Source organism: Streptomyces sp. NPDC044064 (assembly GCF_056434245.1).
Map to the genome: position 1 here is coordinate 171,653 of NZ_JBWKFN010000011.1, position 113,345 is coordinate 284,997.

At 72.0% G+C, this 113,345-nt stretch carries 101 protein-coding genes and 4 pseudogenes (2 of these 105 running past the window's edge); 50 read left to right on the forward strand and 55 right to left on the reverse strand.

From position 1 onward, the window contains the following. From AC07DS_RS19710 to AC07DS_RS19720, 3 genes are all read right to left on the reverse strand, one after another. On the reverse strand, window positions 1–944 hold the 5' portion of the coding sequence (locus AC07DS_RS19710; protein WP_479146958.1) for a phytoene desaturase family protein. It extends 616 nt beyond the left edge of the window; the window shows 944 of its 1,560 coding nt (coding positions 1–944); it begins with the start codon at window positions 942–944; its stop codon lies beyond the left edge, outside the window. A 64-nt stretch (window positions 945–1,008) separates the two neighbouring features. Then, window positions 1,009–3,228: a serine/threonine-protein kinase gene (locus tag AC07DS_RS19715; RefSeq protein ID WP_479146960.1), complete on the reverse strand. Its 2,220-nt coding sequence runs from the start codon at window positions 3,226–3,228 to the stop codon at window positions 1,009–1,011. A gap of 119 nt (window positions 3,229–3,347) precedes the next feature. Further along, complete coding sequence (locus tag AC07DS_RS19720) at window positions 3,348–4,196, reverse strand: oxygenase MpaB family protein (protein ID WP_479146962.1); 849 nt, start codon at window positions 4,194–4,196, stop codon at window positions 3,348–3,350. Between the two features lie 256 nt (window positions 4,197–4,452). Here AC07DS_RS19720 and AC07DS_RS19725 point away from each other — a divergent pair, with 256 nt between their 5' ends. The 5 genes from AC07DS_RS19725 (at window position 4,453) to AC07DS_RS19745 (ending at window position 9,883) form a co-directional block, all read left to right on the forward strand. Further along, window positions 4,453–5,649: an exo-beta-N-acetylmuramidase NamZ family protein gene (locus AC07DS_RS19725; RefSeq protein WP_479146964.1), complete on the forward strand. Its 1,197-nt coding sequence runs from the start codon at window positions 4,453–4,455 to the stop codon at window positions 5,647–5,649. A gap of 73 nt (window positions 5,650–5,722) precedes the next feature. After that, complete coding sequence (locus tag AC07DS_RS19730; RefSeq protein WP_479146966.1) at window positions 5,723–6,709, forward strand: GNAT family N-acetyltransferase; 987 nt, start codon at window positions 5,723–5,725, stop codon at window positions 6,707–6,709. Further along, a complete protein-coding gene (locus AC07DS_RS19735) occupies window positions 6,706–8,058 on the forward strand; it encodes an ABC transporter substrate-binding protein (RefSeq protein ID WP_479146968.1) in 1,353 nt (450 codons plus the stop codon). The genes AC07DS_RS19730 and AC07DS_RS19735 overlap by 4 nt, the downstream gene beginning before the upstream one ends. After that, a complete protein-coding gene (locus AC07DS_RS19740) occupies window positions 8,052–9,017 on the forward strand; it encodes a carbohydrate ABC transporter permease (protein ID WP_479146970.1) in 966 nt (321 codons plus the stop codon). The genes AC07DS_RS19735 and AC07DS_RS19740 overlap by 7 nt, the downstream gene beginning before the upstream one ends. After that, window positions 9,014–9,883, forward strand: a complete 870-nt coding sequence (locus AC07DS_RS19745; RefSeq protein ID WP_479146972.1) for a carbohydrate ABC transporter permease — start codon at window positions 9,014–9,016, stop codon at window positions 9,881–9,883. Before AC07DS_RS19740 ends, AC07DS_RS19745 begins: the two co-directional genes overlap by 4 nt. A 62-nt stretch (window positions 9,884–9,945) precedes the next feature. On the opposite strand, the gene AC07DS_RS19750 is transcribed toward AC07DS_RS19745, so the two are convergent. The 5 genes from AC07DS_RS19750 to AC07DS_RS19770 all read right to left on the reverse strand — a co-directional run bounded on the left by AC07DS_RS19750 (window position 9,946) and on the right by AC07DS_RS19770 (window position 15,146). Continuing rightward, window positions 9,946–10,338 (reverse strand): hypothetical protein, encoded by a 393-nt coding sequence (locus AC07DS_RS19750; RefSeq protein WP_479146974.1) that lies wholly within the window; start codon window positions 10,336–10,338, stop codon window positions 9,946–9,948. Further along, complete coding sequence (locus AC07DS_RS19755; protein ID WP_479146976.1) at window positions 10,338–12,680, reverse strand: DUF4132 domain-containing protein; 2,343 nt, start codon at window positions 12,678–12,680, stop codon at window positions 10,338–10,340. The genes AC07DS_RS19750 and AC07DS_RS19755 overlap by 1 nt, the downstream gene beginning before the upstream one ends. Next, complete coding sequence (locus AC07DS_RS19760) at window positions 12,680–13,573, reverse strand: DUF7737 domain-containing protein (RefSeq protein ID WP_479146978.1); 894 nt, start codon at window positions 13,571–13,573, stop codon at window positions 12,680–12,682. Before AC07DS_RS19760 ends, AC07DS_RS19755 begins: the two co-directional genes overlap by 1 nt. A gap of 50 nt (window positions 13,574–13,623) precedes the next feature. Next, window positions 13,624–14,190, reverse strand: coding sequence for a TetR/AcrR family transcriptional regulator (locus AC07DS_RS19765; RefSeq protein ID WP_479146980.1), 567 nt, complete (start codon window positions 14,188–14,190; stop codon window positions 13,624–13,626). A 77-nt stretch (window positions 14,191–14,267) separates the two neighbouring features. Then, on the reverse strand, window positions 14,268–15,146 hold the full coding sequence (locus tag AC07DS_RS19770) for an SDR family NAD(P)-dependent oxidoreductase (RefSeq protein WP_479146982.1): 879 nt from the start codon (window positions 15,144–15,146) through the stop codon (window positions 14,268–14,270). Window positions 15,147–15,556: 410 nt separating this feature from the next. Here AC07DS_RS19770 and AC07DS_RS19775 point away from each other — a divergent pair, with 410 nt between their 5' ends. From AC07DS_RS19775 to AC07DS_RS19785, 3 genes are read left to right on the forward strand one after another with little or no spacing between them, the layout of a single operon-like run. After that, the gene (locus AC07DS_RS19775) at window positions 15,557–15,922 is read left to right on the forward strand and encodes a hypothetical protein (RefSeq protein ID WP_479146984.1); all 366 of its coding nucleotides are present in this window, start codon (window positions 15,557–15,559) and stop codon (window positions 15,920–15,922) included. Continuing rightward, complete coding sequence (locus tag AC07DS_RS19780) at window positions 15,912–20,180, forward strand: DUF6531 domain-containing protein (RefSeq protein WP_479146986.1); 4,269 nt, start codon at window positions 15,912–15,914, stop codon at window positions 20,178–20,180. Before AC07DS_RS19775 ends, AC07DS_RS19780 begins: the two co-directional genes overlap by 11 nt. Continuing rightward, the gene (locus AC07DS_RS19785) at window positions 20,177–20,614 is read left to right on the forward strand and encodes a hypothetical protein (protein WP_479146988.1); all 438 of its coding nucleotides are present in this window, start codon (window positions 20,177–20,179) and stop codon (window positions 20,612–20,614) included. Before AC07DS_RS19780 ends, AC07DS_RS19785 begins: the two co-directional genes overlap by 4 nt. Before the next feature lie 93 nt (window positions 20,615–20,707). On the opposite strand, the pseudogene AC07DS_RS19790 reads toward AC07DS_RS19785, so the two are convergent. The 3 genes and pseudogenes from AC07DS_RS19790 to AC07DS_RS19800 form a co-directional block, all read right to left on the reverse strand. Beyond that, window positions 20,708–21,635: pseudogene (locus tag AC07DS_RS19790) on the reverse strand (IS630 family transposase); the annotation flags it as partial. Between the two features lie 270 nt (window positions 21,636–21,905). Next, window positions 21,906–23,084 carry an acyl-CoA dehydrogenase family protein gene (locus AC07DS_RS19795; RefSeq protein WP_479146990.1) on the reverse strand — a complete coding sequence of 393 codons (1,179 nt, stop codon included), beginning with the start codon at window positions 23,082–23,084 and terminating at the stop codon, window positions 21,906–21,908. Window positions 23,085–23,167: 83 nt separating this feature from the next. After that, window positions 23,168–23,542 carry a four-helix bundle copper-binding protein gene (locus AC07DS_RS19800; RefSeq protein WP_479147132.1) on the reverse strand — a complete coding sequence of 125 codons (375 nt, stop codon included), beginning with the start codon at window positions 23,540–23,542 and terminating at the stop codon, window positions 23,168–23,170. A gap of 205 nt (window positions 23,543–23,747) precedes the next feature. Here AC07DS_RS19800 and AC07DS_RS19805 point away from each other — a divergent pair, with 205 nt between their 5' ends. Then, entirely contained in the window at window positions 23,748–24,113 is a 366-nt protein-coding gene (locus AC07DS_RS19805; RefSeq protein ID WP_479146992.1) for a DUF6479 family protein, read from the forward strand. A 124-nt stretch (window positions 24,114–24,237) separates the two neighbouring features. On the opposite strand, the gene AC07DS_RS19810 is transcribed toward AC07DS_RS19805, so the two are convergent. The 4 genes from AC07DS_RS19810 to AC07DS_RS19825 all read right to left on the reverse strand — a co-directional run bounded on the left by AC07DS_RS19810 (window position 24,238) and on the right by AC07DS_RS19825 (window position 29,264). Then, window positions 24,238–24,693, reverse strand: a complete 456-nt coding sequence (locus AC07DS_RS19810; protein ID WP_479146994.1) for an RpiB/LacA/LacB family sugar-phosphate isomerase — start codon at window positions 24,691–24,693, stop codon at window positions 24,238–24,240. Window positions 24,694–24,815: 122 nt separating this feature from the next. Continuing rightward, entirely contained in the window at window positions 24,816–25,325 is a 510-nt protein-coding gene (locus tag AC07DS_RS19815; protein ID WP_479146996.1) for an inclusion body family protein, read from the reverse strand. A gap of 1 nt (window position 25,326) precedes the next feature. Next, a complete protein-coding gene (locus tag AC07DS_RS19820; protein WP_479146997.1) occupies window positions 25,327–27,195 on the reverse strand; it encodes a thiamine pyrophosphate-binding protein in 1,869 nt (622 codons plus the stop codon). Then, on the reverse strand, window positions 27,192–29,264 hold the full coding sequence (locus AC07DS_RS19825) for a flavin monoamine oxidase family protein (protein ID WP_479146999.1): 2,073 nt from the start codon (window positions 29,262–29,264) through the stop codon (window positions 27,192–27,194). The genes AC07DS_RS19820 and AC07DS_RS19825 overlap by 4 nt, the downstream gene beginning before the upstream one ends. A gap of 872 nt (window positions 29,265–30,136) precedes the next feature. Between AC07DS_RS19825 and AC07DS_RS19830 the strand changes: the two genes are divergently transcribed. Together AC07DS_RS19830 and AC07DS_RS19835 are read left to right on the forward strand one after the other, a co-directional pair. Next, window positions 30,137–31,309 (forward strand): globin domain-containing protein, encoded by a 1,173-nt coding sequence (locus AC07DS_RS19830; protein ID WP_479147000.1) that lies wholly within the window; start codon window positions 30,137–30,139, stop codon window positions 31,307–31,309. Window positions 31,310–31,478: 169 nt separating this feature from the next. Further along, the gene (locus AC07DS_RS19835) at window positions 31,479–32,609 is read left to right on the forward strand and encodes a nitric oxide synthase oxygenase (RefSeq protein ID WP_479147002.1); all 1,131 of its coding nucleotides are present in this window, start codon (window positions 31,479–31,481) and stop codon (window positions 32,607–32,609) included. 188 nt (window positions 32,610–32,797) lie between these two features. On the opposite strand, the gene AC07DS_RS19840 is transcribed toward AC07DS_RS19835, so the two are convergent. Beyond that, entirely contained in the window at window positions 32,798–33,409 is a 612-nt protein-coding gene (locus tag AC07DS_RS19840) for an RNA polymerase sigma factor (protein ID WP_479147004.1), read from the reverse strand. A 251-nt stretch (window positions 33,410–33,660) separates the two neighbouring features. Here AC07DS_RS19840 and AC07DS_RS19845 point away from each other — a divergent pair, with 251 nt between their 5' ends. Together AC07DS_RS19845 and AC07DS_RS19850 are read left to right on the forward strand one after the other, a co-directional pair. Further along, a complete protein-coding gene (locus tag AC07DS_RS19845) occupies window positions 33,661–34,695 on the forward strand; it encodes a MerR family transcriptional regulator (RefSeq protein ID WP_479147006.1) in 1,035 nt (344 codons plus the stop codon). Between the two features lie 530 nt (window positions 34,696–35,225). Then, entirely contained in the window at window positions 35,226–36,482 is a 1,257-nt protein-coding gene (locus AC07DS_RS19850) for an FAD-dependent oxidoreductase (protein WP_479147007.1), read from the forward strand. Window positions 36,483–36,548: 66 nt separating this feature from the next. Here the strand turns inward: AC07DS_RS19850 and AC07DS_RS19855 are convergent, their stop codons facing one another. Together AC07DS_RS19855 and AC07DS_RS19860 are read right to left on the reverse strand one after the other, a co-directional pair. Continuing rightward, on the reverse strand, window positions 36,549–37,925 hold the full coding sequence (locus tag AC07DS_RS19855) for a cryptochrome/photolyase family protein (protein WP_479147008.1): 1,377 nt from the start codon (window positions 37,923–37,925) through the stop codon (window positions 36,549–36,551). A 5-nt stretch (window positions 37,926–37,930) separates the two neighbouring features. Next, window positions 37,931–39,541, reverse strand: a complete 1,611-nt coding sequence (locus AC07DS_RS19860; protein WP_479147009.1) for an SDR family oxidoreductase — start codon at window positions 39,539–39,541, stop codon at window positions 37,931–37,933. Window positions 39,542–39,842: 301 nt separating this feature from the next. On the opposite strand from AC07DS_RS19860, the gene AC07DS_RS19865 reads away from it, so the two are divergent. The 4 genes from AC07DS_RS19865 to AC07DS_RS19880 all read left to right on the forward strand — a co-directional run bounded on the left by AC07DS_RS19865 (window position 39,843) and on the right by AC07DS_RS19880 (window position 42,696). Next, the gene (locus AC07DS_RS19865) at window positions 39,843–40,274 is read left to right on the forward strand and encodes an SsgA family sporulation/cell division regulator (RefSeq protein WP_468814267.1); all 432 of its coding nucleotides are present in this window, start codon (window positions 39,843–39,845) and stop codon (window positions 40,272–40,274) included. A 368-nt stretch (window positions 40,275–40,642) separates the two neighbouring features. Further along, entirely contained in the window at window positions 40,643–41,635 is a 993-nt protein-coding gene (gene dhaK / locus AC07DS_RS19870) for a dihydroxyacetone kinase subunit DhaK (protein WP_479147011.1), read from the forward strand. Window positions 41,636–41,681: 46 nt separating this feature from the next. Beyond that, window positions 41,682–42,293, forward strand: a complete 612-nt coding sequence (gene dhaL, locus AC07DS_RS19875) for a dihydroxyacetone kinase subunit DhaL (protein ID WP_479147012.1) — start codon at window positions 41,682–41,684, stop codon at window positions 42,291–42,293. Continuing rightward, complete coding sequence (locus AC07DS_RS19880) at window positions 42,286–42,696, forward strand: PTS-dependent dihydroxyacetone kinase phosphotransferase subunit DhaM (RefSeq protein ID WP_479147014.1); 411 nt, start codon at window positions 42,286–42,288, stop codon at window positions 42,694–42,696. Before dhaL ends, AC07DS_RS19880 begins: the two co-directional genes overlap by 8 nt. Before the next feature lie 341 nt (window positions 42,697–43,037). Here AC07DS_RS19880 and AC07DS_RS19885 read toward each other — a convergent pair whose 3' ends face one another. Beyond that, entirely contained in the window at window positions 43,038–43,736 is a 699-nt protein-coding gene (locus tag AC07DS_RS19885) for a glycoside hydrolase family 75 protein (RefSeq protein WP_479147134.1), read from the reverse strand. Window positions 43,737–44,159: 423 nt separating this feature from the next. On the opposite strand from AC07DS_RS19885, the gene AC07DS_RS19890 reads away from it, so the two are divergent. Then, window positions 44,160–45,158: a fibronectin type III domain-containing protein gene (locus AC07DS_RS19890; protein WP_479147015.1), complete on the forward strand. Its 999-nt coding sequence runs from the start codon at window positions 44,160–44,162 to the stop codon at window positions 45,156–45,158. 186 nt (window positions 45,159–45,344) lie between these two features. After that, window positions 45,345–45,893 carry a hypothetical protein gene (locus tag AC07DS_RS19895; RefSeq protein ID WP_479147017.1) on the forward strand — a complete coding sequence of 183 codons (549 nt, stop codon included), beginning with the start codon at window positions 45,345–45,347 and terminating at the stop codon, window positions 45,891–45,893. A gap of 10 nt (window positions 45,894–45,903) precedes the next feature. Here AC07DS_RS19895 and AC07DS_RS19900 read toward each other — a convergent pair whose 3' ends face one another. The 4 genes from AC07DS_RS19900 to AC07DS_RS19915 form a co-directional block, all read right to left on the reverse strand. Further along, complete coding sequence (locus AC07DS_RS19900) at window positions 45,904–46,476, reverse strand: PadR family transcriptional regulator (protein WP_479147018.1); 573 nt, start codon at window positions 46,474–46,476, stop codon at window positions 45,904–45,906. A 30-nt stretch (window positions 46,477–46,506) separates the two neighbouring features. After that, entirely contained in the window at window positions 46,507–48,522 is a 2,016-nt protein-coding gene (locus AC07DS_RS19905) for an FAD-dependent oxidoreductase (protein WP_479147019.1), read from the reverse strand. A gap of 140 nt (window positions 48,523–48,662) precedes the next feature. Continuing rightward, window positions 48,663–49,031, reverse strand: a complete 369-nt coding sequence (locus tag AC07DS_RS19910) for a hypothetical protein (protein WP_479147021.1) — start codon at window positions 49,029–49,031, stop codon at window positions 48,663–48,665. Window positions 49,032–49,164: 133 nt separating this feature from the next. Next, window positions 49,165–50,049, reverse strand: a complete 885-nt coding sequence (locus tag AC07DS_RS19915; RefSeq protein WP_479147023.1) for a hypothetical protein — start codon at window positions 50,047–50,049, stop codon at window positions 49,165–49,167. Between the two features lie 286 nt (window positions 50,050–50,335). Here AC07DS_RS19915 and AC07DS_RS19920 point away from each other — a divergent pair, with 286 nt between their 5' ends. Then, the gene (locus AC07DS_RS19920) at window positions 50,336–52,402 is read left to right on the forward strand and encodes a SpoIIE family protein phosphatase (protein WP_479147025.1); all 2,067 of its coding nucleotides are present in this window, start codon (window positions 50,336–50,338) and stop codon (window positions 52,400–52,402) included. 16 nt (window positions 52,403–52,418) lie between these two features. Here the strand turns inward: AC07DS_RS19920 and AC07DS_RS19925 are convergent, their stop codons facing one another. After that, window positions 52,419–53,204: a putative protein N(5)-glutamine methyltransferase gene (locus AC07DS_RS19925; protein WP_479147027.1), complete on the reverse strand. Its 786-nt coding sequence runs from the start codon at window positions 53,202–53,204 to the stop codon at window positions 52,419–52,421. Between the two features lie 324 nt (window positions 53,205–53,528). Between AC07DS_RS19925 and AC07DS_RS19930 the strand changes: the two genes are divergently transcribed. Genes AC07DS_RS19930 through AC07DS_RS19940 form a run of 3 tightly spaced genes read left to right on the forward strand, consistent with a single transcriptional unit; the run spans window position 53,529 to window position 57,459 of the window. Then, window positions 53,529–54,908 (forward strand): hypothetical protein, encoded by a 1,380-nt coding sequence (locus AC07DS_RS19930; protein ID WP_479147029.1) that lies wholly within the window; start codon window positions 53,529–53,531, stop codon window positions 54,906–54,908. A gap of 44 nt (window positions 54,909–54,952) precedes the next feature. After that, window positions 54,953–56,206 (forward strand): AAA family ATPase, encoded by a 1,254-nt coding sequence (locus AC07DS_RS19935; RefSeq protein ID WP_479147030.1) that lies wholly within the window; start codon window positions 54,953–54,955, stop codon window positions 56,204–56,206. Then, window positions 56,203–57,459: a vWA domain-containing protein gene (locus AC07DS_RS19940; RefSeq protein WP_479147032.1), complete on the forward strand. Its 1,257-nt coding sequence runs from the start codon at window positions 56,203–56,205 to the stop codon at window positions 57,457–57,459. The genes AC07DS_RS19935 and AC07DS_RS19940 overlap by 4 nt, the downstream gene beginning before the upstream one ends. Window positions 57,460–57,526: 67 nt before the next feature. On the opposite strand, the gene AC07DS_RS19945 is transcribed toward AC07DS_RS19940, so the two are convergent. Beyond that, a complete protein-coding gene (locus AC07DS_RS19945) occupies window positions 57,527–58,654 on the reverse strand; it encodes an ABC-2 transporter permease (RefSeq protein WP_479147034.1) in 1,128 nt (375 codons plus the stop codon). Between the two features lie 125 nt (window positions 58,655–58,779). On the opposite strand from AC07DS_RS19945, the gene AC07DS_RS19950 reads away from it, so the two are divergent. Continuing rightward, window positions 58,780–59,178, forward strand: coding sequence for a MarR family winged helix-turn-helix transcriptional regulator (locus AC07DS_RS19950; protein WP_479147136.1), 399 nt, complete (start codon window positions 58,780–58,782; stop codon window positions 59,176–59,178). A 7-nt stretch (window positions 59,179–59,185) separates the two neighbouring features. Here AC07DS_RS19950 and AC07DS_RS19955 read toward each other — a convergent pair whose 3' ends face one another. Both AC07DS_RS19955 and AC07DS_RS19960 read right to left on the reverse strand, forming a co-directional pair. Further along, window positions 59,186–59,971, reverse strand: coding sequence for a GNAT family N-acetyltransferase (locus AC07DS_RS19955; RefSeq protein ID WP_479147036.1), 786 nt, complete (start codon window positions 59,969–59,971; stop codon window positions 59,186–59,188). Further along, window positions 59,968–60,894, reverse strand: coding sequence for an NADP-dependent oxidoreductase (locus AC07DS_RS19960; RefSeq protein WP_479147038.1), 927 nt, complete (start codon window positions 60,892–60,894; stop codon window positions 59,968–59,970). The genes AC07DS_RS19955 and AC07DS_RS19960 overlap by 4 nt, the downstream gene beginning before the upstream one ends. A 167-nt stretch (window positions 60,895–61,061) precedes the next feature. Here AC07DS_RS19960 and AC07DS_RS19965 point away from each other — a divergent pair, with 167 nt between their 5' ends. The 6 genes from AC07DS_RS19965 to AC07DS_RS19990 all read left to right on the forward strand — a co-directional run bounded on the left by AC07DS_RS19965 (window position 61,062) and on the right by AC07DS_RS19990 (window position 66,943). Beyond that, complete coding sequence (locus tag AC07DS_RS19965; RefSeq protein ID WP_479147040.1) at window positions 61,062–61,667, forward strand: sulfite oxidase-like oxidoreductase; 606 nt, start codon at window positions 61,062–61,064, stop codon at window positions 61,665–61,667. 7 nt (window positions 61,668–61,674) lie between these two features. Beyond that, window positions 61,675–62,430, forward strand: a complete 756-nt coding sequence (locus tag AC07DS_RS19970) for a ferredoxin reductase (RefSeq protein ID WP_479147138.1) — start codon at window positions 61,675–61,677, stop codon at window positions 62,428–62,430. A gap of 265 nt (window positions 62,431–62,695) precedes the next feature. Further along, window positions 62,696–63,280: an Rv1733c family protein gene (locus AC07DS_RS19975; RefSeq protein ID WP_479147041.1), complete on the forward strand. Its 585-nt coding sequence runs from the start codon at window positions 62,696–62,698 to the stop codon at window positions 63,278–63,280. 210 nt (window positions 63,281–63,490) lie between these two features. Further along, on the forward strand, window positions 63,491–64,459 hold the full coding sequence (locus AC07DS_RS19980) for an acetylxylan esterase (protein WP_479147043.1): 969 nt from the start codon (window positions 63,491–63,493) through the stop codon (window positions 64,457–64,459). A 620-nt stretch (window positions 64,460–65,079) separates the two neighbouring features. Continuing rightward, window positions 65,080–65,889, forward strand: coding sequence for a snapalysin (gene snpA / locus AC07DS_RS19985; RefSeq protein ID WP_479147044.1), 810 nt, complete (start codon window positions 65,080–65,082; stop codon window positions 65,887–65,889). Between the two features lie 310 nt (window positions 65,890–66,199). After that, window positions 66,200–66,943: a GntR family transcriptional regulator gene (locus AC07DS_RS19990; RefSeq protein ID WP_479147046.1), complete on the forward strand. Its 744-nt coding sequence runs from the start codon at window positions 66,200–66,202 to the stop codon at window positions 66,941–66,943. On the opposite strand, the gene AC07DS_RS19995 is transcribed toward AC07DS_RS19990, so the two are convergent. Further along, a complete protein-coding gene (locus tag AC07DS_RS19995) occupies window positions 66,921–67,691 on the reverse strand; it encodes a class I SAM-dependent methyltransferase (RefSeq protein WP_479147048.1) in 771 nt (256 codons plus the stop codon). The genes AC07DS_RS19990 and AC07DS_RS19995 overlap by 23 nt on opposite strands. Before the next feature lie 99 nt (window positions 67,692–67,790). Here AC07DS_RS19995 and AC07DS_RS20000 point away from each other — a divergent pair, with 99 nt between their 5' ends. Continuing rightward, complete coding sequence (locus AC07DS_RS20000; protein ID WP_479147049.1) at window positions 67,791–68,189, forward strand: nuclear transport factor 2 family protein; 399 nt, start codon at window positions 67,791–67,793, stop codon at window positions 68,187–68,189. 41 nt (window positions 68,190–68,230) lie between these two features. Here the strand turns inward: AC07DS_RS20000 and AC07DS_RS20005 are convergent, their stop codons facing one another. Continuing rightward, window positions 68,231–69,115 (reverse strand): hypothetical protein, encoded by an 885-nt coding sequence (locus tag AC07DS_RS20005; protein WP_479147051.1) that lies wholly within the window; start codon window positions 69,113–69,115, stop codon window positions 68,231–68,233. Between the two features lie 435 nt (window positions 69,116–69,550). Here AC07DS_RS20005 and rho point away from each other — a divergent pair, with 435 nt between their 5' ends. Continuing rightward, a complete protein-coding gene (gene rho, locus AC07DS_RS20010) occupies window positions 69,551–70,699 on the forward strand; it encodes a transcription termination factor Rho (protein ID WP_479147053.1) in 1,149 nt (382 codons plus the stop codon). Window positions 70,700–70,790: 91 nt separating this feature from the next. Continuing rightward, on the forward strand, window positions 70,791–71,957 hold the full coding sequence (locus AC07DS_RS20015) for a D-alanyl-D-alanine carboxypeptidase family protein (RefSeq protein ID WP_479147055.1): 1,167 nt from the start codon (window positions 70,791–70,793) through the stop codon (window positions 71,955–71,957). 272 nt (window positions 71,958–72,229) lie between these two features. Here AC07DS_RS20015 and AC07DS_RS20020 read toward each other — a convergent pair. The 14 genes and pseudogenes from AC07DS_RS20020 to AC07DS_RS20085 all read right to left on the reverse strand — a co-directional run. Beyond that, window positions 72,230–73,066 (reverse strand): annotated as a pseudogene (locus AC07DS_RS20020) (glycosyltransferase family 87 protein); the annotation flags it as partial. Further along, window positions 73,063–74,457: a polyprenol phosphomannose-dependent alpha 1,6 mannosyltransferase MptB gene (gene mptB, locus AC07DS_RS20025; protein ID WP_479147057.1), complete on the reverse strand. Its 1,395-nt coding sequence runs from the start codon at window positions 74,455–74,457 to the stop codon at window positions 73,063–73,065. The gene mptB and the pseudogene AC07DS_RS20020, both read right to left, overlap by 4 nt. 131 nt (window positions 74,458–74,588) lie before the next feature. Further along, on the reverse strand, window positions 74,589–75,527 hold the full coding sequence (locus AC07DS_RS20030) for a glutaminase (protein ID WP_479147058.1): 939 nt from the start codon (window positions 75,525–75,527) through the stop codon (window positions 74,589–74,591). Between the two features lie 50 nt (window positions 75,528–75,577). After that, the gene (aspA, locus tag AC07DS_RS20035; RefSeq protein WP_479147059.1) at window positions 75,578–76,987 is read right to left on the reverse strand and encodes an aspartate ammonia-lyase; all 1,410 of its coding nucleotides are present in this window, start codon (window positions 76,985–76,987) and stop codon (window positions 75,578–75,580) included. Window positions 76,988–77,119: 132 nt separating this feature from the next. After that, on the reverse strand, window positions 77,120–78,136 hold the full coding sequence (locus AC07DS_RS20040; protein WP_479147139.1) for an asparaginase: 1,017 nt from the start codon (window positions 78,134–78,136) through the stop codon (window positions 77,120–77,122). Window positions 78,137–78,168: 32 nt separating this feature from the next. Then, window positions 78,169–79,623: an amino acid permease gene (locus AC07DS_RS20045; protein ID WP_479147061.1), complete on the reverse strand. Its 1,455-nt coding sequence runs from the start codon at window positions 79,621–79,623 to the stop codon at window positions 78,169–78,171. Beyond that, window positions 79,620–80,297 (reverse strand): FadR/GntR family transcriptional regulator, encoded by a 678-nt coding sequence (locus tag AC07DS_RS20050; protein WP_393477213.1) that lies wholly within the window; start codon window positions 80,295–80,297, stop codon window positions 79,620–79,622. The genes AC07DS_RS20045 and AC07DS_RS20050 overlap by 4 nt, the downstream gene beginning before the upstream one ends. 170 nt (window positions 80,298–80,467) lie before the next feature. After that, on the reverse strand, window positions 80,468–81,304 hold the full coding sequence (locus AC07DS_RS20055) for an undecaprenyl-diphosphate phosphatase (protein WP_479147063.1): 837 nt from the start codon (window positions 81,302–81,304) through the stop codon (window positions 80,468–80,470). A gap of 76 nt (window positions 81,305–81,380) precedes the next feature. Continuing rightward, window positions 81,381–81,755 (reverse strand): fluoride efflux transporter CrcB, encoded by a 375-nt coding sequence (gene crcB, locus AC07DS_RS20060; protein ID WP_479147064.1) that lies wholly within the window; start codon window positions 81,753–81,755, stop codon window positions 81,381–81,383. Beyond that, window positions 81,752–82,132, reverse strand: coding sequence for a DUF190 domain-containing protein (locus AC07DS_RS20065; protein ID WP_479147065.1), 381 nt, complete (start codon window positions 82,130–82,132; stop codon window positions 81,752–81,754). Before AC07DS_RS20065 ends, crcB (AC07DS_RS20060) begins: the two co-directional genes overlap by 4 nt. Continuing rightward, window positions 82,129–82,590, reverse strand: coding sequence for a fluoride efflux transporter CrcB (gene crcB / locus AC07DS_RS20070; RefSeq protein WP_479147067.1), 462 nt, complete (start codon window positions 82,588–82,590; stop codon window positions 82,129–82,131). Before crcB (AC07DS_RS20070) ends, AC07DS_RS20065 begins: the two co-directional genes overlap by 4 nt. Before the next feature lie 215 nt (window positions 82,591–82,805). Continuing rightward, window positions 82,806–83,771, reverse strand: coding sequence for an SMP-30/gluconolactonase/LRE family protein (locus tag AC07DS_RS20075; protein WP_479147068.1), 966 nt, complete (start codon window positions 83,769–83,771; stop codon window positions 82,806–82,808). A 98-nt stretch (window positions 83,772–83,869) separates the two neighbouring features. Next, window positions 83,870–84,160: a helix-turn-helix domain-containing protein gene (locus AC07DS_RS20080; protein ID WP_145886019.1), complete on the reverse strand. Its 291-nt coding sequence runs from the start codon at window positions 84,158–84,160 to the stop codon at window positions 83,870–83,872. A 143-nt stretch (window positions 84,161–84,303) separates the two neighbouring features. Continuing rightward, window positions 84,304–84,651: pseudogene (locus AC07DS_RS20085) on the reverse strand (glycosyl hydrolase 53 family protein); the annotation flags it as partial. Here AC07DS_RS20085 and AC07DS_RS20090 point away from each other — a divergent pair. Then, a pseudogene (locus AC07DS_RS20090) lies at window positions 84,644–85,092 on the forward strand (LacI family DNA-binding transcriptional regulator); the annotation flags it as partial. The pseudogenes AC07DS_RS20085 and AC07DS_RS20090 sit on opposite strands and share 8 nt — an antisense overlap. Window positions 85,093–85,110: 18 nt before the next feature. Here AC07DS_RS20090 and AC07DS_RS20095 read toward each other — a convergent pair. Together AC07DS_RS20095 and AC07DS_RS20100 are read right to left on the reverse strand one after the other, a co-directional pair. Next, window positions 85,111–85,794 (reverse strand): response regulator, encoded by a 684-nt coding sequence (locus tag AC07DS_RS20095; protein ID WP_479147070.1) that lies wholly within the window; start codon window positions 85,792–85,794, stop codon window positions 85,111–85,113. Continuing rightward, the gene (locus AC07DS_RS20100; protein WP_479147072.1) at window positions 85,791–86,639 is read right to left on the reverse strand and encodes a sensor histidine kinase; all 849 of its coding nucleotides are present in this window, start codon (window positions 86,637–86,639) and stop codon (window positions 85,791–85,793) included. Before AC07DS_RS20100 ends, AC07DS_RS20095 begins: the two co-directional genes overlap by 4 nt. Window positions 86,640–86,778: 139 nt before the next feature. Here AC07DS_RS20100 and AC07DS_RS20105 point away from each other — a divergent pair, with 139 nt between their 5' ends. The 4 genes from AC07DS_RS20105 (at window position 86,779) to AC07DS_RS20120 (ending at window position 90,745) form a co-directional block, all read left to right on the forward strand. Next, window positions 86,779–87,486 carry an ABC transporter ATP-binding protein gene (locus tag AC07DS_RS20105; RefSeq protein ID WP_145885458.1) on the forward strand — a complete coding sequence of 236 codons (708 nt, stop codon included), beginning with the start codon at window positions 86,779–86,781 and terminating at the stop codon, window positions 87,484–87,486. Then, a complete protein-coding gene (locus AC07DS_RS20110; protein ID WP_479147074.1) occupies window positions 87,483–89,792 on the forward strand; it encodes an ABC transporter permease in 2,310 nt (769 codons plus the stop codon). The genes AC07DS_RS20105 and AC07DS_RS20110 overlap by 4 nt, the downstream gene beginning before the upstream one ends. 130 nt (window positions 89,793–89,922) lie before the next feature. Continuing rightward, the gene (locus AC07DS_RS20115) at window positions 89,923–90,273 is read left to right on the forward strand and encodes a VOC family protein (protein ID WP_468814203.1); all 351 of its coding nucleotides are present in this window, start codon (window positions 89,923–89,925) and stop codon (window positions 90,271–90,273) included. A gap of 73 nt (window positions 90,274–90,346) precedes the next feature. Continuing rightward, complete coding sequence (locus AC07DS_RS20120; RefSeq protein ID WP_479147076.1) at window positions 90,347–90,745, forward strand: MarR family winged helix-turn-helix transcriptional regulator; 399 nt, start codon at window positions 90,347–90,349, stop codon at window positions 90,743–90,745. On the opposite strand, the gene pqqB is transcribed toward AC07DS_RS20120, so the two are convergent. From pqqB to AC07DS_RS20155, 7 genes are all read right to left on the reverse strand, one after another. Continuing rightward, on the reverse strand, window positions 90,742–91,632 hold the full coding sequence (pqqB, locus tag AC07DS_RS20125; RefSeq protein ID WP_479147078.1) for a pyrroloquinoline quinone biosynthesis protein PqqB: 891 nt from the start codon (window positions 91,630–91,632) through the stop codon (window positions 90,742–90,744). The two genes, AC07DS_RS20120 and pqqB, sit on opposite strands and share 4 nt — an antisense overlap. A 65-nt stretch (window positions 91,633–91,697) precedes the next feature. Further along, window positions 91,698–92,810: a hypothetical protein gene (locus tag AC07DS_RS20130; RefSeq protein ID WP_479147079.1), complete on the reverse strand. Its 1,113-nt coding sequence runs from the start codon at window positions 92,808–92,810 to the stop codon at window positions 91,698–91,700. Window positions 92,811–92,940: 130 nt separating this feature from the next. After that, a complete protein-coding gene (locus AC07DS_RS20135) occupies window positions 92,941–93,336 on the reverse strand; it encodes an SseB family protein (RefSeq protein ID WP_479147081.1) in 396 nt (131 codons plus the stop codon). Between the two features lie 396 nt (window positions 93,337–93,732). Continuing rightward, the gene (locus AC07DS_RS20140; protein ID WP_479147083.1) at window positions 93,733–94,290 is read right to left on the reverse strand and encodes a cysteine hydrolase family protein; all 558 of its coding nucleotides are present in this window, start codon (window positions 94,288–94,290) and stop codon (window positions 93,733–93,735) included. Beyond that, on the reverse strand, window positions 94,287–95,792 hold the full coding sequence (locus AC07DS_RS20145; protein WP_479147085.1) for a purine-cytosine permease family protein: 1,506 nt from the start codon (window positions 95,790–95,792) through the stop codon (window positions 94,287–94,289). Before AC07DS_RS20145 ends, AC07DS_RS20140 begins: the two co-directional genes overlap by 4 nt. Before the next feature lie 45 nt (window positions 95,793–95,837). Beyond that, on the reverse strand, window positions 95,838–96,467 hold the full coding sequence (locus AC07DS_RS20150) for a phosphotransferase-like protein (protein ID WP_479147086.1): 630 nt from the start codon (window positions 96,465–96,467) through the stop codon (window positions 95,838–95,840). A gap of 49 nt (window positions 96,468–96,516) precedes the next feature. After that, window positions 96,517–97,722: an MFS transporter gene (locus AC07DS_RS20155; RefSeq protein WP_479147088.1), complete on the reverse strand. Its 1,206-nt coding sequence runs from the start codon at window positions 97,720–97,722 to the stop codon at window positions 96,517–96,519. 54 nt (window positions 97,723–97,776) lie between these two features. Between AC07DS_RS20155 and AC07DS_RS20160 the strand changes: the two genes are divergently transcribed. From AC07DS_RS20160 to gap, 5 genes are all read left to right on the forward strand, one after another. Continuing rightward, window positions 97,777–98,520 (forward strand): AraC family transcriptional regulator, encoded by a 744-nt coding sequence (locus tag AC07DS_RS20160; RefSeq protein ID WP_479147089.1) that lies wholly within the window; start codon window positions 97,777–97,779, stop codon window positions 98,518–98,520. Between the two features lie 167 nt (window positions 98,521–98,687). Continuing rightward, window positions 98,688–98,960: a hypothetical protein gene (locus tag AC07DS_RS20165; RefSeq protein ID WP_479147091.1), complete on the forward strand. Its 273-nt coding sequence runs from the start codon at window positions 98,688–98,690 to the stop codon at window positions 98,958–98,960. A gap of 26 nt (window positions 98,961–98,986) precedes the next feature. Then, the gene (locus AC07DS_RS20170; protein ID WP_479147093.1) at window positions 98,987–99,754 is read left to right on the forward strand and encodes an NPP1 family protein; all 768 of its coding nucleotides are present in this window, start codon (window positions 98,987–98,989) and stop codon (window positions 99,752–99,754) included. 52 nt (window positions 99,755–99,806) lie between these two features. Next, window positions 99,807–100,763, forward strand: a complete 957-nt coding sequence (locus tag AC07DS_RS20175) for a GlxA family transcriptional regulator (RefSeq protein ID WP_479147095.1) — start codon at window positions 99,807–99,809, stop codon at window positions 100,761–100,763. A 103-nt stretch (window positions 100,764–100,866) separates the two neighbouring features. After that, entirely contained in the window at window positions 100,867–101,865 is a 999-nt protein-coding gene (gene gap, locus AC07DS_RS20180; protein WP_479147097.1) for a type I glyceraldehyde-3-phosphate dehydrogenase, read from the forward strand. 126 nt (window positions 101,866–101,991) lie between these two features. On the opposite strand, the gene AC07DS_RS20185 is transcribed toward gap, so the two are convergent. Then, entirely contained in the window at window positions 101,992–102,714 is a 723-nt protein-coding gene (locus AC07DS_RS20185) for an IclR family transcriptional regulator (RefSeq protein ID WP_479147141.1), read from the reverse strand. A gap of 134 nt (window positions 102,715–102,848) precedes the next feature. Here AC07DS_RS20185 and mhpD point away from each other — a divergent pair, with 134 nt between their 5' ends. The 4 genes from mhpD to AC07DS_RS20205 all read left to right on the forward strand — a co-directional run bounded on the left by mhpD (window position 102,849) and on the right by AC07DS_RS20205 (window position 106,427). Then, window positions 102,849–103,682 carry a 2-keto-4-pentenoate hydratase gene (gene mhpD, locus AC07DS_RS20190; RefSeq protein WP_479147098.1) on the forward strand — a complete coding sequence of 278 codons (834 nt, stop codon included), beginning with the start codon at window positions 102,849–102,851 and terminating at the stop codon, window positions 103,680–103,682. Continuing rightward, a complete protein-coding gene (locus tag AC07DS_RS20195; RefSeq protein ID WP_479147100.1) occupies window positions 103,679–104,614 on the forward strand; it encodes an acetaldehyde dehydrogenase (acetylating) in 936 nt (311 codons plus the stop codon). Before mhpD ends, AC07DS_RS20195 begins: the two co-directional genes overlap by 4 nt. Continuing rightward, window positions 104,611–105,630, forward strand: coding sequence for a 4-hydroxy-2-oxovalerate aldolase (dmpG, locus tag AC07DS_RS20200; protein ID WP_479147101.1), 1,020 nt, complete (start codon window positions 104,611–104,613; stop codon window positions 105,628–105,630). Before AC07DS_RS20195 ends, dmpG begins: the two co-directional genes overlap by 4 nt. Before the next feature lie 143 nt (window positions 105,631–105,773). Then, window positions 105,774–106,427 carry a TetR/AcrR family transcriptional regulator gene (locus AC07DS_RS20205; protein ID WP_479147103.1) on the forward strand — a complete coding sequence of 218 codons (654 nt, stop codon included), beginning with the start codon at window positions 105,774–105,776 and terminating at the stop codon, window positions 106,425–106,427. A 1-nt stretch (window position 106,428) separates the two neighbouring features. Here AC07DS_RS20205 and AC07DS_RS20210 read toward each other — a convergent pair whose 3' ends face one another. Together AC07DS_RS20210 and AC07DS_RS20215 are read right to left on the reverse strand one after the other, a co-directional pair. Further along, a complete protein-coding gene (locus tag AC07DS_RS20210) occupies window positions 106,429–107,205 on the reverse strand; it encodes an LmeA family phospholipid-binding protein (protein WP_479147105.1) in 777 nt (258 codons plus the stop codon). Continuing rightward, entirely contained in the window at window positions 107,148–107,867 is a 720-nt protein-coding gene (locus AC07DS_RS20215) for a TetR/AcrR family transcriptional regulator (protein WP_479147107.1), read from the reverse strand. The genes AC07DS_RS20210 and AC07DS_RS20215 overlap by 58 nt, the downstream gene beginning before the upstream one ends. A 211-nt stretch (window positions 107,868–108,078) precedes the next feature. Between AC07DS_RS20215 and AC07DS_RS20220 the strand changes: the two genes are divergently transcribed. The 3 genes from AC07DS_RS20220 to AC07DS_RS20230 all read left to right on the forward strand — a co-directional run. After that, on the forward strand, window positions 108,079–109,686 hold the full coding sequence (locus tag AC07DS_RS20220) for an MFS transporter (protein ID WP_479147110.1): 1,608 nt from the start codon (window positions 108,079–108,081) through the stop codon (window positions 109,684–109,686). 349 nt (window positions 109,687–110,035) lie between these two features. Beyond that, window positions 110,036–112,615 (forward strand): Pls/PosA family non-ribosomal peptide synthetase, encoded by a 2,580-nt coding sequence (locus tag AC07DS_RS20225; RefSeq protein ID WP_479147112.1) that lies wholly within the window; start codon window positions 110,036–110,038, stop codon window positions 112,613–112,615. A 13-nt stretch (window positions 112,616–112,628) separates the two neighbouring features. Next, window positions 112,629–113,345: the 5' portion of a non-ribosomal peptide synthetase gene (locus AC07DS_RS20230; RefSeq protein ID WP_479147114.1), read on the forward strand. 2,538 nt of this gene lie beyond the right edge of the window; only the first 717 of its 3,255 coding nucleotides appear in the window; it begins with the start codon at window positions 112,629–112,631; its stop codon lies beyond the right edge, outside the window.

Below are 113,345 nucleotides of genomic sequence, written 5' to 3' on the forward strand. Positions count from 1 at the left end.
TTGAGCTGGGCGCCCTCGGCGGGCTCGGGCACGGAGTCCCCCGTCAGGGCGGCCAGTTCCTGCGGGGAGGCGTTCACCAGGACGTGCCGTGCGGCGGCGACGCCCTCGCCGTCGGCCGTGCGATAGGTGACCTCGGCGGTGTGGCCGTCGGTGTCGATACGGACCGCCTCGTGTCCGGTCACGAGTTCCGCGCCCGCCTCGCGCGCGGCGGTGGCCAGGGCGTCGGTGAGGGCACCCATGCCGCCGACGGGCACGTCCCAGGCTCCGGTTCCGCCGCCGATGACGTGGTAGAGGAAGCAGCGGTTCTGGGCCAGGGAGGTGTCGTGCGCGTCGGCGAAGGTACCGATCAGGGCGTCGGTGAGGACGATGCCCCGGACCAGGTCGTCGGAGAAGTTCTCCTCGACGGCGACGCCGATCGGCTCCTCGAACAGGGCCCGCCAGGCGGTGTCGTCGTCGATGCGGCGGCGCAGCTCGTCCCGGGTGGGCAGGGGCTCGGTGAGGGTCGGGAAGACGCGCTGGGCGACCCGGCCGGTCATGCCGTAGAAGCGCTGCCAGGTGTCGTACTCGCGCTCGCCGCCGGTCAGCCGGGCGAAGGCCTCCCGGGTGCGCTGCTCCCCGCCGCCGACGAGGAGTCCGGTGGGCCGGCCGCCGCGCTCCACGGGGGTGTACGAGGAGATGGTGCGCCCGCGGACCCGGAAGTCGAGACCCAGATCGCGCACGATCTTCGACGGCAGCAGGCTGACCAGGTAGGAGTAGCGCGACAGGCGGGCGTCCACACCGGCGAACGGCCGGGTGGAGACGGCGGCGCCGCCGGTGTGGCCGAGCCGTTCCAGCAGCAGCACGGAGCGGCCGGCCCGGGCCAGGTAGGCGGCGGCGACAAGGCCGTTGTGGCCGCCGCCGATGATGACGGCGTCGTACGTCCGGGTTCCCTCGTTGGCAGGCATGGTTCTTCGTAACACGTGATGATCTACGTCGGCCAGAGGCATGCCGGACGTGTCGGCGCGCGGGTCAGGGTGCGGGCCGGTGTCCGCCGGACGCCCGTTGCCGGCTCAGTACGGCGACCCTGCGGTACAGCTCCACGGCCTCGGCGCCGCGGCCGAGCTGTTCCAGGCAGTGGGCCTCGTCGTTGCGGCTGGCGAGGGTGTCGGGGTGGTCGGGCCCTAGGACCCGTTCACGGGCCGTTGCGACCCTCCGGTACTCGGTGAGCGCGTCCGCCCAGCGGCCCAGCCAGCCCAGGGCGACGGCGACCTCGCGCCGGCTGACCAGGGTGTCCGGCTGATCGGCGCCGAGGACGCGTTCACGCAGCGCGCACACGTCGCGGGCCTCGGCGAGGGCCTCCTCCCAGCGGTCGAGGCGGCCGAGGTTGACGCCGAGGCCGTGGCGGGCGCGCAGGGTCTCGGGGTGGGTGGGCCCCTGGACGCGGGTGCGGTCGTCGATCAGGTCGCGGTAGAGGCGCAGGGCGTCCGCGCTGCGGCCGAGCCGGCCGAGGCTGATCCCGGCCTCGTAGCGGGCGGCGAGGGTGTCCGGATGGTCGGCGCCGAGGGTGCGGGCGCGGGCGTCGGCGACCTCGCGGTAGGTGCGCAGCGCCTCGTCCCAGCGGCCCAGCTGGCCGAGGGCGTAGGCGACTTCGTAGCGGGTGACGAGGGTGTCGGGGTGGTCGGGGCCGAGCACCCGGGCACGGGCTGCGGCCACGTCGAGGGCCATGCGGTACGAGTCCTCCAGGCGCCCGAGCCGGCTGAGGTTGAAGGCGAGGTTGTGGCGGCAGCGCAGGGTGTCGGGATGCTCGGGGCCCATGACGCGCATCCGGGCGGCCAGGACCGAGGTGTAGCCCTGGTGGGCCTCGAAGTGGCGGCCCAACTGGCCCAGTACGTAGGCCGTCTCCTGACGTGCGGCCAGCGTGTCCGGGTGTTCGGGGCCGAGGACGCGCGCCCGGGCCGCGGCGACGTCGGTGTAGGCGCGCAGCGCGTCAGCGGCCCGGCCGGTGCGGCTGAGGGTGAAGGCGGCCTCGTAGCGGCTGGCGAGGGTGTCGGGGTGGTCCGGGCCGAGGAGCGCCGCCCGTTCGGCGGCGACCGTCAGGTGCACGTCGCGTGCCTCGGCCCAGCGGCCGCGCCGGGCCAGGCCGAGGCCCTCGTGGTGCCGTGCGGTGAGGGCGGCGACGGCGTCCGGTGCCGGCCGGGAGAGGACGGCGACCCGGGCCCCGGTGGTCCAGGCGCCGCTCAGGGCCGCGCCGGGGTCCGGCGGGACGGCGCGCAGTCCGGCACCGACCGCCTTGTGGCCGGTCGTCATGCCCCGGGTCCACGCCGGCAGGCGTGTCTCGTGCAGAGCCGTCGCGCCGGCGCCCGGCCGTCCTGTCACGACCCTCGGCACATACGTGGCCGCCGTACGCCCCGCGGCCAGGCGACGCCCCAGCTCACGTGCGTCGTACGGCCGTTCCTCGGGCAGTTTGGCCAACAGGTCGAGGACGATCCGTTCGAAGGGGCCGGGCAGTTCCGGGCGGTGGGTGCGGGGCGGGCGGGGCGGGGTGTCGCGGTGGCCGATGAGGATCGCCCAGGCGTCGTCCAGGTCGAACGGCGGCGCCCCGGTGGCGATCTCGTAGAGGACGCAGCCCAGCGAGTACAGGTCGCTGCGCTGGTCGACCTCGGTGCCGCCGATCTGTTCCGGGGACATGTAGTGCGGCGTGCCCATGGCGATGCCGGTGCCGGTGAGGCGGGCGGTGAAGCCGATGTCGTGGCCGAGGCGGGCTATGCCGAAGTCGCAGATCTTCACGGTGCCGTCGGTCAGGCGCACGATGTTGGCGGGCTTCAGATCACGGTGCACGATGCCCTGTTGATGGGTGTAGGCGAGGGCGGCGGCCACCTGTTCCGCGATGTCGATCACGTCGTCCACGGGCAGCGGGTGCCCCTTGTTGTCCTCCAGGAGCCGGCTCAGATCGCGTCCTTCCAGCAGCTCCATCACGAGGTAGAGGACGCCGTCGTACTCGCCGAAGTCGTGGATGACGGTCACTCCGCGGTGGGAGAGCGCGGCGGCCACTCTGGCCTCCCGGCGGAACCTCTCCCGCAGGACACGGGTGAAGGACGGATCGTGCTGCGGGCCGAGCGGCTTGAGGCACTTCACCGCGACCTGTCGTCCCAGGGACTCGTCGCGGGCCCGCCACACCTCCCCCATCCCGCCCCGCCCGATCAGGTCGAGCAGCCGGTACCGGCCCTGAATCAGCCCGTTCTCCCCCATTGCGCGCCGTCGCCCCCGTCGCTGTCCGCCCCACCCCCGGGAGACATCGCCGCGTGCCGCGACCGCGTACGACGCGGCCCGGTCCGTGACACACCCCCCTGCTCGTCCAGTATGGCGGCCTATCGCCCCAGTTTGTACGGTGCGGGTCGGGCGTCCGGGCCGAGCCTCGCCATGGCCCGCAGGATGTGTTTGGGCGGCAGCTGCCAGCGCAGACGTGCGGGAACGCACCGCAGCAGGGCGCCCGTGGCCCGCAGTCGGCGGGTCACGACGGCGGGTCGGGGGGCCGGTCTGCCGTACAACTCGTGGGCGTACGGGGGCAGGGAGGCGTACGCCAGCTGCGCCACGCGCCGCCACAGCACCTCGCGCGCCGGAACCAGGAGGGGATGCGTCGGCGGACGGAGGAGGAAGTCGTCCACCGCGCGTGCCTCGGGCCCCACGGCCAGTTCCGGCCGCACCTTGTCGAAGTACGCGGCCATCTCGGTCCGGCCTGCCGGTACGGCGTCCGGGTCGAGCCCCACCAGGCGGGCGCTGACGCGGTGTTCGGCGATGTACCGGTCGGCCTGGGCGTCGGTGAGCGGGTATCCGGAGCGGCGCAGGACGTGCACGTAGGAGTCGATCTCCGCGCAGTGCACCCACAGCAGCAGCTCGGGCTCGTCCACGCCGTACCGCTGCCCGGTGTCGGGGTCGCGCGCCTGGAGCATGCTGTGGATCTTCCGTACCCGGGCACCGGCCCGCTCGGCCGCCTCACCGGTGCCGTACGTCGTGGTGCCGACGAAGTCGGCGGTGCGCATCAGCCGGCCCCAGGCGTCACGCCGGAAGTCGGAGTTCTGCATGACGCCGCGCACGGCGCGCGGGTGCAGCGCCTGGAGGTACAGCGCGCGGACGCCGGCGACCCACATCATCGGGTCGCCGTGCATCTGCCAGGTCACCGAGGAGGGGCCGAACAGCCCCGGGTCGGCATCGGCCATGGGGTCACCTCCGCCCTGCGACCACGATGCCACGGCCGCGGGGCGGAGCGGTACCACCGGTCACGGACTCTCGGCGGACAGCCGGAACGTCTCGGTGCCGGCGCCGGCGAGCGGGCCACGGGCTTCGCCGGGGCGATGAAGGGATGCCGCGGGGCACCGTCGGCGCGAGCTGTCGGTAAATCCAGCAAAATCCATGGGCATGCACGTACATTTCCGACCATCGCTTGGAGATGTCACCGGCAGACGGGGGCAAAGGATGGGCACGGACGACCGGGTCCCGGTGACGACCGGGATCGCACGGCTGCACGCGTCGCCCGGACTCGCCGGGCCCGGCCGGCTCGGGCTGGTGACCAACCACACCGGCGTCCTCCCCGATCTGCGCCCGGCCGCGTCCGCGCTGCTCGGGGCCGGCGCGCGGCTGGTCGCCCTGTTCGGGCCCGAGCACGGGCTGCACGGGACCGGCCAGGCCGGCGCGAGCGAGGACGCCGAGACGGACCCCGCCACCGGCCTGCCGGTCCACGACACCTACGGGTGCGTCGGCGAGCGTCTCGACAAGCTCCTGATCGACAGCGGCGTCGACGCACTGGTGTACGACCTCCAGGACGTCGGGTCCCGGTTCTACACCTACGTGTGGACCATGTTCGACCTGATGGTCGCGGCGGCCCGTACGGGCGTACGGTTCGTGGTCGCCGACCGGCCGAATCCCCTCGGCGGGCTCGTCAGCGAGGGCCCGCTGCTCGACCCGGCGTGGGCCAGCTTCGTCGGGCGCGCTCCGATCCCTGTCCGGCACGGCCTCACCTGCGGCGAACTCGCCCGGCATCTCAACGCGTCGGACGTGCCCCAAGTTGCGGGCACCTCCGCCGATTTGACGGTGATCGAGGCTGTCGGCTGGCGGCGCGACACGGACGCGGCAGCCACCGGCCTGCCGTGGGTCGCGCCCTCGCCGAACATGCCGACGCCCGCCACCGCCACCGTCTACCCCGGCACCTGCCTGTTCGAGGGCACGAATCTGTCGGAGGGCCGTGGCACCACGCAGCCCTTCGAGATCGTCGGGGCCCCGTACATCGACGCGCGGTTCGCGCCCTCGCTCGCCGAACTCGCCCTGCCCGGAGTGCGCTTCCGTGATCTGCGGTTCGTACCGACCTTCCACAAACACGCCGGACGGCCACTGCGCGGGGTCCAGCTCCACATCACCGATCGCGGGCTGTTCGCTCCCGTACGCACCGCCGTCGCGATGCTGGCCACGCTGCGGCGGCTGTACCCGGGCGACTTCGCCTGGCGCACCGAGGACGCGGGCACGGAGGGGACAGGCCATCGTCACTTCGTCGATCTGCTGTGGGGGTCCGACCGGTTGCGGCACGCCGTCGACGCGGGCGACGACCCGCTGCCGCTGTGCGATCCGCCGACGCCGCCCGGCCGGTGGGCCGGCGACGACGTGCTGCTCTACCCGTGAGGCCTCCTGCCCCACCGCCGCTGCCCACTGCTCTGCCCGGAAGGACAACTCCGTCCCGGAAGGACAACCGTCGATGACCGATCGCACGACGACGACCGGATCCCGGGCCGGGATTCGTGGCTTTCGCGCGGGCGACGGCCCGCGGCTGGTGGAGGCGTGGCGCCGGAGTGCGCCGGCCGACCCGATCACCCCGGACCGCTTCCGCTCCCTGGTGCTGCTCGACGCCAACTTCGATCCGCAGGGACTCAGGGTCGCCGTCGACGGTGACCGTGTCGTCGGCGCGGCCTACGCGGTGCGCCGTCTGGTGCCGATGAGCGGCACCGACCTGGAGCCGGAGCAGGGCTGGATCCCGTTCTTCTTCGTCGACCCGGCCGCCCGTGGGCGCGGCCTCGGCCGACGGCTGCTGACCGATGCCGTCGACTGGCTGCACGGCCACGGCCGTACCCGGGTGGACTTCTCCTCGTACACCCCGAACTACGTCCTGCCGGGCCTGGACGCCGAGGCGTACCCGGAAGCGGCCGAGCTCCTCGGGTCCCTGGGCTTTCGCACGCTGTACGAGGCGGCGGCGATGGACCGCAGCCTGGTCGGCTATCGCCTCCCGGAGGAAATCGCGTGCCGCGCGGACGAACTGACGGCGCGGGGCCACCGGTTCGCCACCCCGTCCGACGACGACCTGGTGGAACTGATCAGCCTCGCCGGGAACCGCTTCAACCCGGACTGGGCGCGCGCGATCCGGGAGTGCCTGGCCGCGGGCACGCCGCTCGACCGGATCGTCGTCGCCAGGGACCCCGCGGGCCGCCTGGTCGGCTGGGCGATGCACGGCGCGTACGAGTCGGTGGACGAGCGGTTCGGGCCGTTCGGTGTGCTGGAGGAGATGCGCGGCACCGGGCTCGGCAAGGTCCTGCTGCACCTGGTCCTGGAGCGGATGCGGGCGCGGGGTGCGCACTCCGCGTGGTTCCTGTGGACCGGCGAGCGGTCCCCGGCGGGCCATCTGTACCGCCGGGCCGGATTCACCACGACTCGGGTGTTCCGTGTGCTGCGCCGGGAGGCCGCCCGATGACGTCGCCGTCTCACCGCACCCGGGCCACAGATGGCCTGAGCCGCCGCCACTTCGCCCTGGTGCTCCCCTCGGCGCTGCTCGCCGCCGGATGCGCCGCGCCGTACCGGGGCACCGGGCGGCCCGGGGATCCGATCGTGCTCACCCTGCTCTCCCACTACGCGAGCGGGGAGCTGAGGGAGGCTCTGCAGGGCCCGGTCGACGAGTGGAACGCCACGCACGACCGGGTCAAGGTGCGGACGAAGGCGGTCGAGTTCACGGATCTGCTGACCACGTTCATGGTCCGGCAGGCCGCGGGCCAGGGCGCCGACATCCTCCACCCGTACTGCCTGTGGAACGGCCAGCTCGTCCGGGCCGGTGTGCTGCGGCCCGCTCCGAACGAGCACGCCGAGGAGATCAGGCGAGGCTACGGCGGGGCCGCGGTCGGCGCCGCGTCGGTGGGCGGCACGGTGTACGGCTACCCCACCGAGGTGCAGACGTACGCCCTCTACTACAACAAGCGGCTGCTGCGCGAGGCCGGTGTCGCCGGACCTCCGCGCACCTGGCGGGAGCTGGAGCAGACGGCCTACCGCACCGCCAGGCGGGACCGGTACGGCAACACACTGGTCCAGGGGTTCGGGCTGTCCACCTACGACGACTCGACCACCGTCGGCCAGACGCTCGCCCTGCTCAACGCCGCCGGCGGAAGGTTCGTCTCCGGGGACGGCAGGAGCACCGCCATCGACTCACCGGCCGGCCGGGCCGTGTTCGATCTGGAGCACCGCCTCGTCACCGAAGGTGCGAGCGCGCCCGGCGTCAACGTGTACAAGGCGTTCGCGTCCGGGCAGGTGGCCATGGTGGTCAGCGCCGGCTGGTGGACAGCGGACCTGAAGGGCCTGATGGGCAAGGACTACCGCGATGTCGGCGTCGCGCCCGTACCCGTCCCCACGGCGGGCGACAGCCGCGCCACGCTCTCCACCGGCTTCATGCTGGGCGTCAACGCGGCCAGTGAACACCCCGGCGAGGCCTGGGAGTTCCTGCGCTGGCTCAACACCGAGAAGGTGGGCGTGAAGAACGCCGGCAAGGGCGCGACGGCGACCCGGATGAGCACACTGCAGGTGTCGGTAGGCTCCCTGACCGGCCGTGCCGACGACATGCGGACGCTTCTCGGGGCGGGCGGTGATCCGAACCTGCGCCCGTTCCTGGACGCGCTGGCCTACGCGGTGCCGGAGCCGAACGTGCCGGGCGCGCAGCAGGCCAAGTCGCTGCTGCGCAAGAACATCGAGGCGTTGTGGACCGGTCAGCAGTCGGTCGACGAGGCGCTGCGCACCACCCGTCGTCAGGTCGATCAGGAGGTGTCGCGCTCATGGTGAACGCCCTGGCGCCGGAGACGACCGAGCGAGTGCCCGGCCCGCGCTCCGATGGGCCCGCAGCCGACGGCCGCAGTCCGGCCCGGCGCCGGCGCCGCCAGGCGGTCGTCGGCTATCTCTTCCTGGCGCCGACGCTGCTGTTCTTCGCGGTCTTCCTGATCCTGCCGCTCGGCTTCGCGCTGCTGCTGTCGACGTCCCGCTGGGCCGGGTTCGACCTCGGCGACATCGATCCGGTCGGACTGGACAACTTCACCGCACTCTTCGCGGACGGTTCGACGTTCCTGGCCCCGATCCTCACCAACACGCTGCTGTTCGCCCTGGGCACGGTGGCCCTCGCGCTCGCCGGCTCCGTGGTCGTCGCCACCTGTATCGACAGCCTGCGGTTCCAGGGGCTGTGGCGCACGCTGTACTTCCTGCCGATCGTCACGACCGTCGTCGCGGTCGGCAACGTGTGGAAGTACATGTACGAACCGGGCGGGCTCGTCAACGGCGTCCTCAACGCCCTCGGGCTCGACTCGGTGGCGTTCCTCCAGGATCCGGACACCGCGCTGCCCTCCGTCGTGGTCGTACAGGCCTGGGCATCGGTCGGCTCGGCGATCCTCATCCTGACCGCAGGGCTGAAGTCCATTCCCGAGTCGTACTACGAGGCGGCCGCGCTCGACGGCGCCGGGCCCGTCACCGTCTTCCGGAAGATCACGCTGCCGCTGCTGCGGCCGTCCCTGCTGTTCGTGTGCATCACCCAGTTCCTCACCGGGCTGCAGTCGTTCGCGCTGATCATCGTGATGACCAAGGGCGGGCCGGGTGACGCGACCGATGTCGCCGCGCTGGAGATGTACCGGCAGGCCTTCTCGTACGGCGACTGGGGCACCGCCAGCGCCGCCGCGTTCGTGCTGTTCATGGTGGTCCTCGTGGTCACCCTGGCGCAGTTGTGGATCTTCCGGCGCAAGGGGGAGGACGTATGAACCGCCGCCGTTTCCCGTGGTTGTCGTATCTGCTGGTCGTGACCGGCGCCGTGCTCACGGTGGTGCCCTTCCTCGACATGGTGATGACGTCCTTCAAGGGGCCCGGCGAGTCCGGCACACTGCCGTACCGGTTCCTGCCCGAGGCGTTCGGCCTGTCCAACTACCGGGCGGCGATCGACCAGCTCGATCTGCCGGTACTCTTCCGCAACAGCGTCGTCGCCACCGCCGTGATCACCGGATCGGTGCTGCTCACGTCGTCGCTCGCGGGCTACGCGCTCGCCAAACTCCGCTTCCCCGGACGGAACTTCATCTTCCGCCTGGTGCTGTCGACGATGATGTTCCCGCCGTTCCTCTTCTTCATCCCGCACTTCCTGATCCTGGTGCACTGGCCCCTGGCCGGGGGCAACGACCTGTTCGGGCGCGGGGGCGCGGGCCTGACCGTCAGCATCGTGGCGCTCGCCATGCCTTTCCTCGTCAACGGCTTCGGGATCTTCCTGATGCGGCAGTTCATGGTCTCGATCCCGGACGAGGTCCTGGAGGCCGCGCGCATCGACGGGGCCGGCGAGTTCGCCGTGTGGTGGCGGATCGTGGTGCCGCAGACCAAGCCGGTGCTGGTGACGCTCGGGCTGCTGACCTTCGTCGACGCCTGGAACGAGTACATCTGGGCACTGCTCGTCTCGACCGCCGACCCGGACGTGATGACCCTGCCCGTCGGCATCCAGCTCCTGCAGGACTACGTCGACCCGACCCGCACGATGCCCATCGTCATGGCCGGACTCGTCCTGAGCATCCTGCCGGTCCTGGTCCTCTTCCTGCTGCTGCAGAAGTACTACATCCGTGGCGTCATGCTGAGCGGGCTCAAGTAGGGAGCGCATGCCGAGGCCGAGGATCAGCAGGCCGGCGGCAATCGTGCCCCGGATGTGCCGGCTCAACCGCCGACGAGAGCGACGAGCTTGATGAAGACCAGGCCGGGATCGACGGCGAGGTCCACGACCTCGTCGAGCCCCTCGACCTGGCGGTCGCCGGCGAGCACGAAGAAGCCGTTGGACAGGAAGGCACGCTCGGCGATCTCGGCCTGGCGCTCCCAGTCGATACGGCGGGGCTCGCGGAGCCGGTAGCCGTTCAGTTCCGTCTCGGCGTCGTCGGGGCGGACGAGGCCGTTGAAGCGGTCGCTCGGCCGGACGTTGTGCCGGGCGACCTCCTCGCGGACCCGGAGCCGGATCAGCTCCCGTACGGTCATCCGCTCCGGCAGCCCCGCGACCTGCCACTCGGTGACGGGCTTGCCCGTCGCGGTCTCGTCCCGGAACGTCACGGTGGCCATCAGGCACCTCGCTTGATCTGCATGAGGATGGTCCCGTCGGTGATCTCGGTGTCGGCGGCGAGCAGGAACGCCTTGCTGAGGATGAGGGAGAGCCGTTCGTCCTCGAACGGCAGGAAGACCTTGCCGTCCCCCTTGCGCCCGGCCGGGACGATGCACAGATAGCTGTCGTCCGGTTCCATCAGGATGTTGGCCGAGCCCAGATGGATCTTGTAACTGCGCAGATCGCCGCGGACGACCAGGAAGCGGCCCTCCAGAGTGCACCGGTCGGCGATCCGCAGGCGCGGCAGGATCCGTTCCAGGACGTCGCGGCGGGACTCGGCGCTCGCCGTCAGCTCGGCGAACCCGGCCCGCTCCCAGTAGGTGCGCTCGGGTCCGCCGTCGGTCCAGTCGGGATCGGCGGCGATCGAGGTGACACCGACGAAGAGATCCACGTCGCGCATCACCTCGCTGAACACCAGAAGGGGCACGTCGGCGAGCGGCGCCTCGCGCCAGACTCCCTCCACCCGGCGGTGGAACCGCACTTGGTCGGTCGACGCCAGTTCCTCTTCGCCCGCCCGGTCGGCCCAGCGGTGGAAGAAGCGGACCCGCCACTCCCCCGCCACCAGCGTGCGTTCGGCTGCGTCGCCGTCCCCGCCGTCCCAGGGGCCGAGCAGGTCGCTCTTCCATCCCCGGGCCCGGAACAGGGCGAACATCCTGCGGTAGCGGACGAGGTGGGCGGCGAACCGGTTGGAGTAGACGCGGGTCTGCTCCTCGGCCGGGGTGAGCAGGTAGATCTCGCGGAAGGCCTGCTTGAAGGGCTGCCGTATGCACCGTTCGGTGAGCTGGTCCCGCCAGGCCCGCACGGCGTGGGGGTCGGAGCGGAGCGGGTGCCACAGCCGTACGGAGGCGTCGTCGGGCGCGTCGGGAAGGTGCTCGGCGGTCTCGGGCAGTACGGCCCGCCACTCGCCGGGTGCGATCTCGATCTCCCAGATCAGTCGGCGTACGAGGGTACCGGCGAGGGGGTGCCCGGCCAGCTCGGTGCGCCACCAGCCGTACGGGTGGACGGCCTCGACGGCGAAGCCGCCCTCCAACGCCCTCACAAGGGTGACAAGTTGGGCATTGACGCGCTTCACGAGCTCGCGCAGCTCCTTGACCAGAGCCGCATGATCGCGGCGTACCGGCGCCGGGAGGCTGCGCAGCGGGCGGCCGTCCTTCTCCCAGGTCAGCGTGGCGGTCTCGGTGACCGTGACGACGGCCTGGTAGTCACCGGCCGGGCGGCGGACACCGCCCGCGACGGAGCCGCCGACGGGCACGGCGTCGAACCCCAGCCTCGGCAACCGCAGTGCCACGTCGGTGCGTTCGGCCAGCGCCGCGTCGACCTTCTTGAGCATCTTGTCGAGTTGCTTGGGCACCCCGGCGTGCCGGACGGTCCGGCGCACCGTGCGGATCGCGGCCACCAGCTCGGGCGTCGGGAAGTCCTGTGCGGCGCGGACCACTTCGTACAGCAGGGCCTGTGAGGGAAGTGTCTTCGCCGTCGTCGGGGCGAGGGCGACGCCGGGCAGCAGCCGCTGGAACAGCTCCGGCAGCCAGGGCTCGTCGCGCAGCAGCGCCACCCGCAGGGCCTGTCCGAGCGAGGTGATCTCCCGGTCCGTGAACGCCTTGTCCGCCCGATAGGGGATCTCACCCGCCCGGATCGCATCCGTGCGGTCGGCCGCGGCTTCGAGCGCGCGCCGGGTGAAGGCCACGTAGGCGGGGTTGTCGGCCGACCGGCGCCACGTGTGCGCGAGCGGCGAGACGAACCTGTGCTCCCGGTCGATGTCGGACAGCAGCGCCCGTTCCGCCGGGGTGAGACCGGCCATGACGGCGATCTCGTCGGCGACTATGGGGCCCACGTCGCAGGAGAGGCGCTCCACGGCCGAGCGCAGGGTCGCGTCGCCGGCGAACCCGGCGACCGCGAGCAGTGCGTACGGCTGGCGCAGGGTTTCCTTCTCCAGCCGGAACCCGACCAGCCGACGGGCCGGTTCGGACACGTCGGGCAGCGGCCCTGTGCAGGACTCCAGTGCGCGCAGGCCGAGGGTGAGGTCGGCCCAGCCGGACTCCTCGCATCGCTCGACGAGTACCTCGAACATGCGGCGGCACGCCTCGGGCGTGTAGCGCGGCTGCCGTTCCCTGACCGCGTCCTCGACCGCGAAGCGGACCGTCGCCGCCGTGTGCGCGGCCGATGCCTTCACCTGGTAGGCCGCCACGAACAGGGTGCCGAGCTGCTCGTCGGAGACCTGTGACAGATCCGGGCGCCTGTCCTGGTCCTCGAGTGTGAAGTCCGGGTCGGTCAGCGCGCGCGTCAGCCGGGCTGCGAGGTCCATCAGGCGCCCCTCTTGATCTGGTGGAGGATCGTGTCGTCGGTGATCCCGGTGTCGGCGGCGAGCAGGAACGCCTTGCTCAGGATCAGGGAGAGTCGTTCGTCCTCGAACGGCAGGAACACCTTGCCGTCGCCCCTGCCGCGTGACGGAACGATGCACAGGCAGGCGTCGTCGGGTCCCATCAGGATGTCGGCCGAGCCCATATGGATCTTGTACGTGCCCAGGTCTCCGCGTACGACCAGGAAGCGGCCCTCCAGCGTGCACCGGTCGGCGATCCTCAGCCGCGGCAGGATCCGTTCCAGCGCCGCGCGGCGGACCTCGGCGCTCGCCGTCAGCGCTCCGAACGTGGCCGTGCGCCAGTACCCGGCGTGGCGGTCCTCGCCCCGGTCGGACCAGTCCGGGTCGGCGGCGATCGAGGTGACGCCGACGAACAGGTCGACGTCCCGCATCGCCTCGCTGAACACCAGCGGGGGCACGTCGGCGAGCGCCGCCTCCCGCCATTGGCGGCCGCCCCGCCGTTCGAAGCGGACCTGGTCGGTGGCGGCGTGCTCGGGCGCGTAGCCGCCGCCATCGTCGTCCGCGGCGGGCTCGTGGTGGAAGCGGGCCCGCCACGCGCCGTCGCCGAACTCGGCCCGCGCCAGCCCGTCGTAGCCGCCGTCGAACTCGGTGACACGGCCCGACATCACCGCGACCTCGTCCGGCGTCCAGCCGTCCGCCCGTGAGATCACGGCCTCGATCTCGGAGTCGTACCGCCACAATCCCGTGTCGTCGAAGCGGGAGGCCGGCATGAGGCACAGGGCCGCCGCCCTGCTCTCCTCCGGTGAACAGGCTGCGAGCCGCCCGTCGTCCAGCGTGTCGTTCCTACGGGATTCGGCCACCAAGGCGTGGTAGAGCATGGCGGGATGATGGCAGGGGGGTCTGACAATGCCGCGCGTCGGCGCCGGATCTAACGGAGGTACAGGCCCTCCAGGAGCGCGGTCAGATAGCGGCGGGCGGTTGCGATGCGGGATGCGGGGTCTCCGTGGACGTTCGCGGCGTAGGCGATTCCGCACATCAGCGGGACCATGTCGTCCGAAGTCAGGTCGGCGCGTACCACCTTGGCGTCGCGGGCCCGTTCGAGCAGCTGCGTGCCGGTCGAGCGCAGGGTCTGCTTGAGTTCGGTCGTACGGGGCAGAGCGTCCGTGGTCGCGGCGGTGACCGTGGACAGCGACGCGTCGGTGATCTGCGCTTCGACGGTGCGGGTCAGGAAGCCGGCGAGGGCGCGCCCCGGGTCGACGTCGGCCAGAGCCTGTTCGCCGTGGGCGGCGAGTTCCTCCAGGCTGGGGGCTGCGACGGTCTCCAGGAGCGCCTCGGCAGTGGGAAAGTGCCGGTAGACGGTGCCCACGCCCATTCCGGCGCGGCGGGCGATGTCGTTGAGCTGCAGTGGCGTGCCCTCGTCGACGAGATCGCGGGCCACGGCGACGATCCGTTCCCAGTTGCGGGCGGCGTCCTTGCGCAGGTGGGCGGTCGTCATACGAGAAGTCTAACCGGATAGCCAATCCGGACCAGGCCCGCGGCGCCGGCCTTTCGCCCCCGCGGCCGCCTCCGCCGTCACGCAGGGGCCACCGGCGCGAGGTGCTCGCTGAGGCGGCGGACGGCTTCGGCGATGCGGGGATCCGTTGCCGCCCGGAAGGGAACGACCGGCTGCGCCCGGGGTCCGATGACGACGCCGGTCCGGCCGGCCAGTGAACCGTCGGTCGCGGCGAAGATCGAGGACTTCGCCGCCAGGGATGCCGGACCCGACGTCGAGCGCTCGAACTTCCGCCGGACCAGCGGCCACAGCAGCCGCAGCCCCGGCGAGACGATCTTCGGGTCGCTCATGGTGCCGTTGGTCATGTCGGTCGCGGCGCCGCCCGGGTCCGCCGCGAGGACGGATACGCCCGTACCGTCCAGCCGTCCCGCCAACTCCAGCGTGTGCGCGAGATGGGCGAGCTTGGCACGGCCGTACCGGTGGAAGCCGTAGTAGCCGCCCGGCGGTTCGACGGCGTCGAAATCGCGCTTGGCCACAGCCACCGCCCCCGAAGTGACGTTCACTATCCGGCTCGGCGCACCGGCTCGCAGTGCGGGCAGAAGGAGTTCGGTCAGCAGATACGGCGAGAGGTGGTTGACGGCAAAGGTCGCCTCGATCCCGTCGATCGAGTCCTGCCGGTCCGCGAACATCGCTCCTACGTTGTTGACCAGCAAGGTCAGCGGTCCGTCCGCGGCGATCCGGCCGGCCACGACGCGGACCGCGTCGAGCGAGGCGAGGTCGGCGGCCAGGAACCGGGCGGAGTGGGCCGGTGCCGTGGCGTTGATCCGTTCGACCGCCTGAGCGCCGCGCTCGGCGTTGCGGCCGACCACGGTGACCGCGAGGCCCGCCTCGGCCAGCCCCAAGGCGGTCTCCAGCCCGATTCCCGCTGTCCCTGCCGTGACCACCGCTGTCTGCTTCATCGCGCAACCCGTCCCGCATAGTGGATACCTTATCCGGTTGACACCACCGTAGCAGATGCGGATGACCTATCCGGTTGGGGCGTGAGGGTGGCGGCACACCGCCGAGGAGGGCCGGCGCCGGCCGGGCGGATCCGGCCACTGTGACCAAGATTGCGAGTTGGCACAGGGCGGCGTTCGTGACATGCGCTGGTGCAAAGTGACTTCAGCAGCTGGAGGCATGGAATCAGACAGATAGTTGGCACTTTGGTACAGCGCAGGTCACGAGGGGTGTCGCAGCGCACCGAATGACGAAACCAAGGCGTGTGGATGCGTCAACCAGCCAGCCTTGCCTTTGCATTGCCAAGGCATGGGGCTTCATTGAACTGATCACCGTAGGGTCGAAGGCCGCGACGGCGAACGGGGGTTCATGGATGGGTGACGGCAAGGTCCCGGGCAAGGTGCTGGACATCAAGACAGCCGACATCAAGGCGGCGGCACCGGCCTTCCACCAGGGCGCCATAGACCTGAGCAAGGCGCTGACCACCCTCATCCAGACCCTGGACGGCCTCGGGGAGCCCTGGGGCCACGACGAGCAGGGCAACGAGTTCGGCAAGGCCTACAAGCCGCAGCAGAAGAAGATCGAGAGCGCCGCGGGCATCCTGGTGCTCGGGCTGACGAGCATTCACGAGGCCATGGTGGACATGGCTGACGGAACCGTGGACAACGACCAGCTCATCGCCGGCATGTTCACTGAAGTGAAAACCGACAAGCAGAGCGACGGTGCCGGTGAGCGTTGAGGACAAAGCCCGCCACATCCTTCTCAAGCTGGGTATGTGGTGGCCCGAGGCCGACTCCGGCCAGCTGCGGGAGGCCGCGAAGGCCTGGCGCACGTTCGCCGGGGCCGTCGACGATGTCCGCTCTCCCGTGCACCGCAACGCGTCGTCGATCATCCACCACAACACCGGTGAGTCGATCGAGGCGTTCGACAAGTTCTGGGGCCGCTATGCAAAGGACCAGGACGGCGGCTGGCTCAGTGACCTCGCGAAGTCCTCACGGGAGATGGCCAAGGCACTCGACAAGTTCGCCGACGCCATCGACGACGCCATCAACAAACTCTGGACGCAGATCGGCATCGACGCGGCCGTCATCGCGGGCGGAGTGACGCTCGCCTTCTTCACCGCAGGCCTCGCCTCCGGGGCGGCCGTCGCGGCGGCGGACGCGGTCATCGAGTTCGGTGCCACGATGGGCGTCGCGGTCACCACGACGGTGGCGGAGATCGCCGCGGGCACCCTCGTCGCCGCCGCGTTCGGCGGGGTCGAGTCGGTCGCCGTCGACCTCGCCATTGCCCAGCCGCTGAAGATGGCGACGGGGCTGCAGCACGGGTTCAGCCTGGACGAGGTCAACCAGTCCGCCAAGGACGGCATGATCTTCGGCGGCGCGCTGGGAGCGGGCGGCGGCCTGCTGAAGGCGAGCATGGAGGGCGGGCTGAGCGACACAACCCCGCTTCTGCTGCGCCCGCCGTCGCTTCGCCCGGACCTGGTCGATCTGGGCCCGGCGGCCCGCAACGCCGAGCGCACCCCGTGCGTGGGCGAGCCGATCGACGTGGCGACCGGCGCCATGCTGATGACGCAGACAGACTTGACCCTGCCGGGCAGTCTGCCGCTGGAGTTCACGCGCACCCACCTCTCTTCGTACCGGGGTGGTGTCTGCTTCGGCTCGACCTGGATATCCACCCTCGACGAATGCCTCCAGATCGACGGTGAGGGCGTCGTGTTCGCTGCGGCGGACGGCATGCGCCTGGTGTACCCGGTGCCGGAACCGGGTGTACCCACGATGCCGGTGAAAGGCGCCCGCTGGCCGCTGGAGTGGAACGGCAAGCCGGACGGAGCGATGACGGTCACGGACCCGGCGGCGGGCGTGACCCGCACCTTTGCCGCCCCCGTCCCCTCCCCCTCCTTCGGTGTCTTCCACCTGGCCCTCGACTCCTGGAGCGACCGCAACGGCAACCGCATCGACGTCGAACGCGACGACGAGGGCATCCCCTTCGGCATCCGCCACTCCGGCGGCTACTACGTCGCCGTCGACACCCAGGGCCCCCGCATCACCGCCCTGCGCCTTATCGACGAGCCGCCCTCGCGCTACCGCCCGGACACCGCGCGCGACGAGGGCACGGTCGTGATGCGCTACGGCTACGACACCGCTGGCAACCTCACCGAGGTCATCAACTCCAGCAGCGAACCACTGCGCTTCGCCTACGACACCGAGGGCCGCATCACCCGCTGGACCGACCGCAACAGCACCTGGTTCTCCTACGTCTACGACGACCGCGGCCGAGTCGTCCGCACCGAGGGCGTAGACGGCATCCTTTCCGGGACGCTGACCTACGACGACACCGCCCGCACGACGACGTACACCGACTCCCAGGACCATGTCTCGGTTCACCGGTACAACGCCGCAGGCCTCGTCGTGGAGGAGACGGACCCGTTGGGTAACGTCACGCGCACGGAGTGGGACGAGTACGGCGACAAGCCATTGACGATCACCGACGCCCTCGGCCACACCACCAGGCACGCCTACGACGCTGCCGGCAACCTCACTGAACTTGTCCTGCCCGACGGCTCGGTGGCACGGGCCGCCTACGACGCGCTCGGCCTGCCGACCGAGGTGGTCGAACCGGGTGGCGCAGTGTGGCGACATACTTACGACGAGCATGGAAACCTGCTTAGCACCGTGGACCCGACCGGCGCCGAGACGCGGTACACGAACCTTGTGGCGGGTCACCCAACCACGATCACGAACACTCTCGGCCACACACGGACACTGGCCTACGACGCTGCGGGCCTACCGATAGCCGTGACGGACGAGCTCGGCCACACAACGGCAATCCGCCGGGACGCCTTCGGCCGGGTGGTCGAGGTGACCGATCCGCTGGGCCACACAACTCGCCTCGAGTGGACGGCAGACGGCAATCAGTCCTGGCGGGAGCAGCCCGACGGCACCCGCGAGACGTGGACTTGGGACGCGGAGGGCAATCTGCTCTCCCATACCGATCCGGCAGGTCGAACGACCCGGCACACCACAGCCCATTTCGACGTCCCGGCGACGAGAACCGATCCGGACGGCGCTCACTATGAGTTCTCATACGACACGGAGCTGCGCCTGACAGGCGTCACCAATGCGCAGGGACGCACTTGGTCGTACACCTACGACGAGGCCGGCCGTCTGGTGACGGAGACGGACTTCAACGGTCGCACGCTCACCTACACGCACGACGCGATGGGTCTGGTAACAGCGCGGACCAACGGTGCGGGGCAGACGCTGCATCTCACACGGGATGCGTTGGGTCGGCTCGTGGAGCAACACTCGGAGACGGATGGCGTAACGACATTCGCCTATGCGGCGGACGGGCGCGTGGCGCGGGCGGTGAACGCGGATGCGGACGTTGCCTTCACACGGGATGCGATGGGCCGTGTACTGAGCGAGACCGTAAACGGTCGTACCATCACCTACACCTACGACGCCCTGGGCCGCCGGGTTCTCCGCGTGACCCCGGCGGGCTCGGCGTCGCACTGGACATACGATCCCGCGGGCAGGCCGACACAGATGCGTTCCGACGCGGGTGCGCTGGTCTTCACGCATGATGCGGCAGGACGCGAAACACATCGTCACGTAGGCAGCGCTGTCACCCTCACGCAGAACTGGGACGCGGTCGATCGTCTCACCGCCCAATCTCTCACGGCGGGTGCGCACAATCTGTTGCAGCACCGCGCGTACGCCTATCGCGCCGATGGCCATCTGGCCGAGATCCGAGAGCTCACGGCAGGCAGGCGCCGCTTCGATCTCGACTCCATGGGGCGAGTGACGGGTGTACGAGCCCACGGCTGGAGCGAGACGTACACCTACGACAGCGCGGGCAACCTCACCGACGTATCCGCAGCCGACCACGCCGCCGCCGGTGATCGTGACATCGACGGGGTGCTGATCCGGCGGGCGGGCGATACCACGTACGCCTACGATTCCCAGGGCCGTCGGACCCGTAAGACACGCAAGCTGTTGAGCGGGCAGACGAAGACTTGGGTGTATGCCTGGAACGCGGAAGACCGCCTTGTCGCGGTTGTCACGCCCGAGGGAGACCGATGGCGGTACGCCTATGACCCCCTGGGCCGCCGCGTCGCCAAGCTCCTCCTCACGCCGGACGGTTCGGAGGCCAACCGAATCGACTTCACATGGGAGGAAAATCTCCTCGCCGAGCAGCTCCTCGCAGACGGCAGGGTCACGACCTGGGACTACGCCCCTGACACACCCCGCCCCATCGCCCAAACCACCAGCAGACAGGCACACGGGTCCGCAGGCACGTCCTTCCTCTCCCGGCTAGCCGAGGAGACCACGGCCGACCTCACCACGTGCTTCCACGCCGTCATCACGGACGCGGTCGGCACCCCGACCGAACTCGTCACCGCCGAAGGTGCCGTCGACTGGCAGAGACGCACCACTCTGTGGGGCACGTGGTACTCCGCTCCCGCGGACGACACCGAGTCCGTGGACTGTCCCCTGCGTTTCCCCGGCCAGTACGCCGACGCCGAATCCGGCCTGCACCAGAACGTGCAGCGCTACTACGACCCGGAGACCGCGACATACCTCTCCCCGGATCCGCTCGGTCTGGAAGCCGGCCCGCACCCATACTGGTATGGCCCTCACCCGCTCACCTGGATGGACCCTCACGGTCTCGCGCTCTGCCGCGCCACTCCGAGGCTGGAGACCGGGAACGACAAGGAGGGCTGGATCCACATCGACAAACGGCACATCTCGGGCACCGCTCAAAACGGCCACGGCGATCTCATGCCTCCGTCCACCACTCGCGATCAGGTGGAAAAGGCCATCAACATAATGGTCAAGCGAGGTCAGCGAGTGTCGTCTCCGGGGCGCCAGCTCCAGACCTTCGAAAAGAGGATGACCGTGAACGGGTTGTCCGCCCGGTACCGACTCATCGTCGACTCGCATGACGGAAACCGCGTGATTACCTTCTTCCCGGTCGGAAAGGGCTACACCCCTTGATCACTTTCCAGTTCACCGTGCGCCCCGGCCAAGGCGACCCCCACGGGTTCGACATGGGCGACATGGTCGTCACCGGGGATTTCGGCACGGTCGACTCGGCCGGCCACGTCCCCGACCAGGGCATGATGATCTACCTCTCGGTCGTCCAGTTGCTGGACAGCCTGCGCGAATTTCTGCAGGGCGACGCCCGCGTGCTCAGCTATATCGGCGCCGATACGTCGTTCAATCTTGTGGTGAGACGAAACAAGGAGGGTCTGTCGGTCGCCGGCAAGAATGGCGTCATCGCCCAAACAACCGCTCCGGAGCTGACCTCCGCTGTGCTGCACGCGGCGAAGGCCCTTGGCCGCAGCCTTCCTCAGGAAGACACGGTCAGATTCGACTGGGAAAACGCCATCGCTGATTTCCGTCCCCTCGTACCAGACACAAAGGGCTGACGACGGGACGTCTGGAGTCGAACCCGGGGGTGCCGGGATGCATCCCCATTTGCCAGCATCACCACCTGAGCTAGAGATCTTTAACGGCTGAGGTTATGGCGGTTTGAAGTCGAGCCTGGTCTTGGCGATGAGGCCCTCGATAAGGCGGGGTCGGTACTGCATCCGTTTCAGCCGCGTCTTCACCAACCCGGTGAGCTGGTCGAGGCTGTGTTTCGTGAGGTTGGCCAGCGACCTCTTCAGGTGCGACCAGACACCCTCGACGGGATTGAACTCGGGAGCGCACGCCGGCAGCTGGTAGACGGTCAGCCATAAGCGGGCGGCGATCAGCTCACGCATGGTGCGGCTGACGTGCGTGTTCAGATTGTCCCAGACCAGGACGATCGGCCCGCCGAGCTGCTGGTGCGCGGCATCCAGCAGGCGGGCGTAGTCGGTCTCGGTGAAGCCCTTGCGACGGCCCTTGGCAGGGCCACGGTCGAGGTGGATGCGGTAGATCAGCCGGGGCCGGTGGCCGACGCTGGTGCAGATCAGCGCCGCCATCGAGACACGTTTGGTGCCCGCGGCGGTCACGCGTACCACCGGGGTGCGGCCCCGGTGGCCCCAGGTTCGGCCCTTGGGCGGCCTCAGGCCCTGGCCGGCTTCGTCCTCGAAGCAGAGCCAGGCACCCAAGTCCGCCGCCCTCTTCTTATGACGGCCACTGCTCGTCCTTCCAGGCGGCGATCTTCACCTCGTCGCGCTCGGTGGCCTTACGGGAGGGCACCTGCATGCTCCAGCCGATGCGGTGCAGCAGCAGGTCCAGCCCGGCCAGGCTGTACTCGACTCCGAACCGGCGGCGCACGATCTCGGCGATCCGGGCCAGCGTCCAGCACTGATCACTCCAGCCGGACGCGGCAGGGCCGGCGTCCAACACCGTCTCCAGAACACGGAGTTGTCCCGCATCGAGCTTGCAGCGGGCTCCGCCGGGCCCCTTGGAGACCAGGGCCTGCCGACCACCCGAAGCCAACGTCCGTCGCCAGCGGTTCGCCGGATCGCTGACCAGTCACCTGACGATCTGCGGTGGACACTGACGCGGTCGGTCGCCGAGATCTGAGCGACCGGAGTCGTCGTCTCTTCGAGCCACCGCGTGACGGATGATGGCATGCGCCTGGGGGCCGCACGCCCCCACGAGTGATCGACCGCGGCCCCGGCCTTCGCACAGCGAAGTGACACCTCGCCACCCTCAGGGAACAGCCGGCGGTCTTGGTGCCAACTATCCCTCTTTTGTGCCAACTAGAGTCTGTAGTCACAAACCGCGTCACCGCCGGACCCGGGGCATCCCCAGCCCGATCCACGAGATGATCTCCCGCTGGATCTCGTTGTTGCCGCCACCGAAGGTGAAGATCACGGCGGAGCGGTAGCCGCGCTCCAGTTCGCCGTGCAGGACCGCGCCCGCCGAGCCCTCCTTCAGCGGGCCCGCGGCCCCGACGACCTCCATGAGCCAGGCGTAGGCGTCCCGGCGGGCCTCGGAGCCGTAGACCTTGACGGCGGAGGCGTCCTGCGGGGTGAGGGTGCCTTCGTGAACGGCCGTCACCATCTGCCAGTTGAGGAGCTTCATGGCGTCGAGCCGGGTGTGGGTCCGGGCGAGCAGACGGCGCACCCAGGGCAGGTCCACGACCCGGCGGCCGTCGGCCAGCTCGGTCTCCATCGCCCAGCGCTGCACGTCGTGCAGGGCGCGGATCGCCATGGTGCCGTGGGCGGCGAGGGTGACTCGTTCGTGGTTGAGCTGGTTGGTGATCAGCCGCCAGCCCTGGTTCTCCTCGCCGACCCGGCGCGAGACGGGGACGCGGATGTTCTCGTAGTAGCTGGCCGTGGTGTCGTGCGAGGCGAGGGTGTTGATGACGGTGCAGGAGTAGCCCGGGTCGGAGGTCGGCACCAGGAGCATGGTGATGCCCTTGTGCGGCGGCGCCCCGGGGTCGGTGCGCACGGCCAGCCACACCCAGTCCGCGGTGTCGCCGTTGGTGGTCCAGATCTTCTGCCCGTTGACGACGTACTCGTCGCCGTCACGTACGGCCCGCGTCCTGAGGGACGCGAGGTCGGTACCGGCCTCGGGCTCGCTGTAGCCGATGGCGAAGTCGATCTCACCGGACAGGACGCGGGGCAGGAAGTACGCCCTCTGCTCCTCGGTGCCGAACTGCATGATGGTCGGGCCGACGGTGTTCAGCGCCATCAGCGGCAGCGGTACGCCGGCCTGCGCGGCCTCGTCGAAGAAGATGAACTGCTCCATCGCGCTCATCCCGCGCCCGCCGTACTCCTCGGGCCAGCCCACGCCGAGCCAGCCGTCCGTGCCGAGCCGGCGGATGGTCTCGCGGTAGAACCGCTTCTGCGCGGCCGGATCCGCGTACCGGGCGTAGGCATGGTCGGGCACCAGCTCGGCGAAGTAGGCGCGCAGCTCGCTGCGCAGTCGCTGCTGCTCGGGCGTGTGGTCGAGGTGCACGGCGCCTCCAGGGTCCCCAAGGGCGGTCCTGACGGCGCACACCGTAGAACGTGTTTCAGAAATAGGGAATGGCGCGCCGGGGCTCAGTTCAGGGCCGCGATGAAGCCGGTGCACGCCTCGGCACAGGCCCGGCACACCCCTGCGGTCGATTCGGCACCGGGTTGCCCGGCGAAGGCGTCCGCGCAGTCGAGGCAGACCGAGCGGCACCACTCCAGCTGGATCCTGACCCCTTCCTCGTCCCGGCGGTCCTGCTCGGACAGCATCCGGCAGGTGGAGTCGCACACCTCGGCGCACATGATGCCCAGCCGGCGCACGCGGTCCTGGCGCGGCGAACCGATCGGATCCAGGAGACCCGCACGCACCGCACACGCCCTGGCGCACTCCGTGCACGCCTGGGCGCACTCGAAGCGGTCCTCCAGAAACCTGTAGAGCTGCTGTGGAGAAGTCGGCGATGTCACACCGGGCGGGTAGCCGGGCGGGAGCGTCGCAAACACGTTCACCGGGAAGTGGCACTGCCGCCCGGCCGAGGCCGCCCCGCCGGACCACCTGGGCCGCCCCACCGGGACGAGGTGACGCCGCGGCCGGGGCCGGTCCGCCGTCCATGGAGGCGCGGTCACGCAAGGTGTCCGGTTCGTCCCGTTCCGGGCGGGGTATCCCTGTCCTATGAGTACCGCACAGATGCAGCTGGCTGCGGCAAGCGGTCTGATGAGCCTCGTGCTCTTCCTGGTGGCCCTGGCCCTCCTGGCATTCCTCGCCGGCGGCTACTGGATGACGTCCCGCGTCAAGTACCGGGAGTCCCCGCGACCGCGCCCCGAGGAGCAGCCGCACCTGCCACCCGAGGGCCCGGTGCGCGAGGTCCGGCAGAACAGGGAGTCCCAGGAGGTTCCCGAGACCCCCAAGGGCGGTCGTCCGCTCACCCCGTACGAGCTGACCAACATGGACACCAGGCCCAGCGCCTCGAAGGAGCGCCCGCGCTGGAGCAAGGGGTCGAGCGGCTCGTTCGGCGGCGGCGGACTGGGTGCCCACTGAATCCGACCCGACGCCGACACCGAACCCCACGCCCGACACCGCACCCCACGCCCGACACCGGACACCACCCGCACGACACCGAGCGAACGACCCGCACCGGCCCGCGCCGGGGCGCCGTACGCCGCTAGGAGACCTTCCTGGCGGCGTCCAGGCGGCCGACGCGGGCCACGTTCTGCACGTCCTCCGGGTCCTGGCTCGGCTCGGCCGTGAACCAGGCGTCGAGGATCTCCGTCAGCAGCGGTGCGGAGGTGAGCCGCAGGCTGAGCGCCAGGACGTTGGCGTCGTTCCAGCGGCGGGCGCCCTCGGCCGTGCCGGCGTCCGTGCACAGGGCCGCGCGGACGCCCGGCACCTTGTTCGCGGCGATGGAGGCGCCGGTGCCGGTCCAGCAGCAGACGACCGCCTGATCGGACGTGCCCTCGGCGACGTCACGGGCGGCGGCCTCGGAGCAGACCGCCCACTGCGGATCGGCACCGGACCGCAGCGCACCGTGCTCACGCACCTCGTGGCCGCGCCGGCGCAGCTCCTCCACCAAGTGGCGGGCGACGGGTTCGTCCATGTCGGAGGAGACGGAGATCATCATGCGCGGTTCCATCCTCCCGGGCAGGGGAGCCTCGGAGGCCTGGTGACATCCGTTGCGGACGCCGGTCTCGTCGGCTCCCGGCAAGGACGACCCTATCCGACGCCGCCGTCAGGGCCGGACCGTCAGGAGTCCTCGATGGTGATGAAGGGGTCCCACTGGAAGTACCCCTTCAGCTGCCGGTGCCGGTCGAGGATCTGGAAGTAGAAGTGGTACACGACCTTGCCGACGCTCTTCACCGTGGTGCGCCAGTAGTGGTCCTGGTACCTCTGCGTCACGAAGTCCGGACTGCCCTCACTGCCCTCCCTCGGCAGCGGATAGACGCCGTCGACCACCTCGATCTCCGGCGTCCTGATGAGTGCGTGGTCGCGGTCGCTGCTCACGTACCGGTACAGCAGCGCCTTGTGGTCGCTGCCCAGCGACACCGTCGTCTCCCGCCACCGGACGGTGTCCCCGGGCTCGGCGCGCAGGTTCAGCTCGGCGCCCGAAGTGCCGACGATGTGGTCGTGCCGCGTCGTCATGTAGATCAGGCTCTGGTCGACGTAGGTCGGCGCATCGGGATTCCGCGACGCGTTGGGATTCTGCTCGACGATCGTGGAGGCGTCGAAGGCGATCAGCACGTTCAGATCAGCCATTTCATTCCCCCTCGGGATTCGGGATTTCCATGACGAGAGTTCCGGGGGTTTTCGGCACCTTGTACGCCATGGCCCGCGGATAGTCGTGCCGGTCCAGACGGACACGGACCAGGAGGGGTCCGGCGTTGACCGGGTCACGCGGGTCGCCGAGGCGGGCCAGCAGGTCGTCCAGCTCCGTGGGGCGGGCGATGCCGAGACCGCTCGCCGGGGTGTCCTCGCCGGCGAAGACGGCCGCGAGACGGTCGTAGTGCCAGGGGTGCAGGACGTTGTAGAAGTCCGGCTCGGCGGGGTCCTGTCCGGCGAAGTAGGCCGGGTGCACCAGCATCTGCTCGATGCCGTAGAAGGACCCGTTGTCCAGGACGAACACCACCGAGCGCAGCCCGAGTCGGGTGTGCGTGGAGATCTCCTGGCAGGTCTCCTGGAAGGCGCCGTCGCCGACGAACACCATCGGGCGGGCGCCCTCGCGCTCCGGGGCGAGCGCGGCGCCGGTGGCCGCCCCGACCGACCAGCCGATGGACAGCCAGCTGACCTGGGACAGGAAGCCGCCCGCGGACAGCGACAGGTTCATCGAGCCGATGAGGGAGAACGCGGCGTCGGACACGACCGTCCAGTCGTCCGTGGTCTCCCGGCCCAGGAAGTGGTTGACCCGGTCGAACACGCCGTCGTACGTGAGCCGTTCTGCGTCCCGGGACCGCGCACCGCCGACGCTCAGCGAGGCGCGGTACTGCGCCAGGCCGGCGGGGCGGTCGTCCCGCGCTCCCCGGTAGCTGTAGGACTCGGCGTAGTAGTCCGCGGACAGGCCCTCGGAGCCGTACTCCTTGACCAGCGCGTCCTGGAGGGCGGGCAGCAGCTGGGCGAGCCGGACGTCGGGGAAGTAGGAGGTACCGACGCTCACGCCGCCGTGCCCCGCCATCACCCAGTCGGTGCCGACGCTCTGCTCGCCGCCCAGGTTCTTCGACGTGGACCAGGCGCCGAGCCCGATCCGGCAGGTGGCCCACTCCTTGAAGATCGCGTACACGTCCGGGTGACTGGCCTTGCCGTTGTAGACGCCGTGGAACTGCGGCAGGTCCTCGTCCACGACCGCCTTCGCGCCGACGGTCGTGCAGAACGGTACGCCGGTGGCCTCCACCAGTCCGACGAGTTCCCCGCCGAGGCGGTACCGGTCGATCTCCTCGCCGGCCCACACGATCGGGCGGGGCCTGCCGTCCGGGCCGGGGTGCTCCTCGATCTGGGCGAGGATCGCGTGCACGGCCTGGTCCAGCATGGTCTGGTTGCGCTCGCCGAAAGGCCGTTCGCGGCGGACGATCGGCTGCGTCGGCTCGGGGCAGGGCTCGTCCCACAGGTCTTCCATGACCTCCAGGTAGACCGGCCGGCGCTCGGAGACGCACGCGGTGAGCGCGGCGTCGATCTGGGCGGGCGCCAGGCCCGGGTGGGAGATGACCTGTGCGTCCACCGTGACCTGCCGGTAGACGTCCAGGTTGCTCTCGGCACGGGGGCTCATGTGCGAGGTGAGCAGCCCGACGGCGCGGAAGTTCTGCCACTGCTCGTACGGCGGGCAGGCGTTGACGGCGATGAGCGGGACCTGCTCGACGTACGCGCCCCCGCAGGCGCCCAGCAGATTGAACGCGCCCACGCTGTACGTCACCGCCGCCGCGCCCACACCGTGGATGCGGGCGTAGGCGTCGGCGGCCTGGCCCGCGCCGCCCTCGGTCGGAGTGCCGACCCACTCGATGTCGCCCTCGGCCCGCAGGGCGGTGAGGAACGGGCCGAGGTGGTTGCCGGGGACGCCGAACAGATGGGTGATGCCCAACTCGGCCAGCCGCAGGGCGAGATAGCGGGCGACCGTGCAGGCAGGGGTGATCGCGCTCACGAGGACTCCCCTTCCCGGTCCGCACCCGGGGCGTCCTGGTCCGGGCCCTTCCTGTCGGTGACCGGCGGGGCCTGATGGACGGCGACGGCGGCGCGGACGGCGCTCTCCAGGGCGCCCTCGATCCAGGCGTGCTTGAGGGACGTGTGCTCGCCGGCGAAGTGCACCGGGCCCTCGGGCCGGGAGACGTCCAGGTGGAAGCTGGTCATCTGGTGCGCGGTGTAGATCGCGGCCTCGCCGAAGGCGTACGGGTCGCGGGCCCAGCTCTGGGTGGCTCCCCGGCCGGTGAAGAACACCTCGATGCGCCGGCCGTGCACGGCCTGGAGGTTGCGCAGGGCGTAGAGGTAACGCTCCGCGTTCGGCATGGAGTCCCAGCGTGCGGCGTCGTCGGACCAGGAGTACGAGGCGAGGACGACACCGCCGCCCGTGCTGTCCGCGATCGGGTGCGAGGGGTAGTACATGAACCGGTTGGGGTTGTCGGCGGCGGAGCCCCCGCCGAAGCAGTGGGTGGCGGGCCGGACGGCGGGGCCGCGCAGCGGCAGACTGCCGTCGATCCGCCGCATGTCCTCGGTGACGAGGCTGTCCTTGACGGCGGCGCCGAGCAGCCCGGCCTCCGGCTCGGGCAGCGTGGGCACGGACACGGCCTCGGTGTCCGTCTCGTGCGCCCGCCGGTAGTACTCGTACAGGCCGGGCGCGATGCCGTCCAGCGTGTCGCGCCAGTCGTCCTCGGTGAACTCCCACCAGCGGTGGCTGAATTCGAGCAGCACCTTGGTGGCCTGGTCGTAGTGCGTCTCGATGACGGCGCGGCGCTTCTTGTACGACATCGAGGGGACGATCTCCACGAAACGCAGGGCGGAGAACGGAATGGTGACGACCGCCAGGTCCGCCGTCCACAGCCGGGGCAGTTCCTTCGGGTCCTCCTCGTCGACGGTCTGTACGGCCACGCCCCACCCGTCGGGTCCGACCGCCCCGGTGCCGTCGGGGTCGGTGTCACGGCTGGGGTCGTGGTACTCGAGGCGGATCATGCGCTGACCGAGCCGCACCTCGTCGCGCAGGCCCTGGTACAGCGCGTGCGGCAGGCGCCAGCTGCCACCGGGGATCTCCCAGTAGCGGACGGCGGGGTTGATGTCGCTGCGGCTCAGGAAGCTGTGGAAGAAGGAGAGGTAGAGCCGCGAGGACATGTTCTCCAGGGTTCCGACGGCCTCCACGGCCTCGTCGCTGAGCCCGGCGCGGTCGCGCAGGAAGGAGCCCATCGAGTAGCCGTCGAAGTCGCGGATCACCCGCGCCCAGCCTTCGACCCACTCGTCGAACGGCTTGTCGACCCGCTTGCCGTCGACGACGTCGGAGTAGTAGTCGCGCACGCTCTCCAGTGCCTCGTCCACCATCCGCGCGACGGGGGCGCGGACCTCGTCGCCGGTGAGGTGGAAGCCCTCGTTGATCCGCTCGGGACCGGCGGCGTAGTCGGCGCGCCGCACCTGGACGCGGTTGGCGCGGATCCAGGAGTTGCCACGCTTGTCGGGTTCGGCGAAGTCCGGGCTGTCGTCGCCGTACGTCCAGGTCCGGCCGGTGAAGGAGGTGTACGTCACCGGAGGGACCGGCACGTCGGGACCGCTGCCGGTGCGGGGATCGATGTCCACGTTGTAGAACTGGCGGCGGCCGAGCCCCAGTTTGTCGACCAGGGCGAGGACGAGCGGGTGGAAGTCGGGCAGCCGCATGGCCCCGGCCTCGGCGTACTGGGCCGGGTCGGCGAAAGGCTGGTGGTGCTTGGTGGTGCGGAAGGTCTTGATTCGTCCGCCGACACGGTTGGCGTTCGCCTCGAGAATGGTGACGTCGTGCCCGGCGTCCTTGAGCAGCCGGCCTACGACGAGGCCGGTGATGCCGGCGCCGATGACGAGGACCTTCTTGCGCGGGTGACGGGTGCTACCGAGACGGCCCGTGTCTATCAGCGCGTGCAGATATTCGAGCTTGAGGTCTTTTCCGTCGGGTCCGACGAGGAGGAGTTCTCGGGCGAGCCCGAGACAGGTCTGCCAGCGGGCCCGGACGGCGGAGTTGTCCCGTGGAGTGTCGGTCATAGCCTCCGATCGTAGATATGCAAAAACGGTTTCGCGGTTCACCCTGAAGACAAAGTCCTGAAACCACCGACAGGAACGGGTGGCGCAATTTCCACTTGCCTGAATTCCTGACGAGAAGGCAGAAGATCCCTGGGGGACGGGAGGGAAGTCGGATGCAACTGGAACAACAATTCACCCGCGGAATGTGAAGCCCCTGGGGCGAGGATCCGGCCAACATGCACCTGACCGCCGCCACGCCACCTCAGCGCCCCGCTTCACACAGCGTATCGAATTCGCGTTCGACGATCACACGTCCGACGACCGGGGCACCGCCCATCCCTGGGGAGCAGGTCCGTGTCCTGGTTATCCGGATTTACCGACAGAGATCACGTTCAGCTCGGTGAATTCACCTGGTATTACGCTGTCGTGAGTCATTCCTTCTGAATGCGCTTGCAGCGGCGGCGAGGTCGTGCCCATCCCTTGGTTGACGGGTGAAGATTGTGCATTAGGGTGAATGCGTTCCTGCTGATCGCCACCGAACTGCAGGACGCCCCAGGGAGTTCCGCCCTGTCCGTTCCCAAGCCGAATGGCGGACCCTTTCTGGGTGCTGGGTGGGCATCCGGCACAGCGAAACGCCGTGCCGGCCATCGGCCTGTCCCCGGCAGCCGCGACCGGATGCGCAGCGGTCGCGGAGGTCCCCGCTCCCGACTGATCCGACACTGAATTTCCCTCATGGTGAAGACGATTCAATCCAAAACGGGAGGCGCCCGGTGATATTCTCCCGTGCGTCACGAGGACGCCGTGACGCGGCGGATGCCACGGCGCAGTCACCGGAATCGGCAGCGCCTCCCTCCCCTCCCTCACCCCCGGCACCGAGTCCGCTGCCGGACCTCGTGCCGCTGACCGCGGAGGAGATCGCCCTGATGCGCGCGAGCGTGGCGGTGGTGGGCCCGCAAGCAGCGGACATGACGGTGTATTTCTACGCCATTCTGTTCGCGCGCCACCCCGAGGTGCGCGAGCTCTTCCCGGACAACCTGGACGTCCAGCGCGACCGGTTGCTGCGCGGGCTGCTGCAGATCGTCGACCTCGTCGACGACCCGGAGAACCTGATCCGGTTCTGCGGCCGGCTCGGTCGCGACCACCGCAAGTTCGGGGCGCTGGACGGCCACTACCCCGCGGTGGGCGAGTGCCTGCTCGCAGCCCTGGCCCGCTACGCCGGCCCGGCGTGGACCCCGGAGCTGGCCGCCGCTTGGACGCACGGATACGGCGTCGTCGCGCAGGTGATGATGCACGCCGCGGAGGAGGACGCCCGCGCGGCACCCGCCGTGTGGGAGGCGGAGATCATCCACCACCTGCACCGCGGGCACGGCATCGCGGAAATCACCGTGCGGCCCGACGCGCCCTACCCGTACACGGCAGGCCAGTACGCGAGCGTGGAGACGCCCTGGCACCCCAAGGCGTGGCGCTACTACTCGCCCGCGCACGCGCCGCGGACGGACAACACCGTGACGTTCCACGTGCGTGCCGTCGCCCAGGGCCAGGTCAGCCAGGGCCTGGTCTACAGCGCCAAGCCCGGGGACAAGGTGCGGCTCGGACCCACTCAGGGCGACATGACGCTCGACCCGCGCACCGACCGGGATCTGGTCTGCGTGGCCGGCGGGACCGGCATGGCGCCCATCAAGGCCCTGGTCGAGGACGCGGCCCGAACCGGGAGAGAGCGCTACGTCGACGTCTTCCTCGGCGCGCGGACCGCCGAGGAGCTCTACGGCCTGGACGACATGCTCAGGATGTCCCAGCGGCACCACTGGCTCTCGGTGCGGGCAGCGGTGTCGCACGAGCGTATTGCGGGGCTGGAGGGCACTCTGCCGCGGGTGCTCAACGAGTTCGGGCCGTGGTACCGGCACGAGGCGTTTCTCTCCGGGCCGGTGGACATGGTCACGCAGGCCAGCGCCACCCTGGCCCGGCAGGGTATCCCGCAGGAGCGGATCCATTTCGACCCCTTCGACGTGCCTGCGCTCGAGGCCGCGTTGCTGCCCAGGCAGTTGCGGGAACCGCCCGAGAACTGAGAGTCCGGCCCGATCCGGCCGACCCGGCCCCGGCCTTGCGGCCACTCACTTGCCGCACCCGCCCGCCGGAATCGGCTTCGCCCCGTCCGCTCCCGACCGAGCGGCCGCCGGACCACCGCCGGCGCGCCGGGACCGTGTGAGCACCAGACCCCGAGCAGGAGAGAACCCGGTGCAACTCCCCCCTTCGTCCGCCCCGGCCGGGCACCGCCCGCCGGCGCACGAGGCCGTCCTTGCGGCCGCCGAGGTGTTCATCCACCAGTACGCCGCCGAGAACCCGGGCGACGGCGATCCGCGCCGGCGGCTCGCGGAGATCAACGCGGAGGTGGAGCGCTTCGGCACGTACGAACACACCCCGGCGGAGCTGGCGTTCGGAGCACGGGTGGCCTGGCGCAACGCGGCGCGCTGCATAGGCAGGCTCTACTGGAACAACCTGATCGTGCGGGACCTGCGGCATGTCACGCATCCCGACGACATCGCCGGTGAGTGCTTCGAGCATCTGCGGATCGCGACCAACGGAGGCCGCATCCGGCCCGTCATCAGTGTCTTCGCCCCCGATCGCCCCGGCCGCCCCGCCGCCACACTGCTGGGCGAGCAGTTGGTGCGCTACGCGGACGACCCGCGCAGTGCCCACCGGGTGGCGCTGGCCCGGGACTTGGGCTGGAAGGGCGGCGAAACCCCCTTCGAGGTGCTGCCGTTGCTGGTGCGGTCCGCCGGCGCGACGCCGCAGTTCTACGAGGTGCCCGAGGACGCCGTACTGGAGGTGCCGTTGACGCATCCGTCCCATCCGGGGTTCGCCGACCTCGGTCTGCGCTGGTACTCGGTGCCGGCCGTCAGCGACATGTCGCTGGAGATCGGCGGGATCACGTACCCGGCCGCGCCCTTCAACGGCTGGTACATGGGCACCGAGATCGGCTCGCGCAACCTCGCCGACACCGACCGCTACAACCTGCTGCCCGCCGTCGCCGAGCTGTTCGGCCTCGACACCCGCGACGAGCGCACCCTGTGGCGGGACCGCGCCCTGGTCGAGCTGAACCTGGCGGTCCTGCATTCCTACGGGAAGGCGGGGGTGAGCATGGCCGACCACCACACGGAGTCGCGGCGGTTCCTCGCGCACGTGGACCGCGAGAAGCGGCACGGGCGATCGGTGCCGGCCGACTGGAGCTGGATCGTCCCGCCCCTGTCCGGAGGCGCGACCGCGGTGTTCCACCGCTACTACGACCCCGAGGATCCCGACCTGCGGCCCGCCTTCGTACACCGGACCGCAGGGGTACCGCATAGATGCCCCTACGGCGCGGTCTAGCTCCACACGCCGCCGTCCTGGGAACCCTGCGGGAGCTGCGGAGCCGTCCAGGCCTGACGGTCCTGTTCATCAGCCACGGTCTCACCGCCGTACGGCAGGTCGCGGACGACATCGCCGTCAGGCGCCTGGGCAGATCGGCGACCGCTCTCCCCTCTCCCGGAGTGTCGAACTTGCATCGATCGTGTGCGTCAGGCCGCCGCGACGCCCGAGTCCTCGAGGCAGCGGCGGAGGTGGTCGAGGCCGCGCCGGGTGTGACTCTTGACCGTGCCGATCGGCCAGCCGGTGATCCGGGCGATCTGTGCCTGCGTCAGGTCCTCGTAGTAGGCCAGGTGCAGCACCTGCCGCTGCGGGAAGCTGAGTTGCCGCAGCGCGCGGCCCACGACCAGCCGGTCGAGCGCGTCCTCGGGTTCGCCGGCGGCGTCGCGGCCCAGCACCAGGGGCAGTCCGGCGGCCGCGGCGTCGAGCCGGGCGCGTCGCGCCCGGGCCGCCATCGCGTCGGCCACCTTGCGCCGGGTGATCCCGACGAGCCAGGCGGCCGGTGTTCCGCGCTCCGGAACGTATCCGTGCCGTCCGCGCCAGGCGTCGGTGAACACCTGCTGGGTCACGTCCTCCGCCTCCCGTGCGTCACCGAGCGCCTGCTGGGCGAGTCCGTGGACCAGCCCGCCCCACCGCCGGTGGAGCGCCGACCAGGCGGCGTCGTCGGCGGACAGCGCGATGCCGTCCGCGACGTCCGGTGGCGGATCGGCGAGACCGGGCCCGATGGTGGTGACGGAGCTCGGTGCGGCCGGAATACGGTCCATGACCACGTCTCTCCTCGTGAACCGGGCGGGCGTCGCCGGTCGGGCGCGACACTCACCCGGTGAGCGGTGCGGCCTCGGGCCCACCGCGCCGTACATGCCGTTGTCCTGCGTTTTCAGCGTGCGCCCCGGACAAAGCCGCCCACAACTCGCATCGGTCTCGCATCGTTTAATCTGGAAGCAGGAGCACCCGGAAGCAGCGGCACGCGGACGGACGAGCTCGCGAGCCCTACGGAGCGGCGGGGGTGACGGTCATGAGCGACGCGACGGAGGCGGCCGGGCTGACCACGGGCGCGGTGGCCCGCCGGCTGGGCGTCTCCCCCACCACCCTTCGCTCCTGGGACCGCCGCTACGGCCTGGGTCCCACGGAGCGGTCGCAGGGACGCCACAGGCGTTGGAGCCCGCAGGACGTGGCGATGGTCGAGGAGATGTGCGGGCTGGCGGCAGCGGGCGCTCCCCCGGCCGAGGCGGCTCGGGTGGCCCGTCTCAGGTACGGCGAAGGGGCTTCCCCCCGCCCCGCCCCGGCCGGTTCCACCGGCAGCCCGCCGCCGGCACCGCCGCTCCGGGAGGACGCCCGCCGCGGCGGTGCCGGCGGGGGGCTGCCGCTCGGCGACGTGCGCCAGGAGTGCCGGGGGCTGGCCCGGGCCGCGGTGCGGCTGGACTCTCCCGAACTGGAGAGCAGGCTGCTGCACGCGGTCGGGGAGCACGGACTGACCATGGCGTGGGAGGAGGTGATGGTGCCGACACTGCGCGCGGTGGGCCGCAAGTGGGAGTCCTCGGGCGACCGTTACGTGGAGGTGGAGCACCTGCTGTCCTGGCAGATCTCCACCGCCCTGCGCCGTGCGCCGCTGGTGCTGCCGCGGGCGGCGGAGCCCGTCGGCACCGAGCCGGTGGTGCTGGCGTGCGCACCCGGCGAGCAGCACTCGCTGCCGCTGGAGGCGCTCGACGCGGCGCTGGACGAACTCGGCGTGCCTACGCGGATGCTGGGCGCCGCCGTACCGGTGGAGGCGCTGCTGGCCTGTGTCCGGCGCACCGGCCCGGCCGCCGTCGTGTTGTGGGCGCAGACCCGCTCGGCGGCTTCGGCGCCGCTGGCCCGGCATGTCGCGGACCTGCAGTGGGGAGCTGCGGGCGCCCGCAGGGGGCCCTTCGTCCTGCCGGCGGGCCCGGGCTGGGACCGGCGGGGGGCCGGCGGATTCCCTCGGTGCGCGAGTCTGCGCGAGGCCGTCCGGACGCTGCGCGGCCTGTACGGCACGGACGGCGCCGTACGCGGCCCGGCGGAGCGAGACTGAACGCCGAACGCCGGCCACGGCCAGGGCTGCCCCGCCGCGGGCGGCGCACGGCGAAGAGACAACCCGGCGCGTCGGCTCGGCCTGGAAGGCGTCCCGCGACATGCAGGGCCCGGCGAGGTTCGGCGTAGGCGGTTCGTCGCGCCACGGACCGCCCGCCGCGTGGCGGATCACCGGACGCAGCAGCGGGGCGGCCCGGCGTACGAGGGCGGACCCTGGCCTTTCCGGGGTCCACGACGGCCGGCTCCACGACCGCCGTGCACGGCCGGCCCGGCGTCCGGTCCGAGCGGTGTCGCCACGCGGTGGGCGGCGGCACGCGCCGGGGGGCGGCCGGTGGGAACGGGCGGGACACTCCCGGGCTGCTTCGGCGAGTGCCGGGACGAACGGGCCGCGTGAGACGTCGCGGCCCCGGATACCCGGGTACGGCGAACAGCAGCACGCTGCCGCGCCCCGCATCCATCCGGCCGGGTGCGGGCGAAGAGTGACCGGGCGCGGGCCGCCGCGCCCGGCCGGCGACGACCCGAGGGAGCGAGATGAACAACCGGAACCCGTACCGCGCGCGGTGGGACGTCGTCGTCGTCGTCGGCGCGGGACCCGCCGGACTGGCCTGTGCCCGGGACCTCCTCGCGGCGGGGCTGCGGGTACGGCTGCTGGAGGCCGGGGACCGGCCCGGCGGCCGGATGCGCACCGACCTCGTGGCGGGGTGCACCGTGGACCGTGGCTTCCAGGTCTTCAACACCGCCTATCCCCAGGTACGGCTCCGGGTGCCGATGCGGCGGCTGCGGCTGCGCCCCTTCACGCCCGGCTTCCTGGTGCGTGACGGCGACCGGCTGCGCAGGTTCGCCGACCCCACCCGGGCGCCCCGGCAAGCCGCGGCGGGACTGACCGACGGGCTGGCCGGGCCGCGCGACCTGGCCGCCCTGGCCGCGCTGACCGGCTGGGACGCCCTCGCCCCCGCGGCGCTGCTGCGGCGCGGGCGGGACACCACGACACGGCGGGCGCTGTCCCGGGCAGGCTTCACCGACGCATTCGTGGAACGGTTCTTCCGGCCGTTCCTGTCCGGGGTGTTCCTGGAGGAGGACCTGGAGACCTCGAGCCGCTTCTTCCATCTCGTGTGGCGGAGCATGGCCCGCGGCACCCTCTGCCTGCCGGCCGACGGCATCGGAGCCGTGCCCGGACTGCTGGCGTCCCGGCTCCGGCCCGGCGCCCTGGCCCTGGAATCGCCGGCGACGGCCCTGACGGACGAGGGCGTCCTCGTGGACGGGGACCGGCCCGTGGCGGCGCGGGCGGTGGTCGTGGCAGCGGGGCCGGGTGCGGCGGCCCGCCTGCTGCCGGGCCTGCCCGTGCCGCCGTACCGCACGGTCACCACCTACTACCACCTCGCCGCCCGCTCACCCCTGCGCGAGCCGACGCTGGTGACGGACGCGCGGGGGCGCTTCGCCGGCAGCTGCGTCATGAGCGAGCTGCACCCCGGGCACGCCCCACGCGGATACGCGCTCGTGGCCACGTCGGTGCTCGGCGGTGGCATCGGGGGCAGGGAGACGGCTGTCCGGGCGGCCCTCGCCGAGTGCTACGAGACCGACACCTCCGGCTGGGACCTGATCGCGACCCGCACGGTGGAGGAGGCACTGCCCGTGATGCCGCCGGGGCTGCCGCTCAGCCGACGCAGCCGGGCCGGACCGGGCCGGTACGGGTGCGGCGACCACCGCGCGACGGGCTCGGTGCAGGGTGCACTGGCATCGGGAGCCCGGGCGGCCCGGGAGGTGGCGGCGGACCTGACGGGCGGGTGACACCGGTACCGCCGGGCGGCCGTGCGCAGGGCGCGGCCGCGCGGCTCACGGCTGCCTGCCCGCCGGTCACGGCTGCTTGCCGCGGGCCCGGCGGAAGCGGTCGAGTCCGTCGGACAGTTCGACGATCGGGTCGGGATAGTCGAGGGCGGCGCGGTCCAGGCCCGGCAGCTTCCACGGCTCGTGCACGGCCGGGGCTTCGACGTCGGCGAGTTCGGGGACCCAACGGCGCACATAGGTGCCCTCCGGGTCGTACTTCTTGGCCTGCGTGACCGGGTTGAGGACCCGGTTGGGGCGGGTGTCGGTGCCGGTGCCGGCCATCCACTGCCAGTTGAGCTGGTTGTTGGCCACGTCGCCGTCGACCAGCCAGTGCAGGAAGTGGTCTGCGCCGATCCGCCAGTCGACGTAGAGGGTCTTGGTGAGGAAGCTGGCGGTGAGGAGCCGGGCGCGGTTGTGCATCCAGCCCTCCTGGCGCAGCTGTCGCATGGCCGCATCGATGACCGGATAGCCGGTGCGGCCCTCGCGCCAGGCGTCGATGTCGGCGCCGGCGGTGCGCTCCGTGCGCCAGCGGTCGCGCTTGGTGCGGTAGTCGGCGCGGGCCGTCCAGGGACGCGCGGCGAGCACCTGCCGGTGGAAGTCACGCCAGGCGAGCTGCCGTACGAACGCCTCGGCACCGGCGCCGCCACGCCGGCGGGCGCGGTGCACGAGTTCCGACGGGGACAGGGTGCCGAAGTGCAGGTGGGCGGAGAGGCGCGAGGTGGCGTCGGCGGCCAGGTCGTCGCGGGCGGTGTCATAGGCGTCCAGTCCGCGGCGCCAGTAGGCGGTCGCCTGCTTGCGGGCCTCGCTCTCCCCGCCGGGCGGCAGATCCGGGGACGTCCCGGTGGTCCCGTCCTGCTCGGGGACCTGCTCGCCGCGCACCTCGTCGGACACGGGCACCCGGCGCGGCGCGCCGACGACCGGCCGCAGCGGCACCTGCGTCCACTGCCGGTAGTACGGGGTGAAGACGGCGAAGTGGTCGGAGGACGCGGGGGTCACCACGCCGGGCGGTACGGCGACGGTGACCGCGTCGTGCACGAACAGCCGGCAGCCCGTCCGCTCCAGAGCGGAGCGCAGCCGTTGTTCCCGGCACACGGCGAACCAGCTGTGCTCGGCCGACATGTGCACCTCGTCGGCGTCCGCCTCGGCCACCACCCGGCACACCTCCTCCACCGGGTCGCCGGAGCGCACCACGAGCCGGCCGCCCCGCTCGCGCAGCGAGGCGTCCAGGTCCGCCAGGCAGCCGTCGAGGAAGGCGCGGCGGTTGGGCGCGGCGAACCCGGCTGCCTCGACGGCCAGGTCCCGCACGAACAGCGGGACGACGGCGTCGGCCGCCTCCAGGGCCGCACACAGCGGCGGATGGTCGTGCAGGCGCAGGTCGGCGGTGAACAGGACGACCGAGACGTGCATGTGCGTCAGCTTCTTCCGGGTGGGCGTCGGGAACCGGTACGGAGGTCTTCGGCCGTGACAGGCCTGGTGGACGCAGTCGTCCCGTGCCCGTCCCCCCGGGGTGCCAGGCGTTCGGCGGCACGGACGATGTTGCGGGCCATGCCGCCGAAGACGACGGCGTGGAACGGCGAGACGCTCCACCAGTACAGGTGGCCGAGCAGCCCTCGCGGGTGGAACAAGGCCCGCTGCCCGTACTGGAGGGGCCCGTGGCCGTCGCCGTCCACAGCCATCTCCAGCCAGGCCAGGCCGGGCAGCCGCATCTCGGCGCGCAGCCGCAGCAGGCGACCGCGTTCGATCTCCTCGACTCGCCAGAAGTCCAGCGAGTCGCCGACCCGCAGGCGCCGGGCGTCACGGCGTCCCCGGCGCAGGCCCACGCCGCCGACCAGGCGGTCCAGATGGCCTCGTACCGCCCAGGCGAGCGGGAAGGAGTACCAGCCGTTCTCCCCGCCGATGCCCTCGATGACCTCCCACAGCACCTCGGGCGGGACGTCGGCGTCGCGTCGGCGCACGTCGGTGTAGAGACTGCCGCCCGCCCAGTCGGGGTCGGTGGGCAGCGGGTCGCTGGGGGCGCCGGGCACGGAGGCCGACGACCAGCGGGTGGTGACCTGGGCGTCGCGGATGCGCTGCAGGGCGAGGGCGACGGCGCGGTCGAAGCCGACCGGGTGGCCGGGCGGGCTGGGCACGTATCGTCGGATGTCGTGCTCGCGGCACACCACCTCGTGCCGCAGGGACTCCGTCAGGGGACGTGCGAGCGAGGCGGGGACCGGTGTCACCAGCCCGACCCAGTGGCTGGACAGGCCGGGGGTGAGGACCGGGACGGGCACGATCAGCCGCCGGTGCAGGCCGGCCACGGCGGCGTAGCGGCGCATCATGTCGAGGTACGTCAGCACGTCCGGGCCGCCGATGTCGAAGGTGCGGTGCACCTCGCGGGGCAGGCGTGCGCAGCCGACGAGGAGGCGCAGGACGTCGCGTACGGCGATCGGCTGGATCCTGGTGTGCACCCAGCGCGGGGTGACCATCACGGGCAGCCGCTCGGTGAGGTAGCGCAGCATCTCGAAGCTGGCGGAGCCGGAGCCGATGATGACGGCGGCGCGGAGCACGGCCGTGGGCACGCCCGAGGCGAGCAGGACGCGGCCGACCTCGGCGCGCGAGCGCAGGTGCGGTGACAGTTCGCGCTCGGGTACCGCACCGGGGGTCAGCCCGCCCAGGTAGACGATGCGGCCGACGCCGGCCCGCCGGGCCTCCTCGCCGACGACGTGGGCCGCCTCGCGGTCGGTGTCCTCGAATCCGCGCCCGGTGCCGAGGGCGTGCACAAGGTAGTAGGCCACGTCCACGCCGTCCATCGCCCGCGCCACCGACCGGGCCTCGGTCACGTCGCCCTGCACGACCTCCACCCGGCCGGCCCAGGGGTGGTCACGCAGTCTGCGCGGGGTGCGGACCAGGCAGCGCACCCGGTGGCCCGCGTCGAGCAGCTCCGGCACCAGTCGTCCGCCGATGTACCCGGTCGCACCGGTCACCAGGCATGTCAGGCCGCCGTCCGCCGGCTGCCCGGTCCCAGTGGTGTCGTGGTCGCCCATGGCCGGTTCCACCGCCCGCCTGTTCGTCGCCCGCCGCTGTCGCGGCCCTCACCCGTCTCTTCCGTGTGAGCCGGACTGCCGGATGCGCCGACCGGCCCGGCTCGTCCCCTGGTGGCAGCGGCGCCCATCACCTCGCGGGATACGACCCACGCGTCCGCATCCGCTCCGCGGCGCCGTGCGGAAGTGGGAGTGGGAGTGGGGGCAGCTTCGGGCTTGCGGTGGAGCGCACTGTCGCTGTCGCGCCCGGAGGTCCGCCCCCGGTATGCGACAGAGTCCGCGTTGCACTCACTTGGGAGGCGCCATGCACTCGACCGGCCGGACAGAGCGCCTGCACACCGACTTGACCATCCATCTGGTCCTCAGCGCCACCGAGGCCGTCCCGATCGAGGTTCGTTTCAGTTACGACTCCGCCGATCCGCTCGCCGTCCGGCTGGACTTCCGCGGCGGCCCCGAGACCGTCGCGCCCTGGCTGTTCTCGCGGGACCTGCTGTACACGGGTCTGCGCGCCCCCTCCGGCGAGGGCGACGTCCGCGTCTGGCCACCCTGCCGCTGCCATGGATCCACCACGGTGCGGATCGTCCTGCGCGGTAGGGGCGGGGCCGCCGCACTGTACGTACCGGCAGCCGCATTCCGGGGCTGGCTGACCGAGACCTTCGAGGCGGTACCCGCCGGTGCGGAGGGCTCCCACCTGCACTGGGACGACGTCGTGGCGGAACTGCTGCGCCGTGACTGACCGGTGGCAAGGGCTCCGGGCAGTGTCCGTCCCGTGCGGCGCTCCCCCGCACGAGCAGCGAGTACAGGGGGCCGACCGGACGCTACGCACGGTGAAGCCGCACGATCGCAGGTGACCTTCGCTGCCGCAAGGTCGATACTGCCAATAGACGGGGCGGGCGACCACCTGTGCCAGGTGGCCGTCGGCACCTGACAGCCCGTGACCGACGTCAGTACCGAGCCGGCGACAGACCCGCCACGCCCTGCCCCGGACCGCCAGGAACAGCGACGAACGCAACGAACCGCCCGGATCAAGAACTGCCCTCAGCGCCGGTGATCTGCGACGAAGCAGGTCCTGAGCCCCAGAGCCGAGCTCACGAGGAGACACCCATGAGGATGCTGATCAACGTCCCGGAGACCGTGGTGGCAGACGGGCTGCGGGGTATGGCGGCCGCGCATCCCGATCTGACCGTGGACGTGGAGAACCGGGTGGTCGTCCGTCGGGACGCTCCCGTGGCCGGGCAGGTCGCGCTGGTCTCCGGCGGCGGGTCGGGGCACGAGCCGCTGCACGGCGGATTCGTCGGTCCGGGCATGCTCTCGGCGGCCTGTCCCGGGGAGGTGTTCACCTCGCCGGTGCCGGACCAGATGGCCCGCGCCGCGGCCGCCGTCGACAGCGGGGCCGGCGTGCTGTTCATCGTGAAGAACTACACCGGCGACGTGCTCAACTTCGACATGGCGGCCGAACTCGCCGAGGACGAGGGCATCCAGGTCGGGAAGGTGCTGGTCAACGATGACGTGGCGGTCACCGACAGCCTGTACACGGCCGGCCGGCGCGGCACCGGCGCGACCCTGTTCGTGGAGAAGATCGCGGGTGCCGCGGCGGCCGAGGGGCAGCCGCTGGAGCGGGTCGAGGCCGTCGGGCGCCAGGTGAACGAGAACGCCCGCAGCTTCGGTGTCGCGCTGAGCGCCGTCACCACACCGGCCAAGGGCTCTCCGACCTTCGATCTGCCCTCCGGCGAGCTGGAGTTGGGCATCGGCATCCACGGCGAGCCGGGCCGGGAGCGGCGGGCGATGATGACCTCCGGGGAGATCGCCGACTTCGCGGTGCACGCCATCCTGGAGGACATGTCTCCGCGCAACCCCGTACTGGTCCTGGTCAACGGCATGGGCGCCACCCCGCTGCTGGAGCTGTACGGCTTCAACGCCGAGGTGCAGCGGGTGCTCGGCGAGCGGGGCGTGACCGTGGCCCGCACCCTTGTCGGCAACTACGTCACCTCCCTCGACATGGCGGGCGCCTCGGTCACGCTGTGCCAGGTCGACGAGGAACTGCTGCGGCTGTGGGACGCGCCGGTGAAGACCCCGGCGCTGCGCTGGGGGATGTGACCCGGCGAAGGAAGCGGTCAACACCCCTACGACGCAAGGAGATCCAGTGCTCGACGCCGATTTCTTCCGCCGTTGGATGACGGCGACCGCCGCGTCCGTCGACCGGGAGGCGGAACGGCTCACGGCCCTCGACTCGGCCATCGGGGACGCCGACCACGGCAGCAACATGCAGCGCGGGTTCACCGCCGTCCTGGCCAGTCTGGAGGAGGAGGCACCGGCCACCCCGGGCGCGGTGCTGGTCCTGGCCGGGCGCCGGCTGATCTCGACGGTCGGCGGGGCGGCCGGGCCGCTGTACGGCACCCTGCTGCGCAAGGCGGGCAAGGCGCTCGGGGACGCCCCCGAGGTCAGCGAGAAGCAGCTGGCCGAGGCGCTCAGGGCGGGCGTGGACGGGGTGATGGCGCTGGGTGGTGCGGCCCCCGGTGACAAGACCATGATCGACTCCCTCGTCCCCGCCGTGGACGCGCTCGGCGACGGCTTCGGTGCGGCACGGTCGGCCGCGGAGGAGGGCGCCGCGGCCACCGTTCCGCTGCTGGCCCGCAAGGGCCGGGCCAGCTATCTCGGCGAGCGCAGTATCGGGCACCAGGATCCGGGGGCCACGTCGTCGGCCCTGTTGATCGCGGGCCTGGAGGAAGCGGCTTCGGGAGCGTCCGGTGAATGACGGGAAACTGGTCGGGATCGTGCTGGTGTCGCACAGCGCGGAGGTCGCGTCCTCCGTCGCCGAGCTGGCGAAGGGCCTGGCGGGCGGGGCCACCGCGGTACCCGTCGCCGCGGCGGGCGGCACCGAGGGAGGCGGGCTCGGCACCAGCGCCGAGCTGATCTCCGCGGCGGCCGCGTCCGTGGACCGGGGTGTCGGGGTCGCCGTCCTCACCGACCTCGGCAGTGCGGTGCTCACCGTCAAGGCGCTGCTCGCCGAGGGTGATGAACTCCCGGACGGCGCACGGCTGGTGGACGCTCCGTTCGTCGAGGGGGCGGTGGCTGCGGTCGTCACGGCGGCCACGGGAGCGGACCTCGACGCGGTGGAGGCGGCGGCAGCGGAGGCGTACAGCTACCGCAAGGTGTGATCGCGCGGGTCCAGGGGGCAGAGCTTCCTGGACCCCCGGCCCGGCGGGCACAGCGGGCCCACCGGGCCCATGCCGACGCGGTCGGCGCCGGGCGCCCTCGGCGGTCGACGCGGACGGGGCGGCCGGGACGGTGCGGGCGGCCCGGGAGACGGCCTTGCCGCCCGCCGATCGTGAGCGCCGCCGCGGCCGGCCTGCGCGGCAGCGCGGCCTGCGCCGCCCGCACGGCGTCCGAGCACGGCGCGGCAGGTCCGGCGAAGTACCTGGCCGTGCCGCACCGGAACCAGGGCACGCTGCCCGTGGACAGCGGCTGGGCCGCCGTCCGGGCCCGCGTCCCGCCGGTCTCAGTGCTTGGCCTGCACGAACTGCCGGGCGAGCCGCTCCCCTCTCTCCACCGCCGCCCGGTGGTCCTCGATGGGGTCGACGTCGGAGTCCTTGAAGACGATGTACGTGACGCCGGAGGGGACTCCGCCGTTGCGCGGGTCGGGTCTGATGCCGAGGCCCCGGGCGGTGGCGTAGGAGGCCTCGCCGATGATGTCCCGCGGACCGGTGTCGCCGACCACCGCGTACTGCACCCGGCCCTGGTAGATCACGGCCGCCACCGCGCCGCCCCGGACGCCCTGCACACGGGGGTTCCAGATGCCGCTGGGAGCCGGGATCACGATGTAGGGAAGGGACGCGGCGTTCAGATGGCGGCCGTCGGACTGCTGGTAGGCGGTGGCGGCGGAGAACATCGGGTCGGTACGGCGGTTGCAGCGGGTGGTGGGCCGTCCGTCGCAGTCGACGTCCAGGTCGGCCTTCCAGAACACCGCCTTGCGGGTGCCGCAGACGGGGACGATCGCACGGGTACTGCCGTCGGTTCGGTAGCGGCCCCTGGAGACCTGGGTGCAGGAACGCACCCGGTCCAGCAGGTCGGCGGCGGTCACGGAGCCCTCGGTGCGGACCGCGGGCCCCGGCCAGGGCGGGACGGCGGCGGCGGGCAGCGGCGTCGGGGCGAGCAGGGCGGCGCCGGCCGTGGCCAGCGTCAGCGACTGGGCACGCACTCTGAGGGACTCTCTCCTCTGGAACATTCCGGACACCTTGCCCAAAGTGGTGTCGGGGGGCTAGCACAGCCACCCCTATAGGGCCGGATGGAGCACTCTGCTGACGCCCTGTGAGAAAGCAACAGGGGCCGGGGGGGGGGGGGGGGGGGGGGGGGGGGGGGGGCCCCCCCCCCCCCCCCCCCCCCCCCCCCCCCCCCCCCCCCCCCCCCCCCCGCCCGCGTCGGCGCGGGTTCGGCGACGACAGCGTTTCCGCGCCACAAGCATGAACTTCCCTTCCCTCTCGGGGAGTTCATCCCTAGGGAACCCTCAGCATACGTAACTCCCGCGGATGGTCACCAACACGGCCCCCTTGCTTCGGCCGCACACGCCGGGCATATTGGTCCGGACCTTTGCCCGTGATGCCGTCTCCAGGGAGGCAGCGCCGTGCGACGCGTTCCCCTCCGGCCCGTGCTGGCCTGCGGCGCCCTGGTGCTGGCCGCGTCCTGCGGCTGGAGCGGTGCGGCCGACGGCGACGGCGGGCGGGCGCCCGGCGCTCCGACGGGCGTCACCGCCGCGGCCGGGAGCGCCACCAGCGTGCACGTCATGTGGAACGCGGTGCCGGACCGGCCTGGGATCCGCACCTACGAGGTGTATCGCGGCTCCACGAAGGTCACCGAAGTCCCGGGCTCGCAGCACATGGTGGACGTCACCAGGCTCAGGCCGTCCACCCTGTACGCCTTCACCGTGCGGGCCCGGGACAGGGACGGCCGGCTCGGGCTGCCGAGCCGTGAGGTGCGGGCACGGACGCCGGCCGTGACGGCGGCGGACCGCTCGGCCCCCACCCGCCCGCTGCGGCCGACCGGCCGGCCGGTCGGCAGCCGGGCGGTCCAGCTGTCCTGGGCCGCCTCCCGGGACGACAGGGGCGTGGTGTCGTACGACGTCTACCAGGGCGACGCGAAGATCCACAGCGTCGGCGGCGGCCAGACCGCGACCGTGGTCACCGGGCTGCGTCCTGGCACCCGTTATGTCTTCACCGTGCGGGCGCGCGACGCGGCCGACAACCTCTCGCCCGCGAGCGCGCCGGTCCGGATCCGCACGCCGGGCACCGACGACGGCCGGGACACCGCGCCGGCCGGGTTCAGCGCCGCGACCCACCGCTCCGCCGGGGCCTACTACATCGACCTCGCCTGGGATCCGCCGCGCGTGGACGGGGTGATCACCGAGTACCAGATCCGGCTGGACGGCACCAATGCCACCTCCCTGGTGTGGGGCGGCGATCCGCCGCGCGGCCGGGCCCGCTACAGCTTCTACGTCGGGCGGGACGCGGGGGCGGAGCACCGGGTGCGGCTGCGGGCGCGGCTGCCGGACGGCACCTGGGGCGGGTTCTCGGCGGAGCGGACCGTGACCACAGGCGCGGACCCGGGCGCGGGCGCGGGCGGCTGACGATCGGTGGGCCGGAACCGGCCCGCACCGGACCGGCGAATCCCGTCGGCCGTCACCTGACCGGGTGCAGTCCGCGTGCGCCGGGGTCCGGGGCCGCGTTTGCTGCCCTTGAGGGCAGCACGGACGCTTCCCGACCCTCGGTGGCGCATGGGATGTGCCACCAACCGTGCCGCCGGAGGCCAGCCCATGCGAAACTCCAGACTCCTCCTCCGCTCCGGCCTGACCCTGGCGGCCGCCGCCGCGCTCCCGACCGCGCTCGCCGGGCCGTCGGCCGCGGTCTCGGGCATCTCGGTGAGCACCACCGGGTCCATGGTCTCGGTCGTCACCAGCGCCTGTACCCAGAACAACGGCAGCTGGGGCACCGCCTCGATGCTCAGCAGCGGCCAGGCGAACTTCGCCCAGGGCCGCCAGGTGGCCCTGTCGGGCACGACCATCAGCCAGTCCGCGGCCTGGTCGGGAGTGAGCCCGGGCACGTACACGGTCGTGGTGGTGTGCTCCAACGGCGTGACCGCCGGCAGCCAGTCCGTGATCGTGTCGGCCGCCACCACCCCCACGACCTCCTCGACGCGCGCCGCACCGCCCGCGCCCCCCGCGCGCGGCGTGCTGGGCGGTCTCGGCGGTGCGGCCCGCGACTACGGCCCGCTGACCCTGGGCGTCGGCGTGGCCCTGGTGACCTCGGGTGTGGCCGGCGCGGCCTGGTTCCTGCGCCGCCGCTCGAAGCCGTACCGTCTCTGAGGCCTCCCCGTCAGCCGGACGTGTCGCCCGTCGGTTCCGGTGCGTCGGCGGGCAGTTCGGCGAACTCCTTCAGGGCGTGGGTGAGCCACTGGGTCCAGAAGGTCTCCAGGTCGATGCCCGCCCGCAGCACCAGATGCCGCAGGCGGTCCTGAGGGGCGGCCCGGTCCGGCGGGAAGTCACGCCGCTCGATCTCCTCGTACTCCGCCAACTGCCGCTGGTGCAGCTCCAGATGGCGGCGCATGTCGGCCTGGAGGCCCGCCGTGCCGACCACCGCGGCGGCCCGCAGCCGCAGCAGCAGGATGTCGCGCTGCGGCTTGGGGTCCTGGGAGGCGGCGGTCCAGCGGGCCAGTTCGGCGCGGCCCGCGGGCAGAACCTCGTAGCTCTTCTTCTGCCCACGGGCCGGCTGCTCGGCCGGCAGGGTGCGGATGTAGCCCTCGCCCTCCAGCTTCCCCAGCTCGCGATAGATCTGCTGGTGTGTCGCGGACCAGAAGTAGCCGATCGACTTGTCGAACCGGCGGGTCAGCTCGAGACCCGACGACGGCTTCTCCAGCAGGGCGGTGAGGATGGCGTGCGGGAGTGACATGGGCTCATCCTAGGGACGGGCGTACGGCCCCTAAAGGGCCGCCGCCACCTCGGTGCCCTGCTTGATGGCCCGCTTGGCGTCCAGTTCGGCCGCGACGTCGGCGCCGCCGATCAGGTGGGCGCTGCGGCCGGCGGCGACCAGCTCCTCGTACAGGTCGCGGCGCGGCTCCTGGCCGGTGCACAGCACGACGGTGTCGACCTCCAGGACCGTGCTCTCGTCGCCGACGGTGATGTGCAGGCCCGCGTCGTCGATCCGGTCGTAGCGCACGCCCGGGACCATGGTCACGCCGCGGTGCTTCAGCTCGGTGCGGTGGATCCAGCCGGTGGTCTTGCCGAGTCCGGCGCCGACCTTGGTGGTCTTGCGCTGCAGCAGGTGGACCGTGCGCGGCGGGGCCGGCCGCTGCGGCGCCGCGAGGCCGCCCGGTGCCGCGTAGTCCATGTCGACGCCCCAGTTGCGGAAGTACGTCCGAGGGTCCTCGCTCGCCTTGTCGCCGCCGTCGGTGAGGTACTCGGCGACGTCGAAGCCGATGCCGCCGGCGCCCAGGACGGCGACACGGTCGCCGACGGGGGCGCCGTCGCGCAGGACGTCGAGGTAGCCGAGGACGCGGGGGTGGTCGACGCCGGGGATCTCGGGGGTGCGCGGGGTGACACCGGTGGCGACGACGACCTCGTCGTAGCCGGCCAGGTCCCCGGCGGTGACCCAGGTGTCGAGGCGTACGTCCACGCCGTGCTCGTCGAGCTGGTGGCGGAAGTAGCGCAGCGTCTCGTCGAACTCCTGCTTGCCGGGGACCTTGCGGGCCACGTTCAGCTGGCCCCCGACCTCGCTCGCGGCGTCGAAGAGCACCACGTCATGGCCGCGTTCGGCGGCGCTCACCGCGCAGGCGAGCCCCGCCGGCCCGGCGCCGACGACGGCGACTCGCTTCTTCAGCCGGGTCGGGGAGAGCACGAGTTCCGTCTCGTGGCAGGCGCGCGGGTTGACCAGACAGGAGGTGATCTTGCCGCTGAACGTGTGGTCCAGGCAGGCCTGGTTGCAGCCGATGCAGGTGTTGATGGCCTCGGGCGTGCCCGCCGCGGCCTTGTTGACGAAGTCGGGGTCGGCGAGCATCGGGCGGGCCATGGAGACCATGTCCGCGCAGCCGTCGGCGAGCAACTCCTCGGCCAGCTCGGGGGTGTTGATGCGGTTGGTCGTCACCAGCGGGACGGACACCGCGCCCATGAGCTTCTTGGTGACCCAGGTGTAGGCGCCGCGCGGCACCGAGGTGGCGATGGTGGGGATGCGCGCCTCGTGCCAGCCGATGCCGGTGTTGATGATCGTCGCCCCGGCGGCCTCGACGGCCTTGGCGAGGGTGACGACCTCCTCCAGGGAGGAGCCGCCCGGGACCAGGTCCAGCATGGAGAGCCGGTAGACGATGATGAAGTCGTCGCCGACGGCCTCGCGCACCCGCCGGACGATCTCGACCGGGAAGCGCATCCGGTTCTCGTAGGAGCCGCCCCAGCGGTCCGTGCGGTGGTTGGTCCGGGCGGCGATGAATTCGTTGATCAGGTAGCCCTCGGAGCCCATGATCTCGACGCCGTCGTAGCCGGCCTGCCGGGCGAGGCGGGCGGCGCGGGCGTAGTCGTCGATGGTGCGCTCGACGTCGGCGTCGCTCAGTTCGCGGGGCACGAAGGGGCTGATCGGGGCCTGCAGCGGGCTCGGGGCGACCAGGTCCTGGTGGTAGGCGTACCGGCCGAAGTGCAGGATCTGCATCGCGATCCGGCCGCCCTCACGGTGCACGGCCTCGGTGACGGCCTTGTGCTGTTCGGCCTCCGCCTCGGTGGTGAGCCTGGCGCCGCCCTCGTACGGCCGCCCCTCGTCGTTGGGAGCGATGCCGCCGGTGACGATGAGCCCGACTCCGCCGCGCGCGCGAGCCGCGTAGAACGCCGCCATCCGCTCGAAGCCTCGCTCGGCCTCCTCCAGACCGACGTGCATGGAGCCCATGAGCACGCGGTTGGGCAGGGTGGTGAATCCCAGGTCGAGCGGGGACATCAGGTGCGGGTAACGGCTCATCGGGCCCTCCGTGCGCGGTGTGGTGGTCTCTGTTGTAGAGGACCCCGGAGCCATTATGCAACTAGTTGCAAAAACGCACGGAGGTGAACCCGATCACTCTGTGACCACCAGTACGTACGGCGGCCGCAGCCGGTCCGGTGTCACCGGCTTTCGAGCAGGACGTGCAGCTCCCTTTCCTGGTCGCCCGAGGCCGAGGTGAGGCTGCGCACCGTGAAGAGCGAGTCCAGCGTCCGGTGGAGCCGGTTGACCGCCCAGTAGCTGCCCTGCGCGTCGGCCTCGACGGAGGCCGCGAGCCGGGCGGGCGGCCTGCAGGCGTGGGCGTCGGTGACCTCGAAGGTGCCGAGCCACACCATCGGGCGCGTTTCGTGGAGCTGCTGCGGCACGTCCTCGGCGCGCCGGTCGGACTCGAAGCACTCGCACAGCGCGTCGAACACGATCCGGGCGTCTTCCTTGCTGCATCCGCTGATCTCGAGGGAGACGGACTCCTCGTGCGATCGCTCACGGGCCATCGTGATCGCTCCTCTCATGGTGGTGGCGCGATACCGCGGGCTCCCCGCGTACCGCGCCACCTCCCCAGAAAACCACCACTCTCCGGAAACGCACCACCTGTCGCGGCACCGGAGGCGGCAGGGGCCCGGCCGCTCAGCCGCGCGCGAACTTGTACGTCTTGCTGTCCGTGAGGACGCAGAACCCGGGCGAGATGACGATCACGCGCAGGATGCCGGTGCGGCGGTCGTAGTCGATGCCCTCCGCCTCGAAGGTGCCCGAGCAGGAGCTGCGCAGCGGCAGCTGGCGCAGGGCGGTGACATGGCCGGAGACGTCCGCCGAGCCCGGGGTCGCGGACAGGTCGATCTGCAGCAGCGGCTTGGTCATGCCGAAGAGGGAGCCGTCCGGGTCGTCCGAGGAGCACAGCAGGGTCGTCGGGCCGGAGAAGTCGCAGCCCTGGACGTCGCGCACGGCGTGGTCGAGGTTGACCTTGGAGGCCTGCGGGAGGTTCGCCGAGGGCGAGGTGCTCGGGTTGATGCCGGGGGTCGGGAAGACCAGCAGGCGGTTCATGGTGCCCCACTCGCCCGCCAGCATCCACTGGCCGTCCGGTGAGATCGCGTCCCAGGAGTTGTTGAGTGCCTCGCCGGGGCTGAGCGTGTGCACGTACTCCGACCAGGCGCCGCCCGGTGCCTGTACGCGGAACATCTTCGAGTTGCCGGAGTCCTGCTGGTAGGGCTCGATGTAGTAGCCGTTGTACGAGGCGTCGGGGTCGCCGACGTGGTTCCAGCCGCGGCTGGAGACGCCGATGGGGATGGTGCCGATGCCGGTGTACCGGTTGGGGCTGTTCGCCGGGACCTCCACCGAGGTCAGACCCTGGCTCTCGGTCAGCGGGTCGGCGCGGTCGGAGCCGGTCTCGGTCCAGTTGTCGGCGGCGGAGGCCGGGGCGGGCGCGGCGAGGGACACGACTGCAGCGGTGGCCAGGGTGACGAGTCCGGCGAGGACTGTGTGACAACGTTGCCGGACGGACGGGGACGCGGGCATGGCCGACTCCTCGAACAGGGGGTGGGGGCACTCGGTCGGCGGACAGTCTGGCGGCGCCCGATGGTCATGTACAGACCAATGAACAACATCAGTGTGAACTCTCATGGCCCGGGGACTTGCCCGCCGGTCACGGGGGTGGTTTCTTCGGCGGACGTCCGCTGCCGTGTCGAGAGATGGTGGAGATGGTCGGCGACGGCGACGGCGAGTCGGGTGTGAGCGCGATAGAACAAGGGGAGTCGGCACGGGGGACGATGTGCCGTGCGGACGGGTGAAGGCGGTGCATGGCATGAGTGCAGCCGGGGCTCCGGTGGCCGAGGGCGGCGGGCCGGTGCGTCCGAGCGGGCTGCTCGACGTACTGAGCGTGGCGTCGGTGGTGCTGGACGCCGAGGGCCGCATCGTGCTGTGGAGCCCCCAGGCGGAGGAGCTGTTCGGCTACACGGCGCAGGAGGCGCTCGGGGAGTTCGCCGCGCGGCTGATGGTGCACGAGGAGCACATCGAACTGGTCGGCAAGCTGTTCGCCGACGTGATGCAGACCGGTCAGAGCTGGGCCGGGGCGTTCCCCATCCGGGTCAAGGACGGCGGCACGCGACTGGTGGAGTTCCGCAACATGCGCCTGCTGGACGACCAGGGCGATGTGTACGCGCTGGGACTCGCGGCCGACCGGTCCACGGTGCGCCGCCTCGAACAGGACGTGGCGCTGTCCGAGCGGATGGTGAAACAGGCGCCGATCGGATTCGCGGTGTTCGACACGGACCTGCGGTACGTCTCGGTCAACCCTGCCCTGGCGAAGATCAACGGCATCTCCGCCGCGGAGCACGTCGGGCGGACCGTCGGCGAGATGCTGCCGCTGCTGGACGTCGACGCCCTGGAGGACGCGGCCCGTCGGGTCATGGAGACCGGGGAGCCCCTGGTCGCCCAGGCCACCATCGGCCGGACCCCGGCGGATCCGGACGAGGACCACGCCTGGTCGGTGTCGCTCTACCGGCTGGAGGACTCGGTGGGCACCGTGCTCGGCGTCGCGGCCTCGGTGGTCGACATCACCGAGGCCTACCGCGGGCGCATCGAGACCGAGAACGCACGGCGCCGGCTCGCCGTCATCGCCGACGCCTCCGCCCGGATCGGTACGACGCTCGAGCTGGAGCGCACCGCGTTCGAGCTGGCCGAGGTGGCCGTGCCCGCGCTGGCCGACGTGGCCGCCGTCGACCTGCTGGACGCCGTCGTGGAGGGCCGGCCCAGCACGCTCGGCCCCTCGGAGTCCGCGGTGATCCGGGCCCTGGCCCTGCGCGCCGAGCAGCAGTCGGACGCCGTCCGCGCCGCCGACGCGCCCGGCCGGATCGCCACGTACGGGCCCGACCGGCTGGTCACCGAGTGCGTCCGCACGGGTGAGGCGGTGCTGGTGCCGCAGGTGAAGGAGGAGGATCTGCCGCGCATCGCCCGCTCCCCCGAGGCGGCCGTGCTGCTGGGCCGGGCGGGCCTGCACTCGTATCTGGCGGTGCCGCTGATCGCCCGCGGCGAGGTACTGGGCGCCCTGGACCTCAAGCGGACCCGCAATCCGGTGGCCTTCGACGAGGACGACGTGCTGCTGGCCCGGGAGCTGGCGGCCCGCGCGGCGGTGCAGATCGACAACGCCCGCTGGTACCAGAACGCCCGTAACACCGCGCTCACCCTGCAGCGCAGCCTGCTGCCCAGCCATCCGCCGGTCACAACGGGCCTGGAGGTGGCCTCCCGCTACCAGCCCGCGGGCGCCACCAGTGAGGTCGGCGGCGACTGGTTCGACGTCATCCCGCTGGAGGGCGACCGCACGGCGCTCGTGGTGGGCGACGTGATGGGCAGCGGCATCAGCGCCGCCGCCACGATGGGCCGGCTGCGCACCGCGACCACCACGCTGGCCTCGCTCGGCCTCGACCCGGCGCTGCTGCTGGAGCACCTGGACAAGACGACGTCGGCCCTGGACCACTCGATCGCCACCTGCGTGTACGCCGTCCACGACCCGCATCTGCGGCAGTGCCGGATCGCCAACGCCGGCCACCTCCCCCCGGCCCGGGTGCGCCCCGGCCACCCGCCGGAGCTGCTCGACCTGCCCACCGGGGTCCCGCTGGGCGTGGGCGGGGTCGAGTTCTCCACCGTGACGGTCGACTTCGAGCCGGGCGACGAGCTGGTGTTCTACACCGACGGGCTGGTCGAGACCCGCCGTCACTCACTGGACGAACGCCTGGACTTCCTGCTGTCCCTGCTGGGCGACCCCGCCCGCCCCCTGGAGGAGGCCTGCGACCTGCTCCTGCAAACGCTGCACCATCCCGACAACCACGACGACGTGGCCCTGCTCATCGCCCGGGCCCAGGAACTGGAGTGAGCTGCGCGGGGCCGGGCTACTCCAGTACGCCGATCACCACGTGCGCGTACGCCTCGTCCGCCACCGCCAGACGGGTCGTCAGGCCGGCGCGCGTGAAGGCCTCCACGGCCGTCTGCGCCTGGCGTTCGCTGGTCTCGGTCAGGAGGCAGCCGCCGGGCGCCAGCCACTCCGGGGCCCCGGCGGCCACCCGGCGCAGTACGTCGAGACCGTCCGCGCCGCCGTCGAGGGCGGTCTGCGGCTCGTGGTCGCGGGCCTCCGCCGGGAGGAGCGCCACCTCGGCGCTGGGCACGTAGGGGACGTTGGCGGTGAGGATGCCGACGCGACCCCGCAGGCCGGCGGGCAGGGCGTCGAACAGGTCGCCCACGTGGGCCCGGCCGCCGTAGGGGGTGAGGTTGCGGCGGGCGCAGCGTACGGCCGCCGGATCGATGTCTGCGGCGTGCACCTCGACGGCGCCCAGTACGGCGGCCAGGGCCACACCGAGCGCACCGGAGCCGCAGCACAGATCGACCACGACCCGTGCGTCCGGGGACTGGGCCAGGGCCTGGTCGATCAGGAACTCGGTCCGGCGGCGGGGCACGAATACGCCCTCGTCCACGGTGATCCGCAGACCGTGGAACTCGGCCCAGCCGAGGACGAGTTCGAGCGGGAGTCCGGCGGCACGCCGGTCCACCATCGCGGAGAGTTCCCCGGGGGTGCGGGCGGCGGCGAGGAGCAACTCCGCCTCGTCCTCGGCGAAGACGCACCCGGCGGCGCGCAGCGCGGAGACGACGGCGGAAGGGGAGAGCGGGGGCAAAGAGGGCATGGAAGCCGAGAGCCTTTCGGAAACCTCGAGCCGAAGGGCGCTCTCGCGGTCACCGGTACCGGTGGTCCGCGCTGTCACAGAAGGCTGTCACAAGGAGAGAGCACCCCAGCTGACACAGCGGTAATGGGTCCCACCTCCTCGACAGCCGGTGGCCGCGTCCCGTGCGCGGCCGGACCGTCACTTTACCCCAGTGGCGTCATCGGCCGTCGTCCGCGCCGAGTTCGAAACTCCCTGGCGCGGCACAGCGCGGCCGGTTACGATCGCCGCGATGACCACTCACTCCGATGACAGATCGGGGGTCCCGTCCGCGCAAGGTGAGCGCTGATGCTCACTCAGACCGCGTACGGGGATTCCCGACTCTCCTTGTGGCTGCGCGTGCGCGAGTTCGCCGTGCCGCCTTCCATGATCGAGACCGCGACCGTCCGCCGCCGCGCCGGGGACTGGGCGGGGGCGTGTGCCGCCGCCGGTGTCGACATCGATCTCGATCTGCGTTCGGTCGCCCGCGACCACGGCCGGGACCTCGCGGCCCGGGTCCGCGCCGACCTCCGCCACCTCGCTCCCGACCTGCTGCGCTGGCACATGCCGAGGGTCGCGCCCGACGGGCTGCTACGCCCGGGGCTGACCCTCACCCTGGCCCGGTACGACGGCTGGGGGGCCCGCGGCGGCCCGGTGCACCTGGTCGCCCGGACGCCTCCCGCCTGGGCCGACGCCGGTCAGCGGATCGGTCTCGCGCTGTGGGACGGGTCCCGCTCGGGCACCGCCCGGCATCCGCATCCGCGCCCCAGCCGGCGCTACCGGCTCGATCTGCACCGGCACCTGTGGGATGCGCGCAGAGCTGGTGAGCTGCCGGAGCGGTCCGGGGCCGACGCTCCGGTGACGGAGCCGGAGCTGCCGGACCCGGTGCCGCCGGGAGCCGGCTGTGCCACCGGCCGGTGGACGGCCGAGGCCGCCCTCCTGCTCGCCGCCGAGGGGCGGTCCGCCGGCCCCTTCGTCGTACGGCTCGGCGGCCGGCGCCGACTGGTGCTGGACCTGGTCGCGAACGGCGACCGGGGGGCTCCGGTTGCCCTGCGGGTCGCCGCGTCAGTGCCCTCGGGCGGCTTGTCCGCGCTGCCCGTCCTGCCCGACGCGGCGACCTGGGTCCTGCCGGATCTGGAGCTGCTGCGGGCCGGTCTGCTCGAACCCGACCGCCTGCACCCGCTGGTCGCGTCCGCGCTCGCGCCCGGTCACGCGCCGTCCGGTCCGCCTCGCCGCCCCGACCGGGCGGGGCAGCCGCGGCTCGTGGAGTGCCGGGGAGCCCGGCACCGGATCGGCCTGGTCGACGGCGTACTGGCCCCGTTGGACCACGCTCCGGAGGAGATCCGGCGCGAGGACCTGCTGGTCGCGCTCGGCGGACCGCCGCTCCCCTGTCTGCAGGCCATCGACGAGGCGCACCGGCGTCCGGACTGCCTCACGGGTGTCCGCGAACGCCTGGACCACGGCGACACCGCGGGCGCGCTCGCCGTGGTCGAGGGCCTGCTGGGTCCCGACGCGCTGCTGCGCGATGGTTCCCTCCGGGACGAACTGGAGGCGGCCGCGGCCCGGAAGATCACGTACGGGCTCTACCGGGCGGGTCTCGTCGGTCCCGGACACGCCCCTGTCGATCCCAAGCCCCGCGCCGCCCTGCAGCACCGCCGACGCCCTCGTCAGGCGACCTTCCTGCGCTGAATTCACGTTCCACTCCGCCGACTTCACACCCCAGGTGATCACACATGCCCTCGTGCACTCCTTCCGTCATGCCCGACGCACCCTCCCGCGCCTCTCAACTCGACGTCGCCGCCGACCTGTTGGCCCTGCTGGGGGAAGCGACCACCGAGCCTCGTACCGACACCCAGCTGGAGGCGCTGACCCTGGCCGTGGCCGCCGACCTCCCCGTGCTGCTGTGGGGTGAGCCGGGCATCGGCAAGACGGCCGCGCTGACGCAGCTGGCGAGCGCCCTGGACCTGCCGCTGACCACCGTGATCGCCAGCGTCCACGAGCCGTCCGACTTCTCGGGGCTGCCGGTCGTGGGCGACGACCCGGCGCGGCAGGGGGTCCCGATGGCACCGCCGGACTGGGCGGTGCGGCTGGTCCGGGCCGGGCGCGGGCTGCTGTTCCTGGACGAGCTGTCCACCGCGCCGCCCGCCGTCCAGGCGGCCCTGCTCCGGGTGGTGCTGGAGCGGCGGATCGGTGCGCTGCGGCTGCCGCCCGGTGTCCGGATCGTGGCCGCCGCCAATCCGCGGTCCTCCGCCGCCGACGGCTGGGAACTGAGCCCGCCCCTGGCCAACCGGTTCGTGCACCTCCAGTGGACGCACGACCACGACGTCGTCGTGCGCGGCCTGGGCGGGACCTGGCCCCGGGCCACCCTGCCCCGGCTCGACGCGGAGCGGCTGCCGGAGGCCGTGGACGTCGCGCGTCGCGCGGTCTGCGGTCTCCTCACCGCGCGCCCGGCGCTCGTGCACCGGCTGCCCAGCGGTGAGAGCCGTCGGGGCGGTGCCTGGCCGTCGCCCCGCAGCTGGGACATGACCCTGCGTCTGGTCGCCTTCGCGACCGCCGCCGACTCCTCCCGGGAGGTGCTGTCCCTGCTGGTCAGGGGGACGGTCGGGGACGGGCCGGGCCTTGAACTGCTGGCGGGCCTGGACCGGATGGACCTGCCGGATCCCGAGGCCCTGCTCGCCGACCCCGACGGTGCCGTGCTGCCGGACCGCGGGGACCTGCGGCAGGCCGTGCTGGACGGCGTGGTGGACGCGGTCCGCAGGAGTCCGGAACGGGCCCGTTGGGACGCGGCGTGGACGCTGCTGGTCCGCGCGATGGAGACCGGGGCCCCGGACGTGGTGGTCGTCCCCGCCACCACGCTGGCCTCCCTGCGCCGGGAGGACTGGGACGTACCGGAGGCGATCGAGCGGCTGGCCGGCGTGGTCTCCCTGTCCCGGCGCGCCGACGAGGCCGCCCGCCGGTCCGCGGTCGCGTCCGGGGTCCGCCGATGACGGCCGGTGCGCCCGGGGCGCTGGACCTCGGCAAGCTCTTCGCCGCCCGGCTGCATGCGGCCCGGGCGCGGCCCTACCTGGCGACGGCCCTGTTCGCGCTGCATCCCGTCGAGTCACGGCAGGTGCCGACGATGGCTGTCGACCGGCACTGGCGGTGCTACGTCTCACCGGCCTTCGTGGACCGGACGCCCGTGGAGGACCTCGCCGGGGTGTGGGTGCACGAGGTGTCGCACCTGCTGCGCGACCACCACGGACGTGGTGACCGGGTCGCCAGGGAGCGCGGACTGCACGGCCGCGGGGAGCGGCTGCGGATGAACATCGCGGCGGACCTCGAGATCAACGACGACGTGTACGGCGACGGGCTGGTACTGCCGAAGGGAGCCGTCACACCCGGGCAACTGGATCTGCCCGAGGGTGAGCTGATGGAGGACTACCTGCGGCTGTTCCGGCTCGGGCCGCAGCACCGGTCGCTGGCCTGGCTGGACTGCGGCAGCGGCGCCGACGGCCTGGAACGGGAGTGGGACCTGGGGCCGGACGGCGCCCACGGGCTCAGCGAGCAGGAACGGGACGCGGTGCGCTTCCGGGTGGCGCAGGGCATCACCGGCGCGCCGGGCGACGCGCCCAAGGGGTGGCAGCGGTGGGCGGAGGAGGCGTTCCATCCGCCGCAGCCCTGGCGGGAGTTGCTGGGGGCGGCGGTGCGCTCGGCGGTGTCCGGCTCGGGCTCGGGCGACGACTACAGCTACGGCCGGCCGGCGCGGCGCTCGGCCGGGGTGCCCGGCGTGGTCCTGCCGAGCCTGCGGCGCAGACCGCCTCGGGTGTGCGTGGTCGTCGACACGTCCGGGTCGGTCAGCGACGCCGAACTGGGCAGCGCGCTCCTGGAAGTCGCCGCGATCTCCCGGGCCGTGGGCGGCCGTCGCGACCTGGTCACGGTGGTGTCGTGCGACGCTGCGGCCCAGACCGTGCATCCGCTGTGCCGGGCCGAGGGGATCCAGTTGGTGGGCGGCGGCGGGACGGACCTGCGGACGGGCTTCACTCAGGCGCTGCGGGCACGGCCGGCCCCTGATGTCGTCGTGGTGATGACGGACGGACAGACGCCCTGGCCGCAGTCGCGGCCGGCGTGCCGGACGGTGGTGGGCCTGTTTCCCCGGCAACGGTCGGACGGCGGGTCCCGGGACGAGGACAACCCGGAGTACCGGCCGGACGAACCGCCCGAGTGGGCGCGGGTGGTGACGATCGGGCCAGGGGACCGGTGAGCCGCACACGGCGAGGGGCGCCGTCCGTCGCCGGACGGTGCGCCCCTTCTCCCGGTACGTCGGCCGTTCAGACGCCGACCGTCTCCTCGACCTCCTCCTCGGCCTCTTCGCGGACCGCCGCCTCGGCCCTCCGGCGGGCCGGCTCCACGCTCGGTGCGGGGGCGCTCGGTGCCGGCTCGGCGCCCGGTGCCGGCTCGGCGCCCGATGCCTGCCCGGGAAGAGCGACCGTCCGCCCGGACGTCCGGGCGCGCTCGTACGTGGCCGCGATCGCGGTCACCGCGAGGCCGACGAGCAGCCAGACCACGAGCGTCCACATGTTGCGCGCGAGGCCGTCGTCGCCGAAGTACAGCAGGCTGCGTACGCCCTCGACGAAGCCGGCGCCGTTCCAGAAGGCGTGCAGGGTACCGAAGAAGCCGTTCTGCAGCTCGGGCCGGAACAGGCCGCCGGAGCTGGTGAAGTTGAGCATCACGAACAGCACCATCATGGTCAGCGTGGTCCACCGCTTGAGGAAGGTGTGCAGGCCCACGCCGATGAAGAGGATGCCCGCCGAGTAGAGCCACGCCATGCCCCACAGGCTGCCGAGCCCGTGGTGGGCGAGGTGGAACACCGGCCCGGCGAGCAGGGCTCCGATGCCGCTGACCACGGCGGAGACACCGAGCGCGAGCAGCGCCCGTATCCGCATCGGGAGCGTGGTGCCCGCGGCGCCGAGGGCGGCGACCGAGGCGTAGGAGCCGATGCTGAGCGCGATCAGCAGGAAGAACAGGCCCTGCCCGGTGGGGTCGTCGGCGACCGGCGCGGCCACGTCGGTGACCTTGAGCGGGACGCCCTCCTCCGCGGCGACCGGCGTGAAGACCTTCTCGACGGCGGTGGCACCCATGTCGGAGGCGGCGGTGGCCACCAGCAGCTCGGGCGCCCTGGTGTCCGGCACATAGGCTCCGGTGACGTCCCGGGACCTCAGCAGGTCGACGGCGGCGGCGCGGGTGGCGACGGTGCGGACGTCGAGCTTGTCCCCCGCCGTGTCCTTGACGGTCTGGGCGAACACCTTGGCCCGGGGGCCGGCGCCGACGACGGCGACGGGCAGGTGGTTCGGCTCCGGGGTCACGAAGGCCCCCATGTACGCGAGCCCCATGCCCAGACACATCAGCAGCGGGGTGATCAGGTGCGTGAGCACATGGCGTAGCGCTGGTGACCTCATCGGGCGCGACCTCCAATGGTTGGCTTATACAACTTTCACTTCCAGTTGTACTATACAACTAGAACGGTGGAGGAGGTATTCCGGTGGCAGCAGCAGAGACGGCGATCGAGACCATCCAGCGCGAGATGACGATCTTCGCCCGCCGGGCCCGGGCCTCGGCGGGACGCATGCACCCCGAGCTGTCGCTCGTGTCGTACACCCTCCTCGGCCACCTGGAGGAGAGCGGCGGCTGCCGGGCCACCGACCTGGCCGCGCACTACGCCCTGGACAAGTCCACGGTCAGCCGTCAGGTGGGTGCGCTGGAGCGGTCCGGGCTCATCGAGCGGCGGCTGGACCCGGAGGACCACCGGGTCCAGGTGCTGCACCTGACCGAGGCCGGCCAGGAGATCCTCGCGCAGGTCACCCGGAGCCGCCGGACCGCCTTCCGGGAGCGGCTGGCCGACTGGGCCGAGGAGGACCTGATCCGCTTCGCGGCCTACCTGGAGCGGTACAACTCCGGACCGTCCGAGGCCGGCCCGGAGTGAGGGCCGGTCACGGCACCGGTACGGCGGCCCGCCCGTCCGACAGGTGCTCGGGGGCCCTGGCCGCGAGGAACGCGGTGTGACGGCGGAGCCGGAAGCCGAGGGACTCGTACAGCCGGATGGCGTTGGTGTTCCGGGCGCTGGCGTGCAGGAACGGGGTCTCACCGCGCTCCCGGACGCCGTGCGCGACCGCGCGGAGCAGGCGGGTGGCCAGTCCCCCGCCGCGGAAGGCCGGGTCGGTGCAGACCGCGCTGATCTCGGTCCAGCCCGGCGGGTGCAGCCGCTCCCCCGCCATCGCGATCAGGTTGCCTTCGCGGCGGATGCCCAGGTAGGTGCCCAACTCTATGGTGCGCGACAGGAAGGGGCCGGGCTTGGCGCGCGCCACGAGTTCGAGCATCTCGGGCACGTCCGCCGGGCCGAGGCGGACCGCTTCCGCGTCCGGCGCAGCGGCCATGCCCTCGTCCACGAGCTGCACGCCCTCGACGTGGAAGGTCACCTCCCACCCGTCCGGCACCTCCCCGCAGTAACCGGCCAGCGGCACCTCGGCGCCGGGGCCGGCCAGCGCGGCGAGGTCCGCCCAGTCGTCCGCGTCCGGCTCACTGGGCAGGGCCAGCCACGGGGAGACGTCCGGCGGGTAGCGCAGCACACGGCCGCGCCGCTCCGCGAAGTGGGCGTGCGGGCCGGTCAGGGAGGCCAGGGCCGGGTTGTCGAGGACGTGCGGGGCCGTCGTCACCTCGCCGGAGCCGGTGCCCGAATCGGTGCCGGTTCCGGTGCTGGTGGCGGTCAGGTCGCTCATGTGTTCACCTCTATCACGATCTTGCCGCGGGCGTGCCCGTCCTCGACGGTGCGCAGGGCCTCCTCGGCCCGGTCGAGCGGAAAGGTGCGGGTGACGTGCGGATTCAGGGCTCCGCGCAGGACGAGGCCGGCCACGGCGTCCAGAACGGCGGCGGTGCGGGCGCGGGCGACCCGGGAGCCGCCCAGCTCGGCGACCGCCTCGGGCGGGGCCCCCGCGGTGATCAGCCGGGTCCGGTCGGCGAGCAGGGTGGCCGCCTCGGCGAGCGTCTCGCCGCCCACCAGGTCGTACACCGCGTCGATGCCTTCGGGAGCGACGGCCCGCACGCGCTCGGCAAGGCCCGGGCCCCCGGGCACGTGCACGGCCCCGAGCGACTCCACGAACTCCTTCTTGCTCCCGCTCGCCACGCCCACGACCTTCGCCCCGAAGGCGCGGGCGATCTGGACGGCAGCGGTGCCCACCCCGCCACCCGCGCCCGTCACCAGCAGGGTCGCGCCCTCGGGCAGCTCCAACTGGCGGACGCCGTCGTAGGCGGTGGCCGCGGCGACCGGCAGGGTCGCGGCGTCCGTGAAGGACAGTCCGGCGGGCTTGTGCGCGGCCTGGTCGGCGCGCAGCAGGGCGTACTCGGCGTATCCGCCGTCGACGGTGTTGCCGAACACCGCGTCACCGAGGGCGAACCCGGTCACACCGGCGCCGACCTCCTCGACGACACCGGCGGCCTCGCTGCCGAAGACCGCGGGGAAGACGCGTTCGGTGCTCTCGCCGGGGCGGCGGAAACCGCCTCGCAGTTTCCAGTCGACGGGGTTCACTCCCGCCGCCCGGACGGCGACCAGCAGCCGGCCGGGGCCGGGGGCCGGCCGTTCCACGTCGGTCAGCGCCTCGGTCTCGCGGCCGCCGTACCGCGTGAAGACGTACGCCTTGGGCATCGTCTTTCCTCGCTTCCCTCGTACTGTCACCGGCACACCGGCCGGCACTCAGGGGCAAGGAGGGGCGCGGGGCGGCTATTCCCGGCCCTGCGCAGAGTTCATACGGCCGCAACGGTCGCGCACTGACCTGGGACGGAGCACCGGTGGCGACAGCGTACGGTTGAACCATGAACGTCACCCGAGGCTTCACGGGTCGCCCGCGCGTCTCCGATCCGGGGCTGCCACCGGGGCAGTACGACGCCGGGGACGACTGGCCCGTCCTGTCCGCCGAGGTCACCCCCGACCTCACGCCCGCCGACTGGTCCTTCCGCATCGACGGACTGGTGGAGCGGCCGCACATCTGGGACTGGGAACAGGCGCACGCCCTGCCCGCCTCCTCGTACGCGGGTGACATCCACTGCGTGACCAGTTGGTCGAAGTTCGGGGTGCGGTTCGGCGGGGTCTCGCTGGACACGTTCTTCGACGTGGCCCGGCCCCATGGGTCCGCCACCCATGCGATCGCCTACTCGCACACCGGCTACACCGCGAACCTGCCGCTCGCCGACCTCACCGGCGGACGTGCCTGGATCGTCTGGGAGTACGACGGCGAGCCGCTCGCACCCGAGCACGGCGGCCCGGCACGGCTGCTCGTGCCGCACCTGTACTTCTGGAAGAGCGCCAAGTGGATCGCCGGCATCACGCTCCTCGACCACGACGAGCCGGGTTTCTGGGAGCGCAACGGCTATCACGAGCGGGGCAACCCGTGGGAGGAACAGCGGTACTCCGGTGACTGAGACGACGGTGACCACGGACTTCACTCCCGCGACCCGCTTCGCCGTGCCCGGCCGCATCGCCGTGAGCAGCCAGGCGGCGTCCGTGTGGCAGACGGCCACCCTGACGGAGATCCGGCGCGAGACCCCGCATGCGGCCACGTTCCGGCTCGCGGTGCCGGAGTGGGCCGGGCACCTGCCCGGGCAGCATCTGATGCTGCGGCTGACCGCGGAGGACGGCTATGTGGCCCAGCGCCACTACTCGATCGCGTCCGCACCGGACGACTCCGGCCATATCGAGCTGACCCTGGATCATGCGCCGGGCGGTGAGGTCTCGGGCTGGTTCCACACGGTGGCCCGGCCCGGTGACAGGATCGAGGTGCGCGGCCCGCTGAGCGGCTTCTTCGCCTGGCCGGGCGACCGGCCCGCGCTGTTGCTGGGGGCCGGTTCCGGGGTCGTACCGCTGATGTCGATGGTGCGGCACCACCGGGCGCAGGACCTCGCCGTGCCGCTGCGGATGCTGGTGTCGGCGCGCAGCCCCGAGGAGCTCATCTACGCCGGGGAGTTGGGCGGGGAGACGACGGCCGTGTTCACGCGCAGCGCCCCCGCGGGGAAGCCGGTGGGTCGTATGGCGGCCGCACATGTGGCGCCGCTCCTGGCCGAGCAGCCTCCGGGTGGGTGGGAGGCCTATGTGTGCGGCTCCAACGGGTTCGCCGAGCACGCCTCCCGCCTGCTGGTCGCGGCGGGCCAGCCGGTCGAGCACATCCGCATCGAGCGCTTCGGCTAGGGATCGAACGCTTCCCCTTCGGCCGGGTAACTCGCTCCGGCCACGGCACGCCCTGGGCGCACGGGATCCCTGTGCGGCCGCTCGCGCTGCCCTGGGGCGCGTGCCGCATGCCGTGCTCCATGAGGGCTTGAAGTCGCGGTAGACGGTGTGAGCGAGGTGCGCCGTACGGGGTACGAGACGGGTGTGGACGCTCGTGCGCGGCGGCGGGAGCGGACGACCGGTGCCCCGGTTCGCCCGGCCCTCCGGCTGCGGCAGGGAGGTGGACATGCGTACTCAGGTGCGTGGCTGGCGCTGGCGGCCCAATCCGCTGCGGCGCCGCTCGGACGTCATCGAGGCATGGACCGTACTCGTCGTCACCGTCCTGCTGTTCGTGGTCACACCCCTGGCGGGGGTGGCGGCAGGCCTGCGCGCCCATGAGCAGGCCCGCTCACTCGCGGCGTCGCAGCGGGCCGAGCGGCGTCATGTGCAGGCCGTGGTGGTCGGCAACACACCCGAGCGGCTGCCCACGGAGCAGGGCGACCGTGATCATCCCTACCGTGCCCGGGTCCGCTGGACCGAGCCGGGCGGCGGGACGCACACCGCGCCGGCCCGCGTCCCGGCGGGGACCCGGCCCGGTGACCCGGTGACCGTGTGGTTCGACGCCCAGGGCCGCAGTGTCGCCCCGCCGCCGGACGAGTTCGCGGTCTGGCAGCACACCATCACGGTCGGCGTGTGTGCGACGGGCGGTGCCGCTGCGGTGGTCCTGCTCGGGCACGCGCTGGAGCGCCGGATCGCGCTGCGCCACCGGATGGCCGAGTGGGAACGGGGATGGGCGCGCACCGGACCGAAGTGGACCCAGCCGAGGACCTGACCGACAGGTGACCCGACCACTGGAACCCCGACGATCACGCCATCGGGCGTCTGCAGCAAGCGATTTCGCCGCCTTGGCCAGTACGGCGACCAAGTGTAAGGAGCTGCCGGCCGAGTCCGCACTCGGCACGGTCCTGGCGAGTCATCCGATCACTCACGTACGGTGAGAGCCCGGTCTCCCTTCACGCTCCCTCCGCAAAGACGGTTGCCGATGGCCCTGTTCGACCTTCCGATCGACGAACTCCGTACCTACCGAAGCGAGTCCGGGGCGCCCGAGGACTTCGACGCCTTCTGGGGCAGGACACTCCAGGAGGCCCGCGAGCACGCCCTGGACGCCCGCTTCGAGCCGGTGGACACCGGACTGACCACGGTGCGGGTGTACGACGTGACGTTCGCCGGGTTCGGCGGTCACCCGGTCAAGGGCTGGCTGCGGCTGCCGGCCGGCGCCACCGAACCGATGCCGCTGGTGGTGGAGTTCATCGGCTACGGCGGCGGACGCGGCCTGGCGCACGAGAAGCTGCTGTGGGCGTCCACGGGCCGGGCGCACTTCGTGATGGACACCCGCGGACAGGGCAGCACATGGGGCGGCGGGGGCGGTACGGCGGACCCGGTGGGCGCCGCGCCCGCCTACCCGGGGTTCATGACGCGGGGCATCGACGCTCCCGGGAACTACTACTACCGGCGCGTGTTCACCGACGCCGTGCGCGCGGTGGAGGCCGCTCGTTCGCACCCGCTGACCGACGCGGCGCGGACCGTGGTGATCGGTGAGAGCCAGGGCGGCGGCATCGCGCTGGCCGTCGGCGGGCTGCTGCCGGACCTGGTCGCGGTCGCCCCGGACGTGCCGTTCCTGTGCGACTTCCCACGCGCGACGACGCTGACGGAGCGTCATCCCTACCGGGAGATAGGCCTGTTCCTGAAGACGCACCGGGGCCGCGCGGCCGACGTGCTGCACACCCTCTCCTACTTCGACGGCGTGCACTTCGCGGCCCGCGGCCGGGCCCCGGCGCTCTTCTCGGCAGCCCTGGAGGACCAGACCTGCCCGCCGTCGACCGTGTTCGCCGCGTTCAACGCGTGGGCGCACGAGGACAAGGCGATCGAGGTGTACGACTTCAACGACCACGAGGGCGGCGGGCCGTTCCAGGAGGAGCGGAAGCTGCGCTGGCTGCGGTCGTACGCCTGAGGCCGACGAAGGAAAGGGGCGGGAGCCTGGAGACACAGGAGGCCGTCGGCCTTTCCCCCGCGCCGCTCGCCGGGCTGTACGCCGGGCCCGGCCTCCGTCCCGATCAGGACGGAGCGGCGGCGGCTCGGCGGTGAGGGATGCCGCCCAGCACCGAGGGTGACTCCTCGGGGGCGCCCTGGGGCCGGTGGGGCGCGAAAGAGACGGAAGCCCATGTTCTATGACGTCGGTCACAGCGCGCCGCCAACATACCTGCACGCTTAGTAGACGCGACATGGAGGACATCCAAGCATTTGTCCGTCTTGACCCGGATGCGGATCCCGCCGCGCGCCCTGGGATTCGCCCGGTCGGCCCGAACGCCCGTTGCCCAGTGCCGTAAGGCTTCTGACGCAGCGACAGCTTGGCCTCCCGCCCGCCGTGTGCGGACCCGGGACCCTTGCACTGCCCAGGTGAGGTCCCGGGACCTACGAGGCGACGTAGTGGCGAGGACCCTTTGCGCTCCCTGTCGAGCCGTTCTAAGAATGTCGCCCCACAGGACGTCGCCGCAGTTCGGAACCGGTGCTCAGACAGAGTCGACCGCGCACCGGGCGCTCGGCGTCACCGAGTGAGTAGGAGCCCCCCACATGAAGTCGTCCCGAACGTCCGCGAGACTCCTCGCCCTCGCTCTCGGCCTGGGGCTGGCCTCCAGCGCACTGGGCGCGGCGGTGCCGGCCAGCGCCCGCACGGCCGACACCCCGTCCGCTGCCACCGGTACCTCCGTGGCGCGGTACGCCGGGTCGGCCGAGGAGGCCGCGAACAACAAGGCGTTCTTCGAGGCCGTGCTCAAGTCCGTCGCCGAGAAGCGCACCGCCCAGCCGAACGCGCAGGCGGTGACTGTCCACTACGACGCCTCCCAGGCGCCGAGCTTCCGTTCGCAGATAGCGAGCGCGGCATCGATCTGGAACAGCTCCGAGTCCAACGTCAAGCTCCAGGAGACGTCGAGCGGCGGTGCCGACTTCTCCTACCGCGAGGGCAACGACCCGCGCGGTTCCTACACCTCCACCAACGGCCACGGAAGTGGCTACGTCTTCCTCGACTACACCCAGACCCAGCAGTACGACTCGGTCCGCGTCGTCAGCCACGAGACCGGGCACGTGCTGGGCCTGCCGGACGCCTACGGCGGGCCGTGCAGTGAGCTGATGTCGGGCGGCACCGCCGGCCCGTCCTGCACCAGTCGCTACCCGGACGTCACCGAGCGCTCGCGTGTCGACCAGCTGTGGGCCGGCGGACTGGCGCAGACCCCGGGCACGCCACGATCACCCGAAACCGCCGGCCCGCTCACAGGCGGTCTCGCCGGTGGCGGCGGGGCACCGGTCAGGGGTCATGCCCAGGCCCCCAGCACGCCCGTGGTCATCGCGCCGGCACCCGCAACCGTCGTGATCCGTATTGGCTGATCACACGGCAACAGCAGATCACCCAGCCGTACACACAGCCTGACCAGGCAGCTCCGTAATCGTGTTCAGGCCGACGGCACACCGCCGAGGGCCACCAGGAGCCGGCAGGTCGGCCGTTCCTCCTCCGATCTCCGCCCCTCTCCCTTTTCGGCCAGTCGCCGCCCGCCGTGATCCCCATGACACCGGGATCACGCGGGCGGGTTTCGGCCTAACCGGCAGGACGCTCTTCCCTCGTGGTTTAGACCAATGCTAGATCTGGTCGCGCAATGAGCCCGCACGGCTACGTCTTGTCACCAACAGGAGGCGCGGCATGGCCCGCACCACCCCGCACGAACCCCCGCAGACCGACGCCAGACCCCTGTACTGGCAGATCGCGTCGCTGCTCCTCGACGAACTGCACGACGGCACCGTTCCGCCCGGCGAGCGGCTGCCCGGCGAGCGGCATCTGGCCCGGCGCTACGGGGTCAGCCGGGAGACCGTCCGACAGGCACTGGAGGTGCTGCGCCGCGGCGGTGTGGTCGCCACCGACCGGCGGGGCAGCCACGCCACGCTGCCCGGCCGCCCGGTCGAGGACCCGGTCTCGCTCACCTTCCCGGTCGGCGCCCGCCCGGCGGACCTGGGCGCGGTGGACCGGGCGACGGTGACCTGGGAGGCACCGCCACCGAAGCACGCGGAGGTGCTGGGCCTGGCGCCGCACCGGCCGACGCTGGTGCACCGCTACCGGTCGGCCACCCCCGACGGCCGGTCGCTGCGTACGGCGGTGACGTCGTTCTCGGCCGTGGCGCTGGCCGAGGTCGCGGAGCTGGGCCGCTACCGCGGCCGGGCCGACGGGGCGACTCCCGCCCAGCTGCGCCGCGCCTACGACTGGATGCGCAGGGCCGGTCTCACCCTGCACCACCGGGACTCCATCACCCAGGTGGACGGTGCCGCCTCGGTCCGGGTGACCCGGCGGGTGCACGACCAGTACGCGCGCCCGCTGGAGATCACCGACCTGGTTGTGAACGCCGAACAGGACGCGCTGGTCTACGAGTTCACGCTGCCTGCGGCGGGGTAGCGCCGCCGGTCCGGCGCGCCGACACCAGCCGGACGCGGGGACTGCCGTCACCGCGCCGGCCGAACTCGGGCAGCGTCTGCAGGTCGACCGTGAAGCCCGCGCGCGTCAACTCCGCAAGGACGTCGCCGAGTCGGAAGGCCCGGTAGTACATGACGAACGGCGGTCGCCACAGGGCGTTGCGCACCCGCATCACCGAGTCGAAACCGAACAGCATCCAGTACGCGGGGCTGGACGGGCGCGGCGGGGCGAGGACCGGGAAGGCGAACCGGCCGCCCGGCCGCAGCACCGAGTGGACCTGGGTGAACAGGCCGGGCAGCTCCCGGGGCAGGAAGTGGCCGAACGCCCCGAAGCTGACCACGAGGTCGAAGGCGGCGGTGAACGGCAGGGTCCGGGCGTCGGCGCGCACCCAGGCGACGCCCGGCCCCTCCGCCTCGGGCGAGAGCCTCTCGCTCGCGGCCCGGCGCCGGGCGACGTCGAGCATGCCGGCACTGAAGTCGACGCCGGTGACGCTGCGCCGGCACAGCCCGGCCAGGACGTCCGTCCCGGCACCGGTGCCGCAGCAGAGATCGAGGCCGTCCTCGAACGGGCCGAGTGGCTCGAGCGCCTTCTCCACCGAGTCCAGTACCGCGTCGGGCGTCCGGAACGGGGTGTGGTCGAACTTCGGGGCCAGCAGGTCGTAGCCGCGCTCGACGGACGAGAACGCCTGGACGGCCAGCTCGCGGAGCGTGGGGCCTTCGGGGCTGAACATCCCGTCAGCCTAGGCGTTCACGCGACTGTGGACACGCATTCCACAGCTGACTACTCTCATCCGCAGCTATTCATCTAATTGACTATGCGAGGTGATCCGATGCGCGCGTTCCGTGAGGCGGTCGAGGCGGGAGACCTGGAGGCCGTGGAGGCCCTGCTGGCCGACGACGTCGTCTTCACCAGCCCGGCCGTCTTCAAGCCGTACCCGGGCAAGGCCATCACCGCGGCGATCCTGCGCGGGGTCTTCCAGGTGTTCCAGGACTTCCGGTACGTGCGTGAGATCGGCGCCCCGGACGCCTCCGACCACGCCCTGGTCTTCACGGCGCGGGTGGGCGACCGGGAGCTGACCGGCTGCGACTTCCTGCACGTGAACGAGGACGGGCTGATCGACGACTTCATGGTCATGGTCCGTCCGCTCTCGGGCGCGCAGGCCCTCGCCGCGGCCATGGGCGCTCGGTTCGAGCAGATCGTCGAGGAGGCGGAGGCGCGGTCCGCCTGAGCGGTGCGGCCCCGCCTCCCGGCGGTTCGGCGACCTGAGGGTCAGTCCTTCAGCTGCTCCAGCGTTGCCTTGGTGTCCGTCTTCAGCCAGTCGGACACGTCGGTGAGCGCGGGCGGGTTCTTGTCCTGGTTGTACGAGCTGAGGTAGGCGCTGTAGCTCATCGTGTACGTCACCCAGCCGTCGCGTACGGCGAGGGTGGCGTAGCGGGATCCACTGGTCGAGCCGCTGGTGGTGTCCTGGCTGACCAGATAGGCCTCGTCGCCGATGCCCTTGACCGGGGTGACGTCGTAACCCGTGTGGCTGTCGCCGTAGTTCTTCCAGGTGGCGGTGAACTCCGGCCCGGGGTCGGTCTTCCGGTGCAGGTCCACCTGCATGGAGAGGTAGGCGTCCGCGTAGCTGGAGCCGGTCTTCTTCAGGTTCAGGCTGCAGTAACTCTCGTCCAGCGCCTTGTCCTTGAGGGAGGTGTGCGTCGAGGAGGAGTCGCTCTCCGGGTACTCGTCCTTGAAGGAGGAGTAGTCCGCGCTCGAGCACATGTTGGAGGGCGCCGAATAGCCGCGCAGGTCCGCGCTGTCGCTCATGCCGCCGAGCAGGAACACGCCGGCCGCCCACGCGGCGGAGGCGACGACCGCGCCGACGGCGAGCCACAGCACGGCACGCCCGGCGCCACCGCCGCCACCGGACGGCGGGGCGGGCACCGGGCCGTACTGGGGCGGCTGCGCGTAGGGGTTCCCCGGCACCCCCGCCTGGGGCGGGGCCGACTGTCCGACCAGCGTGGGCTGCGCGTAGAAGTTCCCCGACGGGGGAGACTGCGGGTTCGGGTAGGGGTAGGCCGTCGGCTGCGGCGGCACCGCCGGCTGGGGGGCGGGCTGCCCGGGCTGGGGCACCGGCTGGTCGGCCGGCGGCGGGGGCTGCGGTGGCGTGGACATGTCGTGACGATAGTGCAGGGTTGGCGGTCAAGTCCCCTGACGTCCGGGATCGTTACGGTGTGGGGACATCTGGTGCGGGTTCCGCCGGTATACGGCTGAGCCGCCCGGGCGCACGGGAAGTGCGCGGCCGCCGTCGACGAGGAAGCCGGAGTGGCGGGAATAGCCCGCCCCGCCGACGTGTTGGACGGATCGCAACCGTACCGCGTCATCGAGTGGTACCGTGCAATCAGCACCTGTGTACGCCCCCTTGTGGGCGCCGGTGCCAGTTTTTCTCTCCACGCTGATCCGTCCGCCGTCTTCGGCCCGGATGCGTCAGCTTCTCAGCACCTCCTCGGACCGAGGTGTCGTTTCCGCCGCCCGGAGGCACGTACGCCCTCCCGTCCCGCGGCTTCCTCCCCCCTTTCCTCATGTCTTCCGTCCGTGAAAGGACCACCCATGACCACCACACTCGAACCCCCTCACGCGACGCAGCAGGCCCCGGCCGCCCGGACCGTCGCCGGTGTCCTCGACATCGACACACACGGGAAGGGGCACCTGCGGGCCGTGAACTGCCTGTCCTCCCCCGCCGATCCGCAGGTTCCCGCCGCACTGGTGCGCAGGCACGGCCTGCGCAAGGGCGACCTCGTCGAGGGCGTCCGCGGGGCACAGCGCGCACTCACCGAGATCACCCGAGTGAACGGCCGCGACCCGGGCGAACTCCGAGGCCGCCGCCACTTCCGGGACCTCACCCCGCTCCACCCCCACGAGCGCATCCGTCTGGAACATCCGGCGGCCGGTCTCGCCGGACGGGTCACCGACCTGTTCGCCCCGGTCGGCAAGGGCCAGCGCGGGCTGATCGTGGCCCCGCCGAAGACCGGCAAGACCGTGCTGCTCCAGCAGCTCGCCGCCGCCGTCGCCGGCAACCATCCCGAGTGCCGCCTGATGGTCGTCCTGCTGGACGAGCGTCCCGAGGAGGTCACCGACATGCGCCGATCGGTGCGCGGCGAGGTCTACGCCTCCACGTTCGACCGGGCGGCCAAGGAGCACATCGCCCTCGCGGAACTGGTCGTCGAGCGGGCCAAGCGGCTCGTCGAGGACGGCGAGGACGTCGTCATCCTGCTGGACTCCCTGACCCGGCTGTGCCGGGCCCACAACAACGCCTCCGCCGCCGGCGGACGCACCCTGAGCGGCGGTGTCGACGCGGGCGCGCTGCTCGGGCCCAAGCGGTTCTTCGGCGCAGCCCGCCAGGCGGAGGAGGGCGGCTCGCTCACCATCCTCGCCACCGCCCTGGTGGACACCGGCTCCCGTGCCGACGGCTACTTCTTCGAGGAGCTGAAGAGCACGGGCAACATGGAGCTGCGGCTGGACCGGGAACTCGCCGCCCGCCGCCTCTTCCCGGCCGTGGACCTCGACCCCACGGGCACCCGCCGCGAGGAAATCCTGCTCACCCCGGCCGAGTTGACGGCCACTCGGGGCCTGCGCCGGGCCCTGCGCTCCCGAGAGGGCGGGCCGGCCAACCTGGAGACGCTCCTGGAGCGGCTGCGGGCCACCCCCGACAACGCCACGTTTCTGCGCCGCGTCCAGCCGACTCTGCCCGCGGCCTGAGGCCCTCCCGGAATGCGGCATCCGGGTGCTCCGGTGGCCCGTCCGGCCCCGGCAGCGCGCCCGACGACCCTCCACTTCCTACGTTGATCATATGATCACCGGATTCTCTTGTCGGGCGGTGTCGTCGGCCTGCGCCCTGTGCGTCGCGGGCGTGCTGGCCCTCGCGCCGGCCGCCGCCGCCACCGCACACCGCGCGGGGGATCCCGCACCGCCCGGGCCGCGAGCGGCAGTGCCCAAGCCGTCCCTGCTCTACCGCTCCGGCACCCAGGTCAGACCGCACCGCGGCGCGCCCGAGCTGCCGGAGGTCTCCGCGCTGTCCTGGCTGGTCTCCGACGCCGGCACCGGCGAGGTGCTGGCCGCCGGCGACGCGCACCGCAGGCTGCCGCCCGCCAGCACCCTCAAGACCCTGTTCGCGCTCACCGTGCTGCCGCGGCTGCCCGCGACCATGCAGCACACCGTCCGGTACGAGGAGCTGGCTGACGTCGGCGAGGGCAGCAGCCTCGTGGGCGTCGAGGAGGGGCACAGCTACCGGGTGTCCGACCTGTGGCGCGGGGTCTTCCTCAGCTCGGGCAACGACGCCGTGCACGTACTCGCCGCCCTGGGCGGCGGCTGGCACGCCACGGCCACCAGGATGCAGGCCAGGGCTCGCACCCTGGGCGCCCTGGACACCCATGTCGTCTCCCCCGACGGCTACGACACCCCCGGCCAGGTGTCCTCGGCGTTCGACCTCGCGGTCTTCGGCCGGGAGGGACTGCGCAACCCCGACTTCGCCCACTACTGCTCCACCGCCGAGGCCCAGTTCCCCGGCGACGGGACCCCGTACGCGATCGAGAACACCAACCGCCTGCTGACCGGCGAGGACGGTGTGGCGCGGTACCCGGGCCTGATCGGCGTCAAGAACGGCTACACCAGCAACGCGGGCAACACCCTCGTCGCCGCGGCCCGCCGGGGCGGGCGCACCCTCGTGGTGACGGTGATGAACCCTCAGGAAGGCGGTGGCCTCGCCGTGTACGAGGAGGCCCGCGCCCTGCTCGACTGGGGTTTCGCGGCGGCCGGTCAGGTCGATCCGGTGGGCTCGCTCGACGGGCTGCGCACCGGGTCGGGACCGGCATCGACCACGGTCGCGGCCGCCACGTCCCCGGCGCCGGACGACGACGAGGACTGGTCGCCCACCGCCGTCGTGGGGCTCGCCGGGCTCGGTGCGGGTGCGGTCTGGCTGGGGCTGCGGTCCAAGAACGGCCGGGCCGAGCGCGGCTGACCGGTCGGCAGGCCCAGCAGCAGACCGAGCGTGATCCAGGTGTAGATGTTGCTGCCGAGGAACCCGTCGATGCCGGACGCGTCATCGAACCAGAGCCACACCACGCTGGTGCACAGCACGGCGTACAGGGCGCCCGCCGGCCGCGGGTGCCCGGCGCGCGCCAGCACCGCGAAGGACGGCAGCAGCCACACCAGGTGGTGCACCCAGGTGATCGGACTGACCAGGCAGGCCGCGGCACCGGTGAGGGCGAAGGCCGCCGTCCATTCGCCGGCCGCCACCGCCCGGCTCGCCCGCCACGCCCACACACACAGCACCAGCAGGACCACCGTGGCCCACAGTGCACGGTCCGGTTCGCCGAGCCGGGCCAGGACGCCCTGCAGCGACTGGTTGGAGACGTAGTCGAGGCGGCCGACCCGGTTGGTGTCCCAGAGCGCCTCGGTCCAGTAGAAGCGGGACGCACGGGGGTCCGCCCAGGCGGCAAGACCGGTCGCCGCGAGCGCCACGGCCGTGGCCACCCCGGCCGCCCGCCAGCGCCGGGCGAGCAGAAGCAGCCCGATGAACAGGGCCGGCGTGAGCTTCACGGCGGCAGCGAGCCCGACCCCGACGCCCGCCCGGCGGTCGCGTCCGGTCGACAGCAGCCAGGCGTCGCCGAGCACCACGGCCAGCAGGACCAGGTTCACCTGGCCGAAGCTGAAGGTGTCGCGCAGCGGCTCGAACAGCGCGAGCACGCACAGGGCGAGCGACCACCGGAACCAGCCGTGCCGTCGCCAGCCGGGCCCGGCCAGGATGCGCAGGACCACCGCCAGCGCGGCCAGGTTCACCAGCAGGGAGGCCACGATCGCGGTGTGCCGGCCCATCGGGGCCAGCGGCAGCATGATGAGCGCGGCGAACGGCGGATACGTGAAGCCGTACGTCGTCCCCGGCACCCGGTAGTCGTAGATCCGGCCGCCGTGGTGCACCCAGGTGTGCACGGCGCCGTAGTACACGCGCAGGTCGAAGAAGTCCCGCAGCAGCGGCACGGTCGCCGTGAACACGGTCACCGCGGTGGCCAGGGCCAGCACGAGCAGCGCGCGGCCCCGGTCCGTGCGTGGCAGGGTCGGCGTCGTCATGCCGTGCGTCCCGTCGCCGGGGCCTGGGCCGCCTGGTGGGCCTGCCACAGGACGACCACGCCGAGCAGCCCGCCCGAGACGGCAAGGACCAGCTGGCCGATGTCCGCCGGGCCGCCGCTGGGCAGGACGGCGAGGGCCAGGACACCGGCGAGGGCGGCCACCCGGTGCCGTACCGAGGTGCTGGGTGCGGCGGCCGCGATGAGGAACAGACCCCACAGCACGTACCAGGGGCGGATCGCCGGGCCGAAGACGGCCACCGCGAGCAGGCTCAGGCCGAGGGCGTAGACCGGTCGCAGGCGCAGCCGGAGCCATATCAGCACGATGACCGCGGCGGTGACCGCGAGGCCCAGCAGATGCCAGACCGGTACGGCGAGCGGGGCCAGGTCGCTGCCGAGGCGGTCGAGCAGGGCTCCGGTGGCGCGGCCCAGCAGGCTGGTGAGCGCCCAGTTGTGCGGGGAGACGGGTGTGTCCAGGGCGCGGATCCAGCCGTACCCGGTGCCGGCCACGGCGGTTGCGGCGACCGTGGTCGCCACCGCGGCGGCGGCCGTCGTCATGGTGGCCCACAGCGGGGTGCGGCGGGTGCGGATCTGCAGGACCACCACCGCGAGCAGGCCCAGCGCGGCGGGTGCCTTCACCAGGGCGGCGAGCGTGACGAGCACCGCCCCGAGGACGGGCCACCGGCCACGGGCGGCGACCAGGCCGAGCCCCAGCAGTCCGAGCATGAGCGCGTCGTTGTGGGCGCCCGCGACCAGGTGCAGCAGGACCAGCGGGTTGAGGGCGCCGAGCCACAGCGCGGCGGCCGGGTCGGCGCCGCTGTGCCGGGCCAGCCGGGGCAGGGCCGCCGCCATCAGGGCCACCCCGAGGAGGGCGACCAGGCGCATGCCGATCAGGCCCGCGGGCAGTTCGCCACGGGTCAGCCCGGACAGCGCGGAGGCCAGCCACAGGAAGGCGGGGCCGTACGGGGCGGCCGTGTGCTGCCACACCGGGGCCACCTCGTCCGCCAGCGGTCCGCCGAGCTGGGCGGGGCCCTGGGCGTACACGTCCATGTGCGCGTCGACCATGGCGCCCTGGGCGAGGTAGCTGTAGACGTCCCTGCTGAACAGCGGGGGCGCGAGCAGCAGCGGGGCCGCCCATACGGCCAGGACCACCAGCAGGGACCGCTGGGTGGGCGGTTGCGGACCGCGCACCAGGCGGCCGAGGAGCACCCAGGCCGCTATCAGCAGGACGACGCCGAAGTAGACCCCGACCAGCCCGAGCGCGGCCTGCGCCGACGCCGGGGCGAGGAGGTCCTCCACGGGCAGGGCACCGGCCGTTTCACCACCCAGTGCGAGAAAGGCGGTACCGGCCAGGCCCAGCACCTGGCAGCGGCGGAGATCGACGGGGAAAGCCATGGCCAACACTGGTTCAGCGTGTCAACGCGGGGTGGCCGGAAGGAGACACTCCACTCACCAACGGGCGGCCTGCACATGACCGGCGCGTGAGCGGTCCTGTTCAGTACGGTGCGCAGGGGCCGGGCGAACACTCAGAACACGGACAGTCCGGTCAGCGTCGTGAACCTGTCCAGGGCCGCCACCCCCGCCACCGAGTTGCCGCGCTCGTCCAGCCCGGGGCTCCACACACACAGGGTGCAGCGGCCCGGGACGACCGCGATGATGCCGCCGCCGACACCGCTCTTGCCGGGCAGGCCGACGCGGTAGGCGAAGTCACCGGCCGCGTCGTACGTCCCGCAGGTCAGCATGATCGCGTTGATCTGCTTGGCCTGGCTGCGGGTGAGCAGCCGGGTGCCGTCGGCGCAGATGCCGTGGCGGGCCAGGAAGGTGGTGGCAAGGGCCAGGTCGGCGCAGGAGGCGGCGATCGAGCACTGGCGGAAGTACTCGAAGAGCAGCGTCGGCACGGGGTTCTCGATGTTGCCGTACGACTTCATGAAGTGCGCCAGCGCCGCGTTGCGGTCGCCGTGCGTGGTCTCGGAAGCGGCGATCTGCCGGTCGAAGTCCAGGTCCGGGTTGCCGCTCTCGGCACGCAGGAAGGCGAGCAGGGTGTCGGCCGCGTCTCCGGTACGGGTCTGGAGTCGGTCGGTGACGACGAGCGCGCCCGCGTTGATGAAAGGATTCCGCGGGATGCCGTTCTCGTACTCCAGCTGCACCAGGGAGTTGAACGGGTTGCCGGAGGGCTCGCGGCCCACGTGCTCCCAGAGTTCGTCGCCCTCGCGGGCCAGCTCCAGGGCGAGCGTGAAGACCTTGGTGATGGACTGCGTGGAGAACGGCTGACGCCACTCCCCCACCCCGTACACCGTGCCGTCCAGCTCGGCGACCGCCATGCCGAAGCTGCGCGGATCGCGGGCCGCGAGGGCCGGGATGTAGTCGGCGGGACGCCCGCGGCCGGGCGTGCGCCCTATCTCCTCGGCGATGCGCTCCAGGACCGGCAGGAAGGTGAGGGACGACGTCGTTGTCATGATCACCATTGTGCCTCCCGGCCGGTCCAGGTGCGTAGCCGCAGGGGCGTAACCGCAGGTCAGGCGACAGGTGCCCCACTGCCCGCGACGATCTCGGGGCGCAGCAGGTCAGCCAGCCGCTCGGCCGGCAACAGGCCCTTCTCCAGCACGAGTTCGGCCACGCCCCGGCCGGTGGCGAGGGCCTCCTTGGCGATGTCGGTGGCGGCCGTGTACCCGATGTGCGGGTTGAGCGCGGTGACCAGGCCGATGGAGTTCTCGACGGTCGCGCGCAGCACCTCGGTGTTGGCGGTGATGCCGTCCACGCAGCGCTCGGCCAGGGTGAGGCAGGCGCGCCGCAGGTGCGTGATGCCCTCCGAGAGGGAGTGCAGGATGATCGGCTCGAAGGCGTTCAGCTGGAGCTGTCCGGCCTCGGCCGCCATGGTGATGGCGACGTCGTTGCCGATCACCTCGAAGGCGACCTGGTTGACGACCTCGGGGATCACCGGGTTGACCTTGCCCGGCATGATCGACGAACCGGCCTGCACGGGCGGCAGGTTGATCTCGCCCAGGCCCGCGCGCGGACCGGAGGAGAGCAGACGCAGGTCGTTGCAGCTCTTGGAGAGCTTGACCGCGACCCGCTTGAGCACGCCGGACATCTGGACGAAGGCACCGCAGTCCTGGGTGGCCTCGACCAGGTTGGCCGCGGTGACCAGGGGCAGCCCGGTGATGGCGGCGAGGTGCCGGCGGGCCGCCTCGGCGTATCCGACGGGAGCGTTGAGTCCGGTGCCGATGGCCGTGGCGCCCAGGTTGATCTCATGGATCAGCTCGACGGCCTCGGCAAGACGGCTCCGGTCCTCCTCGATCATGACGGCGAACGCGGAGAACTCCTGTCCGAGCGTCATCGGCACCGCGTCCTGCAGCTGTGTACGGCCCATCTTGAGCACGTCACGGAACTCGACCGCCTTGCGGGCGAAGGAGTCCTGGAGCACGAACATCGCCTTGAGCAGGCCCCGGACCGCGAACACCGTCGCGATCTTGACGGCGGTCGGGTAGACGTCGTTGGTGGACTGCCCGAGGTTGACGTCCTCGTTGGGGTGCAGGCGCTCGTACTGCCCCTTCGCGTGCCCGAGCAGCTCCAGCGCGCGGTTCGCCACGACCTCGTTTGCGTTCATGTTGGTGGACGTGCCCGCGCCACCCTGGATGACGTCCACGACGAACTGGTCGTGCAGCTTGCCGTCCCGGATCTCCCGGCAGGCGGCGACGATCGCGGCGGCCTTCTCGGGCGCCAGCAGACCCAGCTCCTCGTTGGCGAGGGCGGCGGCCTCCTTGACGGCGGCAAGGGCGTCGATCAGGTGCGGGTACGCGGAGATCGGGGTGCCGGTGATGGGAAAGTTCTCCGTCGCGCGCAGGGTGTGCACACCCCAGTACGCGTCGGCGGGTATGTCGCGGTCGCCGAGCAGATCGTGTTCGCTTCGGGTGGGCGCGGTCATGAGAGTGCGGTCCTCTTTCTGAGGTACAGAGGTGATAGCGCCCCGTAGGGGCGCGGGGAACTGCGCGATCGACCACAAACGGCCCGCAGACCGGCGACGACCAGCAGTCCCCCGACGGCATCGGGCGAAGCGCTACGCGCAAGCGGTGAACGGCACCGGATCCAGCGCACGCACCGGCCGCACGCATCCCACCGGCTCCCCGCCACCCAGCAGCGCCTCGCCGGCGAACTCGGTCAGCAGCTCGGGGTCGACGCCCGCGCGGGCGAGCGCCGCCGCGGCGACCGGAACACGCGCCCGGTTCGCCCCGTCGGCGATCTTGACGGCGATCGCACGGCCGTCGGGCAGCGCGGCCACCTGGACGCCCTCGAAGCCGTCCTTGGCGAGCAGCCCCGGCACGGCCCGCATCAGCGCGAAGACGTCCCGGCCGGCGCCGGAGGCCATCTCCGCGTGCTCGCGCATCGCGTCGGCGACGCGCGCCTCTGGCGTGCCCGGAGCGGCGGTGGTGATGCGGGCGACGGCGCGGGCCAGGCCGTGCAGGGAGACGGAGAACAGCGGCGCGCCGCAGCCGTCCACCGTCACCCGGGCCACCCGCTGCCCGGTCAGGTCCTCGACGATCTCGGCGACGGCCTGCTGCAGGGGGTGGGCCGGGTCCAGATAGTCGTCCAGGGACCAGCCGTTGAGCTTCGCGGTCCACAGCATCGCCGCGTGCTTGCCCGAGCAGTTCTGGGCGAGGCGGGAGGGCAGCCGGCCCTCGCGCACCCAGGCGTCCCGCACGGCCGGGTCGTACGGCATGTCGGGCACGTTGCGCAGGTCGTCCTCGGTGAGACCGGCGAGTGCGAGGATCCGCCGGGTGCCGGCGAGGTGGCGCTCCTCGCCGGAGTGGCTCGCGGCGGCCAGCGAGAGCAGGTCGCCGTCGAGCGGCAGTCCGGCTCGCAGCATGGCGACGGCCTGGACGGGCTTGAGGGCCGAGCGCGGGTAGAACGCGGCCTCGATGTCGCCGAGCTGGAACTGGACCCGGCCGTCGGCTCCCAGGACGACGACGGAACCGTAGTGGATGCCCTCGACGACCCCGCCGCGGATGAGGTGGGCGACGGGAGCGTGGAGGGGCTCGCGGACGAGGGGTGGGTCCGCAGGTGAACTGCTGTACATCACTGCCTGCTTGTCAGGGAGCGCCGCGTGGGTCACGCATCGGCTCCGGAGGTGGACTTGCGCGATATGCGCCCGCGGATGGCGTACCAGCCCGCGACCAGCGCTGCGACGATCAGCGGCAGGCACAGCACGGTGGTGCGTCCGGCGCCGCCGTCGGCGTACATGAGGACCAGGACGGAGGCGAGGAACGCCAGCGTCACCAGTTCGGTCCAGGGGGAACCCGGCAGCCGGTAGGAAGGCCGGGCCAGTTCGCCCTTCTGGGTCTTCCGCCAGAAGAGCAGGTGGCAGAGCATGATCATGCCCCAGGTGGCGAGGATGCCGATCGCCGCGAAGTTCAGCACGATCTCGAAGGCGTCCGCCGGGACGACGAAGTTCAGGCCGACGCCGAGGACACAGATACCGCTGGTCAGCAGGATCCCGCCGTACGGGACCTGGGTGCGGCTCATCTTCGCGGTGAACCCGGGGGCCGAGCCGCTGACCGCCATGGAGCGCAGGATGCGGCCGGTGGAGTAGAGGCCGGAGTTGAGCGAGGACATGGCCGCGGTGAGCACGACCAGGTTCATCACACCGCCCGCCGCCGGCACGCCGATGTGGGACAGCACCGTCACGAAGGGGCTCTCGCCGGCGCTGTACTTGTTCCAGGGCAGGAGCATCGAGAGCAGGACGACGGAGCCGACGTAGAACAGGCCCACGCGCCACATGATCGAGTTGATCGCCTTGGGCATGATCTTCTCGGGGTTCTCGGTCTCACCGGCGGCCACGCCGACCAGCTCGACGGAGGCGTAGGCGAAGACGACGCCCTGGATGATCAGCAGCATGGGCAGCAGGCCGTTCGGGAAGATGCCGCCGTTGTCGGTGATCAGGGACGGTCCGGGGGTGGCGCCGTCCACGGGGTGCTGGGTGACCAGCAGGAAGATGCCGATGCACATGAAGACCACCAGCGCGCTGACCTTCACGATCGCGAACCAGAACTCCAGTTCGCCGAATATCTTCACCGAGATCAGGTTCACCGTGAGGACCACGGCGAGGGCTGCCAGCGCGATCACCCACTGCGGGATGTCGGAGAACATGCCCCAGTAGTGGGTGTAGGTGGCCACCGCCGTGATGTCGGCGATGCCGGTGGTCGCCCAGTTGAGGAAGTACATCCAGCCCGCGGTGTAGGCGCCCCGCTCGCCCAGGAACTCCCTGGCGTACGACACGAAGGCGCCGGAGGACGGACGGTAGAGCACGAGTTCGCCGAGCGCGCGCACGACGAGGAAGGCGAAGACGCCGCAGACGGCGTACGCGACGAACAGGGAGGGGCCGGCGTCGGCGAGCCGGCCGCCCGCGCCGAGGAAGAGGCCGGTGCCGATGGCACCGCCGATCGCGATCATGTTGACGTGCCGGTGCTTCAGGCTCTTGCTGTAGCCCGCGTCTCCGGCGTCGACGTGGTCGGCGACATGGCCTGACGAGGGGCGCGTCTCGCCTTTGAGGTGCTGCTCGCTCACGCCTCGGGTCCGCCTTCCGTGGGGAGGTCCGTGCGCCCGGGGCGCACGATGTGGGTGAGGGTCGTCTCGACGCGGTCGAGGTGATGACTCATGGCCTCGACGGCGTCGTGCTCGGAACCGTCGATCAGCGCCTCGACGATCGCCCGGTGCTCGCGATTGGACTGCTCGCGGCGCCCGCCCAGCTCGTTGAGGAAGGCCGACTGACGCGCCAGCGCGTCACGGATCTCCTCGATGACCCGGCGGAAGACCGGGTTCTGGGCGGCCTCGGCCACGGCGAGGTGGAAGAGGCTGTCCATCGCGACCCACGCGGTGGTGTCCGTCTCCCGCTCCATGCGGTCGAGCAGGTGGGCCATGTGGTCCAGGTTCTCGGGGGTGCGGCGCAGCGCCGCGTACCCGGCGACCGGGATCTCGATGTGGCGGCGCACCTCGAGCAGGTCGCTGGCCGCGTAGTCACCGAAGGTGGGGTCCTCGACGGCGTTCGCGACGACGAAGGTGCCCTTGCCGGTCCGGGAGACCGTCAGGCCCATCGTCTGCAGGGCGCGCAGCGCCTCGCGGAGCACGGGCCGGGACACCTCGAGGGTGCGGCACAGCTCGGCCTCGGAGGGGAGCTTGTCGCCGATGCCGTACTCGCCGCGTTCGATGGCACCGCGGAGGTGGCCGAGAACGGCTTCCATGGCGCTCACACGCCGGGGTGCCGGGCCACCTGTCTGGCTGTCTGACAGGTTCACGGGAGCGATCCTGCGGGTTGCAGGCGGGAACTGTCAAGGCGTCGCGTAAGAAAACATTCACGGGGCGCGGCGCCTGAATGCAGGCATCCGCGCCCCGTGGGCGGTTCGAGGGTCGCTCAGCTGCTGAGGGTGCCGTTGGCGAGCAGGCCGAGGAGGGCGGCGCCGATCACGAGCCGGTAGATCACGAAGGCGTTGAACGAGTGCTTGGCGACGAACTTCAGCAGCCAGGCGATGGAGGCGTAGGCGACCACGAAGGACACGATCGTGCCGACGGCCAGCGGGGCGGCGCCGACGCCCGCACCGAGGGCGTCCTTCAGCTCGTAGATGCCGGCGCCGGTCAGGGCCGGGATGCCGAGGAAGAAGGAGAGGCGGGTGGCGGCGACACGGTCCAGGTCGAGGATGAGCGCGGTGGACATGGTGGCGCCGGAGCGGGAGAAGCCGGGGAAGAGCAGGGCGAGGATCTGGGAGCAGCCGACCAGCATCGCATCCTTGAAGGAGGTGTCGTCCTCACCGCGCTTGTGGCGGCCCATCTGGTCCGCCACCCACATCACGGCGGAGCCGACGATCAGGGAACCGGCGACCACCCAGAGCGAGGCGAGCGGGCCGTCGATCAGCGGCTTGGCAGCGAGGCCCACCACGACGATCGGAACGGTCGCGGCGATCACCCACCAGGCGAACTTGTAGTCGTGGTGGTAACGCTCCTCGGGCTTGGTCAGACCGCGGAACCAGGCGGAGACGATCCGCTTGATGTCCTTGAAGAAGTACACGAGCACGGCGGCGATGGCGCCGACCTGGATGACGGCGGAGAACCCGACGACGGACTTGTCGTCGACCGGGATGTTCATGAGTCCCTCCGCGATCTTGAGGTGGCCGGTGGAGGACACGGGGAGGAACTCGGTCACCCCCTCGACGACTCCGAGGACGACGGCCTGACCGACGGAGATGGCGCTCATGCGGATCCAGTTCTGAGGAAGATTGGTCGACAGTGCTGTAGACAGTACTAACTATGCCCGGCAGTAGGCCAAGCGCCTAGCCCCACAGGGCCCCGGCAAGGGACACACCCGCGAAGGCCGCCGCGAGCCCCGCCACCACACTGGCGACGGCGTTGGCGGCAGCGTAGAGCCCCGCACCCGCCTCGGTCAGCCGCAGGGTCTCGTAGGAGAAGGTCGAGTACGTCGTCAGCGCCCCGCACAATCCGGTGCCGATCAGCAGCTGCAGGTGCGGACCTGCGGCTCCGGCGGACACGGCGCCGGTGAGCAGCCCCAGAATCAGGCATCCGGTGACATTCACCACAAAGGTGCCCCAGGGGAAGAGCGAGTCGTGCCTCGCCTGGACGGCCCGGTCGGTGAGATAGCGCAGGGGTGCACCGACCACGGCCCCCAGGACGACCAGCAGCCAGTTCACAACGACTTTTTACCCTTCGGTTCCGTCCCGTCCGGGCCGGGCGTACGCCCCGCGTACCGGATGACCTCGCACTCCTCCACCGTCACGAGGCCTTCGCCGACCAGCTCGTCCAGCTGCGGCAGGAAGGCCCGGACCCGCTCCTCGGTGTCCACCACGACGATCGCCACGGGCAGGTCCTCGCTCAGCGACAGCAGCCGGGTGGTGTGGATGCGGGAGGAGGCGCCGAATCCCTCGATCCCGCGGAAGACGCTGGCCCCGGCCAGCCCGGCGGCGTGGGCACGGTGCACGATCTCGGAGTAGAGGGGCTTGTGGTGCCAGGTGTCGTCCTCGCCGACGTAGACGGTCAGCCGCACGGCCCGGCCGGTGAGTGAGGTCATCGCTGCCTCCGGGTGAGCACCGGGCGGGCGGCGACCGAGGCCAGCCACACCGCCGCGAGGGCCGCGAACAGGGTCGCGGCGAGGTAGGCCAGCCCCGTGCGGGGGTGGCCGGAGTCGACCAGCCTGCGGATGTCGACGGCGTAGGTGGAGAAGGTGGTGAAGCCGCCGAGCACGCCGGTGCCGAAGAAGGGGCGTACGAGACGGTGGGCGGCCCACACGTCGGTGATCAGCACCATGAACACACCGATCACGGCGCAGCCGACGACATTGGTCCAGAACGTCGCCCAGGGGAATGCGCCCACGGGCGTGGGCCAGGCCAGGGTCAGCCCGTAGCGGGCCGTCGCACCGAGGGCACCGCCCACGGCGACCACGGCGACGACGGGGGCCTGGGTACGCCACTGCGACCGCCGCGCGGGCGCGGGGCGGGCCTGGAGACTCTCGGCCTTCGGGGCTGTCATGCTCGTACTTCTCCTACTCGCCGGGGCCCGGGGCATACGGGCGCCATGCCGTCGCAAGTAGGGACCGTTGGCGGCGCCTGCACCGCGGTTCGGATACGGCGGGCCCCACCGCCGCGCCGCGCAGGATGATCGCGGCCGCGGACCAGGGTAACGCCAGAGGTGCCCCGGCCGCACACGCGGCCGCGGCGGGCGGCCCCCGAGCACCTGGAAGTGGCTCAGCGTGCGGGCTCGGGCAGGGCGCACACCGCGATGCCCCGCTCCCACACACTGCCCAGCACCAGGTGACCGGAGGCCTCGCAGACGCTGGTGGCCATGCGGTAGCCGGAGCGCCGACGGGTGAGGTGCTGCAGGACGCGGCCGTCGTCGTCGACGGTGAGGACGCCGAGGGTTCCGGCGGGCCGGTAGGGCGCGCGGACGGCGACGCGGGCGGCGACGCGGCGCAGGGCCGCGGGGCCGCGGTGGAGCAGGTCGAGCGGGGGTACGCGCGGGCCGGCCAGGGCCACCCGGATCGGGCCGTCCTTGCCCGCGCGCCAGAGGTTGTCGGGCATGCCGGGCAGGTCGTCGGCGAACGGTTCGCGTCGCCCGGCCCTGGGCCCGGTCAGCCAGTAGCGGGTCAGCCGGTACGCGCTGGTCTCGGCGACGACCAGGAAGGACTCGTCGGCGGCGGCTACGAGGCCGTTGGCGAACTGGAGTCCGTCCAGCAGCACTTCGGGCCGGTCGCTGCCCGATGCGAGGCGCAACAGGCGTCCGGTGCCGGTGTGTTCGACCACGTCCCCGATCCACTGCTCCAGCGGATAGCGACGGCTGGAGACGGTGAAGTACACGCTGCCGTCGGACAGGGCGACGGCATTGCTGCAGAACCGCAGCCGCTCCCCCGCGACCGCCTCGGCGAGCACCTGGACGCCGCCGTCGTCCGGACCCACGCGCAGCAGTCCGCGGTCGGCGTCGCACACCAGGAGGGCGCCGTCCGGCAGGAGTTCGAGGCCCAGCGGCCGCCCGCCGGTGTCGGCGAGCATCTCGACGCGGGTGGCCGAGGGGTCCGCGATGCCGTCGATCCGCAGGATCCGGCCGTCCGCCACGCCGGTGAGCACCCGGCCACGGGAGTCGGCGACGACGTCCTCGGGGCCCTCGCCGCCGACGGCGACGTACCGGTGGACGACCAGAGGAGTGGGAGGGGTCATGTGCGCCTGTCCTTCGAGGTCGACGGTGTTCCATCGTCCCAGCGTCCGACGCGTCCCGGGCGATGTCGGCGAAATCGCCGCCGACGTCCTCTCCCGGTTCACCAGCCCTTCTCGAACAACCTGGCCACCTCGGCGATGCGGATCTCGTCGCGCCGGTAGTGCGTGCGGCAGCGGATCCGGCGGGTGCGGAGCAGTCCGATGCGGCTGAGGAGGTCGAGGTGGGCGGCTGCTGTCCGGCGGGAGACGCCCAGCTTGGCGGCCACCGCCCGCGCGGTGACTCCGGTCTCGGCGAGGTCGCCGTGGTGGCGTCCCGACGGGAAGTGGGCGGCCGGGTCCTTGAGCCAGTCCAGGATGTCCTGCCGTATGCCGCCCGTGGGGTTCCTCAACATCCCTCGCGCCTCCGTTCGCGGCCTCCTCGTGCGCCGTGTTCCCACTGTCGCGCAGCCGAAGCCGTCCCGTACGGGACTCCGGAGCCCTTGTCCGGTGTCGAACTGCCGTTCCCATCGGTCCCGTTCACAAAAGCGCGGAGGGGCCCGGCCCCGGAGCCGGCGTCGGCCGGGTCCCAGCCGTTGCCGGTGACCGCGGTCCAGGTCGCCTCCCAGTGGAAGACGCCGAGGCCGCGGCCGTTCGGGACGGCCTCCACGATGCCCGCCACGTCGTTCATCCACCTGGTCCGGCCGGCCACGCTCGCGGGGTGGCCCGAGGCCAGCCCGCCGGTGGTGTCGATCCGGTTGACCAGCGAGTCGTCGCTGTCCAGCCGGAAGGGGTAGGCCGCCTCGGCGACGAACACCGGCTTGCCGTACCGGGAGGCCGCGTCGTCCAAAGTGGTCTGGAAGTCGGAGAGCGGGCCGTGCCGGTAGCCGTAGTACGACAGGCCGATCGGCCTCGGCTCGAAGGTCGGTTACGCGGCCGCCGACGACCGCGACGGCGCCCGCGACATGGTGCGGCAGAGGCGGGCGTCGAGGTGGACGAGCGGCTGGTCGTCTCCGGCGACTACAGCCGGGCCGGCGGTGAGGCGGGCGCGGAGCGGCTGCCGGCGCAGGCCCCGGACCTGGACGCCGTGTTCCTGGCCTCCGACCTGATGGCCCAGGGCGTACTGGCGGTGCTGCAGCGGGCGGGCCGGCAGGTGCCTCAGGACATCGCCGTGGGCGGTTTCGACGACTCCCCCGCGGCGACCGCGGTCACTCCGGCGCTGACCACCATCCGCCGGCCGTGGGACCGGATCAGCTCCGCGATGGTGCGGGTGCTGCTCGCCCAGATCCGCGGCGAGAATCCGGCCGCGGTGATCCTCCCGACGGAACCGGTGCGCCGCGAGTCGACCCGAGGACGCCCGGGCGGGTCACCGCCGGCCCGGTCTGACCAGTCCCGTCTCATAGGCGAGGACGACCGCCTGGGCGCGGTCGCGCAGCCCCAGCTTGGCGAAGATCCGGGCCACGTGGGACTTGACCGTGGCCTCGCTGAGGGTCAGCTCGGCGGCCAGTTCGGTGTTGGACAGGCCGCGTCCCATCAGGGTCAGCACCTCCCGCTCGCGGGGGGTGAGAGCGGCCAGGTCGGCGGGGACGGTCTCGGCCGTCCGCTCGGCCTCGGCCGCGTACCGCTCCACCAGGCGCCGGGTGATCTGCGGCGCCAGCAGGGCGTCGCCGGTACCGACCAGTCGCACGGCCGCCGCCAGGTGCTCCGGCGTGACGTCCTTCAGCAGGAAGCCGCTGGCCCCGAGCGACAGCGCCGTGTACACGTACCGGTCCAGGTCGAAGGTGGTCAGCATCAGCACCCGGCAGTCCGGGGTCTGCTCCAGGATGCGCCGGGTGGCCTCCAGGCCGTCCATGGCCGGCATCCGGATGTCCATGAGCACGACGTCCGGGGAGAGTTCACGGGCGGCGGCGACCGCCTCGATGCCGTCGGCGGCCTCGCCGACCACATCGATGCCCCGAGCGGTGAGGATCAGCCGGAAGCCGGTCCGGATGAGCGTCTGGTCGTCGGCGATCAGGACGCGGGGCGCGCCCCCGGGCGCCTGCCCCGTCACGGGCGGTCCAGGGGTATGCGGGCGCGGACGCGGTAGCCACCGCCGAGTCTGCGCCGGGCGTCCAGGTCCCCGCCGTAGACGGCGACCCGCTCGCGCAGTCCGAGCAGACCACGCCCGGTGCCCGCGCCGTGCGGCTTCGGCGCGGCCGGTGCGGTGCCGGTCAGCACGCTGGGGCCGGTGTTGAGCACCTCGACGCGCAGGGCGTGGTCTGCGTAGCGCACGGACACCTCCGCCTTGCCGCCGTCGCCGTGCCGGAGCGCATTGGTCAGGGCCTCCTGGATGATGCGGTAGGCAGTCACGTCGACTCCCTGGGGCAGTGGGCGCTGCTCGCCCGAGATGCGGACCTCGACGGGGAGGCCGGCGAACGATATCCGGTCCACCAGGTGCCCGAGCCGGTCGAGGCCGGGCTGCGGGGCGAGGGGCGTGCCGGGGTCGTCGGCGCGGGCCGGGCCCAGGTCGGTGTCCTCGCCGTTCTGTGCGGGGGCCAGCAGCCCCAGCAGGTGTCTGAGGTCGGTCATCGCGCCCCGCCCGGCGTCCTCGACGGCGCGCAGGGCGGTCGCGGCCTCGTCGGGCATGGTGCCGAGCACCTCGCGGGCGGCGCTCGCCTGGACGACCATGAGGCTGACATTGTGGCTGACGATGTCGTGCAACTCACGTGCGATCCGGTCGCGTTCGGCCGCGATCGCGGTCTCGGCGGCGCTCTCCCGCTCCCGCTCCAGCAGCCACCCCCGCTCCCCGACCGCGGTCCGCCACCGGCGCCGGGTGCGCACCAGCGCGGCCGTCAGCACCAGGACGGCCGCGCACGCCACCGCGAGCGCCGCCGCCAGCACGTCGTCCTCCCCCATGGCTCAACTCTCCCAGACGGCACCGACATCCGCATCGACCTGTGGATTCAGGGCCGTGCATCCCTGGGATGAGTCCCGCCGCCGGGTGCCATCCACGGAGGGATGTCCCGGTCCCCGTCGGCCCTCTAGCGTCCTGTCCATGGTCACTGAGGTGAGAACGGGAGACACCGTCGTACGGCTCGACGGGGTGCACAAGGAGTACGGCGAGACGGTCGCCCTCGGCGGGGTCTCGCTGGAGATCCGGGCCGGGGAGGCGGTCGCGGTGATGGGGCCCTCGGGATGCGGCAAGTCCACGCTGCTCAACATGATCGCCGGTCTCGACCGGCCGTCGTCCGGCACCGTCGTCGTACACGGCGAGAACGTCGGGGAGTTGAGCGAGAAGGGGCTCGCGCTGTACCGGCGGCGCCGGATCGGCATGATCTTCCAGTTCTTCAACCTCATCGACGACCTGTCGGCCCTCGACAACGTGGCGCTGGCCGGCCAGTTGACCGGGACACCGGCCCGGCAGGCACGGCGGCGGGCCCTGGAGCTGTTCGGGGAACTGGGCATCGCCGACCGGCGCAACGCCTACCCGGCGGTGCTCAGCGGAGGTGAGCGGCAACGGGTCGCCGTGGCAAGGGCGTTGATGAACCGGCCCGCGCTGCTGCTGGCCGACGAGCCGACCGGCGCGCTGGACAGCAGGGCCGGGGAGCAGGTGATGGACCTGCTGCTGGACCTGAACCAGATAGGCCAGACCCTGATCATCGTGACGCACGACCGGCATCTCGCGCGGCGCTGCGCGAGCCGGCTGGTGGAGGTCGCGGACGGCCGGGTGACCGGCGAGCACACCCTGGAGCCGTCCGCATGAGGGCGGTGTGGAAGGCCGCACGGGCGGCCGTACGCCGGCGGAGACTTCAGACTCTGGTCATCTGGCTGGTCACGCTCGTGTCGACGGGGTCGCTCGTGGTCGCGCTGGGCCTGGTCGACGCGGCGTCCGCGCCCTTCGACCACGCTTTCGGGAAGCAGCACGGGCCGCACGTCATCGCCGCGTTCGACCCCGCCGGGGTGTCGGACGCGCAACTGGCCCACGCGGCCCGGCGGCCCGCGGTCGAGGCGGCGGCCGGACCGTTCCGGCAGGCCTCGTTGGACCTTCCGCGCGATGCCGGCAACTTCGGTCTCGGTGGCGAGGTCACGGTGGTGGGGCGTTCCGGTCCCGGCGGTCCGGTGGACCGGGTGAACGTGTGGGCGGGCCGGTGGCCCACCCGGCCCGGGGAGATCGTCCTGAACCGGCAGTCCGACTGGACCGCCGACGACTTGGGCAAGAAGGTCCGCGTGCCGTCGGGGCTCACGCTGACGATCGTCGGGTTCGGCTTCGACCTGAGCCACACCGCGGACGCCTGGGTCGCCCCGGACCAGATCGCGGCCCTGCACCCGACGGGCACCCAGATGCTGTTCCGGTTCCGGGACGCGTCGTCGGAGCGTGCGTTGCGCGCGGGCATGACCCAGGTGACCGAGGACCTGCCGAAGGGCGCGCTCGCCGGATCGGAGACGTATCTGGCGCTGAAGCACCGGATCGGCAGCGTCGCACGCGCCTACGCGCCGTACCTGATGGCCTTCGGTGTCCTGGGCATCCTGGTGGCCGTGCTGATCGTCGCCAACGTGGTCGGCGGGGCGGTGGTCTCCGGGTTCCGGCACATCGGCATCCTCAAGGCGCTGGGGTTCTCGCCGGGGCAGGTGCTGGGCGTCTACCTCGTGATGATCTCCGTACCGTCCGTCCTCGGCTGTGCGCTCGGCACACTCGCGGGCAACCTGCTGGCGCACCCCTTCTTCCGGTTCGTGTTCACCGGGCCGAACGCGGGGGTGCTGCACGACAGCGTCGGTATCGCGCCATGGGTGAACGCGCTCGCCCTGATCGGCATGCCGCTCGTGTGCGTGCTGGCCGCGCTGGGGCCCTCGATGCGGGCGCGCCGGATGTCGGCGGCGCGGGCGATCAGTGCGGGCAGTGCGCCGCGTGCCGGACGGGCGCTCGGCCTCCAGAGACGTCTGGCGGGTGCCCGGTTGCCCCGGTCGGTGAGCCTCGGTGTGGGGCTGCCGTTCGCCCGTCCGGCGCGCAGCGCGCTCACGCTGGCCGCCGTGGCCCTCGGCGTGACGACGGTGACGTTCGCGACCGGTCTGGCGACGACGCTGACCGGCTTCGGGGGTGCGGCACGGCACGCGTTCGACGTCACCGTGTACGTCGGCAACCTCCGGCACGGCAAGGAGGTGCGGCCGGTGCACAGCGACCGGCAGCTCCAGGCGATGCTGGAGACGTTGCCGGGAGCGGCCCGGGTCACGGCGCGGTCGGACGACGAAGCGCTCCTCGTCGGCACCACCCAGGTGGTCATGTTCGAGGGCCGGCGCGGGGACGTGCCCCTGGACAGCGTCCTGGTCCGGGGCCGCTGGACGCACCGCACCGGGGAGGTCGTGGCCGGCACGGCGTTCCTGCACCGGACCGGCACACACGTCGGCGATCGTCTGCGGCTGCGCAAGGGCGGCCGCGAGGAGCGGCTGACCATCGTCGGCGAGACCATGCTGGACAACGACCGGCTGGTCGTCGGCGCCTGGCCGACGGTCACGGCCCTGATCCCGGACGCCAAGCCCATCGCCTACCACGTCAGACTCCGCGAGGGCGCCGACCAGCAGGCGTACGCGCGCGCGGTGCGGGCGGCCGACCCGGGTCTGTCCCTCCAGCTGAGCGGTCCGAACAACGTCACGCGCACCATCGTCGGCTCCGCGACCGCGCTCACCCTGATGCTCGCCCTGGTCTCCGCTCTGGGCGTGTTCAACACGGCGGTCCTCAACACCCACGACCGGCGCCGCGACCTCGGCATGCTCAAGTCGATCGGCATGACCCCGCGCCAGGTCACGGTGATGACGGTGACGTCCATGGCGGTGCTCGGCGCGGTGGGCTCCCTGCTCGGGATCCCGCTGGGGATCGTCGGCTACGAGCTGGTGGTGCCGCGGATGGCGGCGGCGATCGACATCACCCTCCCGCCGTACCTGACGGACGTCTGGCACGCCCCGACGCTGGCCGTGCTGGCTCTGGCGGGGCTCGTGATCGCGGTCCTGGGCGCGTTCGTCCCGGCCCGGCGGGCGGCCCGGCTGACCGTCGCGGCGGTGCTGCGCAGCGAGTGACCACGCCGGCCCCGGGGAGCCCGCCGCCGCAACCGGTCAGGATCGGAGAAGCGGCGCGGTGCTCCCCCGCCCTAGCGTGAGAGCACCGACGGAAACCCGTCGGGCCACGCACCTCGAAGGAGTGAGTTCCATGACCGCCGGCCTGCAGACGATCATCTACCCCGTCAAGGACAAGGACCGGTCCAAGGCCCTGTTCACCGCCCTGCTGGGCGTCGAGCCGTACGTCGACGAGCCCTACTACGTCGGTTTCAAGGCCGCCGGACAGGATGTCGGCCTCGACCCGAGCGGGCACGCGCAGGGGCTGACCGGGCCGGTGCCGTTCTGGCATGTCACCGATCTGCGGGAGCGGCTCGCCGCGCTGCTGGAGGCGGGCGCGGAACTGCTCCAGGACGTCCGGGACGTCGGCAACGGCAGGCTGATCGCCTCGGTGAAGGACCCCGACGGCAACCTGGTGGGGCTGCTCCAGGACCCGTCCGCCTGAGGCCCGTACCGGTGCTTGCGCCCGCACTAGTTGCACACTCAACAACTGGCCGGATCGGTGCTACGGTGCGGGTATGGCAGTCACGACGGCCGACACCCGGCTCGAGGAGCGGTGGCGGGACATCCTCACCCTCCACGCGCACACCATGTGCGAGATCGACCGTGCCCTGCACCCGCACGGGCTGGGCGCGAGCGACTTCGAGGTGCTGGACATCCTCGCCACCGCGGCGCCCGGGGAGGGCGACCAGTGCCGGGTGCAGAACCTGGTCGGACGGGTCCATCTCAGCCAGAGCGCGCTGTCCCGGCTGATCGGCCGTCTGGCGAAGGAAGGCCTGGTGGAACGCTCGGTGTGCGCGGAGGACCGGCGCGGGGTGTGGGTCGCGCTCACGGACAAGGGCCGCGCCCTGTACGCCGAGGTACTGCCGCTCCAGCGGGCCGTGCTGGAGCGGATGCTGACCGAGCGGGCCGGCTAGAGCGTCAGCTCCGCCCCGTCCGGGAGGACCTCCACCCCGTGTTCGGCCACGCGCGCGCGTGCCCGCGAGGCGGGGTCCAGCAGCGGGTTGGTGTTGTTGAGGTGGGTGTAGATCCGGCGTGCGCCCGGATGGCGGGCCAGGGCCTCCAGTGAGCCGTCCGGGCCCGTGACCGGCAGGTGTCCCATGGCCGCCTGCCCGGCACCGGTCCGCACCGCGCCGCCCATCTCGTCGGCCGCGAAGAATGTGCCGTCCAGCAGCACGCAGTCGGCCGACGCGCACAGCTCGTCCAGCACGGGGCTCCAGGCGCCGACGCAGGGCGCGTACACCAGCACTCCCCCGCTGGCCAGGTCCTCGACGCGGTACGCCGTCACCCACGGGCCGCCGGTCCCGGGCGCCTGTGCCGGTACGTACTTCGGGATCTTGGTGCCCACCGCATGGGCCGTGACGACCAGTCCGCCGGACAGCACGAAGCCGCCGTCGGCCAGGCTGTCGGCCCACTCCCAGGCGGCGTAGCGGTCCAGGGCGGCGCGGGCGGGTGTGAGGACGGCGCGGACCGGCGGGGCCGCGTAGACCTTCAGGCCCGCAGCTCCGCGCAGCTCGGCCAGACCGGTGACGTGGTCCGCCTCCGCGTCGGTGAGCAGTACCCCGCGCAGCGGGGTGTCGCGGGGGCCGGGGCCGGGCCGCAGGGCTGGGGCGGCGGTGAGCTGGGTGCGCAGATCGGGCGACGCGTTGAGCAGCCACCAGTCCCGGCCGTTGCCGGTGACGGCGGCGCACTCCTGGCTCCGGGAGGGCAGTTTCCCGTCCCGGGCGGCCTCGCACAGCGCGCAGGCGCAGTTCCACTGCGGGAAGCCGCCTCCGGCGGCGGTGCCCAGCAGGACGACCCTCACGACGATCGGCTCCTTCGCATGCGGCGGACCTTCCGGTGGGATCTTCCCGCCGGAGGGCGGGGTGACTACTCGGAGACGGGGGGCAGTTCCGGCCGTCCTGCACCGGGCCGGCGGTCCATGGGGCGCTGCGGCGGGATGGGCCCGCCCGGGAAGTCGCGGGGGCCGGTCCACAGGCCGGGCACCGCGTCGCAGCGGCGGCACAGCTCGTACGCGACCGCCTCGTAGTTGACCCGCCAGCCCTGGAAGTGCGGCCAGGCATCCTTCGGGCTGCGTTCCGCACGGAAACCGGCTGCGCCCAGCATGGCCACCGCCTCGGCGAACTCCTCGAAGGTCAGCTGGATCGGGCTGCCCGGCGAAGGGTCGGGGTCGAAGCCGATACGCACCACACGGGCGATGTCGCGCAGGGCGGTGAAGCCGGCGCGCAGCACCAGACGGGCCTCCGGCGGGGCGAGCCTCGGATCGAGCGCGAGCTGCAGGGCGGCCGCGTCCATGACGGCGATGAGCCCGACCAGCCAGCTGCGGTGCGGGCGCGGGGAGCGGAAGGTCAGCAGGGTCGGGTACGTGGAGTGGCTCTCGCCCATGTCCGAGGCGAGGCGCTCCCAGGCCCGGTACAGCTCGGGCAGCGCGGTCTCGGTGTCGACCAGCCACTGCCGGGCGAGGATCTCCGGGCCCCAGGCGGGCTCGCCGGCCCGTGCCTGGAGCAGGGTGACCTCCAGCTCACGACGGTTGTAGGCGGCGTACAGGGTGGGCAGGTAGGCGATCTGGAGGGCGATCAGGACGGGTCCGGTGGCCGCGGCCATGAAGTCGAGCACGGACAGTTTCAGCCGGGCGCCGCTCGCGAAGCCGAGCGTGAACAGGCTGGATCCCGCCTCGCGGAAGGCGGTCGCCCAGGACAGCGGGGACGCCGCGTACAGCAGGAGGCCGTAGCCGAGCAGGGCCCCGCCGAGCCAGGTGACGAGCATGCCGATCAGCATCAGCGGGGCGAGCCACGTCTGGGCACGGTCGATGGCCTGGTAGCCGCCGCGCGCGGCGGTGAGCCCGAGGAGCCTGCGCAGCAGCCACCACAGGCGGAACACCAGCGTGGAGTAGAGGCCTCGGGGGACTACGAGCGTGCGGACGATGCTGGTCAGGACCAGCACCAGGACCAGTCCGCCGGCAGCTCCGGAGATCCATTGCATGCCGTCATTTTGGCCCCTGAGGAGGTGGGCCCACGGTGCGTGCGCGAGTGCGGTGCGTCGTGGTCCGTCGCGCCGGCGCGGCCGAGCCGCACATCGGCACGGCCCCGCGCCCCTTACGTCGGCTTGCGCTTCACCGTGCCAGAAGTGTCCGTACTCCGTGCGAGGTGAGGGTCAGGCCGTGGGTCGAGTTGCCGTCTATGGCCAGGGAGAGGTCGTCGTCGGGCCAGTGGGCGGCGAGGGTGCCGAGGGAGATCAGGTGGTAGCGGGAGACGAAGGGAAGCAGATCAGTCATCGCTCCCTCCGAGGTGAACACGGGGACGACGGGATCGCCCCCGGCCTGTTCCAGTATGGGCAGGGCGATCGTCGAGCCGTTTCCGTCGCTGTCCACCGCGTCGTCCGGCACGGGGACGAGCACTTCGCTGTGGGCGAGGGTGTCCAGGGCGGCTTGGTCCTCGGCGTTCGCGGCCAGCGCGTCCAGCGCCTGCTGGGCCGGCGTCGGAAGGGCGTCGTGTGCGGGTGTTTCCATGGCAGATCCCCAGATAGCGGCGGTGTACGGCCACGCACGGGCCGGCGCCCGGGCGTGCTCCGCTCGCGTACCCCGTGCGGCCCGGGGCATGCGTGAGGATTGCGCGGAGGGCGGGTGTCCGTCGTGGCAGGTCGGCCGAAGGCGAGGGCCGGCCGGAAGTGGTCGGGGTCGAGCAGGCCGGCGACGTGTGCGACGAAGGAGCCGTCGGCCGCCCGGCCGGCGCTCCGCGTGTCGAGAAGCCGGTCCCCCGGTGCCCGCGGCTGCAGCTCTCCCTCCCGGGCCGACGCGCAGGCCCGGCCGAGCCGGTCGTCCGGCGGGCGGCGGGCGGCGGGCGGCGGGCGCGGATCTCGCGGGCGGGGATCCGGCTGATCCGCCGGTGCTTGAGCGGGACGCCGGTCAGGGGCGGGCCCCGGCGAGCAGGTCGTCGACGGTGGTGACCCGGATGAGCGGCCGGTAGAGGTCCAGCACCTGCAGGGTCCTGGCGTGGGAGTCGTCGTCCACGCCCGCGCAGGCGTCCGCCACCACCAGGACCTCCGTGCCCGCGTCGACGGCGGCCAGGGCCGTGGACAGCACGCAGCAGTCGGTGCTGACGCCTGCCAGCACCAGCCGGCCCTCCGGGCCGACCCGCTCGGCGAGTTCCGGGGTCCACTTGCCGAAGGTGGTGGCGTCCACGACATGGCCGGTGTGACCGGCGAACTCGTCCACCAGTTCCCACAGTTCGGCGTCCGGCGGCTGGAGGGCGAACGGCCAGCGGGCGTAGTAGGCGCGCCAGGCTCCGGTCGGCTGCCCGGGGGCCAGGAATCGGGTGAAGGCGACACGGTCGCCGAAGGCCGGCAGCAGGCGTCGTACGCCCGCGGCCGCGTCGGCGAAACGGGGAGTGGCCCAGGGGCTTGCAGGGTCGGCGAAGACGCGCTGCATGTCGATGACTGCCAGCAGACCGGGGGCGGAGGTCATGCGCTGTACACCCCCTCGCCCGGCGACGGGCTCGGCGCCTCGGCCTCCTGCTCACGCACCCGGCCCCGGCCCAGCAGCAGGGTGCCGAGGAAGGCGAGCGCGAGGGCGGCCAGGACGCCGAGGTTGGCGTACGCCCAGGCGCCGGTCCTCCCGCCGAGCCCGAGCGGCTCCAGGAGGTAGCCCTGCCAGGTCAGCCAGCTCGCGGAGGTGTTGGTGACCAGGCCCCAGCCGACGGCGGTGGCGCCGAGCGTGAGCAGCAGCGGCAGCAGGGGTACGTCGCCGTAGCGGCCGTGCGGGCGGTACAGGTCGTCCTCGTCGTAGTCACGGCGGCGCAGCGCGAGGTCGGCGAGCATGACGCCGCACCAGGCGGCGACGGGCACGCCGAGCGTGGTCAGGAAGCCCATGAACTGGGCGAGGAAGCTGTCGGCGAAGAAGACGATGTAGACGGAGCCCGCGATCATCAGGATGCCGTCGAAGAGGGCGGCCAGATGGCGGGGCACGCGCACGCCCGCGGAGAGCAGGGCCAGGCCGGAGGAGTAGATGTCGAGGACGGCGCCGCCCACCAGGCCGAGGACGGCGACCACCGCGAACGGCACCAGGAACCAGGTCGGCAGGATCGTGGTCAGCGCGCCGATCGGGTCGGCCGCGATCGCCTTGCTCAGCGTCTCGGAGGAACCAGCCAGCAGGAGGCCGAAGACCAGGAGCAGCAGCGGGGCGGCGGAGGCGCCGAAGGTGGTCCAGCCGATGACACCCCGGCCGGCCGAACTGCGGGGCAGGTAGCGGGAGTAGTCGGCTGCGGCGTTGACCCAGCCGAGCCCGAATCCCGTCATCATGAACACCAGCGCGCCGATGAACTGCTGGGCGGAGCCTGCCGGGATCGCACTGACCTTGCTCCAGTGGATGTGGTCGGCGACCAGGCCGACGTAGCCGATGGTGAGCACGCCCGTGATCACGGTGATCCAGGTCTGCAGACGCATGATCAGGTCGAAGCCCATGACCCCGCCGCCCACGGTCAGCGCGGCCACCACGACGAGCGCGACCACCTCGGTCTCCGTGCCGCCGCCCCGGCCGAGCCGGCTGAAGACGGTGGCGGTGGCCATGGTGGCGAGGGCGGTGAGGACGGTCTCCCAGCCGACGGTGAGCATCCAGGAGATCACGGACGGCAGCCGGTTGCCGCGCACGCCGTAGGCGGCCCGGCTGAGCACCATCGTGGGCGCCGAACCGCGTTTGCCTGCGACCGCGACGAAGCCGCAGAGCAGGAAGGAGACGACGATGCCCAGCACGCCGGCGGCCAGGGCCTGCCCGAAGGAAATGCCGAAGCCGAGGGCGAAGGCGCCGTAACTGAGGCCGAGGACCGAGACGTTCGCACCGAACCAGGGCCAGAACAGCGTGCGCGGGGTGCCCTTGCGCTCCGCGTCGCCTATCACGTCGAGTCCGTGCGTCTCCAACTGGATCTGCCGGCCGGTGGATCTGCTGTCGAGGGAGTCCTGCGGATGCGTCATCGCCGACCAACCTGTCCCTGCCTGTCCAGACGTGTCCAGCCGAGGCTAACCGATGCGTCGGGCCGGATTCCGCAGGGTCGTACGAAGCTGTTCGAAGGCGGTGGGCCGGGGCCGGTCCGGCAGGAAGTCGCGGATGCGCAGGGCGCATTCCTGCGGGGAGAGCCGGCTGGTGTCCACGTCGAGGTCGTGGACTGCGTGCGAATGCACTTGGCCGTACTGCATGGCGGCCAGCCCCGGCTGCCGGTCGCCCCGCTCGCGCTCGCGGCGTTCCAGCTCGGGCAGCGGGCAGCGCACCCCGATCAGGACGGTGTCCTCGGGCACGAGCAGGTCGAGGAGGTCGAGCAGCCGCCAGCGGCGGGAGAGCGGATGGTCCACGACCACGTTGTTGCCGCCCGCGGCCATCCCGGCGACGGCGCGGTGGAAGCCCTTGGCGGTGCGGTCGATCTCGGCCTGGAGGTCCTCGTCGGCGATGGGAGTGTCGCAGCGCATGGAGTGGAACGCGTCGACGGGCAGGTGGAACCACGTGCCGTCGAGCAGGTCGAGGAGCGCCCGGGCGATGCTGGACTTGCCTGAGCTGGACGTGCCGTTGAGCAGGATGACCGTGCCCCCGGCGAGGGTGTCGGGGATGCGTGCGTGGTCCGGGTCGGCCGTGACCCGAGCCGCCTCGGCCGCCATGATGTGGTCCTTCCGTCCGCGGGGGTCCTGAGCCGGTGTGACTTCGTGATCATCGCATGGGGCCGCTCCGGAACCCGAGGGGATTTCGGCCACGGTCGGCTGAAGTCGGGCCGGGCGACGGGGAGTCGGGCTCGGGCAGGGTGCGGAACAGGAGCCAGCTCAGCGCCGGCATGAGGATCAGGGGTGCCAGCGCCGTCCGCAGGGAGGACGCTTCGGCGAGGTGGCCGATGAGAGGGCCGGCCAGACCGCCGATGCTGACCGTCAGGCCGAGGGTGATCCCGCCGGCGGTGCCCACCCGCGAGGGAAGGTAGTCCTGGCCGAGCGTCACCTGGAGCGAGAACGGTACATACAGACCGGCCGAGGTCAGCGCCACGAACAGGTACAGGGCGGGGCCCGGTACGAACACCACGCCCGCGACCGCCGCGACCGAGACCAGGTACGACCGGCGGGCGGCCGTCACCCGGCCCCAGCGGTCGGCCAGCGCGCCGCCGAGCAAGGAGCCCACCGCGCCGCCGAGGTAGAGCACGAACAGCGCCGCGGTGCCCGCCGCCGTACCGCCGCCCAGGCGCTCCTCGGCGTACAGCGAGATGAAGGTGCTCAGTCCGACGAAGACGATCGAGCGGCACACCACGGCCAGCGACAGCCTGACGAACGACGCCCTGTCGTCGCCCCTGGCCGCGGGCGCCGTACCGGTCCCGGAGTGCGACCGTTGCCCCAGCGAGCGCAGCACGGGCAGGCACAGCAGGCTGCCGACGATTGCCGGCAGCACCAGCAACGGCGTCAGACGCAGTCCCCCGGTGGCCACTACGGCGGAGACCAGGAGCGGAGCGAGCGCGAAGCCGACGTTGCCGCCCAGCGAGAACCAGCTCATGGCACGGTGGCTGCCCCGGCTCGCGAGCCGGGCGATGCGCGCGGACTCGGGGTGGTAGGCGGCCACGCCCGCTTGGGACACCGCCACGAACAGCAGGGTGAGGCCGTACGAACCGCCCAGTCCGCTCAGGGCGATGCCCAGTCCGCCGAGCAGCGTGCTGACCGGCAGCAGCCAGGGCACCGCCCGGCGGTCGGTGAGGAGACCGAACAGCGGTTGCGCCACCGACGACAGCAGGGAGGCGGCCAGCACGACGCCGGAGGCGGCGGCATAGCCGTAGGCGCGCTCGGCCACGAAGAACGGGACGAGGGAGGCCACCGCGCCCTGGTAGACGTCGACGCAGGCATGCCCGACGGACAGCAGAGTGATCGATGCATTCTTCGGCACCACCTCAGGATCCGCGGCCGGTGGCGTGTCGGACTTCCGATAATCTGCCGGCTGATGACGAAGATCCGCCATGAGCCGATCGCTCCCACCCGTACCCAGCAGCTGGCGCCCGGCGCCGCGATAGACGCCCACCGGCACGACGACCACCAGATCGTCTACGCCGGGCGGGGAGTGCTGGCCGTCACCACGAGCGCGGGTTCCTGGGTCGCTCCGGGCACCCGTACCATCTGGGTGCCGGCCGGTACCGTGCACGCCCACCGGGCCCACGGCGAACTCGAACTCCACCTGGTGGGACTGTCCGCGGCCGAGAACCCGCTCGCCCTGGACACCCCGACCGTGCTCGCCGTGGGCCCGCTGCTGCGCGAGCTGATCGTCGCCTACACCCGCACCCCGGACGACGACAGCCCCGAACGGGCCCGGCTGCGCGCGGTGTTGCTCGACCAGCTGCGTGCCTCGCCGCAGCAGCCACTGCACCTGCCGACGCCGGCCTCTCCCGTGCTGCGCACGCTCTGCGACCTCCTGTGCGCCGATCCGGGCGACGGCCGGACCCTCGCCCAGCTGGGGCGGGTGGTCGGGGCGAGCGACCGTACCCTGTCCCGGCTGTTCCGCAGCGACCTCGGCATGACGTTTCCACAGTGGCGCACCCAGCTGCGGCTGCACCACGCGCTGGTCCTGCTGGCCGAGGGGACGCCGGTGACCACGGTGGCGCATCTGTGCGGCTGGTCGTCGGCCAGCGCGTTCATCGATGTCTTCCGGCGCACGTTCGGCCACACGCCGGGTTCCCACCCGTCGGGCTGATGGACACGGCCCCGGGCCGCAGCCGGCCCGGGGCCGTCCTCGACTGACGCACCTGCGCCAGGTGTTCACCAACTCACTTTCACCACTACTTACTTCACCTCTTGACGAAAGCAGGTACAGACCTTTAGGTTCCCCGGCGCCCCCACAACCAAGGAGCGAACTCCTCCATGCCGACTCCCCGTCGCAGACGGTTCCGTACCGGCCTCGTCCCCTTCCGGCGTTTCACGATCCGCTTCGTTCTCGCCGCCGTCCTCGCCGCGCTGTTCACCGCCGCTCCCGCCCGAGCCGCCGACGGCGCGATCACCGGACTCGCCGGAAAGTGCGTCGACGTGGCGGGTGCCGACGGCAGGAACCCGGCGCAGGTGCAGAGCCGCGTCGACGCCTGCCAGCGCTTCACCCGGATCCTCGGTGTCCCCGCCGGCAACAACCTGTACTGCTGACGCGAACCGCCCGGCAAGGAGCCGCCATGCGCAACCCGAACTCCCTGACCAAGGCCCTCCTCGGTGCCCTCGGCTCGCTGACACTCGTCGCGGCCGTCCCGGCGAGCGCCCACGCGAACGTGCTGCAGCTGCTGCCGCAGAACGCCGACGGTCTGGAACAGACCTTCTCCCCCGCCTACGACTACGACGGCGACGGCTGCTACGCCACGGCCGCCATCGGAGCCGACGGCACCGTCAACCCCGGCCTGAAGCTCGGCGGCGACGTCAACGGGCACTGCCACGACTACGCGCAGCTGGCCAACGCCAACACCTACTCGCGCGAGAAGTGCAACAACGGCTGGTGCGCGGTGATGTACGCCAGCTACTTCGAGAAGGATCAGGCGACGCTCGGCCCGGCGGCCATCGGCCACACGCACGACTGGGAGCACGTCGTGGTGTGGATCAAGGACAACGAGGTCCAGTACGTGTCGGTGTCCCAGCACACGAGCTACCAGGTGGCCGCCCGCTCCTCGGTCCGCTTCGACGGCACGCACCCGAAGATCGTCTACCACAAGGACGGGGTGTCCACCCACGACTTCCGCTTCGCCAACACCAACGACGAGCCCCCGGAGAACGTGACCGGCGGCTGGTTCTTCCCCCGTCTGGTGGGCTGGAACGGCTACCCGGCGGGCTACCGCGACAAGCTCCTGAGCGCCGACTTCGGCGCCGCCACCATCAAGATCAAGGACGGTGACTTCCAGTACGCCCTGGCGCACTCCATGCCGTCCGGGATCCCCTTCGACCCCGGCGCCTGACGGCTCCTTCGCTCCGGGAACCGGTGGCACGCAAGCGATTACCCTGGTCATCGTGCCTGTCTCCCGTCTGCGCCGCGTCGCCGTCCTCGTACTCGAGGGCGCGAAACCGCTCGACGTCGGCATTCCGGCGCAGGTGTTCACGACCCGCGCGAGCATGCCGTACGAGGTGCGGGTGTGCGGCGCGGCCCCCGGTCTCGTGGCCGGCGGCGACGGCCTGTCGTACCACGCCGCCCACGGTCTCGACGCGCTCGGATGGGCCGACATCGTGTTCATCCCCGGCTACCGGTTCCCGGACCGCGAAGACCCGCCGCAGGCAGTCGTCGAGGGCCTGGTCGCCGCCCACGACCGCGGCGCGCGGCTCGCCGCCATCTCGACGGGCGCCTTCGCACTCGCCGCCACCGGACTGCTCGACGGCAAGCGCGCCACGACGCACTGGCACTACGCACGCGCGCTCGCGGCGAAGCATCCGCTCGTCCGGGTCGACGAGAACGTGCTGTTCGTCGACGAGGGCAGCGTGCTGACGTCGGCCGGGGCCGCCTCCGGGCTCGACCTGTGCCTGCACATGCTGCGCGGCGACCTCGGTGTGGCCGCCTCGAACCACGCGGCCCGGCGCCTGGTCGCGGCCCCCTACCGCAGCGGCGGTCAGGCGCAGTACGTGCCGCGCAGCGTGCCCGAGCCCCTCGGCGAGCGGTTCGCCGCCACCCGCGAGTGGGCCCTGCACCGGCTCGCCGAGCCGCTCACCCTGGAGGCGCTCGCCCGGCACGCGGCCGTCTCGCCGCGCACCTTCTCCCGGCGCTTCGCCGAGGACACCGGATACACGCCCATGCAGTGGGTCATGCGCGCCCGCATCGACCTGGCCCGTGAGCTGCTGGAACGTTCGGAACTGAGCGTGGAGAAGATCGCCGCCGATGTCGGTCTGGGCACCGGCGCGAATCTGCGGATGCACTTCCAGCGCATCCTCGGCACCACGCCGAGCGAATACCGGCGCACCTTCACCAAGGGCGAGTAGTCGATCACTACCTGGCGCGATCCTTTCGAACCATGGCGATCGCGCCGCTGTCCCGGTCGGCCGCGTACCGAGACCCTGGTGGCGAACCGAAGGGACATGACTGATGACTCGCATCGCCATCAACGGATTCGGCCGCATCGGACGCAACGTGCTGCGCGCGCTGCTGGAGCGCGACAGCGATCTCGAGGTCGTCGCCGTCAACGACCTCACGGAGCCCGCCACCCTCGCCCGGCTGCTCGCCTACGACACGACGGCCGGCCGGCTCGGCCGCCCCGTGACCGTCGACGGGGACACCCTCGTCGTCGACGGCCGTCGCATCAAGGTGCTCGCCGAGCGCGACCCGGGCCGGCTGCCGTGGGCCGAACTCGGTGTCGACATCGCCCTGGAGTCGACCGGCCGCTTCACCTCGGCCAAGGCCGCCCGCGCCCACCTCGACGCGGGTGCGAAGAAGGTGCTCGTCAGCGCGCCGTCGGACGGCGCCGACGTCACGCTCGCGTTCGGCGTGAACACCGACGCGTACGACGCGGCCCTGCACACGGTCGTCTCGAACGCCTCGTGCACCACCAACGCGCTCGCCCCGCTGGCCGCCGTGCTCGACGAACTCGCCGGCATCGAGCACGGGTTCATGACCACGGTGCACGCCTACACGCAGGAGCAGAACCTGCAGGACGGTCCGCACCGTGACGCGCGCCGTGCCCGTGCCGCCGCGGTCAACATCGTGCCGACCACGACGGGTGCCGCGAAGGCGATCGGTCTCGTGCTGCCGAACCTCGACGGCAAGCTGTCGGGCGACTCGATCCGCGTGCCGGTTCCGGTCGGCTCGATCGTCGAGCTCAACACGACGGTCTCCCGTGACGTGACCCGCGACGAGGTGCTGGCGGCGTACCGCACGGCCGCCGAGGGCCCGCTCGCCGGTGTCCTCGAGTACTCGGACGACCCGCTGGTGTCGGCCGACATCGTGGGCAACCCGGCCTCGTCGATCTTCGACTCGGCCCTCACCCGGGTCGACGGCCGCCACATCAAGGTGGTCGCCTGGTACGACAACGAGTGGGGCTTCTCGAACCGAGTGATCGACACGCTCGAACTGCTCGCCACCCGCTGACCCGGCCCCCAGGGCGGCCCCGCATCCGGGGCCGCCCTTTTTTGTTTCGGCTTTCTCTCTCGGCTTTCTCTCCCCCAGCTTTCTGTCTTCAGCTTTCTGTGCTCGGCTTTCTGTCCCGGCTCTCCTTCAGCCGGCTCCGCGCAGCACGCGGGACAGCCCCAGTGCTGCCGTGCGCACCGCCGGAGCCAGTTGGGCCGGCCTGAAGCGTGAACAAGGTACGGCCACCGAGAGGGCGGCCACCGTCGCGTCGCCGGCGAAGACGGGGGCCGCGATGCAGCTCACGCCGAGGGCGGCCTCCTGCTCCTCGTACGCCAGGCCCGAGACCTGGATCTTCTCCAGGACCGTCCGCAGGCGTACCGGATCGGTGATCGAGTGCGGGGTGAGGCTCGGCAGCGGGCCGGAGAGGACTTCCTCGGTCAGGGCGGCGCCGGAGAGGGCCAGCAGGGCCTTGCCGACTCCGGTGCAGGTCAGCGGGAGGCTGCCGCCGATACGGGAGGGCAGCTGCAGGGCCTCGTGGCCGTGGATGCGTTCGAGGTAGACCACCTCCATGCCCTCACGGACCCCCAGGTGGACGGTCTCACGGGTGGCCTCGAACAGGTCCTGCAGGAACGGCAGGGCCGTCTCGCGCAGATCGCGTCGGCGCGGCACCAGGGAGCCCAGTTCGAACAGCTTCGCACCGAGCCGGTACTGCGGCCCCGACCTCTCCAGCCAGCCCAGCCCGACGAGGTCGGCAGCCAGCCGGTGCACCGTCGGCTTCGGCAGGCCGGTCCGCTCCGAAAGTTCCGACAGGCGGTACGGGCCACCGCTCGGGGTGAAACATTCGAGGATGAGCGCGGCCTTTTCCAGCATGTTGCCCGCTGTGCTGTTCCGTGTCATGGAACAGAGCTTGGCCCATCCGAGGGGTCCTGTCTAAAACGGTGTGCACACCGGGGGACGTAGGTCGTACGTCCGCCCGCTCCCCCACCGCTCCCCTGGAGGCAACCGTGCCGACCGTGCCCGACCCCGTCCGCCCGGACGCGCATCCACCGGCCGTGGTCAAGGCCGCCGGTCTGCTGGCGGAGGCCGCCCGGACCCGGGCCGCCTGTCCTCCGGTGCGGACGCTGCTGGACGCCGGCGACCTCGATGCCGCATATGCCGTGCAGCAGCTCAACGTCCGCCGGGGCCTGGCCGCCGGCCGCCGTCTCGTCGGCCGGAAGATCGGCCTGACCTCGCCGGCCGTGCAGCGTCAACTCGGCGTGGAGCAGCCCGACTTCGGCGCTCTGTTCGCGGACATGGCCGTACCGGACGGCGGCGAGGTGCCCGCGGGGCGGCTGCTGCAGCCCAAGGTGGAGGCCGAGGTCGCGCTCGTGCTGGGCCGCGATCTGCCGCACCCCTCGTGCACGGTCGTCGACGTGCTGCGCGCGGTCGACTTCGCGCTGCCCGCCCTGGAGATCGTCGACAGCCGGGTGCGCGGGTGGGACATCTCCCTCGTCGACACCGTCGCCGACAACGCCTCCTGCGGCCTGTACGTCCTGGGCGGCACCCCCGTACCGCTCACCGGGATCGACCTGCGTGCCGTGACGGCGACCCTGACCCGGGGCGGCGCGACCGTCTCCGAGGGCACCGGCGCCGACTGCCTCGGCGGCCCGCTGAACGCGGCGGTCTGGCTGGCCTCGGCGCTGGCGGAGCGGGGCGATCCATTGCGGGCGGGCGACCTGGTGCTGACCGGCGCGCTCGGCCCGATGGTGCCCGCCGCACCGGGCGACGTGTTCGAGGCCCGCGTCTCAGGTCTGGGCTCCGTGCGGGTCGGCTTCGCCGAGGAAGGGGAACGCCGGTGAGCACCAAAGTCGCCGTCCTCGGCTCCGGCAACATCGGCACCGACCTGATGATCAAGATCCTGCGCCTGTCCGAGAGCCTGGACATCGTCGCGATGGCCGGGATCGACCCGGAGTCCGACGGACTGTCCCGCGCCCGCAGGCTGAAGGTCGCCACGACCCACGAGGGCGTGGCGGGGCTGGTCGCCCTGGACGAGTTCGCCGACGTGGAGATCGTCTTCGACGCGACCTCGGCGGGCGCGCACCGCCACCACGACGCGATACTGCGCCCGTCGGGCCGTACGCTCGTCGACCTGACCCCCGCCGCCCTCGGCCCGTACGTGGTCCCGCCGGTCAACGGCGACGCCCATCTCGACGTCCCGAACGTCAACATGGTCACGTGCGGCGGCCAGGCCACGATCCCGGTCGTCGCCGCCGTGAACGCGGTCACCCAGGTCCACTACGGCGAGATCGTCGCCTCCATCGCATCCCGCTCCGCGGGCCCCGGCACCAGGGCGAACATCGACGAGTTCACCGAGACCACGTCCCGTGCCGTCGAGCGGGTCGGCGGCGCCGCCCGCGGCAAGGCGATCATCATCCTCAACCCGGCCGAACCCCCGCTGATCATGCGGGACACCGTGCACTGCCTGGTCTCCGACTGCGCCACCGAGGACGTCACCGCCTCGGTCGAGGAGATGGTCGGCCGGGTGCAGGCGTACGTGCCCGGCTACCGGCTCAAGCAGAAGGTGCAGTTCGAGCGCGTGGCGGCCGACGACCCGCTGCGCACCCTCGCCCCGGGCGCTGACGAGGCCCTCAGGGCGTCCGTCTTCCTGGAGGTCGAGGGCGCGGCCCACTACCTCCCGGCCTACGCCGGAAACCTCGACATCATGACCTCGGCCGCCCTGCGCACCGCGGAACGCATGGCCGCCCGGCACGGCAAGGAGACGGGCAAGTGACCACTCTCCACGTCCAGGACGTGACCCTTCGGGACGGCATGCACGCCGTCCGGCACCGGTACACCGTCGACCAGGCCCGCGCCGTCGCCGCCACCCTCGACGCGGCCGGCGTGGCCGCGATCGAGATCGCCCACGGCGACGGCCTGGCCGGTTCCAGCATCAACTACGGCGTGGGCGCCCACACCGACTGGGAGTGGATCGAGGCCGTCTCCGACGCGACCCGGCACGCCGTGCCCACGACCCTGCTGCTGCCCGGCATCGGCACGGTCCACGACCTCAGGCAGGCGCACGCCCTGGGCATCCGCTCGGTGCGCATCGCCACCCACTGCACCGAGGCCGACATCTCCGCCCAGCACATAGCCGCCGCACGGGAGCTGGGCATGGACGTCGCCGGGTTCCTGATGATGTCGCACCTGGCCGAACCGGCCGAACTGGCCCGCCAGGCCAGGCTCATGGAGTCGTACGGCGCCCACTGCGTCTACGTCACCGACTCCGGCGGCCGGCTCACCATGGACGGCGTGCGCGACCGCTTCCGCGCCTACCGCGACGTCCTCGACCCGGCCACCGAACTCGGCATCCACGCCCATCACAACCTCGCCCTCGGCGTGGCCAACACGGTCGTCGCCGTCGAGAGCGGCGCGGTCCGGGTCGACGCCTCTCTGGCCGGGCAGGGCGCGGGGGCGGGCAACTGTCCGCTGGAGGCGTTCGTCGCGGTCGCCGACCTGATGGGCTGGGAGCACGGCTGCGACCTGTTCCCACTGCTGGACGCCGCCGACGATCTCGTACGACCGCTGCAGGACCGTGAGGTGCGGGTGGACCGGGAGACGCTGACCCTCGGCTACGCAGGCGTCTACTCCAGCTTCCTGCGCCACGCCGAGACGGCGGCGGCCCGGTACGGCCTCGACACCCGCGGCATCCTGGCCGAGGTCGGCCGGCGGGGCCTGGTCGGCGGCCAGGAGGACATGATCACCGACGTCGCGCTGGACCTGGTGGCCCGCGCGGAGACCACGTCCTGACCGGGGAGCGAGTCATGGCACCTGGTCCTCCTCGTTCTCGAGGTGCCGGTGACGGGCACAGTCGCTCCGGCAGGAGCCGGGGGCGCTGCCATGGCAGGATGAGTCGCCGTAAGTGCACCGCAGTCAGTCCGTGAGGTTGTGTCGTGGCATCGAAGCCCGTGGTCCGCGAGCCGATCCGGAGCAACGCCCGGTCCAACCGGGCCCGGATCCTGGCCACCGCCAGGCGGGAACTGGGCCGGAACCCCGATGTCACCCTGGAGGAGATCGCCCGGGCCGCGGGTGTGGTGCGCCGTACCCTGTTCGGCCACTTCCCGGGGCGCGCGGCCCTGGTCGAGGCGATCGCCGAGGAGGCCGCCGAGGCCTTGCAGGCCGCCGTGGCAGGGCAGCCCGACACGACCGAGCCGCCCGAGCGGGCGCTGGCCCGTTTCGTCCTCACGATCTGGCCGGTGGGCGACCGCTACCGCCTGCTGCTGGCACTGGCCCGTCAGGACCTGGGCATGGAGCGGGTGTCCGAGGTGCTGTCCCCTGCCCGCGAGAAGGCCGCGGTCATCCTGGAGCGCGGACAGCGGCAGAGCGTCTTCCACCGCCACCTGCCGCCGGCCGTGCTGAACGCCGGCCTGGAGGCGCTGACCCTGTCCCTGCTGGAGAGCGTCAACGCGGGGGCGTGGGAGGACGACGGCACCCGCACGGCCGTCGCCACACTGGTCGCGGCCGGCGTACCGGAGCGGCAGGCGGCCGACGTGGTCGAGGCGGTCACCGCGGAGGCGAGCGGCGAAGAAGCCGTCGGCCAGGGGTAGTTCAGGCCCTCGAGGAGTCCGGCCGGAAGGTGACCGTACGGCCGGTGAAGCGGGCGTCGACACCGCTCGCCGTCGGCGTGACCGACCGCAGGTGGAGTCCCTCGGGGATGTTCCGCAGCGGGATCGGGTCGGCGAAGATCCCATCGAGCAGGGCCTGCACCGGTCCGGACAGGGCTCCGTCGGCGGCACGGAAGTCCATGAACGAGATGCGGTTGCCGGAGGCCGCCGAGACGGCCGTGCTCACGGTGACCTCGCCGCCCAGGGGGAGACCGACGGCCGCCCGGACCCGGCCCGGCTCGGCGTCCTGGGAGAGGTGCAGGCCGAGGGCGTCGGACAGGTCCTCGTAGGAGAGGAACGCGGTCGCGTCGACGGCGCGGGCGCGGGCCTCGCCGGCGTCGCCGGAGGTCTTCAGGCCGTCGACGCCGATGGTGAGCCGCGTGATCGGCAGCGGCCGGGTCGAGCCGTACGCGGGGATGTCGTGGGCGGTGATGTCCACGTGCCGCAGGGTGCCGGAGGCCAGCTGGGTGAGCACCGGGAAGCCGCGGACGTGGACCGAGGGGCGGTCCGGGGTGTGCATGCCGTCCTGGAACGCCTCGGCCGTACGGTTCTCCGCGCGCCCCGCGGCGAACCGGTCGGCCCCGACGGCGGTCACCACCAGCACGGCCAGGGACGCGGCGACGACGATCACGGTCCTGCGGCGAACTCCGGCGGGCGGTGGGCTCACGTCCACGGAGCCGCGGCCGTGGGCGGGTTCGGTGTCGTACGAGGACTGGTGCACGGGTTTCCTCCTGGGGGTGCGGGCGTTCGGGCGCCGACGCGCTCGGGCGGACGGAGCCGGTCGACGTGCGCTGCGGCGAGGTCGCCGTCGACCCCCACAGCGATCAGGGTGGCGGCCGCGGTGCGCGTGCCGTCGTCGGACCACGTGCCGTTGTTGACGCAGTCGAGCAGTGCCAGGACGAAGGCCTCCAGGGCGCGGCCGAGCGCGGCCGCCGGAACGTCGGTGTGAAAGACGTCCTGCCGCTGGCCTGCGGCGATGATCGCGGTCACGGTGTCGCGTGCGGGGCCGAGGACGCGGTCCGCGTGTTCCGCGGCGAGGTCCTGGGGGGCGAGGCGCAGCAGCGTGCGGTAGCGGTCGCCCACCGGCCACAGCGTCAGCACGAAACGCGTCAGAGCGGTGACCGCGTCCGGTATCGGGAGCGCGATGCCGGTGAGCGCGTCCCGCAGCGCCTGGGCCGCGTCCTCGACGAGCCCCTCGACCAGCGCGGAGCGGCCGGAGAAGTGCCCGTAGACGGTGCGCCGGGCCACACCGGCGGCCGCCGCGATGTCGCCCAGGCTGCTCTCGGGGTCGCGCCCCAGCTCGTGCCGGGCCGCTTCGAGGATGCGGGCTCGTGTGGCCGGCGTCCGGCGTCGACGGCCGGACGGGTCGGGTCGGTCGATCACGTCGGAACCTCCGGTCGGCGGGATCGCATCACTGCACATCGATGGGCAAGTAATACTTGCACACTGGCGGGCAGCAAACTAATCTGCACATCATTGGGCAATTAAATGCCCGCGATACCGGGGCGACCGCGATACCCGGGCGACGCCCCGCACCGCCTTCCGCCGCCCCGCCCCGCCCCGAGGCTGCCGCTTCACCCTCAAGGAGCTTGTGATGCCGCTCGTCGCCGACACACCGGTCGAGAAGATGACCGGGCCCTATCCCCGGCGCTGGTTCGCGCTGGTGGTGCTGTGCCTGAGCCTGCTGATCGTGGTCATGGCCAACACGTCCCTGATCGTGGCCGCCCCCGACATGACGAAGGATCTGCAGCTCAGCAGCAGTGACCTGCAGTGGGTCATCGACGGCTACACCGTCCCCTACGCCGCGCTGATGCTCGTACTCGGCTCGATCGGCGACAAGTACAGCCGCCGGGGCGCCCTCGTCACGGGCCTGCTGATCTTCGCTGGCGGCGCGGTGATGGGCAGCCAGGCCGACCGGACCGACCTGGTGATCACCGCCCGCGCCGTCATGGGTGTCGGCGCGGCCGTGGTCATGCCGGCCACGCTCTCCCTGCTGGTGGCGATCTTCCCGAAGAGTGAGCGGGCCCGCGCCATCACCGCCTGGACGGCCACCTCGGGCCTCGCGATCGCCGTCGGCCCGCTGCTCGCCGGATGGCTGCTGCGGGACCACGCCTGGGGCTCGACCTTCCTGATCAACGTGCCGATCGCCGTCGTCGCCGTCATCGGCGCGTTCGTGCTGGTGCCGCCCTCCAAGGCGGCGGGCATGGGCCGGATCGACCACGTCGGCGGCCTGCTCTCGATGGTCTCCGTCGGTTCCCTGGTGTACGCCATCATCGAGGGCCCGCACTTCGGCTGGGGCACCGGTCCCGTCACCGCGGCCGTGATCTCCGGCGTGGGCCTCGTGGCCTTCGCCCTGTGGGAGCTCAGGCACCCCAGCCCGATGCTGGACGTCCGCAAGTTCCGGCTCAGGCCCTTCGGCGGCTCGATGATCGCGGTGCTGTTCTTCTTCTTCGGCGCCTTCGGCTCGCTCTACTACTCCACGCAGTTCCTGCAGTTCGTGCTCGGCTACGACCCGTTGCAGACCGGCGTCCGGCTGCTGCCGCTGGCCGGTGCCGTGTTCGCCGGCGCCGCGGTGACCGGCCGGCTGACCCCGAGGCTCGGCGTGAAGGCCATGGTCGTGCCCGGCATGCTCGTCGGCACCGTGGCCGTGTTCCTGCTCACCCGCGTCGACCAGGGCTCGGCGTACACCGACTTCCTGCCGACGCTGCTGATGCTCGGCTTCGCCATCGGACTGAGCGTCTCCCCCGCCACCGACACGATCATGGGCTCCTTCCCCGAGTCCGAACTGGGCGTCGGCGGTGGCGCCAACGACACGTCCCTGGAGCTCGGCGGCTCCCTCGGCATCGCCATCCTGGGCTCGCTGCTGGCCACGGCCTACAGGGACAGGCTGGGCGACCTGGCCGGCGGGCACCTCCCCGCCGCCGCACTGGACAGCGCCGAGGAGTCCGTGGGTGCCGGACTCGCGGTCGCACAGCAGGTCGCGAAGACGCCGTCCGGCGGCCCCCAGCAGGCCCAGGCCCTGGTGGACGCGGTGCACGAGTCCTTCGCCCACGGGGTCGCACGGACCAGCCTCGTCGGCGGGATCATCATGGCCGCCGGCACCGTGATCGTCCTGGCCGTCCTGCCCGGACGCAAGGCCGCCGGGAAGCACCTTCAGGAGAACGCGGAGGAGGCTGCGAAGGAGGGCGCGGAAGTCGCCTGACGCTCCACCCCCTGGACGGGCCGTGCCTCGAGCGGCGGACGGCCCGGGACGGTGCCGGGAAGGGACACCCGGCACCGTCCCCTTTTCGCGTGAGGAGGCCGACGCCCTTCCCGGCCGGAGGCCGGCGCCGGTGGTTCGACCTGCCGGTCGGTGACGGCAGCCATTCGGGTGATCCGCAAGGCGGCCCCGTACTGCGGGGAGCCAGGGAACACAGGGCCGTCGGGCGTTCCGCGTCGAACGGCGGTCGATTTCGAAGTGGCAAGCTCACCATGGCCGACCGAAACTGAACCCGGCGGTTCGTGATCAGCAAGGAGAACTCGCCCGATCCAGACGTCTTCCAGGAGATCTCATGGTGGAGCAGTCCTCCGAGGTCCATATATCCGGGCCGGACAAAGCAGTCGCCGCCAGGCGGAACAGTTCCGGCCCGTCGAGGACAGACACCGAGAAGAGGTTCGCGGAAGTGCTGGCCGACGTCTCGGACGTCGAGCAGATTCCGGTCGACAGCCACTTCTTCACCGACCTCGGTGCCAACTCCTTGGTGATGGCCCAGTTCTGTGCGCGGGTCAGGAAAATACCGGAACTGCCGTCGGCGTCCATGAAGGACATCTACCGGCACCCCACGATCCGGAGCCTGGCAGCGGCTCTCACGGAGGCCGCGCCCGCTCCCGCCGAGTCACCGGTCCCGGCCACACCGCCGGCGCCGCCTGCCCCGACGCGCAGGACGAGCCATGTCCTCTGCGGAACACTCCAGCTGCTGATCTTCCTGGTGTACTCCCTGGTCGCCGGCTTCGTCGCGGCCCGGGGCTACGAATGGGTCGCCGCCGGCTCGAGTCTGACCCACATCTATCTGCGGTCACTGTTCTTCGGAGGCGTCGGGTTCATGGCCATGTGCCTGTTCCCGGTGCTCGCCAAATGGATTCTCATCGGCCGCTGGAAGCCGGTGGACATCCCGGTCTGGAGTCTGGCCTATCTGCGCTTCTGGTTCGTGAAGGTGCTGCTCCACGGAAATCCGATGATTCTCTTCATCGGCAATCCGCTCTACGTGCTCTACCTCCGGGCCCTCGGCGCGCACATCGGCAAGGGTGTCACGATCCTCTCCCACTCCGTCCCGGTCTGCACCGACCTGCTCACCATCGGTGAGGGAACGGTCATCCGCAAGGACTCGTTCTTCCTCGGCTACCGGGCGCACGCGGGCCGTATCCAGACCGGGCGGGTCACCCTGGGCCGCGACGTGTTCATCGGCGAGAAGACCGTCCTCGACATCGACACGACGATGGGCGACGGAGCCCAGCTGGGTCACTCCTCAGCCCTGTACCGCGGTCAGACGGTCCCGGACGGCGAACACTGGCACGGGACCCCGGGACAGCCCACGGAGATCGACTACGTCAGGGTCGCACCGGCCAAGTGCGGTACCGCGCGCCGGACCTGGTTCGGCCTCGTCAGCCTGCTCCAGTTGTTCCTCCTGTACATACCGGTCGCCGTCGGCGGGTTGTACATGCTGTTCGTCCTGGTCCCGGCGATCGGCAAGCGACTCGGCCCGGACACGGTCTCGCTCACGTGGTCGGAAGTGATCGACGACTCGCTCGTCCTGTCCCTGGTCCTGTTCCTCGGCTTCCTCGTCCTGGGCGTCGTCACCCTGTTCTCCCTTCCGCGCCTGGTGAGTGTGGCCGTCAAGCCCGACCGGGTCTATCCGCTCTACGGATTCCACTACGCGCTGCACCGGGCGACGGCACGCATGACGAACATCAAGTTCTTCAAGTGGCTCTTCGGTGACAGCTCCTACATCGTGTACTATCTCCGCGCTCTCGGATACGACCTGTCCCACGTCGAGCAGACCGGGTCGAACTTCGGTACCGAGGTGCAGCACGAGACCCCGTATCTGGTCTCCGTCGGCAGCGGAACGATGGTGGCCGACGGGCTCTCCATCGTGAACGCGGACTACTCCAGCACGTCGTTCCGGGTGTCGCGGGCTTCGATCGGACCGCACAACTTCCTCGGGAACAACATCGCCTATCCCTCGGGCGGCAGGACGGGTGACAACTGTCTGCTTGCGACGAAGGTGATGATTCCCCTCGACGGTGAGGTCCGCGAGGGCGTGGGGCTGCTCGGCTCGCCCTGCTTCGAGATTCCCCGGTCGGTGGAGCGCGACTCGCGGTTCGACGACCTGAGGACCGGAGAAACGTTCCAGCGCCGCCTCACCGCCAAGAACCGCTACAACCTCCGCTCGATGGCCTTCCATCTGTTCGCGAGATGGGTGCACACCTTTGCGCTCACGGCGTTCGGGCTGGCCTCCGTCGACCTCTACGGCGTGCTCGGACACGTGGTGATCGCCACCTATCTGGCCATCACGCTCATGTTCTCCACCCTCTACTACGTCCTGCTGGAGCGCTGCCTCACCTCGTTCCGTGCGCTGCGCCCGCGGTTGTGCTCCATCTACGACCCCTACTTCTGGTGGCACGAGCGCCTGTGGAAGGTGCCGGACCACTACCTCAACATCTTCAACGGCACCCCGTTCAAGACCCTGATCTGGCGGCTGCTGGGCGTACGCATCGGCAGCAGGGTGTTCGACGACGGCTGCTACCTGACGGAGCGGACGCTCGCCACCATCGGCGACGACTGCACCCTCAGCGTCGGGAGCAAGATCCAGTGCCACTCGCAGGAGGACGGCACCTTCAAGTCCGACGGCACCACGCTCGGCGCCGGCTGCACGCTGGGCGTCGCCGCCCATGTGCACTACGGCGTGACGATGGGCGACGGCGCCGTGCTGGCGCCCGACTCCTTCCTCATGAAGGGCGAGGAGGTCCCCGCACACGCACGGTGGGGCGGCAACCCCGCCGTGGACATGCCGGATGCCGCCGAACAGCTCTGCGGCGGCGACCGGACCACAGCACCTTCTTCGGCCGACGCCTCCGCGGCGTCCATGAGTTGAGGGAGGTCATTCGATGGGAGCGCGCGTGGAAACGGACCGGGAGTTCTGGAGCCGTGTGCTGACCGCCGGCGGTACGACCGCGGTGCCACGGTGGGTTCGGGAGCCGGTTCCCGGAACGACCGAGCACGAGGTGTCGGTGCCGGACGACGTGGCGGACGCGGCCCGTGGGCTGGTACGGCACCTGGCGGTGCCGGTAAGCGCACTGCTGCTCGCCGCACACGCCAAGGTGCTGGCCTCGCTGTCCGGCGAGCAGGACGTGGTGACGGGGTACGCCGCCGGGGTGCGGGGCGAGCCGCTGCCGTGCCGCCTGGCGGTGCCCCCCGGGACCTGGCGCGCGCTGGTGTCGAGCGCTCAGCACGCCGAGGCGGAGCTGCTGGCGCACCGCGAGTTCCCGGTGGACGAGCTGTGCCGGGAGCTGGGAACCGCGCAGCCGTCGTACGAGGTCGTGTTCGGTCCCCGGGGAGGTGCCGAGAACACGCTGGTCGACGACGGTGTGCTGCAGGTGCGCTGGTCCGACCGGGACGGGCGGCTGAGGCTGCGGCTGCGATACCGCACCGATGTCCTGGACGCCACGAGTGCGGCCCGGATCGGCGGCTACCACCTGACGGCGCTGCGGCTGATGACGGCGGACGTGGACGCCGAGCACGCACGGCAGAGTCTGCTGTCGGACGACGAGGTGCAGGAGCAGCTGGAAGAGCTGGCCGGACCACGCCGGGAGCTGCCGGACGCG

Coding starts and splice junctions, on each gene's coding strand:
- AC07DS_RS19715 (WP_479146960.1), bottom strand. CDS start 3,228: ATGGGGGAGAACGGGCTGATTCAGGGCCGGTACCGGCTGCTCGACCTG.
- AC07DS_RS19720 (WP_479146962.1), bottom strand. CDS start 4,196: ATGGCCGATGCCGACCCGGGGCTGTTCGGCCCCTCCTCGGTGACCTGG.
- AC07DS_RS19725 (WP_479146964.1), top strand. CDS start 4,453: ATGGGCACGGACGACCGGGTCCCGGTGACGACCGGGATCGCACGGCTG.
- AC07DS_RS19730 (WP_479146966.1), top strand. CDS start 5,723: ATGACCGATCGCACGACGACGACCGGATCCCGGGCCGGGATTCGTGGC.
- AC07DS_RS19735 (WP_479146968.1), top strand. CDS start 6,706: ATGACGTCGCCGTCTCACCGCACCCGGGCCACAGATGGCCTGAGCCGC.
- AC07DS_RS19740 (WP_479146970.1), top strand. CDS start 8,052: ATGGTGAACGCCCTGGCGCCGGAGACGACCGAGCGAGTGCCCGGCCCG.
- AC07DS_RS19745 (WP_479146972.1), top strand. CDS start 9,014: ATGAACCGCCGCCGTTTCCCGTGGTTGTCGTATCTGCTGGTCGTGACC.
- AC07DS_RS19750 (WP_479146974.1), bottom strand. CDS start 10,338: ATGGCCACCGTGACGTTCCGGGACGAGACCGCGACGGGCAAGCCCGTC.
- AC07DS_RS19755 (WP_479146976.1), bottom strand. CDS start 12,680: ATGGACCTCGCAGCCCGGCTGACGCGCGCGCTGACCGACCCGGACTTC.
- AC07DS_RS19760 (WP_479146978.1), bottom strand. CDS start 13,573: ATGCTCTACCACGCCTTGGTGGCCGAATCCCGTAGGAACGACACGCTG.
- AC07DS_RS19765 (WP_479146980.1), bottom strand. CDS start 14,190: ATGACGACCGCCCACCTGCGCAAGGACGCCGCCCGCAACTGGGAACGG.
- AC07DS_RS19770 (WP_479146982.1), bottom strand. CDS start 15,146: ATGAAGCAGACAGCGGTGGTCACGGCAGGGACAGCGGGAATCGGGCTG.
- AC07DS_RS19775 (WP_479146984.1), top strand. CDS start 15,557: ATGGGTGACGGCAAGGTCCCGGGCAAGGTGCTGGACATCAAGACAGCC.
- AC07DS_RS19805 (WP_479146992.1), top strand. CDS start 23,748: ATGAGTACCGCACAGATGCAGCTGGCTGCGGCAAGCGGTCTGATGAGC.
- AC07DS_RS19810 (WP_479146994.1), bottom strand. CDS start 24,693: ATGATGATCTCCGTCTCCTCCGACATGGACGAACCCGTCGCCCGCCAC.
- AC07DS_RS19815 (WP_479146996.1), bottom strand. CDS start 25,325: ATGGCTGATCTGAACGTGCTGATCGCCTTCGACGCCTCCACGATCGTC.
- AC07DS_RS19825 (WP_479146999.1), bottom strand. CDS start 29,264: ATGACCGACACTCCACGGGACAACTCCGCCGTCCGGGCCCGCTGGCAG.
- AC07DS_RS19840 (WP_479147004.1), bottom strand. CDS start 33,409: ATGGACCGTATTCCGGCCGCACCGAGCTCCGTCACCACCATCGGGCCC.
- AC07DS_RS19845 (WP_479147006.1), top strand. CDS start 33,661: ATGAGCGACGCGACGGAGGCGGCCGGGCTGACCACGGGCGCGGTGGCC.
- AC07DS_RS19850 (WP_479147007.1), top strand. CDS start 35,226: ATGAACAACCGGAACCCGTACCGCGCGCGGTGGGACGTCGTCGTCGTC.
- AC07DS_RS19855 (WP_479147008.1), bottom strand. CDS start 37,925: ATGCACGTCTCGGTCGTCCTGTTCACCGCCGACCTGCGCCTGCACGAC.
- AC07DS_RS19860 (WP_479147009.1), bottom strand. CDS start 39,541: ATGGGCGACCACGACACCACTGGGACCGGGCAGCCGGCGGACGGCGGC.
- AC07DS_RS19865 (WP_468814267.1), top strand. CDS start 39,843: ATGCACTCGACCGGCCGGACAGAGCGCCTGCACACCGACTTGACCATC.
- dhaK (WP_479147011.1), top strand. CDS start 40,643: ATGAGGATGCTGATCAACGTCCCGGAGACCGTGGTGGCAGACGGGCTG.
- AC07DS_RS19895 (WP_479147017.1), top strand. CDS start 45,345: ATGCGAAACTCCAGACTCCTCCTCCGCTCCGGCCTGACCCTGGCGGCC.
- AC07DS_RS19900 (WP_479147018.1), bottom strand. CDS start 46,476: ATGTCACTCCCGCACGCCATCCTCACCGCCCTGCTGGAGAAGCCGTCG.
- AC07DS_RS19905 (WP_479147019.1), bottom strand. CDS start 48,522: ATGAGCCGTTACCCGCACCTGATGTCCCCGCTCGACCTGGGATTCACC.
- AC07DS_RS19910 (WP_479147021.1), bottom strand. CDS start 49,031: ATGGCCCGTGAGCGATCGCACGAGGAGTCCGTCTCCCTCGAGATCAGC.
- AC07DS_RS19915 (WP_479147023.1), bottom strand. CDS start 50,049: ATGCCCGCGTCCCCGTCCGTCCGGCAACGTTGTCACACAGTCCTCGCC.
- AC07DS_RS19920 (WP_479147025.1), top strand. CDS start 50,336: ATGAGTGCAGCCGGGGCTCCGGTGGCCGAGGGCGGCGGGCCGGTGCGT.
- AC07DS_RS19925 (WP_479147027.1), bottom strand. CDS start 53,204: ATGCCCTCTTTGCCCCCGCTCTCCCCTTCCGCCGTCGTCTCCGCGCTG.
- AC07DS_RS19930 (WP_479147029.1), top strand. CDS start 53,529: ATGCTCACTCAGACCGCGTACGGGGATTCCCGACTCTCCTTGTGGCTG.
- AC07DS_RS19935 (WP_479147030.1), top strand. CDS start 54,953: ATGCCCTCGTGCACTCCTTCCGTCATGCCCGACGCACCCTCCCGCGCC.
- AC07DS_RS19940 (WP_479147032.1), top strand. CDS start 56,203: ATGACGGCCGGTGCGCCCGGGGCGCTGGACCTCGGCAAGCTCTTCGCC.
- AC07DS_RS19945 (WP_479147034.1), bottom strand. CDS start 58,654: ATGAGGTCACCAGCGCTACGCCATGTGCTCACGCACCTGATCACCCCG.
- AC07DS_RS19950 (WP_479147136.1), top strand. CDS start 58,780: ATGACGATCTTCGCCCGCCGGGCCCGGGCCTCGGCGGGACGCATGCAC.
- AC07DS_RS19955 (WP_479147036.1), bottom strand. CDS start 59,971: ATGAGCGACCTGACCGCCACCAGCACCGGAACCGGCACCGATTCGGGC.
- AC07DS_RS19960 (WP_479147038.1), bottom strand. CDS start 60,894: ATGCCCAAGGCGTACGTCTTCACGCGGTACGGCGGCCGCGAGACCGAG.
- AC07DS_RS19965 (WP_479147040.1), top strand. CDS start 61,062: ATGAACGTCACCCGAGGCTTCACGGGTCGCCCGCGCGTCTCCGATCCG.
- AC07DS_RS19975 (WP_479147041.1), top strand. CDS start 62,696: ATGCGTACTCAGGTGCGTGGCTGGCGCTGGCGGCCCAATCCGCTGCGG.
- AC07DS_RS19980 (WP_479147043.1), top strand. CDS start 63,491: ATGGCCCTGTTCGACCTTCCGATCGACGAACTCCGTACCTACCGAAGC.
- snpA (WP_479147044.1), top strand. CDS start 65,080: ATGAAGTCGTCCCGAACGTCCGCGAGACTCCTCGCCCTCGCTCTCGGC.
- AC07DS_RS19990 (WP_479147046.1), top strand. CDS start 66,200: ATGGCCCGCACCACCCCGCACGAACCCCCGCAGACCGACGCCAGACCC.
- AC07DS_RS19995 (WP_479147048.1), bottom strand. CDS start 67,691: ATGTTCAGCCCCGAAGGCCCCACGCTCCGCGAGCTGGCCGTCCAGGCG.
- AC07DS_RS20000 (WP_479147049.1), top strand. CDS start 67,791: ATGCGCGCGTTCCGTGAGGCGGTCGAGGCGGGAGACCTGGAGGCCGTG.
- AC07DS_RS20005 (WP_479147051.1), bottom strand. CDS start 69,115: ATGTCCACGCCACCGCAGCCCCCGCCGCCGGCCGACCAGCCGGTGCCC.
- rho (WP_479147053.1), top strand. CDS start 69,551: ATGACCACCACACTCGAACCCCCTCACGCGACGCAGCAGGCCCCGGCC.
- AC07DS_RS20015 (WP_479147055.1), top strand. CDS start 70,791: ATGATCACCGGATTCTCTTGTCGGGCGGTGTCGTCGGCCTGCGCCCTG.
- mptB (WP_479147057.1), bottom strand. CDS start 74,457: ATGGCTTTCCCCGTCGATCTCCGCCGCTGCCAGGTGCTGGGCCTGGCC.
- AC07DS_RS20030 (WP_479147058.1), bottom strand. CDS start 75,527: ATGGTGATCATGACAACGACGTCGTCCCTCACCTTCCTGCCGGTCCTG.
- aspA (WP_479147059.1), bottom strand. CDS start 76,987: ATGACCGCGCCCACCCGAAGCGAACACGATCTGCTCGGCGACCGCGAC.
- AC07DS_RS20040 (WP_479147139.1), bottom strand. CDS start 78,136: ATGTACAGCAGTTCACCTGCGGACCCACCCCTCGTCCGCGAGCCCCTC.
- AC07DS_RS20050 (WP_393477213.1), bottom strand. CDS start 80,297: ATGGAAGCCGTTCTCGGCCACCTCCGCGGTGCCATCGAACGCGGCGAG.
- AC07DS_RS20055 (WP_479147063.1), bottom strand. CDS start 81,304: ATGAGCGCCATCTCCGTCGGTCAGGCCGTCGTCCTCGGAGTCGTCGAG.
- AC07DS_RS20065 (WP_479147065.1), bottom strand. CDS start 82,132: ATGACCTCACTCACCGGCCGGGCCGTGCGGCTGACCGTCTACGTCGGC.
- crcB (WP_479147067.1), bottom strand. CDS start 82,590: ATGACAGCCCCGAAGGCCGAGAGTCTCCAGGCCCGCCCCGCGCCCGCG.
- AC07DS_RS20075 (WP_479147068.1), bottom strand. CDS start 83,771: ATGACCCCTCCCACTCCTCTGGTCGTCCACCGGTACGTCGCCGTCGGC.
- AC07DS_RS20080 (WP_145886019.1), bottom strand. CDS start 84,160: ATGTTGAGGAACCCCACGGGCGGCATACGGCAGGACATCCTGGACTGG.
- AC07DS_RS20100 (WP_479147072.1), bottom strand. CDS start 86,639: ATGGGGGAGGACGACGTGCTGGCGGCGGCGCTCGCGGTGGCGTGCGCG.
- AC07DS_RS20105 (WP_145885458.1), top strand. CDS start 86,779: ATGGTCACTGAGGTGAGAACGGGAGACACCGTCGTACGGCTCGACGGG.
- AC07DS_RS20110 (WP_479147074.1), top strand. CDS start 87,483: ATGAGGGCGGTGTGGAAGGCCGCACGGGCGGCCGTACGCCGGCGGAGA.
- AC07DS_RS20115 (WP_468814203.1), top strand. CDS start 89,923: ATGACCGCCGGCCTGCAGACGATCATCTACCCCGTCAAGGACAAGGAC.
- AC07DS_RS20120 (WP_479147076.1), top strand. CDS start 90,347: ATGGCAGTCACGACGGCCGACACCCGGCTCGAGGAGCGGTGGCGGGAC.
- AC07DS_RS20130 (WP_479147079.1), bottom strand. CDS start 92,810: ATGCAATGGATCTCCGGAGCTGCCGGCGGACTGGTCCTGGTGCTGGTC.
- AC07DS_RS20135 (WP_479147081.1), bottom strand. CDS start 93,336: ATGGAAACACCCGCACACGACGCCCTTCCGACGCCGGCCCAGCAGGCG.
- AC07DS_RS20140 (WP_479147083.1), bottom strand. CDS start 94,290: ATGACCTCCGCCCCCGGTCTGCTGGCAGTCATCGACATGCAGCGCGTC.
- AC07DS_RS20145 (WP_479147085.1), bottom strand. CDS start 95,792: ATGACGCATCCGCAGGACTCCCTCGACAGCAGATCCACCGGCCGGCAG.
- AC07DS_RS20150 (WP_479147086.1), bottom strand. CDS start 96,467: ATGGCGGCCGAGGCGGCTCGGGTCACGGCCGACCCGGACCACGCACGC.
- AC07DS_RS20160 (WP_479147089.1), top strand. CDS start 97,777: ATGACGAAGATCCGCCATGAGCCGATCGCTCCCACCCGTACCCAGCAG.
- AC07DS_RS20165 (WP_479147091.1), top strand. CDS start 98,688: ATGCCGACTCCCCGTCGCAGACGGTTCCGTACCGGCCTCGTCCCCTTC.
- AC07DS_RS20170 (WP_479147093.1), top strand. CDS start 98,987: ATGCGCAACCCGAACTCCCTGACCAAGGCCCTCCTCGGTGCCCTCGGC.
- gap (WP_479147097.1), top strand. CDS start 100,867: ATGACTCGCATCGCCATCAACGGATTCGGCCGCATCGGACGCAACGTG.
- AC07DS_RS20185 (WP_479147141.1), bottom strand. CDS start 102,714: ATGCTGGAAAAGGCCGCGCTCATCCTCGAATGTTTCACCCCGAGCGGT.
- AC07DS_RS20220 (WP_479147110.1), top strand. CDS start 108,079: ATGCCGCTCGTCGCCGACACACCGGTCGAGAAGATGACCGGGCCCTAT.
- AC07DS_RS20225 (WP_479147112.1), top strand. CDS start 110,036: ATGGTGGAGCAGTCCTCCGAGGTCCATATATCCGGGCCGGACAAAGCA.